The sequence below is a fragment of the Streptomyces sp. NPDC001903 genome, from assembly GCF_042891345.1.
GTDB lineage: Bacteria > Actinomycetota > Actinomycetes > Streptomycetales > Streptomycetaceae > Streptomyces.
Map to the genome: position 1 here is coordinate 270,384 of NZ_JBIASZ010000004.1, position 111,549 is coordinate 381,932.

The 111,549-nt window shown below is 72.3% G+C and carries 103 protein-coding genes and 1 tRNA gene (2 of these 104 running past the window's edge); 42 read left to right on the forward strand and 62 right to left on the reverse strand.

From position 1 onward, the window contains the following. From pknB to ACFYZS_RS10915, 6 genes are all read right to left on the reverse strand, one after another. On the reverse strand, positions 1-1,190 hold the 5' portion of the coding sequence (gene pknB, locus ACFYZS_RS10890; protein ID WP_389009434.1) for a Stk1 family PASTA domain-containing Ser/Thr kinase. 850 nt of this gene lie to the left of the window's left edge; 1,190 of the gene's 2,040 nt are visible here — the first part of the coding sequence; the start codon lies at positions 1,188-1,190; its stop codon lies off the left edge, out of view. 221 nt (positions 1,191-1,411) lie between these two features. Further along, positions 1,412-2,887, reverse strand: a complete 1,476-nt coding sequence (locus ACFYZS_RS10895; RefSeq protein ID WP_389009437.1) for a peptidoglycan D,D-transpeptidase FtsI family protein — start codon at positions 2,885-2,887, stop codon at positions 1,412-1,414. After that, positions 2,884-4,308 carry an FtsW/RodA/SpoVE family cell cycle protein gene (locus ACFYZS_RS10900; protein WP_030153129.1) on the reverse strand — a complete coding sequence of 475 codons (1,425 nt, stop codon included), beginning with the start codon at positions 4,306-4,308 and terminating at the stop codon, positions 2,884-2,886. Before ACFYZS_RS10900 ends, ACFYZS_RS10895 begins: the two co-directional genes overlap by 4 nt. 34 nt (positions 4,309-4,342) lie before the next feature. Further along, positions 4,343-5,803 carry a Stp1/IreP family PP2C-type Ser/Thr phosphatase gene (locus ACFYZS_RS10905; protein WP_389009440.1) on the reverse strand — a complete coding sequence of 487 codons (1,461 nt, stop codon included), beginning with the start codon at positions 5,801-5,803 and terminating at the stop codon, positions 4,343-4,345. A gap of 141 nt (positions 5,804-5,944) precedes the next feature. Next, a complete protein-coding gene (locus ACFYZS_RS10910) occupies positions 5,945-6,448 on the reverse strand; it encodes an FHA domain-containing protein (protein ID WP_030857660.1) in 504 nt (167 codons plus the stop codon). Between the two features lie 10 nt (positions 6,449-6,458). After that, entirely contained in the window at positions 6,459-7,271 is an 813-nt protein-coding gene (locus ACFYZS_RS10915) for an FhaA domain-containing protein (RefSeq protein WP_389009444.1), read from the reverse strand. A gap of 292 nt (positions 7,272-7,563) precedes the next feature. Between ACFYZS_RS10915 and ACFYZS_RS10920 the strand changes: the two genes are divergently transcribed. The 6 genes from ACFYZS_RS10920 (at position 7,564) to ACFYZS_RS10945 (ending at position 13,041) form a co-directional block, all read left to right on the forward strand. Next, positions 7,564-7,646, forward strand: a tRNA-Leu gene (locus ACFYZS_RS10920). 224 nt (positions 7,647-7,870) lie between these two features. Continuing rightward, complete coding sequence (locus tag ACFYZS_RS10925) at positions 7,871-9,541, forward strand: histidine kinase (RefSeq protein WP_389010249.1); 1,671 nt, start codon at positions 7,871-7,873, stop codon at positions 9,539-9,541. A gap of 8 nt (positions 9,542-9,549) precedes the next feature. Then, positions 9,550-10,209 (forward strand): response regulator, encoded by a 660-nt coding sequence (locus ACFYZS_RS10930; RefSeq protein WP_389009446.1) that lies wholly within the window; start codon positions 9,550-9,552, stop codon positions 10,207-10,209. Positions 10,210-10,301: 92 nt separating this feature from the next. Further along, entirely contained in the window at positions 10,302-11,759 is a 1,458-nt protein-coding gene (locus tag ACFYZS_RS10935) for a DUF2252 domain-containing protein (RefSeq protein ID WP_389009449.1), read from the forward strand. A 91-nt stretch (positions 11,760-11,850) separates the two neighbouring features. Next, the gene (locus ACFYZS_RS10940) at positions 11,851-12,660 is read left to right on the forward strand and encodes a J domain-containing protein (protein ID WP_389009452.1); all 810 of its coding nucleotides are present in this window, start codon (positions 11,851-11,853) and stop codon (positions 12,658-12,660) included. A gap of 36 nt (positions 12,661-12,696) precedes the next feature. Beyond that, positions 12,697-13,041 carry a rhodanese-like domain-containing protein gene (locus tag ACFYZS_RS10945; protein ID WP_389009455.1) on the forward strand — a complete coding sequence of 115 codons (345 nt, stop codon included), beginning with the start codon at positions 12,697-12,699 and terminating at the stop codon, positions 13,039-13,041. Positions 13,042-13,098: 57 nt separating this feature from the next. Here ACFYZS_RS10945 and ACFYZS_RS10950 read toward each other — a convergent pair whose 3' ends face one another. From ACFYZS_RS10950 to paaA, 6 genes are all read right to left on the reverse strand, one after another. Beyond that, on the reverse strand, positions 13,099-14,241 hold the full coding sequence (locus tag ACFYZS_RS10950) for an acyl-CoA dehydrogenase family protein (RefSeq protein ID WP_389009458.1): 1,143 nt from the start codon (positions 14,239-14,241) through the stop codon (positions 13,099-13,101). A gap of 92 nt (positions 14,242-14,333) precedes the next feature. Beyond that, positions 14,334-15,461, reverse strand: a complete 1,128-nt coding sequence (locus ACFYZS_RS10955) for a 2Fe-2S iron-sulfur cluster-binding protein (protein ID WP_389009461.1) — start codon at positions 15,459-15,461, stop codon at positions 14,334-14,336. Further along, on the reverse strand, positions 15,462-15,947 hold the full coding sequence (gene paaD / locus ACFYZS_RS10960) for a 1,2-phenylacetyl-CoA epoxidase subunit PaaD (RefSeq protein WP_389010252.1): 486 nt from the start codon (positions 15,945-15,947) through the stop codon (positions 15,462-15,464). Between the two features lie 62 nt (positions 15,948-16,009). Next, positions 16,010-16,780, reverse strand: coding sequence for a 1,2-phenylacetyl-CoA epoxidase subunit PaaC (gene paaC, locus ACFYZS_RS10965; RefSeq protein WP_389009464.1), 771 nt, complete (start codon positions 16,778-16,780; stop codon positions 16,010-16,012). Beyond that, positions 16,777-17,061 (reverse strand): 1,2-phenylacetyl-CoA epoxidase subunit PaaB, encoded by a 285-nt coding sequence (gene paaB, locus ACFYZS_RS10970; protein WP_030292728.1) that lies wholly within the window; start codon positions 17,059-17,061, stop codon positions 16,777-16,779. Before paaB ends, paaC begins: the two co-directional genes overlap by 4 nt. After that, the gene (paaA, locus tag ACFYZS_RS10975; protein ID WP_030153110.1) at positions 17,058-18,077 is read right to left on the reverse strand and encodes a 1,2-phenylacetyl-CoA epoxidase subunit PaaA; all 1,020 of its coding nucleotides are present in this window, start codon (positions 18,075-18,077) and stop codon (positions 17,058-17,060) included. Before paaA ends, paaB begins: the two co-directional genes overlap by 4 nt. 135 nt (positions 18,078-18,212) lie before the next feature. Here paaA and ACFYZS_RS10980 point away from each other — a divergent pair, with 135 nt between their 5' ends. The 3 genes from ACFYZS_RS10980 to ACFYZS_RS10990 are packed head-to-tail and all read left to right on the forward strand — an operon-like array spanning position 18,213 to position 20,994. After that, a complete protein-coding gene (locus tag ACFYZS_RS10980) occupies positions 18,213-19,025 on the forward strand; it encodes a DUF5819 family protein (RefSeq protein ID WP_389009467.1) in 813 nt (270 codons plus the stop codon). Beyond that, complete coding sequence (locus tag ACFYZS_RS10985) at positions 19,022-20,221, forward strand: HTTM domain-containing protein (protein WP_389009469.1); 1,200 nt, start codon at positions 19,022-19,024, stop codon at positions 20,219-20,221. The genes ACFYZS_RS10980 and ACFYZS_RS10985 overlap by 4 nt, the downstream gene beginning before the upstream one ends. Positions 20,222-20,235: 14 nt before the next feature. After that, complete coding sequence (locus ACFYZS_RS10990; RefSeq protein ID WP_389009471.1) at positions 20,236-20,994, forward strand: TrmH family RNA methyltransferase; 759 nt, start codon at positions 20,236-20,238, stop codon at positions 20,992-20,994. Here ACFYZS_RS10990 and ACFYZS_RS10995 read toward each other — a convergent pair. Next, positions 20,978-22,006 carry a MerR family transcriptional regulator gene (locus ACFYZS_RS10995; RefSeq protein ID WP_389009473.1) on the reverse strand — a complete coding sequence of 343 codons (1,029 nt, stop codon included), beginning with the start codon at positions 22,004-22,006 and terminating at the stop codon, positions 20,978-20,980. The genes ACFYZS_RS10990 and ACFYZS_RS10995 overlap by 17 nt on opposite strands. A gap of 93 nt (positions 22,007-22,099) precedes the next feature. After that, positions 22,100-23,782, reverse strand: a complete 1,683-nt coding sequence (gene paaN, locus ACFYZS_RS11000) for a phenylacetic acid degradation protein PaaN (RefSeq protein WP_389009475.1) — start codon at positions 23,780-23,782, stop codon at positions 22,100-22,102. A 167-nt stretch (positions 23,783-23,949) separates the two neighbouring features. Here paaN and ACFYZS_RS11005 point away from each other — a divergent pair, with 167 nt between their 5' ends. The 3 genes from ACFYZS_RS11005 (at position 23,950) to ACFYZS_RS11015 (ending at position 27,893) form a co-directional block, all read left to right on the forward strand. Continuing rightward, positions 23,950-25,491: a 3-hydroxyacyl-CoA dehydrogenase gene (locus ACFYZS_RS11005; protein ID WP_389009477.1), complete on the forward strand. Its 1,542-nt coding sequence runs from the start codon at positions 23,950-23,952 to the stop codon at positions 25,489-25,491. After that, the gene (locus ACFYZS_RS11010; RefSeq protein WP_030153098.1) at positions 25,488-26,078 is read left to right on the forward strand and encodes a TetR/AcrR family transcriptional regulator; all 591 of its coding nucleotides are present in this window, start codon (positions 25,488-25,490) and stop codon (positions 26,076-26,078) included. Before ACFYZS_RS11005 ends, ACFYZS_RS11010 begins: the two co-directional genes overlap by 4 nt. 228 nt (positions 26,079-26,306) lie before the next feature. Continuing rightward, positions 26,307-27,893: a PKD domain-containing protein gene (locus ACFYZS_RS11015; protein WP_389009479.1), complete on the forward strand. Its 1,587-nt coding sequence runs from the start codon at positions 26,307-26,309 to the stop codon at positions 27,891-27,893. 89 nt (positions 27,894-27,982) lie between these two features. On the opposite strand, the gene ACFYZS_RS11020 is transcribed toward ACFYZS_RS11015, so the two are convergent. Further along, a complete protein-coding gene (locus ACFYZS_RS11020) occupies positions 27,983-28,564 on the reverse strand; it encodes an Lrp/AsnC family transcriptional regulator (RefSeq protein ID WP_389009481.1) in 582 nt (193 codons plus the stop codon). 202 nt (positions 28,565-28,766) lie between these two features. On the opposite strand from ACFYZS_RS11020, the gene pdhA (ACFYZS_RS11025) reads away from it, so the two are divergent. Genes pdhA (ACFYZS_RS11025) through ACFYZS_RS11035 form a run of 3 tightly spaced genes read left to right on the forward strand, consistent with a single transcriptional unit; the run spans position 28,767 to position 32,181 of the window. Then, a complete protein-coding gene (gene pdhA / locus ACFYZS_RS11025) occupies positions 28,767-29,903 on the forward strand; it encodes a pyruvate dehydrogenase (acetyl-transferring) E1 component subunit alpha (protein WP_389009483.1) in 1,137 nt (378 codons plus the stop codon). 26 nt (positions 29,904-29,929) lie between these two features. Then, a complete protein-coding gene (locus ACFYZS_RS11030) occupies positions 29,930-30,898 on the forward strand; it encodes an alpha-ketoacid dehydrogenase subunit beta (RefSeq protein WP_389010255.1) in 969 nt (322 codons plus the stop codon). Next, a complete protein-coding gene (locus ACFYZS_RS11035) occupies positions 30,898-32,181 on the forward strand; it encodes a dihydrolipoamide acetyltransferase family protein (RefSeq protein ID WP_389009486.1) in 1,284 nt (427 codons plus the stop codon). Before ACFYZS_RS11030 ends, ACFYZS_RS11035 begins: the two co-directional genes overlap by 1 nt. Before the next feature lie 57 nt (positions 32,182-32,238). Here the strand turns inward: ACFYZS_RS11035 and ACFYZS_RS11040 are convergent, their stop codons facing one another. The 10 genes from ACFYZS_RS11040 to ACFYZS_RS11085 all read right to left on the reverse strand — a co-directional run bounded on the left by ACFYZS_RS11040 (position 32,239) and on the right by ACFYZS_RS11085 (position 44,164). Then, the gene (locus tag ACFYZS_RS11040; protein WP_389009489.1) at positions 32,239-33,216 is read right to left on the reverse strand and encodes an NAD(P)H-quinone oxidoreductase; all 978 of its coding nucleotides are present in this window, start codon (positions 33,214-33,216) and stop codon (positions 32,239-32,241) included. A gap of 35 nt (positions 33,217-33,251) precedes the next feature. Continuing rightward, positions 33,252-34,352, reverse strand: a complete 1,101-nt coding sequence (locus tag ACFYZS_RS11045; RefSeq protein ID WP_389009492.1) for a potassium channel family protein — start codon at positions 34,350-34,352, stop codon at positions 33,252-33,254. Beyond that, a complete protein-coding gene (locus ACFYZS_RS11050; RefSeq protein WP_389009495.1) occupies positions 34,340-35,650 on the reverse strand; it encodes a molybdopterin molybdotransferase MoeA in 1,311 nt (436 codons plus the stop codon). Before ACFYZS_RS11050 ends, ACFYZS_RS11045 begins: the two co-directional genes overlap by 13 nt. Then, positions 35,647-36,576 (reverse strand): NTP transferase domain-containing protein, encoded by a 930-nt coding sequence (locus ACFYZS_RS11055; RefSeq protein ID WP_389009498.1) that lies wholly within the window; start codon positions 36,574-36,576, stop codon positions 35,647-35,649. Before ACFYZS_RS11055 ends, ACFYZS_RS11050 begins: the two co-directional genes overlap by 4 nt. Before the next feature lie 161 nt (positions 36,577-36,737). Then, the gene (locus ACFYZS_RS11060) at positions 36,738-37,271 is read right to left on the reverse strand and encodes a bacterial proteasome activator family protein (RefSeq protein ID WP_030857605.1); all 534 of its coding nucleotides are present in this window, start codon (positions 37,269-37,271) and stop codon (positions 36,738-36,740) included. A gap of 93 nt (positions 37,272-37,364) precedes the next feature. Next, the gene (locus tag ACFYZS_RS11065) at positions 37,365-40,187 is read right to left on the reverse strand and encodes an FtsX-like permease family protein (RefSeq protein ID WP_389009501.1); all 2,823 of its coding nucleotides are present in this window, start codon (positions 40,185-40,187) and stop codon (positions 37,365-37,367) included. Further along, the gene (locus ACFYZS_RS11070; protein WP_389009504.1) at positions 40,184-40,960 is read right to left on the reverse strand and encodes an ABC transporter ATP-binding protein; all 777 of its coding nucleotides are present in this window, start codon (positions 40,958-40,960) and stop codon (positions 40,184-40,186) included. Before ACFYZS_RS11070 ends, ACFYZS_RS11065 begins: the two co-directional genes overlap by 4 nt. Positions 40,961-40,987: 27 nt before the next feature. Beyond that, complete coding sequence (locus ACFYZS_RS11075; protein WP_389009507.1) at positions 40,988-41,638, reverse strand: PadR family transcriptional regulator; 651 nt, start codon at positions 41,636-41,638, stop codon at positions 40,988-40,990. 107 nt (positions 41,639-41,745) lie between these two features. After that, the gene (locus ACFYZS_RS11080) at positions 41,746-42,345 is read right to left on the reverse strand and encodes a hypothetical protein (RefSeq protein ID WP_389009510.1); all 600 of its coding nucleotides are present in this window, start codon (positions 42,343-42,345) and stop codon (positions 41,746-41,748) included. 130 nt (positions 42,346-42,475) lie between these two features. Further along, positions 42,476-44,164 carry a protein kinase gene (locus ACFYZS_RS11085; RefSeq protein WP_389009513.1) on the reverse strand — a complete coding sequence of 563 codons (1,689 nt, stop codon included), beginning with the start codon at positions 44,162-44,164 and terminating at the stop codon, positions 42,476-42,478. A gap of 229 nt (positions 44,165-44,393) precedes the next feature. Here ACFYZS_RS11085 and ACFYZS_RS11090 point away from each other — a divergent pair, with 229 nt between their 5' ends. Next, positions 44,394-45,983, forward strand: a complete 1,590-nt coding sequence (locus ACFYZS_RS11090) for a protein kinase (protein ID WP_389009516.1) — start codon at positions 44,394-44,396, stop codon at positions 45,981-45,983. Positions 45,984-45,996: 13 nt separating this feature from the next. Here the strand turns inward: ACFYZS_RS11090 and ACFYZS_RS11095 are convergent, their stop codons facing one another. After that, complete coding sequence (locus ACFYZS_RS11095; protein ID WP_389009519.1) at positions 45,997-46,413, reverse strand: pyridoxamine 5'-phosphate oxidase family protein; 417 nt, start codon at positions 46,411-46,413, stop codon at positions 45,997-45,999. Positions 46,414-46,558: 145 nt separating this feature from the next. After that, positions 46,559-47,221, reverse strand: coding sequence for a response regulator (locus ACFYZS_RS11100; RefSeq protein WP_389009521.1), 663 nt, complete (start codon positions 47,219-47,221; stop codon positions 46,559-46,561). 326 nt (positions 47,222-47,547) lie between these two features. On the opposite strand from ACFYZS_RS11100, the gene pdhA (ACFYZS_RS11105) reads away from it, so the two are divergent. The 7 genes from pdhA (ACFYZS_RS11105) (at position 47,548) to ACFYZS_RS11135 (ending at position 53,928) form a co-directional block, all read left to right on the forward strand. After that, positions 47,548-48,762: a pyruvate dehydrogenase (acetyl-transferring) E1 component subunit alpha gene (pdhA, locus tag ACFYZS_RS11105; RefSeq protein WP_132758211.1), complete on the forward strand. Its 1,215-nt coding sequence runs from the start codon at positions 47,548-47,550 to the stop codon at positions 48,760-48,762. Beyond that, a complete protein-coding gene (locus ACFYZS_RS11110; protein WP_389009525.1) occupies positions 48,762-49,742 on the forward strand; it encodes an alpha-ketoacid dehydrogenase subunit beta in 981 nt (326 codons plus the stop codon). The genes pdhA (ACFYZS_RS11105) and ACFYZS_RS11110 overlap by 1 nt, the downstream gene beginning before the upstream one ends. Positions 49,743-49,776: 34 nt before the next feature. Further along, on the forward strand, positions 49,777-51,201 hold the full coding sequence (locus ACFYZS_RS11115) for a dihydrolipoamide acetyltransferase family protein (protein WP_389010258.1): 1,425 nt from the start codon (positions 49,777-49,779) through the stop codon (positions 51,199-51,201). A 118-nt stretch (positions 51,202-51,319) separates the two neighbouring features. Next, a complete protein-coding gene (locus tag ACFYZS_RS11120) occupies positions 51,320-52,252 on the forward strand; it encodes a GNAT family N-acetyltransferase (protein WP_389009528.1) in 933 nt (310 codons plus the stop codon). A gap of 2 nt (positions 52,253-52,254) precedes the next feature. Beyond that, positions 52,255-52,749 carry a hypothetical protein gene (locus ACFYZS_RS11125; protein ID WP_389009531.1) on the forward strand — a complete coding sequence of 165 codons (495 nt, stop codon included), beginning with the start codon at positions 52,255-52,257 and terminating at the stop codon, positions 52,747-52,749. Continuing rightward, entirely contained in the window at positions 52,746-53,120 is a 375-nt protein-coding gene (locus tag ACFYZS_RS11130; protein WP_389009534.1) for an Imm50 family immunity protein, read from the forward strand. Before ACFYZS_RS11125 ends, ACFYZS_RS11130 begins: the two co-directional genes overlap by 4 nt. Before the next feature lie 43 nt (positions 53,121-53,163). Continuing rightward, the gene (locus ACFYZS_RS11135) at positions 53,164-53,928 is read left to right on the forward strand and encodes a hypothetical protein (RefSeq protein ID WP_389009537.1); all 765 of its coding nucleotides are present in this window, start codon (positions 53,164-53,166) and stop codon (positions 53,926-53,928) included. Positions 53,929-53,938: 10 nt separating this feature from the next. Here the strand turns inward: ACFYZS_RS11135 and ACFYZS_RS11140 are convergent, their stop codons facing one another. Together ACFYZS_RS11140 and ACFYZS_RS11145 are read right to left on the reverse strand one after the other, a co-directional pair. Further along, positions 53,939-54,355 (reverse strand): PPOX class F420-dependent oxidoreductase, encoded by a 417-nt coding sequence (locus ACFYZS_RS11140; protein WP_389009539.1) that lies wholly within the window; start codon positions 54,353-54,355, stop codon positions 53,939-53,941. A gap of 109 nt (positions 54,356-54,464) precedes the next feature. Beyond that, on the reverse strand, positions 54,465-55,685 hold the full coding sequence (locus tag ACFYZS_RS11145; RefSeq protein WP_389009542.1) for a DUF1266 domain-containing protein: 1,221 nt from the start codon (positions 55,683-55,685) through the stop codon (positions 54,465-54,467). A gap of 292 nt (positions 55,686-55,977) precedes the next feature. Here ACFYZS_RS11145 and ACFYZS_RS11150 point away from each other — a divergent pair, with 292 nt between their 5' ends. From ACFYZS_RS11150 to ACFYZS_RS11160, 3 genes are all read left to right on the forward strand, one after another. Further along, positions 55,978-57,030 (forward strand): hypothetical protein, encoded by a 1,053-nt coding sequence (locus tag ACFYZS_RS11150; protein ID WP_389009545.1) that lies wholly within the window; start codon positions 55,978-55,980, stop codon positions 57,028-57,030. Positions 57,031-57,202: 172 nt separating this feature from the next. Further along, positions 57,203-59,092, forward strand: coding sequence for a C1 family peptidase (locus ACFYZS_RS11155; protein ID WP_389009548.1), 1,890 nt, complete (start codon positions 57,203-57,205; stop codon positions 59,090-59,092). A gap of 18 nt (positions 59,093-59,110) precedes the next feature. After that, a complete protein-coding gene (locus tag ACFYZS_RS11160; RefSeq protein ID WP_389009551.1) occupies positions 59,111-59,446 on the forward strand; it encodes a protease inhibitor I42 family protein in 336 nt (111 codons plus the stop codon). Here the strand turns inward: ACFYZS_RS11160 and ACFYZS_RS11165 are convergent. Then, positions 59,412-60,605 carry a DUF418 domain-containing protein gene (locus ACFYZS_RS11165; protein ID WP_389009554.1) on the reverse strand — a complete coding sequence of 398 codons (1,194 nt, stop codon included), beginning with the start codon at positions 60,603-60,605 and terminating at the stop codon, positions 59,412-59,414. The two genes, ACFYZS_RS11160 and ACFYZS_RS11165, sit on opposite strands and share 35 nt — an antisense overlap. A 145-nt stretch (positions 60,606-60,750) precedes the next feature. On the opposite strand from ACFYZS_RS11165, the gene ACFYZS_RS11170 reads away from it, so the two are divergent. Both ACFYZS_RS11170 and ACFYZS_RS11175 read left to right on the forward strand, forming a co-directional pair. Further along, the gene (locus ACFYZS_RS11170; protein WP_389009557.1) at positions 60,751-61,425 is read left to right on the forward strand and encodes a GntR family transcriptional regulator; all 675 of its coding nucleotides are present in this window, start codon (positions 60,751-60,753) and stop codon (positions 61,423-61,425) included. Then, a complete protein-coding gene (locus ACFYZS_RS11175; protein WP_389009560.1) occupies positions 61,422-62,729 on the forward strand; it encodes a nitrate/nitrite transporter in 1,308 nt (435 codons plus the stop codon). Before ACFYZS_RS11170 ends, ACFYZS_RS11175 begins: the two co-directional genes overlap by 4 nt. Before the next feature lie 180 nt (positions 62,730-62,909). Here the strand turns inward: ACFYZS_RS11175 and ACFYZS_RS11180 are convergent, their stop codons facing one another. Then, positions 62,910-63,935: a helix-turn-helix domain-containing protein gene (locus ACFYZS_RS11180; RefSeq protein ID WP_389009563.1), complete on the reverse strand. Its 1,026-nt coding sequence runs from the start codon at positions 63,933-63,935 to the stop codon at positions 62,910-62,912. Positions 63,936-64,079: 144 nt separating this feature from the next. Further along, positions 64,080-64,910, reverse strand: a complete 831-nt coding sequence (locus ACFYZS_RS11185; protein WP_389009566.1) for a maleylpyruvate isomerase family mycothiol-dependent enzyme — start codon at positions 64,908-64,910, stop codon at positions 64,080-64,082. Between the two features lie 149 nt (positions 64,911-65,059). On the opposite strand from ACFYZS_RS11185, the gene ACFYZS_RS11190 reads away from it, so the two are divergent. Next, positions 65,060-65,839, forward strand: coding sequence for a carbon-nitrogen family hydrolase (locus ACFYZS_RS11190; RefSeq protein WP_389009569.1), 780 nt, complete (start codon positions 65,060-65,062; stop codon positions 65,837-65,839). Between the two features lie 136 nt (positions 65,840-65,975). Then, complete coding sequence (locus tag ACFYZS_RS11195) at positions 65,976-66,335, forward strand: hypothetical protein (RefSeq protein WP_389009572.1); 360 nt, start codon at positions 65,976-65,978, stop codon at positions 66,333-66,335. Here the strand turns inward: ACFYZS_RS11195 and ACFYZS_RS11200 are convergent. Then, complete coding sequence (locus ACFYZS_RS11200) at positions 66,271-66,792, reverse strand: LURP-one-related/scramblase family protein (protein ID WP_389009575.1); 522 nt, start codon at positions 66,790-66,792, stop codon at positions 66,271-66,273. The two genes, ACFYZS_RS11195 and ACFYZS_RS11200, sit on opposite strands and share 65 nt — an antisense overlap. Positions 66,793-66,824: 32 nt before the next feature. Between ACFYZS_RS11200 and ACFYZS_RS11205 the strand changes: the two genes are divergently transcribed. From ACFYZS_RS11205 to ACFYZS_RS11215, 3 genes are all read left to right on the forward strand, one after another. After that, positions 66,825-67,628 carry a hypothetical protein gene (locus ACFYZS_RS11205; RefSeq protein ID WP_389009578.1) on the forward strand — a complete coding sequence of 268 codons (804 nt, stop codon included), beginning with the start codon at positions 66,825-66,827 and terminating at the stop codon, positions 67,626-67,628. Positions 67,629-67,668: 40 nt separating this feature from the next. Then, positions 67,669-68,190 (forward strand): DUF4240 domain-containing protein, encoded by a 522-nt coding sequence (locus ACFYZS_RS11210; protein WP_389009582.1) that lies wholly within the window; start codon positions 67,669-67,671, stop codon positions 68,188-68,190. 86 nt (positions 68,191-68,276) lie between these two features. Continuing rightward, positions 68,277-70,115 (forward strand): NHL domain-containing thioredoxin family protein, encoded by a 1,839-nt coding sequence (locus ACFYZS_RS11215; RefSeq protein WP_389009585.1) that lies wholly within the window; start codon positions 68,277-68,279, stop codon positions 70,113-70,115. Here ACFYZS_RS11215 and ACFYZS_RS11220 read toward each other — a convergent pair. The 4 genes from ACFYZS_RS11220 to ACFYZS_RS11235 all read right to left on the reverse strand — a co-directional run bounded on the left by ACFYZS_RS11220 (position 70,112) and on the right by ACFYZS_RS11235 (position 75,400). Then, complete coding sequence (locus tag ACFYZS_RS11220; RefSeq protein ID WP_389009588.1) at positions 70,112-71,173, reverse strand: SMP-30/gluconolactonase/LRE family protein; 1,062 nt, start codon at positions 71,171-71,173, stop codon at positions 70,112-70,114. The genes ACFYZS_RS11215 and ACFYZS_RS11220 overlap by 4 nt on opposite strands. A gap of 158 nt (positions 71,174-71,331) precedes the next feature. Beyond that, positions 71,332-72,624 carry a M18 family aminopeptidase gene (locus tag ACFYZS_RS11225; RefSeq protein ID WP_389009591.1) on the reverse strand — a complete coding sequence of 431 codons (1,293 nt, stop codon included), beginning with the start codon at positions 72,622-72,624 and terminating at the stop codon, positions 71,332-71,334. 101 nt (positions 72,625-72,725) lie between these two features. Then, the gene (locus ACFYZS_RS11230; protein WP_389009595.1) at positions 72,726-73,475 is read right to left on the reverse strand and encodes a hypothetical protein; all 750 of its coding nucleotides are present in this window, start codon (positions 73,473-73,475) and stop codon (positions 72,726-72,728) included. Between the two features lie 95 nt (positions 73,476-73,570). After that, positions 73,571-75,400, reverse strand: a complete 1,830-nt coding sequence (locus tag ACFYZS_RS11235) for an acyl-CoA dehydrogenase (protein WP_389010261.1) — start codon at positions 75,398-75,400, stop codon at positions 73,571-73,573. Between the two features lie 206 nt (positions 75,401-75,606). On the opposite strand from ACFYZS_RS11235, the gene ACFYZS_RS11240 reads away from it, so the two are divergent. The 4 genes from ACFYZS_RS11240 (at position 75,607) to ACFYZS_RS11255 (ending at position 78,649) form a co-directional block, all read left to right on the forward strand. Then, entirely contained in the window at positions 75,607-76,065 is a 459-nt protein-coding gene (locus ACFYZS_RS11240) for an SseB family protein (RefSeq protein WP_030153025.1), read from the forward strand. Positions 76,066-76,091: 26 nt separating this feature from the next. Then, entirely contained in the window at positions 76,092-77,051 is a 960-nt protein-coding gene (locus ACFYZS_RS11245) for a helix-turn-helix domain-containing protein (protein ID WP_389009598.1), read from the forward strand. A gap of 103 nt (positions 77,052-77,154) precedes the next feature. Beyond that, positions 77,155-77,529 carry a hypothetical protein gene (locus ACFYZS_RS11250; RefSeq protein ID WP_389009601.1) on the forward strand — a complete coding sequence of 125 codons (375 nt, stop codon included), beginning with the start codon at positions 77,155-77,157 and terminating at the stop codon, positions 77,527-77,529. Positions 77,530-77,662: 133 nt separating this feature from the next. Further along, positions 77,663-78,649 (forward strand): pirin family protein, encoded by a 987-nt coding sequence (locus ACFYZS_RS11255; RefSeq protein ID WP_389009604.1) that lies wholly within the window; start codon positions 77,663-77,665, stop codon positions 78,647-78,649. Between the two features lie 66 nt (positions 78,650-78,715). On the opposite strand, the gene ACFYZS_RS11260 is transcribed toward ACFYZS_RS11255, so the two are convergent. The 8 genes from ACFYZS_RS11260 to ACFYZS_RS11295 form a co-directional block, all read right to left on the reverse strand. Beyond that, complete coding sequence (locus ACFYZS_RS11260; protein WP_389009606.1) at positions 78,716-80,041, reverse strand: ABC transporter permease; 1,326 nt, start codon at positions 80,039-80,041, stop codon at positions 78,716-78,718. After that, positions 80,038-80,745, reverse strand: coding sequence for an ABC transporter ATP-binding protein (locus ACFYZS_RS11265; RefSeq protein WP_389009609.1), 708 nt, complete (start codon positions 80,743-80,745; stop codon positions 80,038-80,040). The genes ACFYZS_RS11260 and ACFYZS_RS11265 overlap by 4 nt, the downstream gene beginning before the upstream one ends. Continuing rightward, positions 80,742-82,304, reverse strand: a complete 1,563-nt coding sequence (locus ACFYZS_RS11270; RefSeq protein WP_389009611.1) for a peptidoglycan-binding protein — start codon at positions 82,302-82,304, stop codon at positions 80,742-80,744. The genes ACFYZS_RS11265 and ACFYZS_RS11270 overlap by 4 nt, the downstream gene beginning before the upstream one ends. A 32-nt stretch (positions 82,305-82,336) precedes the next feature. Beyond that, a complete protein-coding gene (locus ACFYZS_RS11275) occupies positions 82,337-82,864 on the reverse strand; it encodes a hypothetical protein (protein ID WP_389009614.1) in 528 nt (175 codons plus the stop codon). Beyond that, a complete protein-coding gene (locus tag ACFYZS_RS11280) occupies positions 82,861-83,823 on the reverse strand; it encodes a hypothetical protein (RefSeq protein ID WP_389009617.1) in 963 nt (320 codons plus the stop codon). The genes ACFYZS_RS11275 and ACFYZS_RS11280 overlap by 4 nt, the downstream gene beginning before the upstream one ends. A 120-nt stretch (positions 83,824-83,943) precedes the next feature. Continuing rightward, on the reverse strand, positions 83,944-84,255 hold the full coding sequence (locus ACFYZS_RS11285) for a hypothetical protein (protein ID WP_389009620.1): 312 nt from the start codon (positions 84,253-84,255) through the stop codon (positions 83,944-83,946). Positions 84,256-84,577: 322 nt separating this feature from the next. After that, positions 84,578-85,621: an AI-2E family transporter gene (locus ACFYZS_RS11290; RefSeq protein WP_389010264.1), complete on the reverse strand. Its 1,044-nt coding sequence runs from the start codon at positions 85,619-85,621 to the stop codon at positions 84,578-84,580. A gap of 46 nt (positions 85,622-85,667) precedes the next feature. After that, the gene (locus ACFYZS_RS11295) at positions 85,668-87,815 is read right to left on the reverse strand and encodes a SpoIIE family protein phosphatase (RefSeq protein ID WP_389010267.1); all 2,148 of its coding nucleotides are present in this window, start codon (positions 87,813-87,815) and stop codon (positions 85,668-85,670) included. Positions 87,816-87,951: 136 nt separating this feature from the next. Between ACFYZS_RS11295 and aspS the strand changes: the two genes are divergently transcribed. Beyond that, entirely contained in the window at positions 87,952-89,769 is a 1,818-nt protein-coding gene (gene aspS, locus ACFYZS_RS11300) for an aspartate--tRNA ligase (RefSeq protein ID WP_389009623.1), read from the forward strand. Positions 89,770-89,845: 76 nt separating this feature from the next. Here aspS and ACFYZS_RS11305 read toward each other — a convergent pair whose 3' ends face one another. Next, positions 89,846-91,423 (reverse strand): VWA domain-containing protein, encoded by a 1,578-nt coding sequence (locus ACFYZS_RS11305; RefSeq protein WP_389009626.1) that lies wholly within the window; start codon positions 91,421-91,423, stop codon positions 89,846-89,848. 353 nt (positions 91,424-91,776) lie between these two features. Here ACFYZS_RS11305 and ACFYZS_RS11310 point away from each other — a divergent pair, with 353 nt between their 5' ends. Then, positions 91,777-93,870, forward strand: a complete 2,094-nt coding sequence (locus ACFYZS_RS11310) for a PhoX family protein (RefSeq protein ID WP_389009629.1) — start codon at positions 91,777-91,779, stop codon at positions 93,868-93,870. Between the two features lie 148 nt (positions 93,871-94,018). Here the strand turns inward: ACFYZS_RS11310 and ACFYZS_RS11315 are convergent, their stop codons facing one another. From ACFYZS_RS11315 to ACFYZS_RS11330, 4 genes are all read right to left on the reverse strand, one after another. Continuing rightward, entirely contained in the window at positions 94,019-95,302 is a 1,284-nt protein-coding gene (locus tag ACFYZS_RS11315; RefSeq protein WP_389009632.1) for a sensor histidine kinase, read from the reverse strand. Positions 95,303-95,318: 16 nt separating this feature from the next. After that, positions 95,319-96,041 carry a hypothetical protein gene (locus ACFYZS_RS11320; protein ID WP_389009635.1) on the reverse strand — a complete coding sequence of 241 codons (723 nt, stop codon included), beginning with the start codon at positions 96,039-96,041 and terminating at the stop codon, positions 95,319-95,321. Positions 96,042-96,132: 91 nt separating this feature from the next. After that, positions 96,133-98,130: an FUSC family protein gene (locus ACFYZS_RS11325; protein ID WP_389009638.1), complete on the reverse strand. Its 1,998-nt coding sequence runs from the start codon at positions 98,128-98,130 to the stop codon at positions 96,133-96,135. A 120-nt stretch (positions 98,131-98,250) separates the two neighbouring features. Then, a complete protein-coding gene (locus ACFYZS_RS11330) occupies positions 98,251-99,078 on the reverse strand; it encodes a hypothetical protein (RefSeq protein WP_389009641.1) in 828 nt (275 codons plus the stop codon). Between the two features lie 139 nt (positions 99,079-99,217). Between ACFYZS_RS11330 and ACFYZS_RS11335 the strand changes: the two genes are divergently transcribed. Continuing rightward, complete coding sequence (locus ACFYZS_RS11335; protein ID WP_389009644.1) at positions 99,218-99,622, forward strand: hypothetical protein; 405 nt, start codon at positions 99,218-99,220, stop codon at positions 99,620-99,622. 65 nt (positions 99,623-99,687) lie between these two features. On the opposite strand, the gene ACFYZS_RS11340 is transcribed toward ACFYZS_RS11335, so the two are convergent. The 5 genes from ACFYZS_RS11340 to ACFYZS_RS11360 all read right to left on the reverse strand — a co-directional run bounded on the left by ACFYZS_RS11340 (position 99,688) and on the right by ACFYZS_RS11360 (position 102,280). Next, on the reverse strand, positions 99,688-99,876 hold the full coding sequence (locus ACFYZS_RS11340) for a hypothetical protein (RefSeq protein WP_389009647.1): 189 nt from the start codon (positions 99,874-99,876) through the stop codon (positions 99,688-99,690). A gap of 58 nt (positions 99,877-99,934) precedes the next feature. After that, positions 99,935-100,309 carry a hypothetical protein gene (locus tag ACFYZS_RS11345; RefSeq protein WP_389009650.1) on the reverse strand — a complete coding sequence of 125 codons (375 nt, stop codon included), beginning with the start codon at positions 100,307-100,309 and terminating at the stop codon, positions 99,935-99,937. Positions 100,310-100,422: 113 nt separating this feature from the next. Next, a complete protein-coding gene (locus tag ACFYZS_RS11350) occupies positions 100,423-101,004 on the reverse strand; it encodes a hypothetical protein (RefSeq protein WP_389009653.1) in 582 nt (193 codons plus the stop codon). Between the two features lie 277 nt (positions 101,005-101,281). Then, entirely contained in the window at positions 101,282-102,037 is a 756-nt protein-coding gene (locus tag ACFYZS_RS11355; RefSeq protein WP_389009656.1) for a CbtA family protein, read from the reverse strand. A gap of 30 nt (positions 102,038-102,067) precedes the next feature. Continuing rightward, positions 102,068-102,280 (reverse strand): CbtB-domain containing protein, encoded by a 213-nt coding sequence (locus ACFYZS_RS11360; protein WP_030857499.1) that lies wholly within the window; start codon positions 102,278-102,280, stop codon positions 102,068-102,070. A gap of 189 nt (positions 102,281-102,469) precedes the next feature. Here ACFYZS_RS11360 and ACFYZS_RS11365 point away from each other — a divergent pair, with 189 nt between their 5' ends. Continuing rightward, entirely contained in the window at positions 102,470-102,922 is a 453-nt protein-coding gene (locus ACFYZS_RS11365) for a histidine phosphatase family protein (RefSeq protein ID WP_389009659.1), read from the forward strand. Between the two features lie 13 nt (positions 102,923-102,935). Here the strand turns inward: ACFYZS_RS11365 and pucL are convergent, their stop codons facing one another. Next, on the reverse strand, positions 102,936-103,853 hold the full coding sequence (gene pucL / locus ACFYZS_RS11370) for a factor-independent urate hydroxylase (RefSeq protein WP_389009662.1): 918 nt from the start codon (positions 103,851-103,853) through the stop codon (positions 102,936-102,938). A 230-nt stretch (positions 103,854-104,083) separates the two neighbouring features. Beyond that, positions 104,084-105,436, reverse strand: coding sequence for an aspartate aminotransferase family protein (locus tag ACFYZS_RS11375; RefSeq protein ID WP_389009665.1), 1,353 nt, complete (start codon positions 105,434-105,436; stop codon positions 104,084-104,086). Between the two features lie 136 nt (positions 105,437-105,572). Between ACFYZS_RS11375 and ACFYZS_RS11380 the strand changes: the two genes are divergently transcribed. Next, positions 105,573-106,487, forward strand: a complete 915-nt coding sequence (locus ACFYZS_RS11380) for a sigma-70 family RNA polymerase sigma factor (RefSeq protein WP_389009668.1) — start codon at positions 105,573-105,575, stop codon at positions 106,485-106,487. Here the strand turns inward: ACFYZS_RS11380 and ACFYZS_RS11385 are convergent. The 5 genes from ACFYZS_RS11385 to ACFYZS_RS11405 all read right to left on the reverse strand — a co-directional run. Further along, the gene (locus tag ACFYZS_RS11385; RefSeq protein WP_389009671.1) at positions 106,472-107,674 is read right to left on the reverse strand and encodes an NAD(P)/FAD-dependent oxidoreductase; all 1,203 of its coding nucleotides are present in this window, start codon (positions 107,672-107,674) and stop codon (positions 106,472-106,474) included. The genes ACFYZS_RS11380 and ACFYZS_RS11385 overlap by 16 nt on opposite strands. Before the next feature lie 112 nt (positions 107,675-107,786). Next, positions 107,787-108,731, reverse strand: a complete 945-nt coding sequence (sigJ, locus tag ACFYZS_RS11390; protein WP_389009674.1) for an RNA polymerase sigma factor SigJ — start codon at positions 108,729-108,731, stop codon at positions 107,787-107,789. Between the two features lie 134 nt (positions 108,732-108,865). Beyond that, entirely contained in the window at positions 108,866-109,132 is a 267-nt protein-coding gene (locus ACFYZS_RS11395; RefSeq protein ID WP_389009676.1) for a hypothetical protein, read from the reverse strand. Positions 109,133-109,230: 98 nt separating this feature from the next. Then, a complete protein-coding gene (locus tag ACFYZS_RS11400; RefSeq protein ID WP_389009679.1) occupies positions 109,231-109,809 on the reverse strand; it encodes a DUF5994 family protein in 579 nt (192 codons plus the stop codon). Between the two features lie 1,332 nt (positions 109,810-111,141). Next, positions 111,142-111,549, reverse strand: the 3' portion of a protein-coding gene (locus ACFYZS_RS11405; RefSeq protein WP_389009682.1) for a DUF6188 family protein. It continues 33 nt past the right edge of the window; the window shows 408 of its 441 coding nt (coding positions 34-441); its start codon lies beyond the right edge, outside the window — the gene reads right to left on this strand; its stop codon occupies positions 111,142-111,144.

Below are 111,549 nucleotides of genomic sequence, written 5' to 3' on the forward strand. Positions count from 1 at the left end.
ACGTTGGGCCGGTTGTCGGCCCCGCCGCTGAAGAGGGAGCGCCCGATGAGGATCGCGCCGACCAGGACGAGGATGCCCGCGGTCACCAGCAGGATCGTCGAGGCCTTGCTCTTCTTCTGCGGGCTGCGGCCGTGGCCGCCCTGGTCGTAGCCGCCCTGTCCCTGGCCCGCGTACCCGCCGGGCCCGTTGTACCCGCCGTCGCCCGGCGGCATCGGCGGGAGCATGGAGGTCTGGCCGGCGTCGGACGCGCGCAGGGCGGTGGTGGGCTGGTCGTAGCCCTGGTGTCCGTAGCCGCCCTGGTCGGGGTAGCCGTAGCCGGGCGTGCCCATGGCGGCCGCGGCCGCGACGGGCTGGCCGTCGAGGCAGGCCTCGATGTCGGCGCGCATCTCGTCGGCGGACTGGTAGCGGTAGTCGGGGTCCTTGACCAGCGCCTTCAACACGATCGCGTCCATCTCGGGCGTGATCTCGGGGTCGAAGTTCGACGGCGGCTGCGGTTCTTCCCGTACGTGCTGGTACGCGACGGCGACCGGGGAGTCGCCGATGAACGGCGGCCGGACGCTGAGGAGTTCGTACAGCAGGCAGCCGGCGGAGTAGAGGTCGGAGCGCGCGTCGACCTGCTCGCCCTTGGCCTGCTCCGGGGAGAGGTACTGGGCGGTGCCGATGACGGCCGCGGTCTGCGTCATGGTCATGCCGGAGTCGCCCATGGCACGGGCGATGCCGAAGTCCATGACCTTGACCTGGCCGGTGCGGGTGAGCATCACGTTGGCGGGCTTGATGTCACGGTGCACGATGCCGGCGCGGTGCGAGTACTCGAGGGCCTGGAGGATGCCGATGGTCATTTCCAGGGTGCGCTCGGGCAGCAGCTTGCGCCCGGAGTGCAGGAGCTCGCGCAGGGTGGAGCCGTCGACGTACTCCATCACGATGTACGGGATGGAGATGTTGTCGACGTAGTCCTCGCCGGTGTCGTAGACCGCGACGATCGCCGGGTGGTTGAGCGACGCGGCCGACTGGGCCTCGCGACGGAACCGGGCCTGGAAGGACGGGTCGCGGGCGAGGTCGGCGCGCAGGGTCTTGACGGCGACGGTACGGCCGAGCCGGGTGTCGTGGGCGAGGTAGACCTCGGCCATGCCACCGCGGCCGAGCACGTGGCTCAGCTCGTACCGGCCGCCGAGGCGACGCGGCTCTTCCATAACGTTGCAGCCCTCTCCGTCAGTCCCGACCGCACCCGTGTGTGGTCCGGCGGTGTGCTGTTCGCGCAAAGGCTACCGGCCGATCGTCGGTGATCGGTTCGTGACCACAGGCTGATACCGGACCGGTACCGTACGCTCGGATCCGGGCGGGAACAGTGATGTGGATCACTCCGGTTCGGCTTTCGCGCCGCTGTCGCTGTCGGCTCCTTGTTCCGGATCCGTCAGCCGTTGTTCTGGTTCTTGAGCACGGCTTCCATGACGGCCTTGGCGACGGGGGCCGCGAGACCGCCACCGCTGATGTCCTCGCGGTCGGCGTCGCTGTCCTCGATGACGACGGCGACCGCGACCGGGGAGCCCTTGTCGGTCTTGGCGTAGGAGATGAACCAGGCGTAGGGGCGCTTGGCGTTCTTCTCGCCGTGCTGGGCGGTGCCGGTCTTGCCGCCGACGCGGACGCCCTTGATCTTCGCCTTGCCGCCGGTGCCGTTCTCGTTGTCGACGACGTTCTCCATCATCTGCTGGAGCTTCTGCGCGTTGGCGGGCGAGAGCGGGCGGCTCATCTCCTGCGGCTCGTGCTTCTCGATGACGTCGAGGTTGGGGGCGGTGAGCTGGTCGACCATGTACGGCTTCATCAGCTTGCCGTCGTTGGCGACGGCCGCGGCGACCATCGCCATCTGCAGGGGGGTGGCGGCGGTGTTGAACTGGCCGATCGCGGAGAGCGAGTTGCCGGGCCGGTCCATGTTCTTGTCGTAGACGCTGGCGAACGCCCGGACCGGGGTGTCGATCTTGTCGTTGTTGAAGCCGAACTTCTGCGCGGTCTCCAGCATCTTGTCCTTGGTCACCTTGTCGGCGACGTTGGCGAAGACGGAGTTGCAGGAGACCTGGAGCGCGAAGTTGAGGCTCGCCTTCTCGCAGCCCTTGGCGTGGTTGACCATCGGCGTCTGGGTCGTCGGCAGCAGGAACGGCTCGGGGGTGTCCGTCGGCGCGTTGATGTCGGAGACGACGCCGTGCTCCAGCGCGGCCGCGGCGGTGACGACCTTGAAGGTCGAGCCGGGCGGGTACGTCTCGCGCAGGGCCCGGTTGACGAGCTTCTTCTCCGGGCTGTCCTTCAGCTCGACCCAGTTCTTCTCGTCGGTCTTGGAGTTCCCGGCGAAGACGGAGGGGTCGTACGAGGGGGTGCTGACCAGCGCGAGGATGGCGCCGGTGCGCGGGTCGATCGCGGCGACGGCGCCCGTCTTGTCGCCGAGCTTCTCGTACGCGGCCTTCTGGACGTCGGGCATCAGCGTGGTGACGACGTTGCCGCCGGCCTTCTTCTCGCCGGTGAACATGCCGATGGTGCGGTCGAAGAACAGCCGGTCGTCGTTGCCGGTGAGGATCTTGTCCTCCAGGGACTCCAGCTGGGTGGAGCCGAAGGCCTGGGAGGCGTAACCGGTCACCGGTGCCCAGAGCGCACCTTCGTTGTAGACCCGCTTGTACTTGTAGTCGCTGCCGTCGGTGGCCGCGGAGCCCGTGATGGCCTGGCCGCCCGCGACGATGATGTTGCCGCGCTGGGTGGCGTACTGGGCGATCTGGACCCGGCGGTTCTCCTTGCGGGTGCTGAGTTCCTCGGCCTGGACGTACTGGAGCCAGTTGGTCCGGATCAGCAGCGCGAGGACGAGCAGCCCGCAGAAGATCGAGATGCGGCGCAGGGGCTTGTTCATGACGGACGGACCACCTGGGTCATCTCGGAGTCGGGGGACGGTGCCGGGGCCGGGGCGGGGCGGCGTGCGGTGTCGCTGATCCGGATGAGGATCCCGATGAGGGCCCAGTTCGCGAGGACGGACGAACCGCCGGACGCGAGGAAGGGCATGGTCATGCCGGTCAGGGGGATGAGGCCCATGACGCCGCCGGCGACCACGAAGATCTGCAGGGCGAAGGCGCCGGAGAGGCCGATGGCGAAGAGCTTGCCGAAGGGGTCGCGGGCGGCGAGGGCGGTGCGCACACCGCGCTCGATGATCAGGCCGTAGAGCAGGAGGAAGGCCATGACGCCCGCGAGGCCGAGTTCCTCGCCGACCGTGGAGAAGATGAAGTCGGAGTTGGCGGCGAAGCCGATGAGGTCGGAGTTGCCCTGGCCCCAGCCGGTGCCGAGGACCCCGCCGGAGCCGAAGCTCATGATCGACTGGCCGACCTGCTCGCAGGCGCCCGACTTGGTGTAGCAGGCGAAGGGGTCGAGCCAGGCGGTGACACGGGCCTTGACGTGGCTGGCGGTCGCGCCGACGACGGCCGCGCCGGCCACGCTCATGACCAGGCCGATGACGATCCAGCTGGTGCGCTCGGTGGCCACGTACAGCATGATCACGAACATGCCGAAGAAGAGCAGCGAGGTGCCGAGGTCGTTCTCGAAGACGAGGACGAGCAGGCTCATCGCCCAGATCATCAGGATCGGGCCGAGGTCGCGGCCGCGCGGCAGGTAGAGGCCCATGAAGCGGCGGCTGGCCAGCGCGAGGGCGTCGCGCTTCACCATCAGGTAGCCGGCGAAGAAGATCGCGATGACGATCTTCGCGAACTCACCGGGCTGGATGGAGAACCCGGCGACGCTGATCCAGATCTTCGCGCCGAAGACGTCGGCTCCGAGGCCCGGGATGACGGGCAGGATGAGCAGCACCAGCGAGGCGGCCATGGAGATGTACGTGAAGCGCTGCAGCGTGCGGTGGTCCTTGAGGAGCAGCAGCACGGCGGCGAACAGGGCGATGGCGAGCGCCGTGTACATCATCTGCCGGGGGGCCGACTCGGAGAACTGGCCGAACTGGCGCTTGGCCAGGTTCTGCAGCCGCTCCGACTGGTCGAGCCGCCAGATCAGGACGCAGCCGAGCCCGTTGAGCAGCGTGCCGATCGGCAGCAGCAGCGGGTCGGCGTACTTCGCGTAGCGGCGCACCACGAGGTGGGCGATGCCGGCGAGGACGGCCAGGCCGCCGCCGTACGCGATCATGCCCGGCGGCAGCTTGCCGTGGATCGACAGGCCCACGTTGGCGTAGGCGAAGATCGGGATGACCACGGCGAACGCGAGCAGCAGGAGCTCGGTGTTCCGCCGGCTCGGCAGCTCGATGGCGCCGATGGTGGTCGTGTTGGTGACTACGCTCATGGTGTGGCAGGCCCCCTGTGCCCGCAGGTGTGTACTACTGCTTGCCGCAGAGGCCGACCAGCGACTGCTCCGTGGGAGACAGGCTGGGGCCGGGTGCCGGTGGGTTCTGCGCTTCCGCGGCGCGGCGCTCCTCGTCCTTCTTGCACGCGGTGACCTGGACGCCGAGTTCGTCGATCTTCTGACGGGCGCCTTCGAGGCTGGTCTCGGTGATGGTGGCCTCGACCAGCTTCCGCTTGAAGGGCGGCAGGTACTTCAGTTCGATGTCGGTGCGGTCGGTCTCCACCTTGGAGAGCTCCAGCGGCCCGAGGTTCTGGCTGATGCCGCGGAACAGCGCCACGTGCTCGCCCTTGACCCCGATGTAGTACTGCGTCTGGGTCCAGCGGTGGGCGGCGTAGAGGCCGCCTCCGACCACACCGGCGACGATCAGCAGGATCAGGGTGCGGGTGGTCCACTTGCGCCCTTTGCTGCGGCGCCGGCGGGGGTGGTCGTACGTGTCCTCGTAGCGCGAGTCGTCGTCGTACGGGTCGGGTTCGCCGAAGCTGCCGTACGTGCCGCCGCCCTGGCTCTGGTCGGGGTATCCGTAGCCGGGGGCCTCGCCGCTGCCGGGGGGCCCGAAGGCGCCGGCCGGCGGGGGGGCCTGGCGGCCCAGGCCCGAGGCGCGGCCCGCCGGGGTCTGCATGGCGTTGCCGTCGAAGAGCTGGTGCTGGTTCTCGGCGACCGCGCCGACGACGACCGGGGTGTCGTTCAGCTGGGCGGCGAGCGTGTCGCCGCTGTCGGTGTCGAGGACGTCCGCGACGATGCAGGTGATGTTGTCCGGTCCGCCGCCCCGCAGGGCGAGCTGGATCAGGGCCTGCACGGTCTCGTGGGGGCCGTGGTAGTCGGCGAGGGTCTCTTCCAGGGTCTGGTGGGAGACGACGCCGGACAGCCCGTCGGAGCAGATGAGGTAGCGGTCGCCGGTGCGGACCTCGCGGATGGAGAGGTCGGGCTCGACGGTGTCGCCGCTGCCGAGCGCCCGCATGAGGAGGGAGCGCTGCGGGTGGGTGGTGGCTTCCTCTTCGGTGATGCGGCCCTCGTCGACGAGGCGCTGCACCCAGGTGTGGTCCTGGGTGATCTGCGTGAGGACGCCGTCGCGGAGCAGGTAGGCGCGGGAGTCGCCGACGTGGACGAGGCCGAGGCGCTGGCCGGTCCACAGGAGCGCGGTCAAGGTGGTGCCCATGCCCTCGAGCTGGGCGTCCTCCTCGACCATGACGCGCAGTTGGTCGTTCGCGCGCTGCACGGCGGTGGCGAGCGACGTGAGGATGTCGGAGCCCGGGACGTCGTCGTCGAGCTGCACGAGGGAGGAGATCACCTCGGAGCTGGCGACCTCGCCGGCCGCCTGGCCGCCCATGCCGTCGGCCACGGCGAGGAGACGGGGACCGGCATAGCCGGAGTCCTCGTTGCCCTCGCGGATCATGCCCTTGTGGGATCCGGCGGCGAACCGCAGGGACAGACTCATGCGCACCTGCCCAGTCGATTCCTCCGGGTACAACCGGTCTCGAGCCACACTGCCCACCCTCCGGTCGGGAGCGCGCTCGGGTCCGTGTCCTGGGTGGTCCGGACTGCCGCGGCTCGCTCGCTCCGCTCGCTCATTCTCGTACTACTTCCGCAGCTCGATGACGGTCTTGCCGATGCGGATCGGGGCGCCCGGCGGAATGGGCGTCGGGGTGGTCAGCCGGGTCCGGTCGAGATACGTGCCGTTGGTGGACCCGAGATCCTCGACGATCCACTGGCCGTCACGGTCGGGGTAGATCCTGGCATGGCGGCTGGACGCGTAGTCGTCGTCCAGCACGATCGTTGAGTCATGTGCCCGGCCGAGCGTGATCGTCTGTCCCGCGAGGGCGACCGTGGTGCCCGTGAGGGTGCCCTCGGAGACGACGAGCTTGGTCGGCGCTCCGCGGCGCTGGCGCTGCTGTGGCGGCGCGGCGGCCTGGCGGCCGCCCTGCGCCGGCGCTCCGGAGGCGTTCCCGCCGCGGCGTGAGCCGCGCTGGGTGACGCGCGTACCGAAGAGGTCGCTGCGGATGACCTGGACGGCCACGATGACGAACAGCCACAGAACGGCCAGGAAACCCAACCGCATGACCGTCAGGGTCAGCTCTGACATTGCCCCCGCTTCACCCTTCGGCTTGCCGGTAAATGATGGTGGTGCTGCCCACGACGATCCGCGAGCCGTCGCGGAGCGTAGCGCGGGTGGTGTGCTGCCCGTCCACCACGATGCCGTTGGTGGACCCGAGATCCTGGATCGTCGAGGGCGTTCCGGTCCGGATCTCACAGTGCCGGCGCGAGACGCCGGGGTCGTCGATCCGCACGTCGGCTTCGGTGCTTCGGCCGAGTACGAGCGTGGGGCGCGAGATCTGGTGGCGGGTGCCGTTGATCTCGATCCAGTGGCGCCGGGTGGCGCCTCCGGTGGGTACGGGGGCCGGTCCGGCGGCGCCCGGCCGGCGCGCGGGCGCGCCCGGGGGCGGTCCGGCCGGCATCGGCGGTGCGGCGACCGGGGGGTAGCCGTAGCCGCCCTGCTGGTTCTGGGGGGCCTGCTGCGGCGCCTGGGAGGTGCTGGAGGCGAGCGTGCGGCTGCGGACCCGGTAGAGACCGGTGTCGAGGTCGTCGGCCTTCTCCAGGTGGACCTTGATCGGGCCCATGAAGCTGTAGCGCTGCTGCTTGGCGTAGTCGCGGACGAGGCCCGCGAGCTCGTCGCCGAGCTGCCCGGAGTAGGGGCTCAGGCGTTCGTAGTCGCCGGTGCTGAGCTCGACGATGAAGTCGTTCGGGACGACCGTCCGCTCCCGGTTCCAGATCGTCGCGTTGTTGTCGCACTCGCGCTGGAGGGCGCCGGCGATCTCGACGGGCTGGACCTCGGACTTGAACACCTTGGCGAAGGTGCCGTTCACCAGACCTTCGAGTCGCTGCTCGAACCGCTTCAGGACTCCCATGGGGCACCTCCTCCGTCGTTGTCGCCCTGTACTGCTTACTGATCGTATCCACGCGTGGCGGATTCGGCTGGTTCCCCCTGGGTCCCATGCGCATGAGTGTTGGTACTCACAAGGGATCGTAGGGGCGCTCAGGGGACAGTGTCCCGCACCGGGAGCGCGGTGCGGGAGGGGCAATCGGGCCCGGGCCCGGGGGTGCGGGGAAAGCGATGTGAATCCACCCCGTCCGACGTGCTAATGTTTCGACGTCGCCAGGGGAACGGCCCGAAAGGGAAGATCCACTGGGGCGCTGCTCGGGCGAGTGGCGGAACGGCAGACGCGCTGGCTTCAGGTGCCAGTGTCCTTCGGGACGTGGGGGTTCAAATCCCCCCTCGCCCACATCGACGAAACGGTCGTCATCGCGAAAGCGATGGCGGCCGTTTCGCATTTCCCGTGCCCTGGTGGGGTGTTGATCGCGTGCGCGGCGATCCCGGTCCGTACGCGGGGAGTTGGGGCCGCGCGGTGTCCGCCGGACGACTTTCGTCGGGGAGGGCGCGACGAAAGAGGGCGGCCCCGCGGGGGCGGCGGTGTCTAGGGTCGGGCGCGTGGATGCGACGGCGAGGATGCGAGCGGGCTGGGACTGGCTGAAGGGTCCCGAGCCGTGGACCCCGCGGATGCTGGCGGGCGACCTGGTGCTCGCCGGGGTGATCGCGCTGCTCGGGCTGGGGGTCGAAGAGCTCGACAACGGCAGCGTGCAGCGGATGGCGGGCAGCGCCGCTGCTGTGGTGCTGCTCACGTTGGCGCGGCGCCGGCTGCCGGCGACGACCCTGATCGTCGCGTCGGCGGTCTCCCCGTTCCTGCCCGGCTCGTTCCTGATCACCATCTTGCTGGGCTGGTCGGCGGGGCGCCGGATCGTCGGGGTGGGCCGGGCGCTGACCGCGTTCACCGTGGCCTTCCTCGCCGCGGTGGGCTTCGGCGTGGTGCAGGCGTGGTCCGACCAGCGGCCCGTACTCGTGATCGTGTTCTCCACGCTGATGTTCCTCGCGATGACGGTCATGCCGGGTCTGGCCAGCCGCTACTGGTCGCAGCGCCGGACCCTGCTCCAAGCGCTCCAGGAGCGCAACGGGCAGCTGATGCGGGAGCGCGTGATGGTCGCCGGGCAGGCCCGGCTGCGGGAGCGCCAGCGGATCGCCCAGGACATGCACGACAGCCTGGGGCACCAGTTGGCGCTGATCGCGGTGCACACCGGCGCCCTGGAGGTGGACCCGCAGCTCACCGAGCGCCAGCGCGAGGCCGTGGGGGTGCTGCGGCAGGCCTCGGTGGCGGCGATGCACGAGCTGCGGGAGGTCGTCGGGATCCTGCGGGACGGAGTCGAGGCGCCGGTGCCGGCCGAGGAGGCGCAGCCGGCGGCGCGCGGGGTGGCCGGGATCGCGGGGATCGTGGAGGCGGCCCGGAGCGCGGGGACGGACGTGCGGATGGCCGTGTCGGGGCGGCCGAGGCCGCTGGTCGCGGCCTGTGACCACGCGGCGTACCGGATCGTGCAGGAGGCGCTGACCAACGCCTACAAGCACGCTTCGGGGGCGCCGATCGCGGTGGAACTGCGCTACGAGGACGACTCGCTGGTGGTGGAGATCGCCAACGGGCCGGCGGCCGGACCGGGCGTCGGCGCGGTGGTCTCGGGCGGCCAGGGGCTCACCGGTCTGCGGGAGCGGGCCCGGCTCGTCGGCGGGATGGTGCACGCGGGCGGGACCGAGGGCGGCGGCTTCCGGGTGGCCGGAGTGCTCCCGTACGGGGCGGAGCCGGCGGGGGTCGAGGACATCGCCGACGACTTCGGGCAGCAGGCGCAGGCGCAGGCACAGGGGTTCGCGCTGGCGCCGCCGCCGATGGACTGGGCGGCCGTGGACCGGGAGCTCGCCGTACGGGGCCGCAGCCGGGTCGGGGGCGTCGCGATGGGCTGCGGGATCGCCGTCGCGGCGGTGGTGCTGCTGGTGATCGTGATCGGGGCGGGGGTGGTGCTGCTCGTGGGCTCGGCGGGCAGCGCGATGATCAGCCAGGCCGACTACGACAAGGTCCAGGTGGGCGAGTCGGAGGAGGCGGTCCGCAAGAAGCTGCCCGACGGCGACAGCTTCATGACCGACGGCCTGGACCGCAAGGGCCCGGAGCGGCCCGCGGGAACGGACTGTCTGGCCCTGCTGTCGTCGGACGACTCCGGGCTGACCACCAATACTGTTTTCCGGTTCTGCTTCAAGGACGGCAAGCTCGTCGACAAGCAGGCGTACGAGTCCGAGCAGTAGGAGCACGGGTGACAGCCAAGGTGATCCGCGTGGTGATCGCTGACGACGAGCCGCTGATCAGGGCCGGGATCAGGATGATCCTGACCTCGGCACCGGACATCGAGGTCGTCGCCGAGGCGGCGAACGGGCGCGAGGCGGTGGACCTGGCCCGCGCCCACGCGCCGGACGTGATGCTGCTGGACATCCAGATGCCGGTGATGGACGGGCTGACCGCGCTCGGAGAGCTGGGCCGGGCGGTCCCGGAGGTCCGGGCACTGATCCTGACCACCTTCGGGGAGAAGGAGAACGTGCTGCGGGCGCTGGGCTCGGGCGGCGCAGGGTTCCTGCTCAAGGACTCGGCCCCGGGCGAGCTGATCGGCGCGGTCCGGGCCGCCGCGGCGGGGGACGCGTACCTCTCGCCGGGGGCGACCCGGCACGTGGTCGACCAGCTGGCTTCGGGGCAGGGAGCGGCGCGCGGCGAGGAGGCCCGGAGGCGGGTGGCGGAGCTGAGCGAGCGGGAGCGCGGGGTGCTGGCGCTGCTCGGCGAGGGGCTCTCGAACGCGGACGCGGGCCGGCGGCTGCACATGAGCGAGGCGACGGTGAAGACGTACGTGAGCCGGATCCTCTCGAAGCTGGGCTGCGAGAACAGGGTTCAGGCCGCCCTGCTGGCCAGGGACGCCGGGCTGTAGATACGGTCGGGCCGAATCGATGTTGGTGGGGCCGGGCGGATCGATGCCGCCGGGCCGGAACAGTACGACGGGTACGGGCGGGGGCGGCACGGATGGTGGCGGTACCGGAGCAGCGGTCGGCGGAGCCGATATCGGAGTCGGCGGGGGCGGCGGGCGCGCCGTCCGGCGGACGGATCCCGTCCGTCGGCGGGTTCGCGGCGCGGGCCGTGGCCGGTTCGCCCAAGGAGGCGGGCAAGGCCCTGCGGCTGCGGGTGCCTCGCTCGGCACACGCGCGCTTCGAGGCCCCGGCCGGGCGCCCGGACGCGGTGCGGGCGGTGGAGGAGTCCAACGTCGGCCGGGTCCCCGAGCTGGCACCGATACGGGTCGGCCGGATGGCCGCCAACCCCTTCGCGTTCCTGCGCGGGGCGGCCGGGCTGATGGCGCACGACCTGTCCGGCGGCCCGGTGACCGGTGTCGGCGCACAGATCTGCGGCGACGCCCACGCGGCCAATTTCGGCCTGTACGGGGATGCCCGCGGCCGCCTCGTCATCGACCTGAACGACTTCGACGAGACCGTGTTCGGCCCGTGGGAGTGGGACCTGAAGCGGCTCGCGACCTCGCTGGTCCTGGCCGGGCGGGTGGCCGGCGCGGACGAGGACACCTGCCGCGCCGCCGCGCATGACACGGTCGGGGCCTACCGGCGGACCATGCGGCTGCTGGCCAAGCTTCCGGCGCTGGACGCCTGGAACGCCATCGCGGACGAGGAGCTCGTCTCGCACACCGACGCCCGGGACCTGCTGGGCACCCTGGAGCGGGTCTCGGAGAAGGCCCGCAACAACACCTCGGCGCGGTTCGCCGCCAAGTCCACCGAGGCCTGCGCCGACGGTGCCCGTCGCTTCGTGGACGCGCTGCCGGTGCTGCGCCGGGTCGGCGACGGGGAGGCGGCGGCCGTCGCGGCCGCGCTGGGCCCGTACCTGGAGACCCTCCAGGGGGACCGGCTGCCGCTGCTGGCCCGGTACGCGATCCATGACGTGGCGTTCCGGGTGGTGGGCACCGGGAGCGTCGGCACCCGCTCGTACGTGGTGCTGCTGCTGGACCACCGGGGCGAGCCGCTGGTGCTCCAGGTGAAGGAGGCGCGGCCGTCGGTGCTGCTGCCCCACCTGCCCGCGCTGGGCTTCGAGAGCCCGGTCGAGGAGCACGAGGGCCGGCGGGTGGTGGCCGGGCAGAAGCGGATGCAAGTGGTCTCGGACATCCTGCTGGGCTGGACCACGGTGGAGGGGCGGCCGTACCAGGTACGGCAGTTCCGCAACCGCAAGGGCAGCGTGGACCCGGCGGCGCTGGCCCCGGACCAGATCGACGACTACGGGCGGATGACCGGCGCCCTGCTGGCCCGGGCCCACGCGCACAGCGCCGATCCGCGGCTGCTGGCCGGGTACTGCGGCAAGAACGACGAGCTGGACGAGGCGATGGCCGCCTTCGCGGTGGCGTACGCCGACCGGAGCGAGGCCGACCACGCGCACCTGGTGGCGGCGGTGAAGTCCGGGCGGATCGCGGCGGAGGCCGGGGTCTGAGCGGGTCGGGGCCCTGGCCCGGGGGTCACGGTCGCGGGTCGATGTTTCACGTGAAACGTCGGCCCGGGCCGACCGGCCTTAGGCTGGCCGGGTGAGCGAGCAGCAGACTGAAGAGACGGGCGACGAGCGACCCGAGGCGCGCCTGGAGCGGGCCGTGCGGGCCGCCGAGCAGGCGCTGATCGAGTTCGAGATCGCGGTGGAGACCTTCCGGGTGGAGGTGGAGAACTTCTCCCGGCTGCACCACCAGAAGCTCGGCCCGATGTACTCGCGGCTCGACGAGCTGGATGCGCTGATCGCCGAGGCGAAGGCGGAGCGCAGCGGCGACGCCGAGGATCTGCGACGGGCCCGGGACGCCCGCGCGCTGGTGATGCCGATGCCCGGGGTGGACGAGCTGTTCCACGACTGGATGGACTCGTCCGGCATCTCCGACGACGCGTCCGCGATGCTCACCGACCGACCGGTGCAGCCCCCGCAGCGGGTGCGGCCGACGGAGGAGGTACGCCGCCTCTACCGCGAGCTGGTCCGCCAGGCGCACCCGGACCTCGCCCGGGACGAGGCCGAGCGCGAGCGCCGCGATGCGTTCATCGCGCGGGTCAACGCGGCGTACGGGCGGGGCGAGGAGCAGCTGCTGCGCGAGCTGGCCGAGGAGTGGGCCGCCGGCCCCGTGCCGGAGGCCGTGCGGCAGCTGAACGAGAGCGAGGAGCTCTACGCCCGGCTGGAGTGGCTGGCACGGCGCAAGGAGCTGCTGGCGACGCTGGCGCGCGAGCTGGAGGACAGCGCGATCGGATCGATGCTGCGGATGGCTCCGGACGACCCGGACCGGCTGCTGGAGGAGATCGCGGAACAGCTGCTCGCCGATGTCGCGAAGCGTGAGGCCGAGCTCGCCGCGCTCGTTGGATAGGTTGGGACACAGATCTGCGATGAGAGAAGGCGACGTATGAACTTCGGACCGCTTCCCTCGGTGGACGCCGCCGCGGTGCCCTCCGAAGGCTTTGTCCTCGACGTCCGGGAGGACGACGAATGGGCTGCCGGACATGTGGAAGGTGCCCTGCACATCCCGATGAGCGACTTCGTGGCCCGCTTCGGTGAGCTGACGGAGGCCGTCGATGACGGCCGCCGCGTGCACGTGATGTGCCGGGTCGGCGGGCGCTCCGCGCAGGTCACCCAGTACCTGGTGCGCCAGGGCATCGACGCCGTGAACATCGACGGTGGCATGCAGGCCTGGGACGGCGCCGGGCGCCCGATGGTGACCGACCACGGGAACCCGGCCTTCGTGCTCTGACTCCGGTTCCGGCTCCGGCTCCGCTCCGGTCCCGGCTTTGGTCCGGGCTCCGGAACGTCAGGCGAGGGCGTGGGCGGCCAGCAGGTCGCCCAGCGCCTCCTCGTGGGCGGCGGCCGGGCCCAGCTGGAGCTCCAGCTGCTTGGCCCACGCGTGGTAGCGGTGCAGCGGGTAGTCGGTGTCGGCGCCGAAGCCGCCGTGCAGGTGCTGCGCGGTCTGGACGACCCGGCGCACCCCTTCGGAGGCCCAGATCTTGGCGACCGCGACGTCCCCGGCGCTCGGCAGCGGGCCGCCGGCTCCGCCGGTCGCGGCGTCGAGCCGCCAGGCGGCCTGCCAGAGGGTGACCTCCATGGCGCGCAGGTCGATGTAGCGGTCGGCGGCTTGGACCGCGACGGCCTGGAAGGTGGCCACCGGGAAGCCGAACTGTTCGCGCTTGCCGGTGTATTGGCTGGTCATGGTGAGCACGTTCTCGCCCAGGCCGAGTGCCAGGGCGCAGGTCCCGGTGGCCAGGAGCTGGCGCAGCCGCTCCCAGGCGCCGGGGGTCTCGATGAGGTGGCTCGCGGGCACCCGCACGCCGTCCAGGGCGAGTTCGGCGAGCCGTTCCCCGCTGGTGGAGACCTGGTCGGCCAGGGTGAGCCCCTCGGCGGTGCGCGGGACGAGCGCCAGGACGGCCTCCCCCTCGCCGGTGTGGGCCGGTACGGCGATCCAGTCGGCTCCCTGCGCCCACGGGACGGCGGTCTGCACCCCGTCGAGGGTCCACCCGGAGCCCTCGCGGCGGGCGGTGACGGCGAGTTCGGCGGGATCGTGCCCGCTGCGGCCGTGGGCGGCGGCGGTGAGGACGAGCGTGCCGCGCCCGGCGGCGGGCAGCAGGGCGGCGGCCAGTTCGGGGCTCCCGTGGGCCTGGACGGCCATGGCGGTGGCGCAGTGCTCCAGCAGCGGCACCCGGGCCAGCACCTTCGCCGCCTCGCGCAGCACCAGGCACAGGGCGATCGCGTCGAGGCCCGCGCCGTCGTGCTCCTCGGCGAGGACCAGGCTCAGCAGGTCGGACGCGGCGAGCTTGGCCCACAGCGGCCGGTCGAAGTCCTCGGCGACGGCCCCCGGGGTCAGCGCGGGGCTGGGCACGCCGTCCGGGGCGACGTCAGCGAAGACGGCCCTCGCCGCTTCGACGGCGGCCTGCTGCTCCTCGGTGAAGGTGAAGTCCACTGCCTGTCCTCCCGCGCGCACCGGATCCCGTCAGGCCCGGTCCGGACCTGACGGTGCGTCAAGATAGAGCAGGATGGAGGAAATGGACAGACTCAGCGGTCGAAGTCGATCTCCACTTCCTCGGTCACCGCGTGCGACTGGCAGGCCAGCACGAACCCGGCTTCCGTCTCCTCCGACTCCAGCGCGAAGTTGCGGTCCATCCGGACCTCGCCCGTGACCAGGAAGGCCCTGCAGGTGCCGCAGACCCCGCCCTTGCAGGCGTACGGGGCGTCCGCGCGGTTGCGCAGCACGGCGTCCAGCAGGGACTCGCCGTCCTGGACGGGCCAGGTCCCCGAGCGGCCGTCGAGGCGGGCGGTGACCCGTACGTGGGACGGGGTGGCGGCCGGGGCCGGCGCAGCCGTGTCCTCGACGTGGAAGATCTCCTCATGGATCCGGGTCCGCAGGACGCCGAGCGTGCCCAGAGCCCGCTCCGCGCCCATGACCAGCCCGTAGGGGCCGCACAGGAACCAGCCCGTCACCTCCGCGACCGGCAGCAGCGCGGGCAGCAGCGCCTTCAGCCGCTCCTCGTCGAGGCGGCCGGACGGCAGCCCGGCCTCCTGCTCCTCGCGGGAGAGGACGGTCACCAGCTGGAAGCGGTCGGGGAAGCGGTCCTTGAGGTCGGCGACCTCGTCCAGGAACATCGTCGACGCGGCCGAGCGGTCGCTGCGGACCAGGCAGAACCGGGCATCGGGCCGCGCCGCCAGCAGCGAGGCGGCGATCGACAGCACCGGGGTGATCCCGCTGCCGCCGACGATCGCCGCATAGTGCCCGGCGGCCGGAGCGGCGGCCGGCTCCAGGACGAACCGCCCGGCCGGGACCATCACGTCCAGCACGTCCCCGGCGGCGATCTCCTTGTGGGCGAACGTGGAGAACTCGCCGCCCTCCACCAGCCGCACACCCACCCGCAGCGCCGCCGGTCCCGGGCCCGCGGGGGCCGGGGCGGGCGAGCAGATCGAGTACGTGCGGCGGACTTCCGTGCCCTCGGGGGTGCGGCGGCGCAGGGTGAGGTGCTGGCCGGGGGCGTGCAGGTACTCGCCGCGCAGCTCCTCGGGGACGCGCAGGGTCAGCGCCACGGAGTCGTCGGTGAGCCGGTCGACCGCCGCCACCGTCAGCGGGTGGAAGGCGCCGTGGCGCGCGGGGCGCCCGGAGCCCGACGTGGGCGACGGCGTGGACGCGGCCATCTACAGCTCCTTGAAGTGGTCGAACGGTTCACGGCAGGCGGTGCAGCGGCGCAGCGCCTTGCATGCGGTGGAGGAGAACCGGCTGAGCAGTTCGGTGTCGGTCGATCCGCAGTTGGGGCAGCGGACCGAGAGGGTGACCGGGACCGGCCCGCCGGCCGCGTGCGGGCGCGGCGGGGCGATGCCGAACTCGGCGAGCTTGCGCCGCCCCTCGGCGCTGATGTCGTCGGTGGACCAGGCCGGGGCCAGGACGGTGCGCACCCGCACGTCCGGGATGCCGTGGCCGGTCAGGACCCGCTCGATGTCGGCGGACATGGCCTCGATGGCGGGGCAGCCGGTGTAGGTCGGGGTCAGGGTGACCTCGACGTGGCCGTCCTCATGCATCCGCACGCCCCGCATCACGCCCAGCTCGGCGAGGCTGAGGACGGGCAGTTCGGGATCGGGGACCGAGCCCGCGAGCTCGGCGAGCTCCGCCTCCAGGCGGGTCATGGCCTCCGGGGCCCCCGGCGAGGCGGGCCCGGCCGCGGGGGCCGCGGTGCGCGGCTCGTCCGTCACCATGACGCCCCCGGATGGCTGCGGTGCAGGTGCTGCATCTCGGCGAGCATCCGGCCGAAGGACTCGGTGTGCAGGCCCTGGCGGCCCGCTCCGGCGGCCCAGGCGCCGGTGCGCGGGCCTTCGGGCAGCGCGAGCCCGGCCCGCTCCAGTACGCCGCCCACGGCGGCCAGCCAGCGGCCCTCCAGGGCGGCCCAGTCCACGCCGTCGACGCCGTCCACCGGCTGGAACATCTCGCCGGTGTACTTCCACAGCGCGTCGAGGGCGGCCCGCATGCGGGTGCGGCTCTCCTGCGTGCCGTCGCCGAGCCGCAGGGTCCACTGCTCGGCGTGGTCGCGGTGGTAGGCGGTCTCCTTGACGGCCTTGGCCGCGAGCGGGGCGAACGGGCCGTCACCGGCCGCCAGTTCCGTGTAGAGCTCGTGCTGGTGGAAGGAGAAGTACAGCTGGCGGGCGATGGTGTGGGCGAAGTCCCCGTTCGGCTGCTCGACCAGCTGGAGGTTGCGGAAGGACCGCTCCTCGCGCAGGAAGGCCAGCTCGTCCTCGTCGCCGGCCATGGACAGCAGGACGCGGGCCTGGCCGAGCAGGTCCAGCGCGATGTTCGCGAGGGCGACCTCCTCCTCCAGGACGGGGGCGTGTCCCGCCCACTCGCCGAGGCGGTGGGAGAGGATCAGCGCGTCGTCCCCGAGCGCGAGGGCCGCCGACCGGGCGACGTCGGCCTGGACGCCATCGGGCTGAACGGCATCGGACTGAACGGCATCGGTGCTGGTCACAGGTGGTGCACCCCCTCGGGGATCTCGTAGAAGGTCGGGTGCCGGTACGGCTTGTCGGCGGAGGGCGCGAAGAAGGGGTCCCGCTCGTCCGGCGAGGACGCGGTGATCTCGGTGGAGGGCACCACCCAGATCGAGATGCCCTCGCCGCGCCGGGTGTAGAGGTCGCGGGCGTTGCGCAGGGCCATCTCCGCGTCGGGTGCGTGCAGGCTGCCCGCGTGCGTGTGCGAGAGGCCGCGGCGCGAGCGCACGAACACCTCCCACAGTGGCCAGTTCTGCGTCATACCCCTGCCTCCTCGTTCGTCGCCGTGCTCTGTACGGCGTGGTGTGCGCTGTGCTTCTCCGCGTACGCCGCGGCCGCCTCGCGGACCCAGGCGCCTTCCTCGTGGGCCCGGCGCCGCTGGCCGATCCGCTGTTCGTTGCAGGGGCCGTTGCCCTTGAGCACGTCCCAGAACTCCGCCCAGTCGATCGCGCCGAAGTCGTGGTGCCCGCGCTCCTCGTTCCACTTGAGGTCCGGGTCGGGCAGGGTCAGGCCGAGCGCCTCGGCCTGCGGAACGGCGATGTCCACGAAGCGCTGGCGCAGCTCGTCATTGGAGTGCCGCTTGATCCGCCAGGCCATGGACTGGGCGGAGTGCGCCGATTCGTCGTCCGGCGGGCCGAACATCATCAGCGAGGGCCACCACCAGCGGTTCACGGCGTCCTGCGCCATCGCGTGCTGCGCCTCGGTGCCCTTGGACAGCGCCATGAGGAGCTCGAAGCCCTGGCGCTGGTGGAAGGACTCCTCCTTGCAGATCCGGACCATCGCGCGGGCGTACGGACCGTACGAGCAACGGCAGATCGGGACCTGGTTGGTGATCGCCGCGCCGTCCACGAGCCAGCCGATCGCGCCGACATCGGCCCAGGTCAGGGTGGGGTAGTTGAAGATCGACGAGTACTTCTGCTTGCCGGAGTGGAGCTTGTCGAGCAGCTCGTCGCGGCTGGTGCCGAGGGTTTCGGCGGCGCTGTACAGGTAGAGGCCGTGCCCGGCCTCGTCCTGGACCTTGGCCATCAGGATCGCCTTGCGGCGCAGCGAGGGCGCCCGGGTGATCCAGTTGGCCTCGGGCTGCATTCCGATGATCTCGGAGTGGGCATGCTGGGCCATCTGGCGGACCAGCGAGGCGCGGTACGCCTCGGGCATCCAGTCCCGCGGCTCGACGCGCTCCTCGGCCGCCACCGCGGCATCGAAGGCCGCCGCGAGCTGTGCCCCGAGGTCAGCCCCGAGGCCTGAGTCCTGCCCCGTTTCCGGGGTCACTGCCACCATCCCGGCCCCCTGCCAGAGATTGTTGACCGCCCGACCGACCGATCGTTCGGTTCGTACTCTTCAATGGTGGGTCGGCGGCCCGTAGGGTGTCAACCTCTGAGGTCAACCCTGTGGACGCCGGATGATCGGGGCGGGATGGAATCGAACGAGCGCGAGCCCGCGGAAGCGGCCGTTCCGCCGGCCGGTCCCCCGAGCGGTCCGCCGCCCGGCGCAGCGGCGGCCGTCCCCGTCCCGTCGGCCCGTCCGCCGATCGATCCGGAGGCCGTGCCCCCCGCCGATCCCCCCGCCGCGGCGGCCGCCCCGCCGCCCGCCGACCGGGCCGCGCCGGTGCGGGCCCCCGGGATCGCTGGCCTGTCCGCCCCGTACCGCGTCGTCACGGCCCTGGCCCTCGCGGCCGTGGGCCTCGCCGCCTGCGCTCACCTGGCGCTGGTCTTCCTGCACGTCGCCCCGTCCAACACGGTGAGCAAGCAGCACGCGCGGACGGTCGACGACTGGATCTACCCCGAGTTCGAGCAGAACTGGAAGCTCTTCGCCCCCAACCCGCTCCAGCAGAACATCGCCGTGGAAGTACGGGCCGAGGTCCGCAGCGGCCTCGGCGGCGAGCTGATCTCCGTCGACTGGCGCGACCTGTCCGCGCAGGACGCCGCGGCGATCCGGCACAGCCTGCTGCCGAGCCACACGCGGCAGAACGAGCTCCGGCGGGCCTGGGACTTCTTCACCGGTTCGCACGACGAGGACAACAAGCCGATCGGCGAGCGCGGCGAACTGTCGGAGCAGTACCTGCGGCGGATCGCGCTGAACCGGCTCGCCGAGGACGGGGCCGTGCGGGGCGGGATCGTACGGATCCAGCTGCGCTCGGTGACGCGGGCGGTGCCGGCGCCGCCGTGGAGCGACGAGAAGACCGACACCCAGACGTACTACCGGGAGCTGCCGTGGTGGACGGTGTGAGACGGGCACCGGCCGCGCGGGCACCGGCGCGCGCACTGGCGCCGGCGCGGGCCGCCGCCGGCCGGGCCGTCGCCCGGGTCAGCGGGCGGGCGCTCGGCCCGTACCAGAGCGCCGTCGTGCGGATCGGCTTCTCGGCGACCTGGCTGTTCTTCCTGCTGCGGGAGTTCCCGAACCGCGGCGAGCTGTACGGGCCGCACGGCCCCTGGAGCTTCGCCCTGGCGGAGCGGCTGATCGCCTCGAACCACGCCTTCTCGGCGCTGATGTGGTCGGACTCGGAATGGTGGTTCCAGACCGTCTACGCGGTGTCGGTGCTGTCGAGCCTGCTGCTGATGCTGGGCTGGCGTACGCGCGCGACGTCCGTGGTGTTCATGGTCGGGGTGCTGTCGCTGCAGAACCGCAGCGTGTTCATGGGCGACGGCGGGGACAACGTCATCCACCTGATGGCGATCTACCTGGTGCTGACCCGGTGCGCGCAGGTGTGGTCGCTGGACGCACGGCGCGCGCGGCTGCGCGGGTCTGCCTCGGCGGGGGCGGCCGGGCCGGTGCTGTGGGGCGTACTGGGCGCGGTGTTCGCGTACGGGGCGGTGACGGAGCGGTTCGGCTCCGGCTGGCTGGCGGCGTTCGCCGCGCTGTGGGTCGTGTGCGCGCTGTGGTGGATGGTGGACCGGTACGAGCCGGAGGGCGAGGGGCGGGCGGTCCTGGACGTCCTGGCGAACCTGGTGCACAACGCGGGGCTGTTGGTGATCATGGCGGAGGTCTGCCTGATCTACGCGACGGCCGGCTGGTACAAGATCCAGGGCTCGCGGTGGCAGGACGGCACCGCGCTGTACTACCCGCTCGGGCTGGACTACTTCACGCCGTGGCCGGGGCTGTCGGGGATCCTGGCGGGGAGCGGCGTGCTGGTGATGCTGCTGTCGTACGGGACGGTGGCGGTGCAGGTCGCCTTCCCGTTCACGGTGTTCAACCGGCGGATCAAGAACGTGCTGCTGGCGTTGATGATGCTGGAGCACGCGGGGATCGCGGTGCTGCTGGGTCTGCCGTTCTTCTCCCTGGCGATGATCGCCGCTGACGCGGTGTTCCTGCCGACGGCGTTCCTGCTCTGGCTGGGAGCCAGGGCCTCCGGCGTGACGGGGCGATGGTGGGCGGCCGCCGCGGGCGGAGGCGGGTCCGGGGCCGAGCGGGCGCCGACCGGCTGACTACCCTCAGCGGTATGAGTGAGCTGGAGCAAAGCGGGCGGGAGTGGCGGGAGACCGCGGAGCGGGGGGACCTCGTACTCCTCGACGGGTTCCACGCGCTGAAGCACGCCCTGCGGTTCGGGGCGGATGTGCGGGTCGTCGTGGCCGACGATCCCGATGCCGTACGGGCGCTGGCGAACGAGCTCGCTCCGGATGTGGCGGGCGAGGTGGGCCGGCTGGTGCGCAGGGGCGAGCTGCGGACGCTCCTGAACCGGGTGCATCCCACCGGGGTGGCGGCGCTGGCCGTACGGCCCGATCGGGCCGCGGGGCGGGCACGGCTCGACCGGCGGCCGCGGACGGCGCCCGTCGTCGTACTCGACAACCCCCGCAACCTCGGCAATGTCGGCGCGGTCGTCCGCCTCGCCGCGGGCTTCGGCGCCACCGGCGTCGTCACCCGGGGCGATCTCGACCCCTGGCACCCCAACGTGGTCCGCGCCGGAGCCGGTCTGCACTACGCCACCACCGTGGACCGGGTCGGCATCGACACCCTGCCCGCGGGGCCGGTGTACGCGCTCGACCCGGAGGGCGAGGACATCCGCGCCCTCACCCTCCCGGACGACGCCCTGCTCGCCTTCGGCTCGGAGCGGCACGGCATCTCGCCCGAGCTGCGCGAACGGGCCGACCACCTGGTGGCCCTCCCGATGCGCCCGCAGGTCTCCAGCTACAACCTGGCCACCAGCGTGGCCATGACCCTCTTCCACTGGGGCGGGCCGAAGCTCACGCCTCGAGACTGACCGGCATCAGGAGCGAGAAGACGTCCTCGACGTCGGGGCGCAGCAGGACGAGGGGGGCCTTGGGCCCGATGTACTCCAGCAGCAGTTCGTCCCCGGCGGCCAGCGCGTCGAGCAGGAAGGCGGGGTTGACCCCGACCCGGTCGCCGCTGGAGTCGTCGTCGCCGACGGTCACCGTGTCCGTCAGGACGAGGACGCACACCTCGCCGTCCTGCGCGGCGAGGGCCTGTCGCAGGGCCGGTACGTCCAGGGTGAGGCGGCGGCCCTCGGGCAGTCGCGTGAGGCGGCGGTAGTCGGGGAACTCCTCGCCGAGGCTCTGCCCGGCGGTCTGGCGGCCCTGGGTCTCCAGTTCCACCTTCCCCCCGTCCACGGTGAGGCGGGCCGGTGCCCCGCCGGTCAGCAGGGCGCGCATCGCGTCCGCGAGCGGGGTGGGCACGGTGACCTGGACCCGCCCGCCGCCGTGGCCGGTGGTGGGCGTGCGGGCGACGCCCATCCGATAGCGGTCCGTGGCCACCAGGTGCAGGGCATCGCCCTCGATGTCGAAGTGGATCCCGCCGAGCACGGGCAGCTCGGGGTCGGTTCCGGCGGCGAAGCGCACGGCGTCCAGGGCGGCCGCGAGCTCGCCGCCCGGCACGGTCAGCCGGGCGGTGGCGGCGGTGGCGGTGGTCATGGAGGTCTCCTTGTGTCCGAGTAGGGCTCGTACCGTGGAGAGTTCCTCGCGCGCCTTGGCCAGCCCGCGCTCGAGCCGTCGCAGATGCCCGTCGAGCAGCCGGGGCACCAGGCCGGTGTCCCCTCCGGCCCAGCCGGCCAGCACCAGCCGGATGTCCGCGAGCGGCATCCCGGAGCGCCGCAGCCGAGCCAGCAGCCGGGCCTCGCCGAGCTGTTCGGGCGCGTACCAGCGGTATCCGGTCACCGGATCCACCCACGCCGGTACGAGGACGCCCGCGCGGTCGTAGAACCGCAGGGCGCTCACCCCCAGCCCGCTGTCCCGGCCCATCTCGCCGATGCTGCGCATGTCGCTCTCCACACCCACGACTCTGGGACCTCCACCAGGTCGAGGGTCAAGCGGGCCCGGCGCCGCCACGCCGGGCCCGCCGCCGCCGTGGCCTCAGGCCTGGCGGCGGATCTCCACCATGCGGAAGCGGTTCGAGACGAAGGCCCCGTCACACAGGGCCGCGTTGGCCGCCGGGTTGCCGCCCGATCCGTGGAAGTCCGAGAAGGCCGCGGTCTGGTTGACGTAGACCCCGCCCGTCAGGTTCAGCGAGAGCTGCGCCGACTCCTCCAGGCAGACCTCCTCGATGGCCCGCTCGGTGTCCGCCGACGTGGTGTAGGCGCCGACGGTCATCGCGCCCTTCTCGCGCACCGTGCGGCGCAGGAGCTCCAGGGCGTCCGCCGTCGAGTCCACGGCCACCGCGAACGAGACCGGGCCGAAGCACTCCGACAGGTACGGGGCCTCCGGGTCGGCCTTGGCGGCGTCCAGCTTGACCATGACCGGGGTGCGGACCACCGCGTCCGGGAACTCGGGGTTCACCACCTCGCGCGAGGCCAGCGCGACCTCGCCGAGCCCGGCCGCCGCCTCCAGGCGGGTCTTGACGTCCGGGTTGACCAGCGCGCCGAGCAGCGCGTTGGCCCGGGCGTCGTCGCCCAGCAGTCCGCCGACCGAGGCCGCCAGGTCGGCGACGACCTCGTCGTAAGACTTGTGGCCGGCGTCCGTCTGGATGCCCTCGCGCGGGATCAGCAGGTTCTGCGGGGTGGTGCACATCTGGCCGCTGTACAGGGACAGCGAGAACGCCAGGTTGGACAGCATCCCCTTGTAGTTCGAGGTGGAGTCCACGACGACCGTGTTGACGCCGGCCTTCTCCGTGTAGACCTGCGCCTGGCGGGCGTTGGTCTCCAGCCAGTCGCCGAACTCCGTCGAACCGGTGTAGTCGATCAGCTTGATCTCGGGGCGGACGGCCAGGGTCTTGGCGATGCCCTCGCCCGGCCGCTCCACGGCCAGCGCCACCAGGTTCGGGTCGAAGCCCGCCTCGGCGAGGACCTCGCGGGCCGTCTTCACCGTCAGGGCCAGCGGGAGCACGGCCCGCGGGTGCGGCTTGACCAGCACCGCGTTGCCCGTGGCCAGGGAGGCGAACAGGCCCGGGTAGCCGTTCCAGGTCGGGAAGGTGTTGCAGCCGATCATCAGGGAGATGCCGCGCGGGACGGCCGTGAAGGTCTTGCCGAGTTCCAGCGGGTCCTTCTTGCCCTGCGGCTTCGACCAGTCGGCCTGGCCGGGGACGCGGGTCTGCTCCTCGTACGCGTAGGCCACCGCCTCCAGGCCGCGGTCCTGCGCGTGCGGGCCGCCCGCCTGGAACGCCATCATGAAGGCCTGGCCGCTGGTGTGCATGACCGCGTGCGCGAACTCGTGCGTCCGCGCGCCGATCCGCGCCAGGATCTCGATGCAGACCAGGGCGCGCGCCTCGGGCCCGGCGTCCCGCCAGGCGCCCATGCCGGCCTTCATCGCGGGCAGGAGCACGTCCGGGTCGACGTGCGGGTACTCGACGCCCAGCTCGGGGCCGTACGGGGACACCTCCCCGCCGGTCCAGCCGTCGGTGCCGGGCTGGCCCAGGTCGAAGCGGGTGCCGCGGACGGCCTCGAACGCGGCGAGCCCGTCGGCCGGCGCGGTCTCCCCGTAGGCCTTGGGGTGCTCCGGATGCGGAGACCAGTAGGCGCGGCTGCGGATGGCCGCCAGGGCCTGGTCCAGGGTGGACCGGTGCTTGTCGGACAGCTGGTGGACGGTGAGCTCGGCGGCCATCAGGGACCAACTCCTCGTTGAGCCGGGCAAGATCAGGCTGGGTCGCAGACTGAGATCAGGCAGGGGCGGGTGAAGAAGAGCAGACTGGAGTTAGAGTAACCGAACGATCGGTCGGGACAAGAGGGCCCGGCGGACCTGTGGATAACCCGGTGCGGGAGGATCAGGACATGACAGCAATCGAGCGGTCCCGCACTGTGGCGGTCGTCGGCGCCGGCACCATGGGGCAGGGCATCGCCCAGGTCGCCCTTCTCGCAGGTCACCGGGTGCTGATCTACGACATCAACGCCAGCCTCGCCGCCGGCGGCGTCGGCATCGTCCAGGACCGCGTCGACCGCATGGCCGCCAAGGGCCGCCTCGATCGCGCCGAGGCCGAGGACGCGATCGGCCGGATCGAAGCGGCCTCCGCCCTCGCCGACCTCGCGGGCTCCGCGCTCGTCATCGAGGCCGTCGTCGAGGACGTCGCCGTCAAGCGCGCGCTCTTCGAAACGCTGGAAGAGGTGGTTTCGCCGGACGCCCTGCTGGCCACCAACACCTCCTCCCTCTCCGTCACCGAGCTCGCCGCCGGTCTGGCGCACCCCGGCCGCTTCCTCGGCCTGCACTTCTTCAACCCGGCCCCGCTGCTCCCGCTCGTCGAGGTGGTCAGCGGTTTCGCGACCGACCCGGGTGCCGCGGAGCTCGCGTACCGCACCGTGCTGGGCTGGGGGAAGACGCCGGTCCGCTGCGCCGACACCCCCGGCTTCATCGTCAACCGGATCGCCCGCCCCTTCTACGCCGAGGCCTTCGCGGTCCACGAGGAGCAGGGCGCCGACCCGGCCACCATCGACGCCGTGCTCCGCGAGAGCGGCGGCTTCAAGATGGGCCCGTTCCAGCTGACCGACCTGATCGGGCAGGACGTCAACGAGGCCGTCACCCGCTCCGTGTGGGAGTCGTTCTTCCGGAGCCCCAAGTTCACCCCGTCCCTCTCGCAGCGCCGGCTGGTCCAGTCGGGCCGCCTGGGCCGCAAATCGGGGCACGGATGGTTCCCCTACGGTCCGGACGCCGAGGCCGCGGCCCCGCACACCGCCGGTCCCGAGGAGGCCCCGGACAAGGTCACCGTGGTCGGCGACCTCGGCCCGGCCGCCGGGCTCGTCGAGCTCCTGGAGGAGGCCGGGATCGCGGTCACCTCCACCGAGCACGGGGGCCCGTACATCCAGCTGCCCGGCGAGGGCCAGCTGGTGCTCGCGGACGGCAAGACCTCGATCGAGTTCGCCGACGTCGTCTACTTCGACCTCGCGCTCGACTACCGCGGGGCCACCCGGATCGCGCTCTCCGCCGGCGAGGACACCAGCGAGCGGACCCTCGCCGAGGCGGTCGGCCTCTTCCAGAAGCTCGGCAAGAAGGTCTCCGTCATCGGCGACGTGCCCGGCATGATCGTGGCCCGCACCGTCGCGATGCTGATCGACCTGACCGCCGACGCCGTCGCGCGCGGCGCGGCCACCGCCGAGGACATCGACACGGCGATGCGGCTCGGCGTCAACTACCCGCTGGGTCCGTCCGAATGGCACGAGCGGCTCGGCCGCGACTGGGCGTACGACCTGCTGCACCACCTCGACGAGCGCTGTCCCGGCGGCCGCTACGCGCCCTCGCTGGCGCTGTTCAAGCTCGGCTACACCGAGGGCGAAGAAGGCGGCGACGACAGCGACGAGAGCGCCGCGGAGGAGACCGCATGACCACCGCCAAGCGGGACACCTACACCCCCGAGACGCTCCTGTCCGTCGCCGTCCAGGTCTTCAACGAGCGCGGGTACGACGGCACTTCCATGGAGCACCTCTCCAAGGCGGCGGGCATCTCGAAGTCCTCGATCTACCACCACGTGGCGGGCAAGGAGGAGCTCCTGCAGCGGGCCGTCAGCCGCGCGCTCGACGGGCTCTTCGCCGTACTGGAGGAGCCGGGCGCGGTACGCGGCCGGGCGGTCGAGCGGGTCGAGTACGTCACGCGCCGCACGGTCGAGGTGCTGGTCGCCGAGCTCCCGTACGTGACGCTGCTGCTGCGGGTGCGGGGCAACACCCGGACCGAGCGCTGGGCCCTGGAGCGCCGCCGCGAGTTCGACCACCAGGTCGCGGAGCTCCTGAAGGCCGCGGCGGCGGACGGGGACCTGCGGGCGGACGTGGACATCCGGCTGGCCACCCGCCTGCTCTTCGGCATGGTGAACTCGCTGGTCGAGTGGTACCGCCCGCACCCGGGCACGACGGCGGACCAGCTGGCCGACGCGGTGGTCCACATGGCCCTGGACGGACTGCGGACGGTGCGCGGCTAGCTCCCCGTCATGATCCGTACGATCTTGCCGAATATTTTCTGATGAATTGCTGTGCGAACTCTGTACGATGAACGAGCTTTCGAACGCGTTCAAGCAGTAACAGAAAATGGGGGGCCGGTGCGCAGTCGCCGTCTTGTAGTTTCCGCTGCCGTTGTCGTCGCGGCCAGCGTTGGTTTCATCCCGGGCCTGGCCCAGGCGGCCGGTCCGGCCGGGGGGCCGTCGGCGCCGGTGGCCAAGGGGGCGTCCGCTCCCGCGGCGGACCTGTCCAAGCTCGGCACGGCCGACGCCAAGACCTTCCACAGCCCGAAGGGCAACTCGGTCCGCAAGGCCCTGCCCGCGGCGAAGGGCAAGTCCGCCCCGAGCGCCACCGCGCAGGGCGCGGAGACCGCCGCCGCCGGCAACCCGGAGCTGGGCCTCGTCCTCGACGCGAAGAGCTTCTCCGCGCACGGCATCGAGCTGCGCGCCCAGGTCGTCAGCGTCGCGGGCGCCACCCTCAAGGTCACCTACGACTGGGGCGACGGCTCGACCGACGGCACCGACGCCTACCCGGGCCAGGAGGTGTCGCTCAAGCACAGCTACGCCGAGCTCGGCGAGTACAAGGTCAAGGTCACCGTCACGGACACGGTGAACCAGGCCGAGTCCGTCAACGAGCTGCCGCTCTCGACGGTCGGCTCGGACTTCACCCCGTACGCCCCGACCCGCCTCCTGGACACCCGGGACGGCACCGGAGCCCCGCGGGGCATGGTCCAGGCGTACTCCTCGACCAAGGTCAAGATCGCCGGCAACGGCAAGATCCCGGCGGGCGTCACGGCCGTCGCCCTGAACGTCACCGCGACCAACACCTCGAACCCCGGTCACGTGACGGTGTTCCCCGGTGGCACCACGCGCCCGACGACGTCCAACGTCAACTTCGTGGCCGCGCAGACCGTCCCGAACATGGTCATCGTGCCGGTCGGCAAGGACGGCACCGTCGAGCTCTACAACGGCAGCTGGACGCCGATCGACCTGATCGCGGACATCACGGGCTACTTCACCCGCACCGCGGCCAGCGGCTACACCCCGATGACCCCGGTCCGCGCGGTGGACACCCGCTCCGGCCAGGGCGCGCCCCAGGGCCAGGTCGGCGGCCGCAAGACCATCGGCGTGCAGCTGGGCGGCTGGTACGTGCCCTCCAACGCCACCGCCGTGGCGCTGAACGTGACCGTCACCAACCCGCGCGAGGACGGCCACCTGACGGCCTACCCGAGCGGCCAGTCGGCCCCGAACACGTCCAACGTGAACTTCAAGGCCAAGCAGACCGTCGCCAACTCGGTGATCGTCCCCGTCGGTGCCGACGGCAAGGTCAACATCTTCAACGGCGCCTGGGCGGGCACCGACGTCATCGTCGACGTCGTCGGCTACTACAGCCCCGACAGCTCGGGGGCCTTCATGCCCCTCGCGCCGCGCCGCATGCTCGACACCCGCGCCTGGGGCTACGGCCCGATGTACGCCCGCGGCTACATCTGGATGCCGATCTCCACGGACGAGGAGGGCATCGCGGGGTACGTCCTGAACACGACGGTGACCAACACGAAGCAGGACGGGTTCCTGTCGGTCGCCCCGGACCCGAACCACCCGGAGGACTACGACAAGGGCACCGACGTCACCCCGGCGCGGCCCACGTCGTCCACCCTCAACTGGACGGCCGGCCAGACCGTCCCGAACCTGGTCCAGGCGAGCTCCGGCGGCGTCAACGGCGTCGTCGACTTCTGGAACCAGAGCTGGGACACCACCGACCTGATCGTCGACATGTTCGGCTACTACGAGACCAAGTAAGCGCGGAACCGGTCTCGTACAGAGCCCCGGGAAGGCCCTCACGGCCCTCCCGGGGCTCTGTCGTTCCCGCGGCCGCTCCCCGGGGCCGGCTACTCCTCGGAGATCGCCTGGGCGCCGTTCGGGCCGAGGCCGGAATCGAGCAGATCCGTTTCCTCGAACACCAGCAGCGTGCGGGTCGACAGGACCTCCGGGATGGACTGGAGGCGGGTCAGGACCAGCTCGCGCAGCGTGCGGTTGTCCGGCGTGTGGACCAGCAGGAGGACGTCGAAATCCCCGCTGACCAGGGCGATGTGAGCCGCGCCCGGGAGCTCGCGGAGCTTCTCGCGGACCGTGCGCCAGGAGTTCTGGACGATCTTCAGGGTGATGTACGCGGAGGCGCCCTGGCCCGCCCTCTCGTGGTTGACGCGGGCCGTGAACCCGCGGATCACGCCGTCGTCGATCAGCCGGTTGATCCGGGCGTAGGCGTTCGCGCGCGAGACGTGGACCTGCTCGGCCACCGAGCGTATCGACGCGCGGCCGTCCGCCTGGAGCAGGCGCATGATCGAACGGTCGATGGGATCCAGGGGGCGCGGCGGGCTGGGCGGGGTCTGTGGGGCCGAAGGTGCACCTCCCGGTGGCACCTGTGCCGAACCCGGCGTGGAACCCGATGCGGCCATTTGTTCATCCGGCATTGCCCACTGCCTCCCTCTCCTGGACGTCCTGCACCCATCCCAGGGCCCCGGCGCCACTTTGTCCACAGCCTGGAGCCGCCTGTAGCCAAATTGCGCCATCGACCGAACAATCGGTTGGTGAGGCGCCTCACATCCCCCGGCCACCGTCGGGGGTACACCCCGGGGCGTCCAGACGACTTCCCACGAGGAGGTGTACGCCGCCATGACGGTCCAAGAGCTGCCCGGTGCCGGTGCGTCCCACCGATCCACCCCGCCGCCCGCCTGGAGGCCCCGTACGGATGCCGCCCCGCTGCTCCCGGACCCCGAGCCGTACCGGGTGCTGGGCACGCCGGCCGCCGCGAAGCTCGACGCCGAGCTGATGCGCCGGTGCTACGCCGAGCTGGTGCGCGGGCGCCGCTACAACGCCCAGGCCACCGCCCTCACCCGGCAGGGCCGACTGGCCGTGTACCCCTCCACCGTCGGCCAGGAGGCCTGCGAGATCGCGGCCGCGCTGGTCCTGGAGGAGCAGGACTGGCTCTTCCCGAGCTACCGCGACACCCTCGCGGCCGTGGCGCGCGGCCTGGACCCCGTCCAGGCGCTGACCCTGCTGCGCGGCGACTGGCACACCGGGTACGACCCGCGCGAGCACCGCATCGCCCCGCTGAGCACCCCGCTCGCCACCCAGCTGCCGCACGCGGTCGGCCTGGCGCACGCGGCCCGGCTGCGCGGCGACGACGTGGTCGCGCTCGCCCTGGTGGGCGACGGCGGCACCAGCGAGGGCGATTTCCACGAGGCGCTGAACTTCGCGGCCGTCTGGCAGGCCCCGGTGGTCTTCCTCGTCCAGAACAACGGCTTCGCCATATCGGTCCCGCTGGCCAAGCAGACGGCCGCCCCCACCCTGGCCCACAAGGCCGTCGGGTACGGGATGCCCGGCCGCCTCGTCGACGGCAACGACATCGCCGCCGTGCACGAGGTGCTGTCCGAGGCCGTCCGGCGGGCCCGGGCCGGCGGCGGACCGACGCTGATCGAGGCGGTCACGTACCGCATCGAGGCCCACACGAACGCCGACGACGCGACCCGCTACCGCGGTGACGCCGAGGTCGAGGCATGGAAGGCGCACGACCCGGTGGAGCTGCTGGAGCGCGAGCTGACCGCCCGCGGAATGCTGGACGAGGCGGGCATCCAGGAGGCCAAGGACGCCGCCGAGGTGATGGCCGCGACCCTGCGCGACCGGATGAACGCCGAGCCCGTGCTCGACCCGATGGACCTGTTCGAAAACGTCTACGCGGAGCAGACCGGCCGGCTCCGCGAGCAGGCGGAGATGCTGCGCGCCGAGCTCGACGCGGAGGAGCAGTCGTGACCACGGTGGCCGTGAAGCCGGCGACGATGGCGCAGGCGCTGCAGCGGGCCATGCGCGACGCGATGGCGGAGGACCCGACGGTCCACGTCATGGGCGAGGACGTCGGCACGCTGGGCGGGGTCTTCCGGATCACGGACGGCCTCGCGAAGGAGTTCGGCGAGGAGCGCTGCACGGACACCCCGCTGGCGGAGGCCGGGATCCTGGGCGCCGCGGTGGGCATGGCCATGTACGGGCTGCGGCCGGTCGTGGAGATGCAGTTCGACGCGTTCGCGTACCCCGCCTTCGAGCAGCTGATCTCGCACGTGGCGAAGATGCGCAACCGGACGCGCGGCGCGATGCCGCTCCCGATCACCATCCGCGTGCCGTACGGCGGCGGGATCGGCGGGGTGGAGCACCACAGCGACTCCTCCGAGGCCTACTACGTGGCCACCCCCGGCCTGCACGTGGTGACCCCGGCGACCGTCGAGGACGCGTACGGGCTGCTGCGCGCGTCGATCGCGAGCGACGACCCGGTGGTCTTCCTGGAGCCGAAGCGGCTCTACTGGTCGAAGGCGCAGTGGGACCCGGCGGCGCCGGCGGCCGTGCCGGGAATCGGGAAGGCACTCGTCCGGCGTACCGGCACGAGCGCCACGCTGATCACCTACGGGCCCTCGCTGCCGGTGTGCCTGGAGGCGGCCGAGGCGGCGCGCGAGGAGGGCTGGGACCTCGAGGTCGTGGACCTGCGCTCGCTCGTCCCCTTCGACGAGGAGGCGGTCGTGGCCTCCGTACGGCGCACGGGGCGCGCGGTGGTGGTCCACGAGGCGAACGGTTTCGCCGGACCGGGCGCGGAGATCGTCGCCCGCATCCAGGAGAAGTGCTTCCACCACCTGGAGGCGCCGGTGCTGCGGGTGACGGGCTTCGACATCCCGTACCCGCCGCCGATGCTGGAGAAGCACCATCTGCCCGGTGTGGACCGGATCCTGGACACCGTGGCCCGCCTGCAGTGGGAGAACTGATGCCGCAGGTAATGGAGTTCAAGCTCCCCGACCTCGGGGAGGGACTGACCGAGGCCGAGATCGTCCGCTGGCTGGTGGCGGTGGGCGACGTCGTCGCCATCGACCAGCCGGTGGTCGAGGTCGAGACGGCCAAGGCGATGGTGGAGGTGCCGTGCCCGTACGGCGGTGTGGTCACCGCCAGGTTCGGGGAGGAGGGCACGGAACTCCCCGTCGGAGCACCGCTGATCACGGTGGCGGTGGGTGCGGGGGCGGACGAGGTGGCGGAGCCCGAGGACTCCGGCTCGGGCAACGTCCTGGTCGGCTACGGGACGGACCACTCGCGCACGGCGCGTCGGAGGCGGGTGCGACCTGGCTCCGCAGCGCCGGCCGTCGCCGCTGCTCCCGCACCCGCTCCCGCCGCTGCTCCCGTTCCCGTCGCGACGGGTCCGGTCGCCGTGATCTCGCCGCTCGTGCGCAAGCTGGCGCGGGACCACGGGATCGACCTGCGCGCGCTGCGCGGGTCCGGTCCCGAGGGGCTGATCCTGCGTGCGGACGTCGAGGCGGCGCGCCGGGCGCCGGAGCCGGTCCCCGCGGCCGCCCCGGCGGCGGCGGTGCAGGGTGAGCGGGTGCCGCTGAAGGGCCTGCGGGGCGCGGTGGCGGAGAAGCTGTCGCGCAGCCGCCGGGAGATCCCGGACGCCACGTGCTGGGTCGACGCCGATGCGACCGAGCTGATGGCGGCGCGGGCCGCGATGAACGCCGTGGGCGGGCCGAAGATCTCGGTGCTGGCGCTGCTGGCCCGTATCTGCACGGCCGCGCTGGCGAAGTACCCCGAGCTCAACTCGACCGTGGACCTCGCGGCGAACGAGATCGTCCGCCTGCCCTCCGTGCACCTGGGCTTCGCGGCGCAGACGGAGCGCGGGCTGGTGGTCCCGGTGGTCCGGGACGCCCAGACGCGCAACCCGGAGTCGCTGTCGGCGGAGTTCGCCCGCCTCACCGAGGTGGCCCGGGCCGGGAAACTGGCCCCTGCCGATCTCACGGGGGGCACCTTCACCCTGAACAACTACGGGGTGTTCGGAGTGGACGGCTCCACGCCGATCATCAACCACCCGGAGGCGGCGATGCTCGGCGTCGGCCGGATCATGGCGAAGCCGTGGGTCCACCAGGGCGAGCTGGCGGTCCGCCAGGTCGTCCAGCTGTCCCTGACGTTCGACCACCGGGTCTGCGACGGCGGAACGGCGGGCGGCTTCCTGCGCTACGTGGCGGACTGCGTGGAGTCCCCGGCGGTGCTTCTGCGTTCGCTGTAACGGCATGGCCCGCCGGGCCCTCTCCCCGCCCGGGGAGAGGGCCCGGCGGCGCGGCCGTCAGGTGGTGAGCAGCAGCTTGCCCACGTGCGTGCTCGATTCCATCGTGCGGTGAGCCTCGGGGGCTTCGTGCATCGGGAACGACCCGTGCACCACCGGGCGGACGCGGCCCGCGGCCACCAGCGGCCAGACGTGCTCCCGCACCGCCGCGACGATGGCGGCCTTCTCCTCCAGCGGCCGGGCCCGCAACGAGGTGGCGGTGATGGCCGCCCGCTTGGCCAGCAGCGCGCCCAGGTTGAGCTCCGCCTTCACCCCGCCCTGCAGTCCGATCACCGCGAGCCGGCCGTTCACGGCCAGCGCGTCCAGGTTCCGCGCCAGGTACTTCGCTCCCATGATGTCCAGGATCACGTCCGCCCCGGCGCCGCCCGTGGCGGCCCGCAGCTCCGCCACGAAGTCCTGCTCGCGGTAGTCGATGAGGATGTCCGCGCCCAGCTCCTTGCAGCGGGACAGCTTCTCCGGGCCGCCCGCGGTCACCGCCACCGTCGCGCCCACCGCCTTGGCCAGCTGGATCGCCATCGTGCCGATACCGCTGGAGCCGCCGTGCACCAGCACCGTCTCTCCGGGGCGCAGGCCCGCCACCATGAACACGTTCGACCACACGGTGCAGACCACTTCGGGCAGGGCCGCCGCCGTCACCAGGTCCACCCCCGCCGGGACCGGCAGCAGCTGCCCCGCAGGGACGGCCACGCGCTCCGCGTACCCGCCCCCGCCGAGCAGGGCGCACACCTCGTCGCCCACCGCCCAGCCGGACACGCCCGGCCCGATGGAGGCGATCCGCCCCGAGCACTCCAGGCCGGGGTAGCGGGAGGCGCCGGGCGGGGGATCGTAGAACCCCTGGCGCTGGAGGACGTCGGCGCGGTTCACGGCGCTCGCCGCGACGTCGACGAGGACCTCGCCCTCGCCGGCCACCGGATCGGGTACCTCGGCCCAGACGAGGGCCTCGGGGCCGCCGGGCTGTTCGATGGTGATCGCATGCATGGCCCGGAGGGTACGCCACCTCCGTGACCGATCGGCTAGTCCGCGGGCCCCAGCGTCACCGTCGGCGAGGCGGGCGGGGCCGCGCGCACGATGGTGATGAGACGGTCCGTCAGCTGGAGCGGGCTGGCGTGCGGGTCGTCGTACGCGAGCAGCCGGTGGCCGCGCAACACGCTGACCACCAGGTCATCCGTCTCGCGCACCCCCTTGCCGGCCTCGGCCTTCTTCACCGGCCGTTCGATCAGGTCGAGCCCGCTGCCCTGGTGGATCAGGTCCTCCATCACCGTGCCCGCGCTCGGGCTCAGCACCGAGAGCCCCAGCAGCCGGCCGGCGGCGCTCGCGCTCGTGATGACGGCGTCGGCTCCCGACTGGCGCAGCAGCGGCGCGTTCTCCTCCTCGCGGACCGCCGCGACGATCTTCGCGCCCCGGTTCATCTGCCGCGCCGTCAGCGTGACCAGTACGGCCGTGTCGTCCCGCTGCGTGGCGATGACGATCTGACGGGCCTTCTGGAGCTCGGCGCGGAGCAGGACATCGGAGCGGGTGGCATCGCCGACCACCCCGGTGAACCCCTCCGCGTTGGCCATGTCGATCACCTTGGCGCTCGGGTCCACGATGACGACCTGCTCCTTCCGGAGGCCGGTGGTCAGCAGCGTCTGGAGGGCCGAGCGGCCCTTGGTGCCGAAGCCGACGACGACCGTGTGCTCACGCAAGTTCTTCCTCCAGCGGTTCAGCCGCCACTCTTCCCGGGTCTTCTCGGTCAGGACTTCCAGGGTGGTTCCGACCAGGATGATCAGGAACAGCACGCGCAGCGGGGTGATCAGCAGGATGTTGGTCAGCCGCGCGCTGTCGCTGTACGGGACGATGTCGCCGTAGCCGGTGGTCGACAGCGTCACCGTGGCGTAGTAGACGCAGTCGAGGAAGTCGACTTGCTCGTTGGCGTTGTCGTGGTAGCCGTCGCGGTCGAGCCACACGATCATGACCGTCAGGAACAGCACGAACAGGGCCATCAACAGGCGTTTGCCGACCTGCAGGAGCGGCTTCTCCACGATCCGCTTGGGCAGTTTGATGCGCCGTGAGACGAGTTTCTCGTCGGCGCCGCGGGCCATCGCATCGTGGCCGTGAAGTTTCACGTGAAACATCCTCCGGAGACCCACGGCAGGTCCAGGATCTCCAGGTCCTGTCCGTCGCGCGCGCCGTGCGGCGGTACGACGGCCAGCCCGTCGGCGGCGGCCACGCCGCGCAGCATCGCGGGACCGTTGTAGCGCAGCGGTACGGCGTGCTCGTCGGTCAGCAGGACGGGCACGAGCCGGGTGTCGTACGGGTGGCCGGGCACCTCTCCCTGCACCGGGACGGTGTACCGGGGTCGCTGGCGGCGGCCGGCCAGGGCGCGCAGCAGCGGTTCGGCGAGGGTCAGCAGACCGGAGACGGCGGCGAGGGGGTTGCCGGGCAGGCCGACGAGGTGGCGTCCGTCGGTGCGGTGGCCGAGCCGGGCCAGCAGCATCGGGTGTCCGGGGCGTACGGCGACCCCGTCGACCAGCAGCTCGGCGCCGGCTTCGCGCAGGACGGGGTGGACGTGGTCGACGGGGCCGGAGGCGGTGCCGCCGGTGGTGACGACCAGGTCGGCGTCGGAGTCCGTGACGGCGGCCAGCAGGGCCTTGGCCCCGGCCGGGTCGTCGCCGAGCCGCCGGGTGGCGGTGACCTCGGCGCCGAGCCGGGTGAGCCAGGGGCCGAGCATGGGGCTGAGGGCGTCCCGGATCAGGCCGTCGTGCGGGCGGCCTTCGGTGAGCAGCTCGTCCCCGAGCACCAGGATCTCGACGCGGGGCCGGGGCCGGGTGGTGAGCTCGTCGTACCCGGCGGCCGCGGCGAGCCCCAGGACGGCCGGGGTGACGAGGGAGCCGGCGGGCAGCAGCAGGTCGCCCGAACGGCATTCCTGGCCGCGCGGGCGGATGTCCTGGCCGGTGAGGACGGCCCGGTCGGCGTGGAGCTGGGTGCCGGACTCGCGCGCGTGCTCGCTGCGGATCACGGCGGTGGTGTCGGCGGGAACCCGGGCGCCGGTGGCGATCTGTACGGCCTCGCCGTCGGCGAGCGGCTCGGGGCGGTCGGAGCCGGCCAGTACTCCGCCGCCGGGGCGGATCGTCCAGGGACCGGGGCCGGCGACGGCCCAGCCGTCCATGGCGGAGCTGTCGAAGGACGGCAGGTCGGTGAGGGCGTCCAGGGACTGTGCCAGCACCTCGCCGAGCGCGTCCCCGAGGGGGACCCGGTGGGTGCGGGGGCGGATGCCGGAGCCGGCGCGGGCCGCGGCATCCCGGGCCTGCGGCCAGGCGCTGGCGCGGTGGCCACCGCCGGCGGCGGCGTCGCCCGAGCGGGGGTCTCGGCTGACCAGGGCCAGGGCCTCGTCGAGGGCCCGGAGGGCGTGGTCGGCGTCGGTGGGGGTCATCCTGAGCCGTTCTCTCGGGCCTCGGTCTCGGCCTTGTCCTCGGGCTTGGCCTTGTCCTCGGCTTCGGCCTCGGTCTTGGCTTCGGCCTCCGCCTCGGCCGCCCAGCGCAGGGCGAGGTCGGCGGCCTTGCGGGAGGCTTCGGCGACCGCCGTGGCGGGGTCGGCGCCGGCGGCTTCGGCCCGTGCGGCCGCGTAGCCGACCAGGAAGGTGGTCAGGGGGGCGGCGGGCCGGGCGACGCCGTGTGCGGCGTCACGGGCGAGGTCGAGCAGGGTCTTGGTGTCGACGGAGACGTCGATGCCCAGCTCGCTCTTGACGGCGGTGATCCATTGGTCCAGCACGTTTCCATGCTCCCTGATCCGGGCCCGGGCGGCTGCGAGATCCTCCCAGGTGTCGCAGTCGAAGGAGGCGAGTGGCGCGGAGTTTGTCACCTTGGCCAGGTCGAGTTCGGCGGTGAGGGCGCGCAGCGGGAGGCCGGACAGGGTGCCGTGCTCGGTCGCCAGGAGGGCGATCTCGCGGCGCAGGGGCTCGGCGCGGTAGGCGGCGACGAGGGGCTGGTCGCGGCCGGTCGGATCGCGCAGGAGGGCGCCGTCGCCGCCGGCGGCCGGAGCCCGCAGCAGCGTCCGTACCGTCTCCCGGTCGAGGAAGGGCAGGTCGGCGGAGAGGACGAGGACCAGCTCGGCGGTGGTCGCGCGCAGACCGGCGTCCAGGGCGGCGACGGGCCCGGCGCCGGGCGGGTCCTCCCGGGTCCAGCGGACCGGGCGGGCGGTGGGGCGGCGGCCGCCGACCACGACAGTGGTGGCGGCGTCGGCGCAGGCGTCCAGGACGCGGTCGAGGAGGGCGCGCCCGCCGACCTGGAGGGCGGGCTTGTCCGCGCCTCCGAGCCTTCTCGCAGCGCCGCCGGCCAGGACGATCGCGTCGTAGGTCATACCTGTGAGTATGCGCGGCTCATGTCCCCTGTGGGGAGCTGCACTTACGGGAGGCTTATAGAGGCTTAGATACGGGACCGGGGTCCCGGGGCCCAAGCCCCCGGGACCCCGGGCCTTATGTCACATCGCTATGTCACAGCGCTGCTCTTACCCGTCGCCGCTTACAGGTACGGGCCCGAGCGGATGGCGCCGTGGCCGTCTTCCTCGTCCGTCGGGGCGCCCGGCGGGAGGGCGCGGCGCATCTGTTCCAGCTGGGCCCGCGCGGCCATCTGCTGTGCGAACAGCGCCGTCTGGATGCCGTGGAACAGGCCTTCCAGCCATCCGACCAACTGGGCCTGGGCGATCCGCAGTTCCGCCTCGGAGGGGATCGCCTCCTCGGTGAAGGGGAGCGACAGGCGTTCCAGTTCCTCCACCAGTTCCGGAGCCAGACCGTCTTCCAGCTCCTTCACGGACGCTGCGTGGATGTCCTTCAGACGGACCCGGCTGGCCTCGTCCAGAGGTGCGGCGCGGACCTCTTCCAGAAGTTGCTTGATCATGCTGCCGATCCGCATGACCTTGGCGGGCTGTTCGACCATCTCCGTCACCGGGACCTCGCGCGACTCGTCATCGGCGCCGCCGACCGGCATCCCGTCCTGTCCCACGATCAGGCCGGGCGGGGGGCTGTCCTGCGACCGTTCACTCCTCGGCATCTCCATGCCGTCATTCTCTCGCACACCGTCTTACTCACACGGTGTGCCCCCGTACGGGCGTGATCCACCCTGTACGGGGGCGAGAACGCAGAGTGACCGTCAGCCCGCCTCGCGCCGCGCCACGGCGCCGCTGGACTTGGTGACCAGGGCGGCCAGCAGGGCCGCGCCCAGCGGGACCACGATGAGCAGCCCGCCGAGGGTCTCCCACGGCACCGCGATCGGCACGTACAGCGAGTCGTTCGCGTCGCCGGCCATCTCCAGGAGGTGTTCGGTCTCCCGGCGCTGGACCAGCCGCAGTCCGACCGCCGGCAGGATGCCCGCCGCCGAGCCGAGGACCACGCCCATCAGCGCCACCACTCCGCACTGGAAGCCGCTGAGCGTGCGCCGCACCCGCGGCGGCGCGCCGACCGCGGCCAGGGTCTTCAGATCGGCCTCGGCATCGGCCTGCGCGAGTCCGGTGGCGATGCCGGCCGCGCCGATGGTGACCAGACCCGCGAAGATGGTCAGGGCCAGCATCGTGATGTCGGCCTCGGCCTGGTAGCCGGCCTCGATGGTGACGGGGGCCTCCACCCCGATCTGGTCGATCCGCGCGGCCACCCGCTGCTTCTGCTGGCTGGTGGCCTTGCCGTCCAGGGTGAAGTACGAGGCGAACGGCAGGGTGGTCAGTCCGGCGCTCTTGGCCGCACCGGGCGGCAGGACGAGCTCCAGGCCGTACCCTTCGGCGGTGTCGGAAGCCTGGTGGACGGCGAAGACCTTGTCCTGCCCCTTCGGATCGACCCCCGGCTCGTAGATCTCGTCCTTGTTGTCGATCAGCCGGACGGTGACCTTGCCGTCCTTGACGTTGCGCTTGTCGAAGGAGACGCCCTTGCCCTCCTTCAGGGCGGACGCCGCGCCCGGATCGGCGACCGCGAGCGCCGCCATCAGCTTCTCGTCGGCGACGACCACGTCGAACTGCGCGGAGTGGCGGTTGTACGTGCACCGCGGGTCCTTGCGCAGCGCCTTCTTGTCCGCGGCGCTGAACGAGTCGATCCCGTCCTTGGCCTCGAAGAGCGGGCAGCGCTGCTCCTTGGGCCGCATGATGTCGACCCGGCCGCAGCCCTCGGAGCCGGTGAAGCGCTCGCAGCCGGGCTTGCCGTACGAGATGTAGTCCACGTCCGCCCGTACGGCGACCGGGAGTTCCTGCGCCAGGGCCTCGCGGACGGCGGGCATGTCCTTGCTGCGGCCGAGCTCGTGGATCGCCACCACACCGGCGCCGTCCGGGAGATCGGCGACGTACTCGTGGCGGGCCTGGATCTCCGAGCTGTGCTGGTACGTGGCCACCGCGACGGTGCCCGCGACGGCGGCCAGGACGGCGGCCACGGCGGGGGCCGTACGCCCCCGGTTGCGCACGGCGTCGCGCAGCGCGAGCCGCGGCGACAGCGGCAGCCAGCGGCCGAGCCGTCCGAACAGGCCGACCAGCACCGGGGTGAGGGCGACGATGCCCAGTTCGGCGATGGCGCTGCCGCCCGCGACGACGGTGGAGCCCATCCGGGAGGCGGTGCCGTAGAGGGCGATCGCGGCGCCGGCGGCGAGGGCGATCAGGCCGAGTACGGGCAGCACCCGGTTGGCCCGGCGGACCCCGCGACGACCGGTCAGCGAGGCCAGCACGGTCTGCCGGGAGGCGGTGACGGCCGGGGCGATCGCCGCCAGCAGGCCGGTCACGACGGCGAGCAGGGCGATGCCGAGGATCTCCAGCGGGCGGAACGTGAATCCGCCGAAGCGGGCGCCCAGATACTCCTCGAGGGTCGGCCGCAGCCCCAGGGTGAGGGCGACGCCGAGCACCGTGCCGGTGACGGCGGCCGCGGCGCCGATGACGAGGCCGCCGGAGAGCACGATGGCCCGGATGTGGCGCCGGTCGCCGCCGTTGGCGCCGACCAGTCCGAGCTGGCGGCGCGAGCGCCGGGCACCGACCGCGAAGGCGGGGCCGGCCAGCAGGCAGATCTCCAGCATCGCGAGGCCGACGACCGTGGCCAGGACGGCCAGTTCGGTGGTCGGGAGCCCCCTGTCCCGGTTGTCGTAGCCCAGTTCCTTCTGCTGGACGATGTACGGCACGTCGGAGTCGGCGGGCGGGTCGAGCTGCACGGCGCGGGAGACGACCTGCACGCTCTTCGTGTTGAGCGCCTTGACCATGTTCCACGTGAAACCATCGCCGCCGACCTTGACCAGGTAGGTGTCGGTGGCGACCACCCCGGGAACGCCGGCGGCCTGGAAGGCCTTGTCGAGCGGGGCCAGCAGGGTGCCGGGAGGGGCGAGGATCTCGGACTTCCCGAGGTCGGACGGCAGCTCGTACGCGCCCACGATCCGGTACCAGGCGTCCGAGCCGCGCGCGCGGAACTCGGAGCCCACGAAGAAGCCGGACTCTTCCAGGAAGGCGGTCGTGGTGACGACCTCGCCCGCCTCTTGGGCCGGCCGGCCCCGCTTCATCTCGATCATGCCCTTGACCAGCGGGCTGGTCGCGTCGATCTCCCGCAGATCGGTCTCCAGCAGGCCGTACCGCGTGCGGATCTTGGTGTGCGCCGTGCTGTCCTTGAGGGACTGGACACCCGGTCGGATCGCGGAGGGCAGCCGGTTCGGATCCGGCTCGGACCTGGGGTCGTACTTGTCGTAGCCGCCGACGGGCATGGAGTTCTTGCCCTCGACGTCCTGGTAGACGGGCCCGCTCAGCTCCGAGTCCTTCAGCCGGGCGTCGGCCGTGCCGATCGCGCGGGACACCTTCTGCTCGGGGGAGAGCTGGGCGCTGCGCGTGGTGAGGTCGGCGGCGCTCACGCCGACGATCGGCAGGGCGATCATCGCGAGGACGAGGGCGCTGCGGCCCTTGGCCCGCCAGGCGTCGCGGCGGGCGATGCGGATGGCCGCGATCCACGCGTGGTACGAGGACTTCACCGGCCGGCCTGCCCGGACAGCAGGGAGTCGGCCTGGCTGCGCAGGGTCTCGTCGACCACGCTGCCGTCGCGCAGGAAGACCACGCGGTCCGCCCAGGCGGCGAACCGCGGTTCGTGGGTGACGAGGATTCCGGCGGCGCCGGCGTCGCAGCGCGAGCGCAGCAGGGCGAGGACGGATTCGCCGGTCTCGGAGTCGAGGGCGCCGGTGGGCTCGTCCGCCAGGACCAGGCGGCGGTCGCCGACGAGGGCGCGGGCGATGGCCACGCGCTGCTGCTGGCCGCCGGACATCTCGTCGGGGAAGCGGTCGGCGAGCTGTCCGAGGCCCATCTCCTCCAGGGCCGCCAAGGCCGAGACGCGGGCCTTGCGGGCGGAGGTCCCGTCGAGCTCCCGGGGCAGCGCCACGTTCTCGGCGGCGGTGAGGGCCGGGATCAGGTTGTAGTCCTGGAAGACGTACCCGATGCTGCGGCGGCGCAGTGCGGCCAGCTGCTTGCGGCTCGCCGTGGTGATGTCGGTGCCCTCGACGATGACGTGGCCGCTGGTGGGCGTGTCGAGGCCGCCGGCCAGGGTGAGCAGCGTGGACTTGCCGGAGCCCGAGGGGCCCATGACGGCGACGAGTTCGCCGGGGTACACGGACAGGTCGATGCCGCGCAGTGCGTGCACCTCGGTGGCGCCGCTGCCGTGCGTGCGGACGAGCTTGGTGAGCTGGAGCACCGGCCGTGCGGAGGGCGCGGGCGGCCCGGGCTGTATGTGGGGTGCGGACTGCTGGTCAGGCATGGAGGTCCCCCTGGGACGGTGGTGGCTTCAGCCCCGCGGCGTACGGAAGGCGCGGGGCTTGGGTGCGGCGGCGGCCGCGGGGGCTTGGGTGTCGGCGGCCTGGGGTGGTTCGGGCTCGGCTCTCCGGTCGGCCGGCAGGGAGAGCCGTACGAGGCGTGATTCGGAGTGGTCCAGCCAGCGGGCCTCGGCCTCGGTCTGGAAGATCAGCTGCTCCAGGACCAGCAGCCAGGCCACGTCGTCGCGTTCGCGGGACTTCCCGCTCTCGATCGCGGCGAGTGCCTGCGCCTTGAGCCGGGTGTAGTCCTGCATCGCCTTGATCGTGGCGTGCCGCTGGGCCTGGATGACGGCGCGGATGTCCACGCCGGGGGCGCCCACGGCCATGGCGAGCTTGATGGACAGCTCGTCACGGGGCGGGTTGGTGCGGTCGACGGGGCGCTCGTACCACTGGTGCAGTTCGGCGCGTCCGGAATCGGTGATGGCGTAGAGGGTGTGCCCGGCGGTGTCCTCGCCGCCGGGCGCGACGAGGCCGTCGCGCTCCAGGCGGGCGAGGGTGGTGTACACCTGCCCGACGTTGAGCGGCCAGGTGGAGCCGGTGCGGGATTCGAACTCGGTACGCAGCTGAGAGCCGTACCGAGGACCCCTTTCCAGCAGGGCGAGGAGGCCGTGGCGGATCGACATACTCAGTATGTATACCGAGTATGCAGGCGCGCGCAACCATCCTGAGGTGTAGGTCGAAAGGGGGACCGGCGCCCTCGCCTCCGGCTCGGGACGGGGTCGCAGGGGCGTCAGAGGCCCTTGCGCAACCGCATTCCGAGGTAGCCCAGACCCAGTCCCATCAGGGCGAATCCGGTGCCGAGCGGCAGTATGTGCGCGGCCAGGTCGGCGGCGCGCTCGTTCGGCCCGGTCCCGATCGCGGTGACCACGGGCGGCGGGCTCGGCGGGTCCGGCGGGCTCGGCCGGCTCGCCGGGGGCGGCGGCTGCACCGGCCGCGGGACGGCCGGCCGGTGGTGCGGGCGGACCGGGAGGAGGGGGCGGGCGGCGAGCACGGTCCCCGGGTTCGCCGGCTCGGCGGCGGGCCGCCCGGGCCGCTCCCGGCCGACCCCGGCGGCGCTGCCGGCGAGCTCCTCGTACGCCTCGTGCGGTACGTCGGCCACCGGATCGGGGTCGGGCTCGGAGTCGGTGTCGTCGGCCTTCGGCGCGGCCGCGGGGGCCCTGCCGGGGAGGGCCGCGGCGAGGGGCCGGGCGGCGTCGGCCCGCCCGTCCGCGGACGGGGCGGCGGCGGAAGCGGCGGACACCGCCGACGCTGCGGGGGCGGCGGGGGACAGCGCGGCGGCGGCCACCGCGGCCGCGGCCAGCCAGCGCTGAGCGCGGAGGCGTTGAGTCACGGGGAGCCCCTCCCGTCCCGAGCAGCCGAGATGTTGGGCTCAGGTTCACATACCGGGACAAAAGCGGCATCCCGGGCGCCCCATCGGGGTCGCCCGGGATGCCGGGACGGGCTAACCGCTCCGCTCGGGACTACTCCGGATTGCCGGTCGACACGGTCAGCGTGTACTCCGTGCCTTCCTTGTCGATCTTTTCCCCGGGGCGCGGGCTCTGGTCGAGCACGGTGTCCTTGCCGTACACGGCCTCGTCCTTGTCGACGATCTTGTACTTGCCGCCGGAGGCCTGGATGCACGCCTTGACCGAGAGCAGGTTCTTGTAGCGCAGGTCCGGCGCCGTGTACTTGGTGGCGTCGCTGTAGTGCTTGCTCGGGTCCTTGCACTTCGCCGCGTCGATCGTGCGCGAGGTGTCCGGACCCTTGAAGCCGGCCTTGGCCGAGCCCGAGGCGGTCGCCGGGGCCCCCGACGACGCGGCCGTGTCGCCGCCCTTGCCCTTGTCGTCGTCGCCGTTCATGGAGATCACCGCGATCAGGCCGCCGATGGCCAACAGCGCCACCGCGATCGCGCCGACGACCACCGGCATGTTCCGCTTGTCGCCGCCCCCGCCGGACGAGGTCGTGGAGCCCGTCGGGGAGATGGTGAACGGCGGCGGGGTCTGCGGGGCGTACTGCTGCTGGTGCGGGACCGGCTGCTGCTGCGGCGGGTAGGCGTACCCGCCCTGCCCGTGCTGCTGCTGCGTCATCGGCGGCGGGGTCTGCGGTGCGTACGGGGACGGCGCCGGGGTCGGCGCGTACGGCTGCTGCACGGACTGGGCCGGCGGCGCCTGGAACCCCGAGTCCACCGGCGGGAACACGGCCGAGCCCACGCCCGCACCGCTGCCGCCCGCGTGCGAGCCGGGCACGATGGCCGGCGCCCCGGTCTGGCCGGCCGACATCACCCGCGCGACCTCGTCGCGCATGGCGGCGGCCGTGGGGAAACGCTCGTTCGGGTTCTTCTTCAGGGCCCGGGCCACCAGCGCGTCCATCGCCGGGGTGACCGAGCGGTTGATGGAGGACGGGGCGACCGGCTCCTCCTGCACGTGCGCGTACGCGATGGCCAGCGGCGAGTCCGCGTCGAAGGGGATCCGGCCCGTCAGCAGCTGGAACAGCATGATGCCGACCGAGTACAGGTCGGACCGGGCGTCGACCCCGCGCCCCAGCGCCTGCTCGGGCGACAGGTACTGGGGGGTGCCGACGACCATGCCGGTCTGCGTCATCGAGGTGACCCCCGACTGCATGGCGCGGGCGATGCCGAAGTCCATCACCTTGACCAGGCCGCGCTTGGTCATCATCACGTTGCCGGGCTTGATGTCGCGGTGGACCAGGCCCACCTCGTGGCTGACCTCCAGCGCGGCCAGCACGTCGGCCGTCACCTTCAGCGCCTTGTCCGCCGGCATGGCCCCGTACTGGCGGATGTCCGCTTCCAGCACCGAGCCGAGGGGCTGGCCCTCCACGTACTCCATGACGATGTACGGCATCACCGCGGCGTCGGCCGCCCCGGGGCCGCTGAACGTCACTTCGCCCTCGCCGGTGTCGAAGACCGAGACGATGTTCGTGTGCGACAGTTTCGCAACAGCCTGCGCCTCACGGCGGAAGCGCTCGCGGAACGACTGCTCGCGGCCGAGATCGCTGTGCAGGGTCTTGATGGCGACCTGCCGGTCGAGCGCCGTGTCGTACGCGAGGTAGACGGACGCCATGCCGCCCGCACCCAGCAAGTCCCTTAGCTGGTAACGGCCACCGGCCAAAGAGCCGCCCGCGTACTGGCCCTGAGTGCCGTCCTGGCTCATGACTGTTGCTTCCCCTCGGGATGTGTCCCAACGCCTCTGGCTGAGCGCATGTGGCGCCCAGTCTGCCGGAGGGCAAGCACACGTCAAGCCGGGTGCCCGTTCCGTGACCACGGGGCCACGGCGCGCCATAGTCCGAACGGCGACCTGTTCCGAGGCTGTAGCGTTCATCGGAGCACCCGAAAAGGACCTACCGCTGAGCGGCGGCCGAGAGAGACGACGGCGAGGACTGATGGCACCCGAACCCGAGGGAAACGGCGCCGGGATGGCCGAGGGTCCTGAGCATTGGGGCGCCGGCGGCCTGGTCGGCGACGGCCGCTACCGGCTCACCCACCGCCTCGGCCGCGGCGGCATGGCGGAGGTGTTCGCCGCCGAGGACGTCCGGCTGGGCCGGACCGTCGCCGTGAAGCTGCTGCGCGCCGACCTCGCGGAGGACCCGGTCTCCAAGGCCCGCTTCACGCGTGAGGCGCAGTCGGTCGCCGGGCTCAACCACCACGCCGTCGTCGCCGTGTACGACTCCGGCGAGGACAAGGTCGGCCCCAACACCGTTCCGTACATCGTGATGGAGCTGGTCGAGGGCCGCACCATCCGCGATCTGCTGATCAGCGCCGAGGCCCCGGGCCCCGAGCAGGCGCTCATCATCGTCTCGGGCGTGCTGGAAGCGCTCGCGTACTCGCACCAGCACGGCATCGTGCACCGCGACATCAAGCCCGCCAACGTCATCATCACGGACGCCGGCGCGGTCAAGGTCATGGACTTCGGCATCGCGCGCGCCCTGCACGGCGCCCAGTCGACGATGACCCAGACCGGCATGGTCATGGGCACCCCCCAGTACCTGTCGCCCGAGCAGGCGCTCGGCAAGGCGGTGGACCACCGCTCCGACCTGTATGCGACCGGCTGCCTGCTGTACGAACTGCTCGCGCTGCGGCCCCCGTTCACCGGCGAGACCCCGCTCTCGGTGGTCTACCAGCACGTGCAGGACGCGCCGGTGCCGCCCTCGCAGCTGCCGGAGGGCCACCACATCCCGCAGGAGCTCGACGGGCTCGTCATGCGCTCCCTCGCCAAGGACCCGGACGACCGGTTCCAGAGCGCCGAGGAGATGCGCGGACTGGTCCAGTACGCGCTCCAGATGCTGCACGACCAGGGCGCGAACACGGGCACCTGGAACACCGGCCCGGTCACCATGGCCCTGCCGCACGGTCGCGGCGGGGCGGCGCAGACCACGGCGATGCCGATGGGCCAGACCGGCGGGCAGCAGCCGTACGCGGCGCACGCCACCACCTCGCAGTTCCAGCAGCCCATGGTGCCGCCGCTGAACCCGGACGACGGCTCGGCCTTCCCCGGCGGGGGCGGGTACGACAACCACGGCCACGGCGGCGGGCAGGGCGGCCACGACGGGTACGAGGGCTACGACGACCGCGGCTCAAGCCGCTGGAAGCTGTGGCTGTTCGCGGTGCTGGCGATCGTCGCGATCGCCGGCGGCGTGGCGTACGCCGTCAACTCGGTGTCGAACCAGAACAAGGACGACAGCACTCCGCCCGCCGTCCAGAGTTCTTCGAGCGGACAGCAGAGCACGCCGTCCGAGCAGCAGAGCCAGCCCTCGCAGGAGGCGCCGTCGACGCGTTCGTCGGAGGAGCACGTGCCGTCGCCGAGCCGCAGCAAGTTCACGCCGAGCACCTCCCCGTCCACCTCGCCCTCGACGAGCCCGTCGACCTCGCCGTCGAGCAGTCCCTCGAAGTCCTCGTCGAAGCCGTCCTCGTCGCCGTCGAAGAGCGTGAGCCCGCCGGTGGACCCGCCGAACAACCCGCTGGGCGACGAGTAGGGGAATTCGCAGCTCAGAGGGCGTGCTGGTACTCCCTGTCCGGATTTCCGGCCAGGGAGTGCACGGTGACGAACTGGGGCTCGATGCGCATGTAGACGGGGTCGAAGACCGCGCCGTCCACGAAATGCGGAACCGGTCCGAACAGTTCCAGTTCCCGGGTGGCCGGCTCGATGATCTGGGCCGTTCCGGTGAACTGCACGGACCACAGGCGGGCGTCCGCGGAATTGAAGTTGTCGGCGCCGTAGGCCACCACGCTGCCGTTGCACGCCTGGTGGTAGCCGAAGCCCGCGTGCATTCTCAGCACGACGTCGCCGTCCACCACGATGTGGCGGGCGAGGGCGAGGAAGGGCAGCGCGCGCATGCTGGTGGCCACCCTGCCGTAGGGCACCCGGCGCAGCAGTTCGATGGCGTGGAGGTCCTCCGGAGACATGCGTCTACTCTCCGGTACGGATGCCTCGGCCGAAAAGAGGAGGCCGCCCCGATGATCGGGGACGTTGGTCCCGAGTGAACGCTCCCCGCGGCGGAACGGCCTGGTCAGACCCCACCGGAACGGCCGGGGCACGCCGTACGGACGCTCAGACGCGCCTCTCGGCCTGCAGCCGGGCCACGTACGCCGCGGCCTGGGAGCGGCGCTCCATGCCCAGCTTGGACAGCAGGCTGGAGACGTAGTTCTTGATGGTCTTCTCGGCCAGGTGCAGCCGCTCGCCGATGACGCGGTTGGTCAGCCCCTCGCCGATCAGGTCGAGGATCTTCCGCTCCTGCTCGGTGAGGTTGGCCAGGCGGTCGTCGCCCTTGCCGTTCTTGCCGTCGCGCAGCCGCTCCAGCACCCGCGCCGTGGCGACCGGGTCCAGCAGCGACTTGCCCGCCGCGACGTCCCGTACGGCGCTGAGCAGCTCATTGCCGCGGATCGCCTTGAGCACGTAACCGGAGGCCCCGGCCATGATCGCGTCGAAGAGGGCCTCGTCGTCGGCGAACGAGGTCAGCATCAGGCACTTGATGTCCTCGTTCTGCGAACGGACCTCGCGGCAGACCTCCACACCGCTGCCGTCCGGCAGGCGCACGTCGAGAACGGCCACGTCGGGACGGGTGGCGGGGATGCGGACCAGGGCGTCCGCCGCGGTGCCCGCCTCGCCGACGATCTCGATGTCGTCTTCGACCGAAAGGAGCTCATGGACACCACGACGTACCACTTCGTGGTCGTCCAGGAGGAATACCTTGATTTTTCCGTCTTCGCGCACGAACTCAGTTTCACACACTCACCCCTTCCCTGCCGTCGTTACCCGGGATAACGTGCCGTTGTTCCGGCCCCCTGCAAGGCTGTGACCAGTGGTTGTTCCCCGCGCTGCCGATTTACTTGGAAATCCAAGCAAAAACGCAGGTCAAGTGGGGTTTCGCAGTTATGCGGCGCACTGGGTAACGTGCATTGCGCAGGGCACTTGCCGGGGCACCTGTCACGCCCGAATCCGTACATGACGCGCACCCACCCTTGTGTGCCGGTACAGATCCGGGTGAGCCGCACTGGACCCCGGAGAACCCGGGAGCCGGACCGACGGAGGAGCAACACGTGACCGTGGAGAGCACTGCCGCGCGCAAGCCGCGACGCAGCAGCGGCACCAAGCGGGCGGCAGGCGCGGCGAGCGCCGCCAAGGCCCCCGCTGCCAAGGCTGCCGCCACCGCGCAGAACGCCGAGCCCCAGCTCGTACAGCTGTTGACGCCCGAGGGTGAACGGGTCAGCGCAGCGGACAACCCCGACGCCGCGGAGTTCCTCTCCTTCGTCGAGGACATCACCACCGAGGACCTGCGCGGGCTCTACCGCGACATGGTCCTCACCCGCCGCTTCGACGGCGAGGCGACCGCCCTCCAGCGCCAGGGCGAGCTGGGCCTGTGGGCCTCGCTGCTCGGCCAGGAGGCCGCCCAGATCGGCTCCGGCCGCGCGCTGCGCGACGACGACTACGTGTTCCCCACGTACCGCGAGCACGGCGTGGCCTGGTGCCGCGGCGTCGACCCGACGAACCTGCTCGGCATGTTCCGCGGCGTGAACCACGGCGGCTGGGACCCGAACACCAACAACTTCCACCTGTACACGATCGTCATCGGCTCGCAGACGCTGCACGCGACCGGTTACGCGATGGGTGTGGCCAAGGACGGCGCTGACTCCGCGGTCATCGCCTACTTCGGCGACGGCGCGTCCAGCCAGGGCGACGTGGCCGAGGCGTTCACCTTCTCGGCCGTCTACAACTCCCCCGTGGTGTTCTTCTGCCAGAACAACCAGTGGGCGATCTCCGAGCCGACCGAGCGCCAGATGCGCGTGCCGCTGTACCAGCGCGCCCAGGGCTTCGGCTTCCCGGGCGTCCGCGTGGACGGCAACGACGTCCTGGCCTGCCTCGCGGTCACCCGCTGGGCGCTGGCGCGGGCCCGCGCGGGCGAGGGCCCGACCCTGGTCGAGGCGTTCACGTACCGCATGGGCGCGCACACCACCTCCGACGACCCGACGAAGTACCGGCGGGACGAGGAGACGCAGGCCTGGGAGGCGAAGGACCCGATCCTGCGCCTGAAGACCTACCTGCTGGCGAGCGGCGGGGCCGACGAGGCTTTCTTCGAGTCGCTGGAGGCCGAGAGCGAGGCCCTGGGCAAGCGGGTGCGCGAGGTCGTGCGCGCCATGCCCGACCCGGACACCATGGCGATCTTCGAGAACGTCTACGCGGACGGGCACGCGCTCGTCGACGAGGAGCGCGCCCAGTTCGCCGCCTACCTCGCGTCCTTCGAGGAGGGTCACTGATGGCTGTCGAGAAGATGTCGATCGCGAAGGCGCTCAACGAGTCCCTGCGCAAGGCCCTGGAGCAGGACCCGAAGGTCCTGATCATGGGCGAGGACGTCGGCAAGCTGGGCGGTGTCTTCCGGATCACCGACGGCCTGCAGAAGGACTTCGGCGAGGAGCGGGTCATCGACACCCCGCTCGCCGAGTCCGGCATCGTCGGCACGGCGATCGGCCTGGCGCTGCGCGGCTACCGGCCCGTGGTGGAGATCCAGTTCGACGGGTTCGTCTTCCCCGCGTACGACCAGATCGTCACGCAGCTCGCGAAGATGCACGCGCGGGCGCTGGGCAAGGTCAAGATGCCGGTCGTCGTGCGCATCCCGTACGCCGGCGGCATCGGCGCGGTGGAGCACCACTCGGAGTCCCCCGAGGCGCTGTTCGCGCACGTCCCGGGCCTGAAGGTGGTCTCGCCCTCGAACGCGAGCGACGCGTACTGGATGCTCCAGCAGGCGATCCTCAGCGACGATCCGGTGATCTTCTTCGAGCCGAAGCGGCGCTACTGGGACAAGGGCGAGGTCGACACCGACGCCATCCCCGGCGAGCTGCACAGGGCGCGCGTGACGCGCGAGGGCTCCGACATCACGCTGGCGGCCTACGGCCCGATGGTGAAGGTCTGCCTGGAGGCGGCGGCCGCGGCGGCCGAGGAGGGCAAGTCGGTGGAGGTCGTGGACCTGCGCTCGATGTCCCCGATCGACTTCGACGGGCTGCAGGCCTCGGTGGAGAAGACCCGCCGGCTCGTGGTCGTCCACGAGGCCCCGGTCTTCCTGGGCACGGGCGCGGAGATCGCCGCCCGCATCACGGAGCGGTGCTTCTACCACCTGGAGGCGCCGGTGCTGCGCGTGGGCGGATTCCACGCCCCGTACCCGCCGGCCCGCCTGGAGGACGAGTACCTGCCGGGCCTGGACAGGGTGCTCGACGCCGTCGACCGCTCGCTTGCGTACTGAGGAGAGCGTTCCCGTGACGATCCGCGAATTCAAGATGCCCGATGTGGGCGAGGGCCTCACCGAGGCCGAGATCCTCAAGTGGTACGTCCAGCCGGGTGACACCGTCACCGACGGGCAGGTCGTCTGCGAGGTCGAGACGGCGAAGGCGGCCGTGGAGCTCCCGATCCCGTTCGACGGGACCGTGCACGCGCTGCTGTTCGAGGAGGGCACCACGGTCGACGTCGGCCAGGTGATCATCTCGGTGCAGACGGGTGCTGCGGAGGCTCCCGTGGCTGCCGCTGCCGCCGCCCCTGCCGTCGAGACTCCGGCCGCGGCCGAGGCCGCCGAGGAACCGGCCGCCGCCGCCCGCCAGCCCGTCCTGGTCGGCTACGGGGTCTCCCAGGCCTCGACGAAGCGCCGCCCGCGCAAGGCCGCACCGGCCGCGCAGAACGGCAGCGCCCCGGTGGCCCTGCCCGCCGTACCGGCCCAGCCGGAGGCGGCTGCCGCCGCCCCCGCCGCCGGGCTGAACGGGAACGGCGGCGGCCACGCCGCCGGGGAGCGCCCGCTGGCGAAGCCGCCGGTGCGCAAGCTCGCCAAGGACCTCGGCATCGACCTGGCCTCCGTGGTGCCCACCGGGGAGGGCGGGGTGGTGACCCGCGAGGACGTGCACGCCGCCGCGGCGGCCGCGATCACCCCGCAGGCGGTGGCGGCGCCGGCTCCGGCCGCAGCCGCACCCGCAGCCGCAGCCGTCCAGGCCGGGGCATCGGCGGCCGGGGACGCCCGCGAGACCCGCATCCCGGTCAAGGGCGTCCGCAAGGTCACGGCCCAGGCGATGGTCGGCTCGGCCTTCACCGCGCCGCACGTCACCGAGTTCATCACCTTCGACGTGACCCGCACGATGAAGCTGGTCCAGGAGCTCAAGGCCGACCCGGACCTCGCCGGTCTGCGGATCAACCCGCTGCTGCTCATCGCCAAGGCGGTGCTGGTGGCCATCCGCCGCAACCCGGACGTCAACGCGTCCTGGGACGAGGCGGCCCAGGAGATCGTGCTCAAGCACTACGTCAACCTGGGCATCGCGGCGGCCACCCCGCGCGGCCTGATCGTCCCGAACATCAAGGACGCGCACGCCAAGACCCTCGGCGAGCTGTCGACGGCCCTGTCCGAGCTGGTCGGCACGGCCCGCGACGGCAAGACCTCCCCGGCCGACATGCAGAACGGCACCATCACCATCACCAACGTCGGCGTCTTCGGCGTCGACACCGGTACGCCCATCCTGAACCCCGGCGAGTCCGCGATCCTCGCGGTCGGCGCGATCAAGCTCCAGCCGTGGGTCCACAAGGGCAAGGTGAAGCCGCGCCACGTCACCACCCTGGCGCTGTCGTTCGACCACCGCCTCATCGACGGGGAGCTCGGCTCGAAGTTCCTGGCGGACATCGCCGCCGTCCTGGAACACCCGCGCCGCCTCGTCACCTGGTCGTAGCGGTACCCGGGCGCAGCCCGGCCCCCGAAGCCCCCCTCGCCACCGCACCGCGAGGGGGGCTTCGGCGTGACGGAAAAGCCCTCGTCAGAGGCCGGATCCCCGGGCGATGATCAGCCATATGAGATTCCGCGCCGCCACCGCTGACCCCGCCGACCTCGACCGCGCCCTGGCCTACCCGGCCGACGGCCCCGTCGAGGCCCTCTCCGCCGAGAAGATCCGGGAGGAGCTCGCCGGGAACCGGTTCCGGCCCGAGTGGATCTGGTTCGCCGAGGACGAGGACGGCGAGGTCCTGGGCCGCGCGCTGTGGTGGGGCCGGGCCGACAGCGAGCGGCCCATCGCGCTCGACTGCCTCCAGGTACGGGAATCCGTCGCCGACCCGGCCGCGCTCGCCGCCGGGCTGCTCGCCGCCGGGCACGCGGCCTTCGGGACGAGCCCGCTCTACAACATCTCCCTGCCCGGCGACTGGCGCGGCCGCCCGGACCTCGTCGAGGGCGTCGCCTGGCGCCGGAAGGCCGCGTACGGGGCGGGGCTGCCCCGCGAGATCGAGCGGCTGCGCTACGAATGGACCCCGGCGGCCGGGACCGCCGAGCCCACCGGGCGGCTCGTCTTCCGCGAGGGGACGGACGAGGAGTTCCTCGACGCCTTCACCCGACTCTCGGCCGGCAGCCTGGACCTGCACACGCAGAACGAACTGCGCTCGATGGACGCCGAACAGCTGGCCCGCGAGGACGTCGAGTTCTACCTCGACTGCCCCGGCGAGCGCTCCTGGTGGCGCCTGGCCCACCTTCCGGACGGCACGCTCGCGGGCATGGCCATCCCCTCCGCGACCCCGTACCACCGCAACGTCGGATACCTGGGCGTCGTACCGGAGCAGCGCGGCCGCGGCCTGATCGACGAGGTCCTGGCGGAGATCACCCGCTTCCACGCGGCCGACGGCGCCGAGCGCATCACCGCGACCACGGACACCGTCAACGCCCCCATGGCAGCGGCCTTCGACCGCGCCGGCTACGAGGTCACGGAGGTCCGCCTGGTCCTGGAGCCGGAGGCATAGCCGTGGGATGGGACCGGTTCGTCGCGAACGGCGCGGTCTTCGCGCCGTACTACGACGAGGTGCCCGAGCTGGCCGGCGTACGGCTGCGGTCGGTCCATCTGGACGGCTGGGCCCCGGCCGTCGTCCTGCGGCTCGACCTGCCGAGGTACCCGGACCGCTGGGAGGGCGGCGAACCGGCCGACACCCTGCAGTGCCAGCTCGCGTTCTCCCACGTGGAGGAGTTCGAGATGGCGGGCTGGCGGCCGCCGGTCACGGCCGACATCGGCCTCGCCGAACTGCCCCGGCACCGGCTGGCCGTACGGATCACGGCACCGGGCGCGGAGGTCTCGTTCACGGCGAACGCGTCGGTCCTGGCGGGCACCCTGAGCGTCTTCACCCGTTCCGAGGACGGCGCCGACGACGGCCCCCACCACCGCCGGAACGCGTTCTGGCACCGCCGCTACCCGACGGTCCCGCCGACGTACGACAACACCTACCACGGACGGGTCCGCGGATGACCGGCTGGCCCGAACTGGCAGCGCTCTACGAGGTCCCGCCGGAGCCGGGCTCCTGCGCCCTCCACGACGTCCACATCGACGAGCGGGACACCTCCGTCACGCTCGCCTTCGAGACCGCACGGCTGCCCGACCACCCGTTGCCCGAATGGGGCGGCGCCTACAACACCCTCTACTTCTGGGTCGTGTTCACCGGAGTAGGGGACCTGCGGATCTCGGGGATCCTCGCGGAAGCCGAGCGCACGTTCCGCATCACGGGGACGCCGCGGGGGCGTCAGGAGGTGGAGGTGGTCGGCGGGACGCGCTCGATCCGCTTCTCGGCGGCCGGATCGCGGGTAAGCCGCGTCCGGGTCGGGCTCCAAGGCGCGCTCTGACACCGGCAGGCGGTAGCCTCCCCGCCGGGGAAGGGGGGCCGGGGTGGCCATCGCCGAGTTGCAGGTGTACTCCGTCGAGGAGGCCGACGTCGCGGGCGGGGTCTGCGTGGTGCGGTGCCTCGGCGGGGTCGCGCGCGCGGGGCAGGTCTACGCCGTCGGGGAACTGCGGCTCGGACTGCGCCGGATCGAGCGGTACGGGCGCACCGTGGCCTTCTTCGACGCGGGGCACGTGGCCAAGGTCCACCTCACCGGAGCCCTGGTCGCGCTGCTCACGCGGGGGCAGGTGCTGACGGCCGTCCCGCCCGGCGGCCACGCGCTGGAGGACCTCGAGGCCTGGCTGGCCACCGACCCCCCGCTGCTGGACGAGCCGCTTCCGCCGACCCTGCGGACGCTGGCCGTGGGCCGGATGCAGGGGGACTGGCTGCCCGAGGAGACCCGGCTGCGCTGGGGCAGGGTGGCGCTGGCCGCGACGCACCGCAAGGCGGACTGGGAGGGCTCGCACCCGCTGGACCGCGCGGTCGAGGTGGCCGCCGTACGGGGCTACCTGATCGGGCAGTTCGGCCCGGGCCGCGGCGGCGACCCGGCGCTCCTGTGCCGGGACGCGCTGGCGCTGATCGACCTGAGCCCGGCGGAGGCGGCCGCGGAGGCCCGCACCTGGCGCGAGCTGCCGCGACCGCGCATCCAGCACCTGCGGCGCATCAAGCTCCTGCTGCCCTGGATGGCCCTCGTACGGCCCCACCTCGCGGACGGCGACCCGCTCGCCGCGGCGGTCGACGCCTGGTCGCGGGTCCGCCCGCAGCTGCCGTGACGGTGAGGGGCTAGCCGGCCTTCGCGGCGTTGCCGAGCACCTTGGTCGGGGTGATGCGCACGACGAGGCGGAGGTTCTCGGCCGGCGCCTCGGCGTACTCCTTGCCCCCGCCGGGCCCCAGGTACTCCTCCGCGATGCGGACGGCGACCTCGCGGCCCGTGTCCTCGGTGACCGTGGCCGTGCCGCGGATCTCGACGTACACGAACGGGTTGGCGGTGTCGAAGACGGTCAGCCCGACGCGCGCGTCACGGGCGATGTTCCGCTGCTTGCGGCGCCCCTGCTCGGTGGAGATCAGCACGTCGGTGCCGTCCCGGGTCACCCAGACCACCGAACTCTGCGGGCTGCCGTCGGGGTTGAGGGTGGAGAGCACCGCCGGGTGCGGGGAGTCGAGCAGCTTGCGTACCGTGTCGTTCAGCGCAATGGTCATGCGGGCGAGGCTAGTGGGGCCTTCCGGGCCCGTCCAAGGATTCGCGGCTACTGGGAAAAGTCGGGCGGGGCCGGCGCTTCCCGGCCCGATCGGGAAGCCGAGACACCTCCTAGTCCCAGGGGATGTTGAGCCAGGGGCTGCCCGGATCGCTCATCAGTGCCCGGTGGGTGGCGGCCATGTCGGTGTACCAGTGCCCGTACTCCTCCTCGTCGAACTGGAGGCAGCGGCCGAGGATGAAGCCGGCGGAGAGGTCCTCCCAGGAGCGGTAGGCGAGCCGGCAGACCCTCCCGGCCCTCACGACGACCTCCTCGGCCTCCTGGAGCGTGCACAAGCGGGCGCCGAGGCCCCAGCGGGCCATCTGGGAGGCGCGCCCGTAGTCCCAGGCCTCCACGGACCGGACGAACCTGCCCTCGCCGAGGATCCCGTCGGCGCGGAAGCGCTGCTCGTAGCGGGTGATGCGGCCGATGACCCGCTGCACCCCGGCGACCTCCCCCTCCACCTCGGCCGCGGAGCGGGGCCGGGCGACGGTGACGCCCTCGGGGGTGATCAGCGGCTCGGCCGCCCGTTCGGCGTTGGCCCGGAGGGTCGCCTCGGTGGCGTGCCGCCAGTGCTCGATGTCCACCGGCCCGGCGAACTCCTTGGCGAGCGCGGCGCGGACGCGGAGCGTGAACTCCCATACCGCGCTGACCATGTCCGCCGTCAGCAGCCGCTCGGTGCCGATCTGCCAGTCCTCGCGGGTGGTGATGCCCCAGTAGTCCTTGAGCTTCCGGCGCTCCTTCATGTAGCCCTCGCCGTGGTAGGCCAGGGCGTTCCAGAACAGGCCGTTGCGTACGGAGAGGTGCGCGCCGCAGGCGAGGCCGAAGGCGGCGGGGCCGCGCAGCGGGCCCCCGACGTGCAGGCCGTGGACCTTGTTCTGCTCCAGGCCGTACGTGGTGGCCCGGTCCCAGTGGGCGTTCCACACGGCGCGGTCGCCGGGGGCGGCGGGCAGGAAGGCCTCGCAGGGGCTGCCGGGGTTGACGGCCAGGTAGGGAGGGTCGCCGGGCCCGAAGTTGGCGGCGAACCAGGCGAGGCTCTGGCGGGTGAAGACCCCGTCGGCGGTGGGGGCGGGCAGCATGCCCGCCGTGTAGGCCACGTAGCAGCGGGCGCGGACCTGCGGGAAGTACGCGGGTTCGAGGAGTACCGAGGTGGGGTGCGCGTCGACGTAGCCGCGGGCCATGGGCACGAACAGCCAGGCGCCGGCCAGGGCGTCGAAGTAGGCGGGCCAGTCGTTCCTGAGCTTGGCTTCGTACAGCTCTCGTTCTATGACGCTCGGCGCGATCCAGGTCCCCATGCGGGAAACCCTAACGGGGCCCTCCGACGCCGGACTCGGCCCGTACGGTCTCGCGCGCACGCCGCGACCCCCTCGCGGGAGGGTCACTCAGGGTGATGGCGTCACGAGGGTGCAGCACTGTCGGCGGAGCTGAACGGGGAAGTCATCCATGCAGGTCGAGGCCGTGCGGGCGGTGGATCGGGGCGGGTTTCGGCGATCCGCGGGTCGGTTTCCGGTTGCCGAATGTGACCGGGTGGCGGTGAGTGGACAGGGGCACATCCCCTGCCCCGCGACTCTGAACAGGAGAGAGATCTTGCACCGCATCACCCGCTACACCCTCCCCGCCGCCCTGTGCGTGACGCTGATGTCCGTGTCCCCCGGTCTGGCCGGTGCGGCCGACACCCCGACGAAGGCGTCGGCGCCGGTGGCGAAGAGGGCCATCCCCGGTGCCGAGGCGCTGACCGCGCAGGTGGCGTCCCTGGGGTCGGCCGGCAGCCTGATCACGCCCGTCACGAACTTCCTCGGGGAGGTACTGAAGTCGCCGGACGGGAAGCTCCCGGAAGCGGACCTGGCCGCGCACAAGCAGAAGATCGACGCGGCGCTGGCCTCCATGAAGAAGACCTTCGCGGCGGCCGCCCCGGCTGCCCCGGCGGCGCCCGCCGTACCGGAGGCCGCGGCCAAGCCTCCGGCGAGCGCCCCGGTGACCCCGGCGGTCCTGCCGAAGCAGCCCGCGGACGAACCTCCTGGCGCGGTGGCGAAGCCTCCGGCGGAGGCCGCGAAGCCGCCCGTCGAGGCCGCGAAGCCTCCGGTGGACGCTGCGAAGCCGCCCGTCGAGGTCGCGAAGCCGCCCGTCGAGGTCGCGAAGCCGCCGGTCGAGGCTGCGAAGCCTCCGGTGGAGGCCGCGAAGCCGCCGGTGGACGCTGCGAAGCCGCCCGTCGAGGCGGCCAAGCCTCCGGTCGAGGTGCTCAAGCCGCCCGTCGAGGCGGCCAAGCCCCCCGTTGACGCGGCGAAGCCCCCGGTCGAAGCGGCGAAGCCCCCGGTCGAAGCGGCCAAGCCCGCGGCCGAGGCGGCCAAGCCGCCCGCCGCCGTCGCGCAGCCCGTCACCCTTCCGGCCGTCGCCCCGGTCGTCGCCGCGAAGCCCAAGGCCGTGGACCGCGCCCGCGTGGACCTCGTCACCGCCGCCGTCGACCACCTCAAGGCCTCCGTCGACGAGGTCGCCAAGGCCGCCGGCCCCTGCGGCTGCACCACCGACGCCAAGACCAAGGCCACCGACGTCGTGAACGACCTCGGCACCACCGTGATGGCCCTGTTCACCGGCCTCGGCCTGCCCGGCACGCCGGCCGCCGCCCCCGCCCCGGCGGAATAGGCCCCGGCAGGCCCCGCCCCCGCCCCCGGCGTCCCTCCGACGCCGGGGGCGGACGGCTGTCCCGTACGACCCCCCGTGCGACCGCGCGACCGTGCGGACACCCTTGACGCGCCCCGCCCCCCGGTGGACGCTCCCGGATCTGCACACAACGGTTGACGCTGGGGGGCCGGTCATGCCGGAGCAGTCTGTCCAGACGGTGGGGGAGCTGCGCGCGCAGCTCGTATCGCGGCGAGCGCGCTGGTCCGTCATCGAACATCTCGCCGACGAGGAGCCCGTACCCCGGCCCTCGCTCGGCCTGGAACCGGGCGCGAACCTCACGCCCGCCGAGCAGGTCGGCGCCGTCGACCTGCCCGCGCTCATCGGCCACGAGAGCGCCAACCCGCACCTCACCCGCCGCCGGGCCGCCCACGGCCTGCTGCCCGGGGCGCCGTCGGCGGGGCTCGGCGCCCGCCCCGCGGCCGTCGACTGGCGCACCCGCTGGGGCTGGGCCTGGATCACCAAGGTCAAGGACCAGAATCCGTGCGGTTCCTGCTGGGCCTTCGGGGCCGCGGGCCTCGTCGAGTCCATGGCGCGCATCGAGCACAACGTCTGGGCCACGCGCTCCGAGGGGGACGTCCACGACGGTCTGAAGTTCACCTGCGGCCAGGGCTCCAACCCCGAGACCGCCCTCGACTGGGTCAAGGACAACGGCGGCCTCGCCGATCCGGACTGCTGGCCCTACTCCCCACCCCCGTCCACCGTCCCGGCCGACCGCCGCGACGGCTGGCGCGCCGAGTACACCCCCAGCTGGGACCGGTCCGGCCGCACCGTCCGCATTACCGACTACGTACGCCTCGGCGACGTCGAGCAGCAGAAGGTCTGGCTCGACACCGTCGGCCCGCTCACCGCCTGCTTCGACGTGTACGACGACTTCTTCGGCCTCGGCTCCGGCGTCTACCACCGCACCAGCGACCGCCTCGCGGGGGGCCACTGCGTACTGATCACCGGCTACGACGACGCCGCGGGCTGCTGGCTGTTCAAGAACTCCTGGGGGACGGGCTACCACGTCGGCGGCCACGGGCGCATCGCCTACGGCGAGGTCAACATCGACTACTGGGCCAAGTGCGGCCTGCGCGGCACCAACATCGACCCGTGGAGCAAACGCCGCCTGCACGCGGGCAACGTCTACGAGAGCGGCAACGGCCGCGCCCACCGCAACTTCGAGCTGCTCGCCACCTCCGGCGGCGGTCGCCTCCAGCACTGGTGGCGCGAGGGCGACTCCCCCTTCCCGTGGGCCCGCGCCAAGTCGTACGCGAACGACGCCTCCGGCCAGCCCGCCTTCACCGGCACCACCTACAACCGGAACATGGAGTCCCTGCACGTCACCACCGGCGGCCGGCTGCGCCACTGGTACTACGAGCAGTCCGCCGGGGTCTGGCGCGACGGCGGCGCCTTCGGGCCGGGCGACGCCGCGATCGGCTCGACCCCGGCGTTCATCCAGAGCGACTACGGCAAGCCGGGCAACTTCGAGGTGGTCGTCCGTACCGCCGACGGCCGCCTGAACCACTGGTGGCGGATCAACGGCGCCCCCTGGACCTGGAACGACGGCGGCCGCTTCGCCTCCGGCATCGCCCACTACGGGCCCGCCCTGGTCCAGACTCGCAGCCGCCACCTCGACCTCGTCGCCACCCGTACGGACGGCCGGATGCAGCTGTGGTGGCGCGACGACCCGAACGGCTTCGCCTGGCGCCCCGGGGAGGTCTTCGGCAGCGCGATCACCTCCGCGCCCTGCCTGATCGAGGCCCAGTACGGGGCGGCCGACGAGGACACCGCCGGGAACTACGAGCTCTGCGCGGTCGGCGCCGGCGGCCGCGTCGAGCACTGGTGGCGCGGCAACTCCGCCGGCTCCCCCTGGAGCCGCAGCGCCGTCTTCGGCCACGAGGCGCTCGCCGTCACCGGGATGCTCCAGGGCAGTTTCGGGTTCAACCTGGAGGTCATCGTCCTGCGCACGGACCGGCAGCTGCAGCACTACTGGCGGGACGGGGCGGGCTGGCACGAGGGGCCGGTGATCGGCCCCGCCTGAGCGGGGAGGTCTTGGCGGGTGGAGGTACGCAGCATCGCCCTCGGCGCCGGTGAGTCGTACGAGCTGCGGCTCACCGGGCGCGGGGCGCGCGGGTACGTGTGGACCTGGCAGGTCACCGGGGACGCGGACGCCGTCTCCGTCAGCGACGTGAGCGAGCCCCCGCAGCCGCCCGCGCGGCTGCCGCCCGGCGCCCCGCTGGAGCGGGCCTACCTCGTCCGCGGCCGCTGCCCGGGCGGGCGGGCCCGGATCCGCTTCGCGCAGATCCGGCCGCCGTATCCGCAGGAGGCCCCGTACGACGAGTTCGTCCTGGAGGTGGAGGTCACGGCCGCTGCGGGCGGGGTCCGCGGGGGCTGAGCGCCCAGTGCTGCGCGGCCTCCAGCGGGCCCCGCCCGAAGCGGCGCAGCCAGAGCCCCGACGCGGCGGCCAGGACGAGGCTCACCCCCGCCCACAGGCCCATCACCCACCAGGGCCCGCTGCCCGACAGCCGGTCGGCGAGCCCCAGCCCGATGCCGTAGCAGAGCAGCATGCAGAGCAGGTTCTGGCCGACGTAGCAGGACAGGGCGGTGCGCCCGACGGAGCCGAGGGCGCCGGCCCCCGGGATCCGGAAGCGGTCCAGGGCGCAGCCGATCAGGCCGATGTAGCCGACGGCGATCAGCGGGGCGATCCCGTAGCGCCCCAGGACGAAGAGGTCGGGGCCGCCCAGTGCGGCGGCGGCGCCCAGCGGCAGCCCGAGGCCCAGCCCCCACGCGGCCATCCGGACCCGGATCCGGCGCCCGCGCGCGCTCGCCCCGAAGGCGCCCGCGCGGTACAGCCGGACGCCGAGGAGGAAGAGGAAGACCAGCAGCCCGAAGGAGAAGACGGGCTCGATGCGCAGGGCGAGGGCGTTGTCGAGCCGGAAGGAGATCTGGTCGAGGTAGCCGCCGTGGGCGTACAGCCGGACCGCGGAGGGATCCGGGGTCTTCGGCCCGGAGTCCGCCCTGGCCAGGTCCCCCAGCGTGACCAGCCCGATCAGGGCCAGGTGCAGACCGCCCGCGGTCCACATCGCGGCCCGCCGCACCTTCTCGGAGCGGGCGAGCAGCCGGGCCACCAGCAGGGCGGTGACGGCGTACCCCATCAGCACGTCCCAGGCGAAGACCAGGACGAAGTGGACGGTCCCCTCCAGGAAGAGGAACGCGGCCCGCCGCGGGTAGCGCCCGGGCCAGGGTTCGCCGCGGCGCGCGGCGGAGTCGTACTGGATGGCCAGGCCCACCCCGAACAGGAGCGTGAGCAGGGAGAGGAACTTCCCGTCGGCGAGGAAGCGGAAGGCGCTCTCGGCGATGTTCGCGACGGAGGGGTCGGCGAGCGGGTCCGGCGCGGCCAGACCACCGTCCAGCACCCCCCACTCGGAGCCGGGGGAGGCGAAGATCCAGACGTTGGTCATGAGGGTGCCGAGGATGGCGGCACCGCGCAGGACGTCGAGGAGGGGCAGCCGGGTCGGGGCCACCGCGGGGGCGACGAGGGTGGTGTGGGCCATGACCTCAGCGTCCCGGCGCCCGGCGGCCGTTGCGTCCTGCGGCCGGACGAAGCCCCGGTACATCCTTCGATGCAGCGGTGCCCGAAGGCCGTCCACATCCCGGACGGGGTGACCGGTGCACCCCTCATGTATCTATCCTGTGCGCATGCCGCCAGCCGCATCCCCCGCCGCCGCTCCACGAGCCGCCGTCCCCGCCGCCGAGCGCGTGTACCGACACGTCAAGCAGGCCGTGTTGGTGGACCGCCGCTACGAGGGCGGCACCCTGCTTACCGAGGGCGAACTCGCCGACGCCGTGGGGGTGTCCAGGACGCCGGTGCGCGAGGCCCTGCTGCGCCTGGAGACCGAGGGGCTGCTGAAGCTGTACCCGAAGAAGGGCGCACTGGTGCTGCCGGTCTCCGCGCAGGAGATCGCCGACGTGATCGAAACCCGGCTGCTGGTCGAGGAGTTCACCGTACGCAGGGCTGTGCCGGCCCCGCCCGGCCTGCTGGAGCGGCTGGCCGGACTGCTGGAGGAGCAGCGCCGGCACGCCGCCGGGGGCGACCTCGCGGCGATGATGGCCGCCGACCGCGGCTTCCACGCCGAGATCGTGCGCAGTGCCGGGAACGCGATCCTCTCCCGCCTCTACGACCAGCTGCGCGACCGGCAGCTGCGGATGGGCGTGGCCCTGCTGCACGCGCACCCCGAGAGGGTGGAGCGGTCGCTGGCCGAGCACGCGGAGATCCTGCGGGCGCTGCGCGCCGGGGACGCGGAGACGGCGGCCGCGGCCGTACGGGGCCACGTGGGCCGGGTCGAGGCGCTGGTGCGGGGGTCGGGGCGGTGACGGGGAACGGAGTCTTCCGGGACCCCCCGGGCGGCCGGAAGGCGGTGGCCGTCTGGTCCATCGGCGTGGCGGTCTACTTCGTCGCGGTGATCTTCCGTACGAGCCTGGGCGTGGCCGGGCTGGAGGCGGCGGACCGCTTCCACGTCAACGCCTCGGCGCTCTCGACCTTCTCCATCCTCCAACTCCTGGTGTACGCGGGCATGCAGGTGCCGGTGGGGCTGATGGTGGACCGGCTGGGCACCAAGAAGGTGCTGACGCTGGGCGCGGTCCTGTTCACGGCCGGCCAGATCGGCTTCGCGCTCTCGCCCTCGTACGGGATGGCCCTCGCGGCCCGCGCCCTGCTGGGCTGCGGCGACGCGATGACCTTCATCTCCGTGCTGCGGCTGGGCACCCGGTGGTTCCCGGCCCGGCGCGGACCGCTGATGGCGCAGCTGGCGGGGCTGGTCGGCATGGCCGGCAACCTGGTCTCCACGCTGGTGCTGGCCCCCGTCCTGCACGGGGTCGGCTGGGTCCAGGCGTTCGCGGGCAGCGCGGTCGCGGGCGTGGTGGTCCTGATCCCGCTGGTGCTCTTCCTGAAGGACCACCCGGAAGGCCACGAACCGCCGGCGCGTGCGGGCGGCGGGGGCTTCGTACGCCGCCAGATCCGGGATTCCTGGCGGGAACCCGGCACCCGCCTGGGCCTGTGGGTCCACTTCACGACGCAGTTCCCGGCGATGGTGTTCCTGCTGCTGTGGGGCATGCCGTTCCTGGTCGAGGACCAGGGGCTGGAGCGGACCACCGCGGCGGGGCTGCTGACCCTGGTGGTGGCCTCGAACATGGCCTTCGGCCTGGTCTACGGCCAGCTGATAGGCCGCCGCCAGTCCGCCAGGATCCCCCTGGCCCTGGGCACGGTCGGGCTCACGGCGCTGCTGTGGGCCTCGGCCCTGGCCTACCCCGGCCCCCACGCCCCGATGTGGCTCCTCGTCACCTTGTGCGTCGTCCTGGGCACCTGCGGCCCTGCCTCGATGATCGGTTTCGACTTCGCCCGCCCCGCGAACCCGCCGGAGCGCCAGGGCACCGCCTCGGGTCTGACGAACATGGGCGGCTTCCTGGCCTCGATGACGACCCTGCTGGCGGTCGGCCTCCTGCTGGACGCCACCGGCGACAACTACCGGATCGCCTTCTCGTCGGTCTTCGTGGTGGAGCTGCTGGGCCTGACCCAGATCCTCCGCCTGCGCCCGGCGGCCCTGAGGGCGGAGCGCATCCACCGGCCGGCCGCGCAGAGCCGCCACTGCGCGGATTCCCCGAGCCCGACCCGGGCCTGACCGGCACGGCGGCCCGTCCGCCGCCTGCACGCCGCCGCCCGTCCGCCGTCCGTCCGCCGTCCGTCCGCCGTCCGTGCGCCCGCCCGCCGCCCGCCCCGGGCGGCGGCCCGGCGGGACAGACCCCCGTCCAGTCCCGCCGAAGCCGCCGCACCGGCACGGCGCGGCCGACGAATGCCGACCCTACGGCCGCACGCCACCTCCGGATGTGCCAGGCGTGCACGGCTCGTTGATCTTGCGCGCAAGGGCCTCCCGGACCGCCCACTGCCGGAACTCGGTGGGGCTGGCTCCGTACACCTCCCGGAACGTCCGGCTGAACACGGAGGGGTTGGTGAACCCCCACCGCCGCGCCACCGTGTGGACGGGGCTGGTGAGGAGCCCCGGGTCCGCGAGATCGGCCCGGCACCGCTCCAGCCGGCGCTGCCGGATCCCGGCGGCCACCGTTTCGCCCCGGTCGCGGAAGAGCTGCTGGAGGTGGCGCAGCGAGATGCCGTGCCGGGCGGCGACGGCGGACGGGGACAGCTGCGGATCGCCGAGGTTGTGGGTGATGAAGGCCTCGATCCGTTCCATCAGCGCGCGGGTGCGGGCTTCGGGCGAGAGCTCGTCCTGCGCGCCGAGCTGCCCGGCCAGGCAGGCGCCGACCAGGTCGTGGGCGACCGTTCCCAGCCGGTTCAGCTCCGCCGGACCGCAGTCGGCCGCGTGCGCCGCCAGCGACTGCATGTACTGGGCGAGGATCGCCCCCATGCCGTGGCCGCCCGCGATCCGGTGGGCCAGCAGCCGTTCGACCCGGGCGCCGCGCAGCGGCATCGCATCGCGGGGGAAGGACAGGACGATCGCCCGCACCCGGCCCCCGTCCACGTCCGGGACGGCGTCCGACTCCATCGGCAGCGAGGTGTCCCAGAGCACCATGTCCCCGGTGAACAGACCCGATTCGTGCCCGTTCTGGGCGAGCGACATGGCTCCGTTGGTGACGAGCCCCAGCTGGTACTGCTCGGGATCGCTGCGCCGCACGTGGGCGGCGGTGCGCAGCGAGCGCAGAGAGCTGAACTCGAACGAGGACACCTGCACGCCGCCGAGGTCCAGGACGGACGCCTCGGCCCAGAAGTCCCGGACGCGTTCACTGCGGATCGCCGTGGGCACGAGCTCCTGCGCGATCACGTCGGTGAACCAGTCGAGCCGCTCCGCAGCCGGTACTGCGGCGGCCGACATCCTTGACCACACCCCGGAAACCCCCTTCTCCCGCTCTGCGTTGTCCCGCCCATGACAGGGACGTGACATCGAGCAGAGCGGTTCTCGGCCGCGGTCGGGGCCGAGCGGGAGGGGGCGCCGTGCGCGGCCCGGGCCGCCCGGCGGCTACGGGGTGACGGCGAAGTGGGCCAGGATCGCGTCCGCCAGCCCGGCGTCGCCCTCGACCTTCACCCGGTCCGCGACGGCGCCCGCGCGGACCCGCCCCGCCGCGAGGCGCACGTACGTCTCCCAGTCCGTGGTCAGCGTCACGGCCGGGCCCAGCGAGGGCGTCCCGTCCACCGTCCCGCGTCCCTGCGCGTCCACGCGCACCGTCCGCATGAACTCCACCGGCCCGTGCACGTCGATCACGACCGCCGAGTTCGCCGGCGCCCCGGCCAGCTTCGCGACCACCTTCGGCAGTCCGGCCAGCAGGAGGTCCCGCGCCACGTACGCCCCCGGCGAGTCCCAGTTCCCCGGCACGCCCAGCGCCGCCCGCAGGTCCTGCTCGTGGATCCACACGTCGAAGGCCCGCAGCCGCAGCGCGTGCTCCAGGGTCACCTGGTCGCCCAGCGGCCCGCGCACCATGGTGTCCGGATCCCGCTTCTCGTTCCGCAGCTGGCGAGAGCGCCGGATGATCGTGTACTCCAGCTCCGAGGTCATCTCCGGCGCGGTGTGGTGCCGCCGGACGTCAACCTGGACCTCCATGTAGCGGGTGAACTCGTCGACCACGTGCCGCAGGTCCCGCGGAAGCGTGTGGATCGGCCGCGGATCCCCCAGCTGCTCGCACTCGATGCCGATGACGTGGGACACCACATCACGGACCGACCATCCGGGGCACGGGGTCGCGCGGTTCCACTCGCCCTCCGTCAGGGGGAGGACCAGCTCGGATATCGCCTCGATGGAGTGGGTCCACGCGTCGGCATAGGGCTGGAGGCTGGGATGCGGCTGGACGGTCAACGGGACCCCTCGCGTGCTGTTCAGTGGCGCGTTTTCTGGAAGCGTGTGGACTGATTCCCAAACTACGCTGCCGGTGAGCACCCCGGCAGCGCTTTCGTGTGACGATCGTAGGCCGGAGTTGACGGCCCGAATGCCAGGACGGTGGTACTGTGCGCGCCTCGCTGATCCAAATCGCGGTGTCCGACGGGGAGTCGGTCGCCTCACGGCGGGCCCGAGTGGCCGATATCGTACGGGAGCAGGCCGGCTCGGACCTGGTCGTGCTGCCCGAACTGTGGACGGTGGGCGCCTTCGCCTACGAGCAGTTCGAGACCGAGGCCGAGCCGCTGGACGGTCCGACGTACGAGGCGATGTCGAAGGCGGCGAGCGACGCCGGGGTCTGGCTGCACGCGGGCTCGGTCGTGGAGCGCGCGGGCGACGGCTCCCTCTACAACACCGCCCTCGTCCTCTCCCCGGCCGGCGAGCTGGCCGCCACCTACCGCAAGATCCACCGCTTCGGCTTCGACCAGGGCGAGGCCGTCCTGATGTCGGCCGGGGACTCCCTGACCACCGTCACCCTGCCGGAGCAGGTCCTCGGCATCGCCACCTGCTACGACCTGCGCTTCCCCGAGCTGTTCCGCGGTCTGGTCGACGCCGGGGCCACCACGATGGTGGTGGCCGCGGGCTGGCCGGCCCGCCGCCGGGCCCACTGGACGCTGCTGAACCGGGCGCGGGCCGTCGAGGACCAGTCGTACGTGCTGGCCTGCGGGCTGGCCGGTACGCACGCGGGCGTCGAGCAGGCCGGGCACAGCCTGGTGGTGGACCCCTGGGGCGAGGTGCTGGCCGAGGCGGGACCCGGCGAGGACGTCCTCACCGTGGACCTGGACCCGGCGAAGGTGCCCGAGACCCGCGAGCAGTTCCCGGCCCTGAAGGACCGCCGCCTGGGCCGCTGACCTCCGCCCGGGGCCTTCCGGGGCGCCCGGCACCCCGGAAGGCCCCAGGTTGGAGCCGGGGTTTGCGGGCAGAGGGGAGGAACGGGCGGCACCGGACGCCGGTTCCGCGACGAGGAGACGAGGAGGCGGTTGCGCCGTGACGGATGACGCGCAGGACGTGCTGGAGGCCGCCCTGGAGCCGCACGAGCCCACCGCCGCGGAGATCGGGGCCCGCGGGCGGGTCCGGGACCGGGCCACCGGCATGACCCACCACGAGGCGCAGGCCGCCCTGGACGCCGTGCTCGCCGACGTCGGAGCCGGCGCCGACGACCTGGAGTCCGCGGACGCCGCCGTCCGCGCCGAGGCCGCCGAGTGGCAGCGCATCACCGACCTCCTGCTGGACCACGGCGGCCCGTACACGCCGGACACCGACGCCTACGTCCAGGGCCAGCTCACGGCCCGGGACCACCATCGGGACCGGCCCCGGCCTCCCGCTCCTTCTCCGCCATCCGGATGACGCACACGGCCACCGCGATCAGCAGCGCCGCGTCCGCGTCCTCCCGGATCACGTCCACGGCGTACGTCTCGCGGATCCGGTACCACTGGCGCGAGATCAGCGCGAGGAGCTCCCCCTCGTACTCGATCTTGAACTCCCGGTCCAGGAGCCGCCCGCTCACGTCCAGTTCGGTGCCCTCGATCAGCGTCACGAGGTAGTGGTTGCGCAGCAGGGAGAGCCGCTTGCGGCGGATCACGGCGAGCCGGCGCTCGTCGCGCTCCAGCGTCATCGCGTCGCGCAGGCGCAGCAGCTTCTCCCGCAGCGTGATCAGGACGTGCCCGTCCGGGTCCTTCAGCTCCAGCGTGTCCCGGATGCGCAGCGCCTTGCCGTCGACGAGGAAGGCGTGCCTGCCGTCCTCGTCCTCGATCCAGTAGTCGTCCCCGAGGGCCAGCATTTTGTCCCGAACCAGGTATTTCATGCCCGGATCGATGCCCGCGATAGGTTTCCGCCATGCCTCTGCTCTATGTGACCGACCTGGCGTACCCGGCGCGCGGCCGCCGCTACTGCGACGAGGACATCCTCCTCACCTCCCGGCTGCGCGAGCACTTCCCGCTCGCCCTGTGCCATCCGCTGGACGCGGCGGGACTGATGGCGGACTTCGACGCGGTGGTCGTCCGCAACAGCGGACCGGTCCTGCACTACCAGGAGGCGTACGACGCCTTCCGCGCGGCCGCCCTCGCCGCCGGCACCCGCGTCTACAACCCGCTCACGGGCCGCGGCGACATGGCGGGCAAGCAGTACCTGCTCGACCTCACGGCCGCCGGCTACCCCGTCATCCCCACGATCGACGACCCCGCCGACCTCGCGCTGCTCCCCGCGGTGCCCTCGTACGCGGTGAAGCCCAAGCAGGGCGCGGACTCCATAGGCCTGACCTTCACCCCGCACCCGCAGGGCCCGGCGGGGGTGAACCTCATCCAGCCGCGCATCGACTTCGCGTACGAGGTCTCCTTCTACTTCGTCGACGACGCCTTCCAGTACGCCCTGTACGCCCCGGACCCGGCCCGCCGCTGGGAACTGGAGCCGTACGAGGCCACGGCGGCCGACCTCGGCTTCGCCCGCTCCTTCATCGAGTGGAACACCCTGTCGCACGGCATCCAGCGGGTGGACGCCTGCCGCGCCCCCTCCGGGGAACTCCTGCTCGTGGAGCTGGAGGACCTGAACCCGTACCTCTCCCTGGACCTCGTGTCCCCGGCGGCGCAGGAGGGCTTCATCACCGCTCTGACGGAATCCCTTCACTCCTTCCTCACCGTCTGACGGCACGTCCGATGTCAGAGGGGGATGCCAGGCTTCCCCCATGGACAAGCAGACGTTCTGGAAGCTGATCGACACGGCCCGTACGGAGGCCCAGCCCGACCAGGTGGCGGCGCGCGCCGCGGAATTGCTGGCGCGCTGCCCCGAGGCCGAGATAGCCACCGCCCAGCAGGTGCTGTGGGACCTGCTGGCGGAGTCCTACCGCAGCCCCCTGTGGGCCGCGGCGTACGTGATCAACGGCGGCTGCTCGGACGACGGCTTCGACTACTTCCGCGGCTGGCTCCTGACCCAGGGCGAGGAGGCCTTCGCCCTGGCCCTGGCCGACCCCGACTCCCTGGCCGACCACCCCGCGGTGCGCGAGGCGGCGGCGGAGGGCCTGGAGCTGTGGGACGAGGAGGCCCTGTCGATCGCCTGGACGGCGTACGAATCGGCCACGGGCCGCGAGCTCCCGGCGGACTCCTTCACGATCAGCTACCCCGCGCTGGACCCGTCCTGGGACTTCGACTTCGACGACACGAAGGAGACCTCCACCCGCCTCCCCCGGCTGAGCGCCCTCTTCGACTAGGCGCCCGTGGCCCGCCCCGGAGGGCGCCGGCCCGGGTGTCGTACTGCCGTGATCGGGCGTTCATGCGCGGATGGCAAGCTTGAAGCATGAACGATGCCGCCCCGGCGCACACCCCCGCGCCCCGCCGTGCCCGCCTCCGTGCTCCCGAGCTGGTCGGGAAGGGGGGCTGGCTGAACACGGGTGGGAAGGATCTGAGCCTCGCCGAGCTGCGCGGCCGGATCGTGATCCTCGACTTCTGGACCTTCTGCTGCATCAACTGCCTGCACGTCCTGGACGAGCTGCGCGAGCTGGAGGAGAAGCACCGCGACACCGTCGTGATCATCGGCGTCCACTCGCCGAAGTTCGTGCACGAGGCCGAGCACGCGGCCGTCGTCGACGCCGTCGAGCGGTACGAGGTGCACCACCCGGTCCTCGACGACCCCGAGCTGGCCACCTGGAAGCAGTACGCCGTACGGGCCTGGCCGACGCTCGTCGTCATCGACCCCGAGGGGTACATCGTCGCGCAGCACGCCGGCGAGGGGCACGCGCACGCCATCGCGCGGCTCGTGGAGGAGCTCGAAGCGGAGCACGGGGCCAAGAGCACGCTGCGCCGCGGGGATGGCCCGTACGTGGCGCCCGAGCCGGTGGCGACCGACCTCCGCTTCCCCGGCAAGGCGCTGGTGCTGCCGAGCGGGAACCTGCTCGTGTCGGACTCGACGCGGCACCAGCTCGTGGAGCTGGCCTCCGACGGCGAGAGCGTCGTACGCCGCATCGGCAGCGGCGAGCGCGGCTTCGGGCCGGACGCCTTCAGCGAGCCCCAGGGCCTGGCCCTGCTCCCCGACGGCTCCGTCGTCGTCGCCGACACCGTCAACCACGCGCTACGCCGCTTCGACCCCGAGACGGGCTCCGTCGAGACCGTCGCCGGGACCGGCCGCCAGTGGTGGCAGGGCTCCCCGACCTCCGGCCCGGCCCTGGAGGTGGACCTGTCCTCGCCGTGGGACGTCGCCTGGTGGCAGGGCAAGGTGTGGATCGCCATGGCGGGCGTGCACCAGCTGTGGACCTGGGACCCGGAGACCGGGACCGTCGCCGTCTCCGCCGGCACCACCAGCGAGGGCCTGCACGACGGGCCCGCCCTGGAGGCCTGGCTCGCCCAGCCCTCCGGGCTCGCGGCCGCCGCGGACCGGCTGTGGATCGCCGACTCCGAGAACAGCGCCCTGCGGTACGTGGAACCCGCGGGCGAGGGGGCCGACGGGTACGCCGTGCGGACCGCCGTCGGGACCGGCCTGTTCGACTTCGGCCACCGCGACGGCGACGCCGCCCAGGCCCTGCTCCAGCACCCGCTCGGGGTGACCGCCCTGCCGGACGGCTCGGTCGCGGTGTGCGACACGTACAACCACGCCCTGCGCCGCTTCGACCCGGCGACCGGCCAGGTCTCCACGCTCGCCACCGACCTGCGGGAGCCCAGCGACGCGGTGCTGGACGGCGAGGACATCGTGGTCGTCGAGTCCGCCCGGCACCGGCTGACCCGGCTGCGGCTGCCGGAGGAGGCGGTACGGGTCGACGCCGTCGCGCACCGCACGCAGCGGGCCGCCACCGAGGTCGCCCCGGGCACGCTCCGGCTCGACGTGGTGTTCCAGGCGCCGACCGGGCAGAAGCTCGACACCCGCTACGGGCCGTCGACGCGGCTGCTGGTGTCCTCGACCCCGCCGGAGCTGCTGGTCGGCGGCGAGGGGACCGGGACGGACCTGTTCCGGGAGCTGGCCCTGAACCCGGAGGTCACCGAGGGCGTGCTGCACGTCTCGGCGATGGCGGCCTCCTGCGACGACGACCCGGCGAACGAGTACCCGGCCTGCCACGTGCACCAGCAGGACTGGGGCGTACCGGTGACCGTCACGGCCGACGGCGCCACCCGGCTGCCGCTCGTCCTCGCGGGGATGGACGCCTAGGCCGCCGGGAACGTCTCGCCGTTCTCGCCGCTCTCCTTCCGCCCGGCGCCTTTCTCCACGTCGGCGACCAGCAGGTTCGGGTCGACGCCGTCGAGGAAGGCGCCGCTGGTGACGAAGACCTGGTGGTGGCGGACCGCCACGGAGGTCGGCCCGGACAGCCCGTCCTTCCCGGTCAGCAGGACGGTGTGGGTGCCGTCGGGCCGGACCAGGGCGAGCCCGCTCGCGGTGGTGTTCAGTGCGGCGAGCACCGTCTCGCCGTGCCCGGCGAACGCGAAGTCGTCGATCCCCGTCAGCCCGGTTGCGTGGATCCCGGTCCTCCCCGCGGAGCCGTCCTCCTCGACCGGGATCCGCAGCAGCGTGGCCCGGTCGTAGTTCGACACCCAGACCGCATGATCGCGCACCTTGATGCCGTTCGCGCCGATGAAGGTGGTCGGCTCCAGCGCCGCGCCGGTGGCCCAGGCGCTCACCTCGGGCTCGCCGTCCAGGGAGACGCGCCACACCGTGCCGAGGACGGAGTCCGCGGCGTAGATCAGCCCGAGGCGCTCGTCGAGGGCCAGCCCGTTCACGAAGCCCTTCGGGGACATGTCGACGAGCTTGGAGACCTCGCGGTCGGGGGTGATCCGGTAGATGCCGGTCTCGGCGGTTCCCGTGTTGTAGCCGACGTAGAGCGTCCCGTCGTGGGTGCGGACGATTCCGGAGACGACGGCGACGCCGAGCAGGGGCGTCTGCGGGTCGGCGACGTCGGGCAGGGTCGCCAGGACCCGCTTCCCGCCGTGCCGGTCCACCCGGACCACCTGGCGGGCGAGCGCCAGCGTCAGATCGGCGGAGCCGTCGGGCTCCAGAACGATGTTCTCCGGCGTCTGGCCGGCCGCGAAGTCGAAGTGCGCGACGATCCGCGGGTTCGCGAGGGATAGCGCCGGACCGGTGGACCGCGGCGGCTTCGGAGCGGCGGCCGCGGGGGCGGCCACGAGCAGGGCGAGGGCGATGCCCGCGGTGCCCGCGACGCGCGGCACGAGGAGGAGGCGGAGCAGGCGGAACAGGCGGAACAGGCGGAGCACGGGACTCTCCTTGTCGGCCGGGAAGGGCGGAACCCCAGCACAACATGACGGAGTGTCACCATACGTTCATCGCACCGCGTCGCCGCCGAGATCGACCCGCCCGGCCGAAGCCGGCACACCGCCCGCCCGGATCCGGCGGGCGGCGCGGCCGCACGGGGTCAGCCCTCCAGGAACGCCAGCAGCGCGTTCGCGAGCAGGTACGGGTCATCCGCACCGCACAGTTCGCGGGCGCTGTGCATCGACAGGATCGCGATGCCGATGTCCACCGTCTGGATCCCGTGCCGGGCGGCCGTGATCGGGCCGATCGTCGTCCCGCACGGCATCGAGTTGTTCGAGACGAAGGTCTGCCACGGCACGCCGGCCCGCTCGCACGCCGCCGCGAACACCGCGCGCCCGCTGCCGTCCGTCGCGTACCGCTGGTTGACGTTGACCTTCAGGATCGGTCCGCCGTTGGCGCGCGGGTGGTGCGAGGGGTCGTGCCGCTCCGGGTAGTTGGGGTGCACGGCGTGGCCGGTGTCCGAGGACAGGCAGACGGTGCCCGCGAAGGCCCGCGCGCGGTCCTCGTACGTGCCCCCACGTGCGAAGACGGAACGTTCCAGCACGTTCCCCAGCAGCGGCCCGTCCGCGCCCGTGTCCGACTGCGAGCCGTTCTCCTCGTGGTCGAACGCGGCCAGCACCGGGATGTGGTCCAGCTTGTCGGCGGTCGAGGCGGCGGCCAGCGCCGCGACGCCCGCGTGCACCGAGACCAGGTTGTCCATGCGCGGGCCGGCCACGAGCTCGCGGTCGCGCCCCAGGTACGACGGCGGCTCGATCGAGTGGACCATCAGGTCCCAGCCGGCCACCGAGCCCTGCGGCAGGCCCTCTTCCTCCTCCAGGAAGGCGATGAGGTCGCCCTCCTGCACCTCGCCCAGGCCCCAGAGCGGCTGCATGTGGCGCTGCTTGTCGAGCTTGAGCCCTTCGCTGTTGACCGACCGGTCCAGGTGCACGGCCAGCTGCGGGACGCGCAGCAGGGCGCGGTCCACGTTGACCAGCCGCTCGCTGCCGTCGCGCAGGCTCAGCCGGCCCGCCAGGCCCAGGTCCCGGTCCAGCCAGGTGTTGAGCAGGGTGCCGCCGTAGATCTCGACCGCGATCTGCCGCCATCCCTGTGAGCCCGTGTCAGGCAGCGGCTTGACCCGGAGGTTGGGGGAGTCGGTGTGCGCGCCGACGATCCGGAACGGCATGTGCGCGGTCGCGCCCTCGGGGACGAACCAGGCGATGAGCGCCCCGCCGCGCAGGACGAACCGGCCTCCGCTGCCCGCGTCCCAGGCGTCCGTTTCCGACAACTGCCTGAAGCCTGCCTTTTCCAGCCGCTCGGCCGCATTGGCCACGGCGTGGTACGGCGACGGACTGGCCGTCAAAAAGGTCATCAGATCGTCGGTGTGGCCGCGGTCGAAGCGGGCGGGAGAGCTCATGTGGTTCACCTTAACGACGGTCGTGTTCACCATGGTCGGACTGCGGCGGATAGCCGAATCGCCGGGACCGCGGGCTGTGTGGTCCACTCCCCGGCGGCTTGTCAGCCCGGCGGGCGCTCGAATCTGCGCTGCAACTGCCTGCGCTCGCCCCGGCGGATGCGCGGGAGCATCTCCGGGGTCGTCGCGGAGCGCTGCGCGCGTCTCTTGCGTCCGGCGCAGAAGATACAGGCCTCACCGGGCGGCGCGTCCGGGTCGATGGGCGCGCCGGGGTGCTCGGAGCAGCCGGAGGCGTTGCGGGGCCGGGACAGCTCGCGGGCCACGATGAACGCACGGTGGAGATCGTCCGCTATCCGGACGAATTCCTCGGCGGGGGAGGAAAAGCCCAGGTGGAAGCGGCGGTCCTCGACCGTGCGGAGGTGGTCGCGCAGGGACTGCAGCGTGTACGGAGGGTCCGGCACGGGATAGCCCAGCCGGCGCTGCTCCCCCGCGGGCGGGGCGGCGGCCGCGGCGCGGGCGCCGCGCACGCCCTGGGCACGCAGCCCGAGCCGGCGCCGGTCGTTGCAGATCAGGCAGCGGCCCCAGCCGTCGGGCGCCTCGGGGTCCAGGGCCCCGTTGGGGTGCTCGGAGCAGCCGGTGTAGCTCTTGGCCGGCGCGAGCCCGGCAGCGGTCTGGAAGGCGGTGTAGAGGGCATCGGCGACGGCCTCGTACTCGGCGGGGTGGGCGCCGTCGTACAGCTCCCGCAGATGGTCGCCGAGACTGCCCAGGGCGGCCTGCAGCTCCTTGAGGGCGTACGGCCGCCCGGTCGGGACGGAGTACCCCCTGCTGTGGCCGTGCTGCTCTGCTGGACTCATGTCTACGAGCGTCCCACGAACCACCGACAACCTGTGAATGCCGACGGCCGGGCCCCCGCTGAGGGGCCCGGCCGTCGGATCGGTGACCGTGTGGACTAGAACGCGGCCTCGTCGAGCTCCATCAGGGAGTTGTCGACGGACTCGGCCAGCGCGCGGGCGACCGAGACGTTCGGCAGCACCTGGGAGGCGAAGAACTTCGCCGCCGCGATCTTGCCGGTGTAGAAGGCGACGTCCTTCGCGGGGGCGCCGGCGGCCAGCTTCTCGGCGGCCACGGCCGCGCCCTTGAGCAGCAGGTAGCCGACGACGACGTCACCGGAGGCCATCAGCAGGCGGGTGGTGTTCTGGCCGACCTTGTAGATGTTCTTGACGTCCTCGCCGGTGGCGGTGAGGTCGACGATCATCTGGCCGACGATGGCCTCCAGGTCGACCGCGGCCTTGGCGAGCGCGTCGCGGGCGCCGGACAGCTCCTCGCCGCCGACGGCCTCGGCCAGGAACTTCTTGATCGTCTCGGAGAGGACGTTCAGCGAGGCACCCTGGTCGCGGACGATCTTCCGGAAGAAGAAGTCCTGGCCCTGGATCGCCGTGGTGCCCTCGTAGAGGGTGTCGATCTTGGCGTCCCGGATGTACTGCTCGATCGGGTATTCCTGGAGGTAACCGGAACCGCCGAAGGTCTGCAGCGACTGCGCGAGCTGCTCGTACGAGCGCTCCGAGCCGTAGCCCTTCACGATCGGCAGGAGCAGGTCGTTCAGGCCGATCTCGGCGGAGGCGTCCTCGCCCGCGGCCTGCTTGAGCTGGATCGCGTCCTGGACGGAGGCGGTGTACAGCACCAGGGCGCGCATGCCCTCGGCGTACGCCTTCTGCGTCATCAGCGAGCGGCGCACGTCGGGGTGGTGCGTGATGGTGACCTTGGGCGCCGTCTTGTCCATGAAGTTGGCCAGGTCCGGACCCTGCACGCGCTCCTTGGCGTACTCCAGGGCGTTCAGGTAGCCGGTGGAGAGCGTGGCGATGGCCTTCGTGCCGACCATCATGCGGGCGAACTCGATGATCATGAACATCTGGCGGATGCCGTCGTGCTTGTCGCCGATCAGCCAGCCCTTGGCGGGGTGCTGGTCGCCGAAGGTCATCTCGCACGTGTTGGAGGCCTTGAGGCCCATCTTGTGCTCGACGTTCGTCGCGTAGACGCCGTTGCGCTCGCCCAGCTCGCCGGTCTCCCAGTCGAAGTGGAACTTCGGGACGAGGAACAGGGACAGGCCCTTGGTGCCCGGGCCGTGGCCCTCCGGGCGCGCGAGGACGTAGTGGAGGATGTTCTCCTCCATGTCGTGCTCACCGGACGTGATGAAGCGCTTCACGCCCTCGATGTGCCAGGAGCCGTCCTCCTGCTGGATGGCCTTGGTGCGGCCGGCGCCCACGTCCGAGCCGGCGTCCGGCTCGGTGAGGACCATGGTGGAGCCCCAGCGCTTCTCGACCGCTATCTGCGCGACCTTCTTCTGCGCCTCGTTGCCCTCTTCGAAGAGGATGCCGGCGAACGCCGGGCCGGAGGAGTACATCCAGATGGCCGGGTTCGAGCCGAGCAGCAGCTCCGCGTAGGCCCAGATGAGGGAGCGGGGCGAGGTGGTGCCGCCGATCTCCTCGGGCAGGCCGAGCCGCCAGTACTCGGAGTCCATGAAGGCTTCGTAGCTCTTCTTGAAGGACGCCGGGACCGGCGCGGTGTTGGTGGCCGGGTCGAAGACCGGCGGGTTGCGGTCGGCGTCCGCGAAGGATTCGGCCAGCTCGTTCTCGGCGAGGCGGGCGATCTCGGACAGGACGCTCTTGGCGGTCTCGGTGTCCATCTCACCGAACGGTCCGGTGCCGTACAGCTTGTCGCGGCCGAGCACCTCGAAGAGGTTGAACTCGATGTCGCGGAGATTCGACTTGTAGTGCCCCATGGCGACGGCTCCGTTAAGGCTCGGGAAGACAGGTTCCTCGTACATACCAATCGGTAATGTCATGATGCTACCCACGGGTAATAAGACGCAACCCCTGACGTGGCGACTGTGACCAGGGTCAAGCCGGACACCAGCCGGGCACTGGTCCGCAACCCTGGCGGGAATGCGCGTCCACGGGGCAGGGGGCGCTCGGTAGGCTTCGCCCTATGTACGGCTACGACCAGAACGTGAGCGCAGGGCAGCAGTACGCCGCCCCGCAGCAGATGGCCGGCGGGTACGGCGAGCAGCCGCTGTACCCCGAGCCCTCGCCGCCGTCGCTCGCCGACGCGGTGCGGGCCTTCACGACCGGGTCGCTGTCCGCCGAGGACTTCCAGCAGATCTTCGCCACCTCGAAGGTCTACTGCCCGCGCGGCGAGACCCCGGGCTTCCTGGCGCTGCACAACACGCAGCAGCCGGTGATCCCCATGTTCACCACGCTCAAGGAGCTCCGCCGGTACGCCGGCAAGGAGTCCAAGTACTTCGTGATCACGGGCGCCGAGGTGATCGACCTGCTGCCGACCGGCTACGGCTTCGTCCTCGACATGGAGGGCGACCACCGCATGGTCTTCGACGCGAAGGCCGTCGAGCAGATGGTCGACTACGCGATGCGCCGCATGTACGGCTGACCGGCGCCGTAGCCGGGGGGCGGATCGTGCTGCGCGTGCACTTCACGGCGGGGGACCTGCTCAACGTCACCTTCGCGCGCGAGCCGCTGCCGCTGGTGGAGCTGTCGATGGCGCTGATCGCCTGGCAGCGCGTGGACGAGCAGGCCGTTTTCGGCCGCTGGCGGGGCCGGGTCAGCCGGGAGTTACCGGACCGGGCGCGCCCGCTGCTCGATCTGCTGCGGCCCGACGGCGACAACCCCCAGTTCCTCGAGCCCCTCGCACGGAGCCTGGAGGAGGGGCTGGCCGCCGTACGGGACGCGGCTCCCCTGCTGACCGCGGACCAGCTGCACCGCACCGTCGCCCGCGCCCCCGGCCGGGCGTCCTGGCTGCGCGCGCTGTGGGGCCAGGACCGCGAGGCGTGGGACCTGCTGGACGGCGCGATCCGCTGCGCGTACGAGGTGGTCGTGGCCCCGCGGTGGCCGCAGATCCGGCAGTCCTTCCGGGCGGACGTCGCCTGGCGCACCCGGCTGCTGGGCGCCCACGGCATCAAGGCGTGCCTGGCGAGCGTCCATCCGGCCGCGGCCTGGTCGGGCACCGCGTTCGAGGTGGGCCTGGAGCCGGACTACGAGGTCCGGCTCGGCGGCGGCGGCCTGATGCTGATGCCCTCGGCGTTCTGGACGGGCCGCCCGCTGCTGGCCGACCTGCCGGACGGCTCGCACGTCCTGCACTACCCGGCGATGACCCCGCTGCCGCTGGTCGAACCGGGCCGGGCGGAAGGCCCGCTGGACGCGCTGCTGGGCCGGACCCGGGCGGCCTTGCTCCAGCTGCTGATCGAGCAGCGGACCACGAGCGAGCTGGCCCGGGACCTGGACATCAGCCTGCCGTCGGTCTCGGAGCACACGCGCACGCTGCGCGCCGCCGGGCTGATCACCACGGAGCGGGACGGCAAGGCGGTCCTCCATTCGGCCACCGGGCTGGGCGTGGACCTGCTGCACGGCACGGGCTGACGGCCGATCCTTTCGGCGGTGCCCGAAAGGATCGCGGCCGGCGCCCCGGCTCCCGAACATCGGTGCTGCGGGGAATCCCGCTCCTACCAAGAGGGAGACTGCAATGTCCGTCACGTCCTTACGCACGAAGCTCGCCGCGCTGGCGGCCACCGGGGTCATGGCGCTGGGTACGGGGGTCCTGGCGGCATCACCCGCGACGGCCTCGGACCACACGGTCGACGGGTGCCCCTCCGGGTACGCGTGCATCTACACCCCAGGCTGGGACTCGCATACGGTGGACGTGAAGTTCAGCGCCGCGGGCACCTACAACCTGAGCAACAAGAACGGCTGGCGGTGGGTGCTGAACAACCAGACCGGTGGCTGGAAGTTCAAGCTGTGCACCGGGTACAACGGCACCGGCAGCTGTGAGGACATGCCGCTGGACCAGTGGCGGTGGCGGGACATCACGCCGATCAACTCGGTCATCGTCTCGCCGTGACCGCATGACCGCATGACCGCAGGTGAGAGGCTTCGGGCCCCGGGGGGAATTCCCTCGGGGCCCCTTCTGTTCTGTGGGGTGTGGCAGGAAGTTCGAGTTTCAACTAAACTCGACTCAGAAGGAGGTTCCGACCATGCCTGCAGTGACTGTGGAGAACCCGTTGACGCTCCCCCGCGTCGCGGAGCCCGCCCCGGAGACCGCCGCCCGCAAGGTGCTGGCCGTCACGACCGCCCCGGGTGGGTTCGAGGGCGAGGGGTTCCCGGTGCGCCGCGCGTTCGCCGGGATCAACTACCAGTACCTCGACCCGTTCATCATGATGGACCAGATGGGCGAGGTGGAGTACGCGCCGGGCGAGCCCAAGGGCACCCCCTGGCACCCCCACCGCGGCTTCGAGACCGTCACGTACCTGATCGACGGAACCTTCGTCCACCAGGACAGCAACGGCGGCGGCGGAGTCATCAACGGCGGTGACACCCAGTGGATGACCGCCGGGTCGGGCCTCCTGCACATCGAGGCCCCGCCGGAGTCCCTCGTCGTGTCCGGCGGGCTCTTCCACGGCCTCCAGCTGTGGGTGAACCTCCCCGCCTCCGACAAGATGATGCCCCCGCGCTACCAGGACATCGGCGGCGGCCAGGTCCAGCTGCTGTCCACCCCCGACGGCGGCGCCCTGCTCCGCGTGATCGCCGGTGAACTGGGCGGCCACGCCGGCCCCGGCATCACCCACACCCCGATCACGATGATCCACGCGACCGTCGCCCCGGGCGCGCAGGTCACCCTCCCGTGGCGCGAGGACTTCAACGCCATCGCGTACGTCATGGCCGGCCGCGGCAGCGTCGGTCCCGACCGGCGGCCCGTCCACACCGGGCAGACGGCGGTGTTCGGCGAGGGCGGCTCGCTCACGGTGCGGGCGGACGAGTCCCAGGACGCGAACACCCCGGACCTGGAGATCGTCCTCCTCGGCGGGCGTCCCATCCGGGAGCCGATGGCGCACTACGGGCCGTTCGTCATGAACAGCCGGCAGGAGCTCCAGCAGGCCTTCGACGACTTCCAGGCGGGCCGGCTGGGGACCATCCCCACCACCGCCCGGGAGCGCACGAAGTCGGCGGACCAGCACTCCTGACCGCCCCGCCCCCGGCGGGCACCGTCAGGCGGCGCGGGGCATCCCCGCGCCGCCGACGGGGCACCGTCAGCGGCGCAGGGCCTCCGCCGGCTGCGTACGGGAGGCCCGCCACGCCGGGTACAGGCCGGCCAAGACCCCGGTGACCAGTCCGATCAACGGCGCCACGGCGACGGTGAGCGGCGACATCACCGGGGTCCAGTCGCGCAGCGCCGCCACCCCGACCACGGTCAGCGTGCCGAGCGTGGTGCCCACCAGCCCGCCGACCGCGCCCTGCGCGGCCGACTCGGCCAGGAACTGGGCGGTGATGTGCCGCCCGCGCGCCCCCAGGGCCCGGCGCAGCCCGATCTCCCCGGTCCGCTCCAGCACCGCGACGAGCGTGGTGTTGGCGATCCCGACCGCCCCGATGACCAGGCAGATCGCCGCCAGCAGCAGGAACAGCTGGTCCAGGTCCGAAGTCACCCCCGCCCGCAGCGTCTTCGGGTCCGGCGGCGGGGCGGGCGTCAGCCAGTCGGGATGGTCCGGGCGCAGCGCGAGCGGGAGTTCCGCGGCCACCTGGCGGGCAGCCCCCAGCTCGGTCACCACCAGCATCCGGGCCCGCTGGGCGTTCTCCGGCGGACCCCACAGCCTTTCGGCGGTGCCCCGGGGCACGATCACCGACAGCAGCAGGTCCGGCTTGCGGTCGGCGCCGCTCGCGATGCCGACCACGGTGAACGGGTGCTCGCCGATGAACACCGCGGGGCGGCTCTCCAGCGTGGTGATGCCGAGCCGCGCCGCCATCGCCGAGCCCACGACCGCGACCTGCTCGGCGCGCCCGTCGTGGAAGGCGTCGTACGCCCGGCCCGAGCCCAGCGTCAGCCCGGCGGCGCGCAGCATCCCCGGGGAGGCGGCGACGACCGGGACGCGCTCGCCGGTCGCCCCCGCGACCGGGGCGGACCGTACGGTGGTGTCGCCCAGCGGCACCGGCCAGAACACCCCTGCCGCGCGTACCCCGTTGAGGGCGCCCGCCCGGGCGTCCGCGTCCCGGGGGAAGGCGAGGGGCACCTGCTGCGCGAGCTTGGGATCGGCGCCGCCCGCGGTGTCCTGCACGCCGACCTCGGTGGCCGTCAGCGCGTTGAAGCGGCTGTCGATCTGCGAGGAGGCGGTGGCCGTCAGGCCCAGGATCGCGACGAACGTGCCCACCCCGAGGACCGTCCCGAGGCCGGTGAGCGCCGAGCGCGCGGGCCGCTGGAGCATCCCGGCCAGGGCCTCGGAGAACAGGTCGCGCAGGGACAGCCGGGAAGGGGTGATCCGGGCGCCGGCATCGACGCCGGCATCGACGCCGGCATCGGCATCGGCGCCGTCGCCGCGCCGTCGCCCGGTGCTCCTCGGGGAGGTCCTCACGTCGTTCCTCATACGGGGAGGACCTCGCTCAGGACCCCGTCCCGGATGGACACCGTCCGCCGGCCCCGGGCCGCCACGTGCGGGTCGTGCGTGATGACCAGCAGGGTCAGCCCGTCCGCGTGCAGCTCGTCCAGCAGGGCCAGTACCGCGCCCGCCGTGGCGGTGTCCAGGTTGCCGGTGGGCTCGTCGCACAGCAGCAGCGAGGGCTCGGAGACCAGCGCGCGGGCGATGGCCACGCGCTGGCGCTCGCCGCCCGACATCCGGGTCGGGAGATGGCCCGTGCGGTGGCCTAGGCCGACCCGCTCCAGCGCCGTACGGGCCCGCTCGGCGCGCTCCGCGCGCGGGATGCCGTTGTAGACCATGGCGAGGCGGACGTTCTCCAGGGCGCTGCGGTGCGGCAGGAGGTGGAAGGACTGGAAGACGAAGCCGATGCGCTGCCCGCGCAGGGCGGTCCGGTCCCGGTCGCGCAGGGCGCCGGTGTCGATGCCGTCGAGGAGGTACCGGCCGGTGGTCGGGGCGTCGATGAGCCCGGCCACGTTCAGGAAGGTCGACTTCCCGGAACCGGACGGGCCGACCACGGTGACGTACTCGCCGCGTTCCACGGTCAGTTCGCAGGGCCTCAGCGCCCGGACGGGCGGCGGTCCGGGGTAGGTGAGCCCGACGCCCTCGAAGCGGACGACCGGGGCGTGCTCCGGAGCGGAGCCCGGGCCGGTCACGGCTTCGCCTGCGCGACCAGGACCCGGTCCCCGTCGGCGAGCGCGGCGCCGCCGACCGGCTCGACCTGGACCATGCCGTCGGCGGACATCCCGGCCCGGACCTCGACCCGGCGCCGGGCGTCCGCGGCGGCGGGGTCCTTGCCCAGCACCGTGACGGTGGTCCGGCCGTCGGCGCCCGCCGAGACGGCGGAGAGCGGTACGACCAGCACCGGTTCGCCGGAGGAGGCGGCGGTCACGGTGAGCCGGACCCCCTGTCCCGAGAGGCGTGCGTCGAGCGTCTGGCCGGGCGTGACGGTGAGCGCGTACCCGCCGGGGTCCTGCGCGGCGGCGTTCTCCCCCGTGCCGGAGCCCGCTCCCGCACCGGAGCCGCCGGAGCCCGGGCCGCCGCCCGGCGCGGCGCCGGCCGAGGCCGGGGTCGGGGCGGTGGCGACCGAGGCGACCGTCCCGGTGGCGGTGAGCCCGGTGGCCTCGGACAGCACCTCCACCTTCATCCCCGCCTTGACCAGGTCCTTCTGGTGGGCCGGGAGCGAGGCCCGGATCACCGGCGCGCCCGCCGACAGCGTCAGCAGCCCGTCCGGGACCGTCTCCCCGACCGCCGCCTTGACCGCGTCCACGCGGGCCGGGAAGCCCTTGACGAAGACGAGCTCGTCCGCCGGGACCATGGGCCCGGCCGCCGCCCGGGCCGACTCCAGGCGGGTGGTGGCCTTGGCCAGGTCCTGCTGGGCGAAGGTGAGTTGCTGCTGTGCCTCGGCGGTGTCGGCCCCGCCGCCGGCCTTGGCCTTGGCGAGGGCGCTCTTGGCGGTGGTGACCCCCCGCTGGGCGGTGTCGGCGGCGTCCTCCGCCGCCTGGAGCTTCTCGGCGTCCCCGGGGTCGGCGGGGCGCGGGGTGTAGCCGAGCGCCGCGTAGAGCGCGGTGACCGCCGCCTTGGTCCCCGCGCCGTAGGTGCCCGCCGGATCCTTGCCGGTGGCGTGGCCCAGCGCCTTGAGCCCCTCCTGGAGCTGTCCGACGTCCTTGCCGGTGGCCCCGGGCTTGAGGTCCCGGTACACGGGAAGGGCCCCGGCCAGCGCGAACACCGGCCGCCCCGACACCTCGACCAGTACGTCGCCCGCCTGCACGGCGGCCCCGGGCTGTTTGTTGATTCGGGTCACCACGGGTTTGCCGCCCGTCCCGGCGGCCGCGGCGGCTCCGGCCCCCGGGGACACCGTGAGGGACTGCTCGGCGGCGACCGTGCCCCGTACGACCACGGAGGAGGTCAGCACCCGCCGTTCCACCCGGTCGGCGAGGACGGACGCCGGCGGCGGAGCGGCATCGGCCGCGACCTGGGCGGGGGAGCGGATGGTGGTGGCGAGGACCACCCCGGCCCCGGTGAGGGCGACGGCGCCCGCGACGACCCAGATCAGGATCCGCCGCCGCCGGGCGAGCGAGGCCCGTACGTCGTCGGCTTCGGGCTCCGAGACTTCCGGTACGGGTCCTGCGGCTTCCGGTACGGGCCCTGGGGCTTCCGGTACGGGTCCTGCGGCGTCCGGCTCCTCGGGGGCGGCGGCCTCTTGATGTTTCACGTGAAACCCACTTTTCCGTTCAACAGCCGCGCTCAGCAGTCGCCGAGCACCGAGACCGACGTGACCTTCCAGGGCGCGCCCAGCCGCTCGCGGACGAGGGTGAACGCGGACAACTGGGAGGGCTTGTCCCGCAACTGGTCGGTCGGGGTACCGCTCGCGCGGTCGTAGATGAGCCAGCGGTCGAGGTCCACGCAGTCCTGGACCACGCGGCTCTGCTCGCCGGAGACGTTCATGCCGTCGATCCGGTGGCCGACCTCGCCGCGCAGTACCTTCCCGCCCTCGCCGAAGTGCTTGAGCATGGCGCGCATGCTGTCCAACTGGGCACCGGCGGCGATCTGTTCGAGGCTCGGATCGGCGGGGTCGGCCTGCCGGCCGGCCGCCAGCCAGGAGGTCCAGTACGCCTCGTACGCCTGGCGGACGTCGGAGGTCGGCTCGACCAGCCCGTTCCCGTCCGAGGAGGGCGTGGCCCGCGGAGGGGTTCCGCCGGCGGACCCGACGCAGCCGGTGGCGGCGAGGGCCAGCGCCGCGCAGAGGGCCGCGACGGCAGCCGGGCGGGTCACGCCGTACCGTCCTTGAGGACCTTCCCCGCGGTCTTCACCTGCTCGGCCAGGTTCTTCTTCTCCTGCCCGAGTCCGTCCTTGTTCTCCTCCACGGCGGTGTTCTGGTAGGCCGTCAGCACGGCCGTCCAGGTGTCGGTCAGCTTGCTCTTCTGCTTGCAGGACACGTCCGTGGTGGCGGCGGTGATCTCCTCGGAGGTCACCGGCCCGGTCCACCGGGTGCCCTCCATGTCCTGGAGCTCCCAGGGGGTCTTCACCTGGAATCCGGCGTCCCGCATGCAGGTGCTCCACTGGCCGATGGCGGCCACGACCCGACTGTCGCCGCGCGCCCGGTCGTTGCTCTGCTGGGTCAGCTCGTCGAGCAGTTTCGTGCCGGCCTTGCCGCTCTGCGGGTACAGCTTGCGCGTCGCCTCGCCCGAGCAGCCGCCCTCCGGGGCGCCGGGCTGCGCGGGTGCGCCGTCCTGCGGACCGTAAAGGGCCGCCGTCTCGTTCGGGTCCTGCTTCTTCGTGTCCCTCGGGCGGTCCGGCGAGGCGCCGCCCGTCCGGTAGCCGAATTTCTTCGCGTATTCCGCGTCGACCAGGCCGATTCCGGTACTTCCGCGTTCGCCGCCGGTATTGGCGTACGTATTCGAGTTCTTGAACGCCGCGAATCCGAGCCGGTGCATGCACGCGTCCGTGAGAATGTCCTGCGCCTGCTGCATGACTTTCAGCTGCTCCTTGTCGAACGCGTAGGCGTCGAGCGGGAGTCCGGCGTGCACGGGATCCGCCTGCGGCGTGATGCTCACCTTGGGTTCCGCGCCGGGCAGGGAGGCCGCGCCCGTCTTGCCGCCGTCACCGGAGCCCGCGGACCCGCCCGTGCAGGCGGTCAGGGCGGCGGTGAGGAGCAGGGCGCCGAGCGGCAGTGCGCCGAGGGGCCCGCGGGGTCGGAGGGGGCGGCGGGAGGACCGGTTGGAGCGCGGCACGATCGACCTTTCCGTGGTGTGCGGGTGGCCCTAAACTGCCGGGCAAGCCCGGTGCCGGGACCGATTCCAGCGGTCCCGGCACCAGGTGCCTGTGGCCTGATCACATGCGGCTGTCGGCCGTCAGCAGTACGTCTGCGCGATCTTGTTCAGCAGCGTCTCCGAGGCGAACCCGACCACACCGGTGTTGTTGTTCTTGTGCTTGGTCCAGTACGGGTTGTTGCTGACGGTCGTGCCCTCCGTGAAGCAGATGGGCGTGATCGTCTGGCTGCGGTAGCCGAGACCGTTGATGCGGTTGTCGCTCGTGTACGGGGTCTGGCGGATGCGCACCCCGTCGGTGTTGTAGTCGCCGGCGTGGGCGGCGGTGGCCGCCCCGATGCCGAACGCGGCGGTGGAAAGGGCGATGGCCAGGAACTGGACTGCCTTGCGACGCACGTTGTCATCCTCTCGATGAGCCGACAGATCGTTCGTGCAGCCGAGAGGAATTGCCGCGCCCGTTTGAGCCACGAGCGCTGAGCTGGTCCCCCCGGTCCGGTGAAAGACGATGGCACGAAGACGAATTCCGTACCAGTGGGTTCCAGGGCTGCGGGCGAGAGCGGCTGAATGTGTTCCGGGGGCGCGCGGGCGCCGTTCGCACGGACGTGACCGATCCATTTCCGGAAATGCGCAGGAGAGGACGGTTGCCGTAAAACGGCCGCCTTCCCTCCTCCGCGATCGGATGATCAGGGACCGTTTCACGGTTGTCCGGAAAACATCGCTACTCGGCGCGCGCGGCCCCCGCGTAGCGTCCGCGGATCTCCGACACCACGCCGAACGCGGCGGCGGTCAGCGGTACGGACAGCAGCATGCCGATGACTCCGGCGACGCTGGCTCCGGCGGTGATGGCGAGCATGACCACGGCGGGGTGCATCTGGACGGTCCGGCTCTGGATCACGGGCTGCAGGATGTGGCCCTCCAGTACCTGCACGGCGAGCACCACGCCCACGGTCCACAGTCCGATGATCCATCCCCGCTCGGCGAAGGCGACGAGGACGGCCACCGAGCCGGAGATGAAGGCGCCCAGGTACGGGATGTACGCGCCGACGAACACCAGGGCGCCGAGGCCGACGGCCCCGGGGACCCGGAGCACGAGCAGACCGACCGTGATGCACACGGCGTCGATCAGGGCGATGAAGGTGGTGCCGCGCATGAAGCCCTCGACGGCCTCGAAGGCGCGGCGGGCCATCGCCTCGACGGTGTCGCCGGCGGCGCGGGGTGCGAGGGAGCGCAGGGTGCCTGCCGCGCGGTGCGAGTCGCGCAGGAAGAAGAACATCAGGAGGAGGGCGAGCACGGCGGTGGCGAGCAGCTCTCCGACGACGCTGATGCCGGTGATGACGCCGGAGGCGGCCGTACCGCCGAACTTCGACAGCAGTTCCTTGGCGTTCTTGGCCAGGTCCTCCAGGGAGGTCCCGGCGGGCCCGAAGCGCTCGGCGAGGTCCTGCCCGGCCCGCGTGAGGGAGCCGAGGATCTGGTCGCCGGTGCTGATCAGGGCGTGCACGACCACGTACCCGGCCCCGCCGAAGACCGCGATCACGCCGAGGCAGGTGAGCGCGGCGGCGAGGGAGCGGTGCATCCCCATCCGTACGAGGCGCCGGTGCATCGGCCCGAGCAGGGCCACTCCGAGCAGGGCGAGCAGGACGGGGGTGACGGCGGTCTTGAAGGTGATGCACAGCCACACGCCGACGGCGACCACGCCGGTGACGAGCAGGGCGACCACGCACCAGGCGGCCAGCCGCCTGACCGGCGGGGGGAGCAGAGTCAGCACCCGTGCATCCAACCACGGCGCTCCCGTGGCGCCGCCGCACGCGCTAGCCGTCGTCCTTCGCCTGCTCGACCATCTCGAACCAGATCGACTTGCCCTCGCCGCGCGGGTCCACGCCCCAGGTGTCCGCCAGCATCTCCATCAGCAGGACGCCCCGGCCGCTCGACGCCATCTCGCCCGGGTGCCGCTTGTGCGGCAGCTCGTCGCTGGCGTCCGCCACCTCGATGCGCAGCCGCCGCGCCCCCAGCTCGCCGATCGCCTCCGCGACCAGCAGCGCGTCGCCGTCCGTGTGCACGAGGACGTTCGTGACCATCTCGGAGACCATGAGCACCGCCGAGTCCACCTGTTCCGCGTCCGCCCAGTCGTGCAGCAGCTCCCGGATCTGCCGGCGCGCGCCCGCGATCCGCTCGGGCTCCGCCTGCGCCACGGTCAGCATCGTGCGGCGCGCCGGCCGTACCGGGTGCTCCGGCGGGGTCCCGCGGCCGCGGTCGGCGCCCTCCCGGCACAGCAGGACGACGGCTATGTCGTCCTCGCGCCGGTCGGCCAGCGGGCCGGTGGTGTGGTGCGAGGAGGGCCCGTGTACGGCCTGGACCAGCAGGTCGGCCAGCTTCTCCAGGCCGTCGGAGCCGTGGATCGCGTCCTGTTCGTGCGTCTCGGACTCGAGGATCGCCCGCAGCCGCGCCCACCCCGTGTCCAGGTCGTGCCCGCCGGTCTCGATGAGCCCGTCCGTGCAGAGCATCATCGTCTCGCCGGGCTCCAGCGTGAACCGCGTCGTCGGGTAGTCCGTGTCGGGGACGATGCCGAGCGGGAGGCCCCCGGCGGTCGGGCGCATCAGCACCGTGCCGTCCGTCATGCGGATCACCGGGTCGGGGTGGCCGGCGCGGGCCACCTCCAGCAGTCCCGTCGCCGGGTCGCACTCCACGTACAGGCAGGTGGCGAAGCGCGGGCTGCGGAAGTCGGACTCCTCGTACGAGTCGGTGATGCCGGCCAGGAAGCGGGAGGCGCGGGAGAGCACCGCGTCCGGCCGGTGCCCCTCGGAGGCGTACGCGCGCACCGCGATCCGCAGCTGGCCCATCAGCCCGGCGGCCCGTACGTCGTGCCCCTGGACGTCCCCGATGACCAGCGCGAACCGTCCCGACGGGAGCGGGATCATGTCGTACCAGTCGCCGCCGACCTCCAGCCCGCCGCCGGTCGGGACGTACCGCGCGGCGATCCGCATGCCCGGGATGTCGGGGCCCAGCATGGGCATCATCGACCGTTGGAGGTCGGAGGTGAGTTCCCGCTCGGATTCGGCCACGCCGGCCCGCTGGAGGGCCTGGGCGAGCATCCGGGCCACCGTGGTCAGGACCGACCGCTCGTCCGGGGAGAAGGACACCGGGTGCCTGAACGCGGCCATCCAGGCGCCCATGGTGCGCCCGGCGACGATCAGGGGGAGGAAGGCCCAGGAGGCCCGGCCGAAGCGCTGGGCGAGCGGCCAGGTGGCCGGGAACCGCCGTTTGTAGTCCTCGGGGGAGGGGAGGTAGATCGCCCGTCCCGTACGGACGACCTCGGCGGCCGGGTAGTCCGTGTCCAACCGCATGTCCGAGAAGGGGGCCTCGTCCCCCGGACCGTGCCCGTGGTGCCCGATGATCGACAGCCGGTCCCCGGCCACCCCGAAGACCGCCAGCCCGTCGGGGCTGAAGCCGGGCATCGACAGCGAGGCGGCGACCCGCAGCACCTCGGCCGTCGACCGGGCCTCGGCGAGCGCGCGCCCCGCGTCCAGCAGGAAGGCCTCGCGGGAGCGCCGCCAGTCGCCGGTGATCGGGGTGTGCGCGGCGGTGGTGCCGGGCTGCGGTTCGGCGATCTCCTGGATCGTGCCGATCAGCTCGTAGTCGACGTGCCCCTCGGCGGACCGGTTCTCCACGGGCTTGGAGCGGCTGCGTACGGTCCGCAGCACCCGCCCGTCCTCGTCCATGATCCGCAGCCGGGCCTCGGCGAGGGTGTCCTCGGCCACCGCGAGGTTGACGATTCCGTTGATCTCGTTCCAGTCCACCGGGTGAAAGCGCGACCGTACGACGACCTCCGGCAGTACGACGGGCTCCGCGGGCAGCCCGAGCAGCCGGGCGGCCTCGCTGTCGAGTGTGACCGTCCCGGAGGCGTTGTCCCACCGCCACAGGCCCGTCGCGATGGCGGCCAGGACGTCCTCGGTGCGCACCCGGTCATCTTTACAGGTCATCCCCCCGGCGTGCCTGTTCACGGCGGCCGCCGGGCACGCCAGCACGGTCCCCTGCCCGGACGGTAACCTTGTGAGGGTTGAATCCACCCTGGTATCGCGAAGAACTGGATGACTGATGCATCGGTACAGGTCCCACACCTGCGGCGAGCTCCGCGCCTCTGACGTCAACGCCGACGTCCGGCTGAGCGGCTGGCTGCACAACCGTCGAGACCTGGGCGGCATCCTCTTCATCGATCTGCGCGACCACTACGGCATCACGCAGCTCGTGGCCCGCCCCGGCACCGCCGCGGCCGCCGTCCTGGACAAGCTCTCCAAGGAGACCGTCGTCCGCGTCGACGGCAAGGTCGTCTCGCGCGGCGCCGAGAACGTCAACGCCGACCTGCCCACCGGCGAGATCGAGATCGAGGCCGTCGAGGTCGAGGTGCTCGGCGCGGCCGCCCCGCTGCCCTTCACGATCAACACCGACGACGGTGTGAACGAGGAGCGGCGCCTGGAGTACCGCTTCCTCGACCTGCGCCGCGAGCGCATGCACCGCAACATCATGCTGCGCTCGGCCGTCATCGCGGCCATCCGCTCCAAGATGGTGGCCCTCGGCTTCAACGAGATGGCGACCCCGATCCTCACCGCGACCTCCCCCGAGGGCGCCCGTGACTTCGTCGTCCCCTCCCGCCTGAACCCGGGCAAGTTCTACGCCCTGCCGCAGGCCCCGCAGCAGTTCAAGCAGCTGCTGATGATCTCGGGCTTCGACCGGTACTTCCAGATCGCGCCGTGCTTCCGCGACGAGGACGCCCGCGCCGACCGCTCGCCGGGCGAGTTCTACCAGCTCGACGTCGAGATGTCGTTCGTCGAGCAGGAGGACGTCTTCCAGCCGATCGAGCGCCTGATGACCGAGCTCTTCACCGAGTTCGGCAACGGCCGCGAGGTCACCTCGCCGTTCCCGCGGATCCCGTTCCGCGAGTCGATGCTGAAGTACGGCAACGACAAGCCCGACCTGCGCGCCAAGCTGGAGCTCGTCGACATCACCGACGTCTTCGAGGGCTCGGAGTTCAAGGCGTTCGCCGGCAAGCACGTGCGTGCGCTGGCCGTCCCGGACACCGCCGCGCAGCCGCGCAAGTTCTTCGACGGCCTCGGCGAGTACGCGATCTCGCTCGGCGCCAAGGGCCTGGCGTGGGTCCGCGTGGGCGAGGACGGTTCGCTGACCGGCCCGATCGCCAAGTTCCTCACCGAGGAGAACGTCAAGGTCCTCACCGAGCGCCTGGGCCTGGTCCCGGGCCACGCCGTCTTCTTCGGCGCGGGCGAGTTCGACGAGGTCTCCAAGATCATGGGCCCGGTCCGGGTCGAGGCCGCCAAGCGCGCCGGCCAGTTCGAGGAGAACGTCTTCCGGTTCTGCTGGATCGTCGACTTCCCGATGTACGAGAAGGACGAGGAGACCGGCAAGATCGACTTCTCGCACAACCCCTTCTCCATGCCGCAGGGCGGTATGAAGGACCTGGAGGAGAAGGACCCGCTCGACATCCTGGCCTGGCAGTACGACATCGTCTGCAACGGCATCGAGCTGTCCTCCGGCGCCATCCGCAACCACGAGCCCGAGGTCATGCTGAAGGCCTTCGAGATCGCGGGTTACGAGGCCGAGACCGTCGAGCGCGAGTTCGCCGGCATGCTGCGCGCCTTCCGTCTCGGCGCCCCGCCGCACGGCGGCATCGCCCCGGGCGTCGACCGCATCGTGATGCTGCTCGCCGACGAGCCGAACATCCGCGAGACCATCGCCTTCCCGCTGAACGGCAACGCGCAGGACCTGATGATGGGTGCGCCCACGGTCCTGGAGGAGTCCCGCCTGCGCGAGCTGAACATCGCGCTGCGCAAGCCGGTGGAGACGAAGGCCGCCGACGCCAAGCCGATCGCGGAGGCCGTCCACCCTGACGCCGCGCGGTAATCGCCCGTAGGTGAGACGAAGGGCCCGGGATCCGATGGATCCCGGGCCCTTCGTCCTGTGGGTGCGGCCACGGGGCTCAGAAGCTCTGGAGCAGTCCCTTGGCCAGCGCGGCAGAGGTCAGTTCCACGGGGGCCGGGCCGGCGTGGAAGAAGCCGGCGTTCTCGGCGTCCAGCTTGCGCAGGAAGTCGAAGGCCTTGGCGTCGTGGTCGCCGAAGGCGACGAACTGCCAGTACACGCCGGGTGCGGAGGCCGCGGCGTCGGCGAGGGCCTGCTTGGCGGGCCGGACGCTGTCGGGGGCGCCGTCGGTCTGGAACACGACGAGGGCCGGGCCCTCGCCGCCGTCCTTCTGGTACCGCTCGACGACGGCCTCCACGGCCACGTGGTAGCTGGTGCGGCCCAGGCGGCCGAGTTCGGCGTGGCGGGCTTCGACCCAGGCGTCGTCGTGGGCCTCGAGGGCGAGGTCGGCGGTGCCGTCCACGTCCGTGGAGAAGAACACGGTGTGCACGGTCGCCTCGTCGTCGAGGTGCGCGGCGAGGGCGAGGGCGTGGTCCGCGAGGTGCTGGGCGCTGCCGTCCTTGTAGAACGGACGCATCGACCCGGACCGGTCCAGGACCAGGTACACCTTGGCCCGCGCACCGGCCTTGCCCTTGCCCCGGAGCACCTGCCCGGCGGCCTTGTAGGCCGCGGCCACCCCGGGAGCCTTCCGCTTCACGTCGGCGAGCGCATGGGCGGGCCCGTCGGTCTCGACGGGGCTCTCGACGTCGGCGACGACGACGGCGGGCTCGGTCTCGGCGACGACTTCGGCCACCGGCTCGGGCTCCGGCTCGGCGACGACCTCGACGACCGGCTGGGGCTCGGTCTCGGCGACGACCTTGGCGACCTCGACGACCGGCTCCGCGACGGGTTCGGCGACGATCTCGGCGACGACCTCGGGCTCGGCGACGACCTCGGGTTCGGCCTCGACGATCACCTCGGCCACCGGCTCGACCTCGGCGACGACCTCGACCGCGACCACGGCCGTGGGCTCGGCCACGACCTCGACCTCCGCCGCGGGCTCGGTCGCTTCGGCGACCGGCTCCGCCGCCGGGGCCTGCGCCTCGGCCGCCAAGGGCTCCACGACGACCTCGGGTTCGGGTCGCACCTCGGGCTCCGTCACGGCGGGGGCGACCGCCTCGGCCACCGGCGCCACCTCGGGAGTCTCGGCCTCGGCCGCGACCACCTCGGCCGCAATCTCGGGCTCTGCCTCGGCCGCAACCTCGGCCTCGGGCTCTGCCTCGGCCGCGGGCTCGGCCGCAACCTCTGCCTCGGCCGCAACCTCGGCCTCGGGCTCGGTCACAACCTGAGCCTCGGGCTCGGCCTCGGGTTCCGCCGCAACCTCTGCCGCGACGGCCTCTGCCTCTACCTCTACCTCGGCCTCTACCGCGGCCGCGGGCTTCGCCTCGGCGGCCGGTGTCTCCGGCTGGGGGCGCCGTGCCTCCGGGACCGTGGGGTCCGGCGCCGGGGCGGTGAGAAGGGTCCCCGGTTCACGGTCCCGCGGAGCGGACTGCGGGGGAACCGTCGGATTGTCGAAGGAGGCGGCGACCAGCTCGGCCGCCACGTCCAGGGGGGTCCGTTCCGCCTGGCTCGGGACGGCGGCCGAAGTGGCGTCCGTCATCTCCGGAACCGGCTCGGCAGACCGTCCGAACACCTTGCGCAACAAGCTCCGAATACCCATGGGCCAGGCCTTTCGCATGAGTGCGTGCGTCATTTGTCCGTGCTGCGCGGTTGATCCCTGCCCAGAGTGGACACGTAAGGTTATCGGCCGCTTGGCTGGAACTTCGGCAGGGGCGCCCTTCGTGGCGCCCGGCCCAACCAGCACACACCCCATCTTGCCGAACTCCCGCACCGACGTGCCCGGTTCACCGGGCGTTCATTCCACCGCCGCCGCTTCGGCGCAACCCGCGCCTACCGTCACGGCTGGATTCGACCGACATGCTGTCGGCACCCGTGCATCTACGGAGGACACTCGTGCGCAAGCTCCTGCCGCTCATAGGCAACCCGCATGGGGGCGGCCGTTCCGCCCTCACCTGCCGCTACCGCTGCGGCGACGCCTGCTTCCACGAGGTGCCGAACAAGAGCGACAACGAGTACGTCGGCGACGTCATCGCCCGCGCCTACTCGCGCCGCTCGATGCTGCGCTCCGCCGCCGTCGTCACGGTCGCGTCCGCCGCCGGTACCGCGATCACCCTCGGCAGCAACGGCTCCTCGGCCACCGCCGCCCCCGCCGCCGACGCGCAGGGCGCCGCCGCCGACGCCGCCGGCGCCCGTGGTCTGCGCTTCAAGCCCGTCGCGCCGAACACCGACGACCGGGTCACCGTCCCCGAGGGCTATGAGCAGAACGTGGTCATCCGCTGGGGCGAGCCCATCGTCAAGGGTGCTCCCGGCTTCAACGCCGACAAGCAGACCGCCGCCGCCCAGGCCGGTCAGTTCGGCTACAACAACGACTTCCTCTCGCTGCTTCCGCTCGGCGGTGACTACGAGCGCCAGCAGCTCCTCGTGGCCAACCACGAGTACACCGACGAGATCCTCATGTTCAAGGGCTACGACCCGGCGAACCCGACCCGCGAGCAGGTCGAGATCGCCTGGGCCGCGCACGGTCTCGGCATCGTCGTCGTCCAGGAGGACCACCGCAGCGGCAAGCTGACCGCGGTCAACCGCCACCAGCTGAACCGCCGCCTCACCGCGACCAGCGAGTTCAAGCTCACCGGCCCGGCCGCGGGCAGCGCCCTGGTGAAGACCTCCGTCGACGCGACCGGCACCAAGGTCCTCGGCACGCTCAACAACTGCTCCGGCGGCACCACCCCGTGGGGCACCACGCTGCACGGCGAGGAGAACTTCAACCAGTACTTCGCCAACGCCGGCCAGGTCACCGACCCCAAGGAGGCCGCCCGCCTGAAGCGCTACGGCGTGACCGCCGGCGCCACCGAGCGCAAGTGGGAGCGGTTCGACAAGCGCTTCGACGTGCTCCAGGAGCCCAACGAGTCGCACCGCTTCGGCTGGGTCGTCGAGCTCGACCCGTACGACCCGCACTCCACCCCGCGCAAGCGCACCGCGCTGGGCCGCTTCAAGCACGAGGGCGCCCAGCCCCGCCTGACCGAGGACGGCCGCCCGGTCGTCTACATGGGCGACGACGAGAAGTTCGACTACTTCTACAAGTTCGTCTCCTCGAAGCAGATGAAGAAGGGCAACTCGCGCGCGGCGAAGGAGCACAACCTCACGCTGCTCGACGAGGGCACCCTCTACGTCGCCAAGCTGACCGGCGACTCCCCGGCCGCCGAGTTCGACGGCACCGGCAAGCTCCCCTCCGACGGCCAGTTCGACGGCTCCGGCGTGTGGATCAAGCTCCTCACCTCCTCCCCCTCCGGCAACGTCTCGCATGTCGAGGGCATGACCGCCGAAGAGGTGGCCGTCTTCACGCGTGAGGCCGGCGACAAGGTGGGCGCCACCAAGATGGACCGCCCCGAGGACATCGAGCCCTCGCCGCGCACCGGCCGCGTGTACGTCGTCCTCACCAACAACAGCGACCGCGGCAAGGCCGGCAAGGCCGGGGCGGACGAGGCGAACCCGCGCAACGCGAACAAGCACGGCCAGATCCTGGAGCTCGCCGAGAACTTCGACGACCCGGCCGGTGACGGCTTCGCCTGGCGCCTGTTCCTGGTCGCCGGCGACCCGAAGGACCCGGCCACCTTCTTCGCCGGTTTCCCGAAGGAGAAGGTCAGCCCGATCTCCTGCCCGGACAACGTGACCTTCGACCCGCACGGCAACCTGTGGATCTCCACGGACGGCAACCAGCTCGGCTCCCACGACGGCCTGTTCGGTGTCGCCACCGCCGGCGAGCGCCGCGGTGAGCTGAAGCAGTTCCTGACCGTTCCCCGCGGCGCCGAGACCTGCGGCCCGCTGGTCCAGGACAAGCGCGTCCTGGTCGCCGTCCAGCACCCGGGCGAGATCGACGGCGCGTCCGTCGAGAAGCCCCAGTCGGTGTGGCCCGACGGCCCCGGCAAGATCGTCCGCCCGGCGGTCGTGTCCGTCTGGCGCAAGGACGGCAAGAACATCGGCGTCTGACCGGGCCCTCGGGCACGATCCGTTGATCGGTTGAATCCAGCAGGGCGGACGGCGTTTCATTCGGGGACCTCCCGGCGGTGGCCGGGGGCCGAAACGCCGTCCGCCCATGGGTGTTTCACGTGAAACACCCTTCGCCTTCAGCCGTCCTTCAGTCGTCCACCAGCCGTCCGACCGGCAGCCTGAGCGTGGTCACCGCCCCGCCGCCCGGTGCGTTGGCGAAGCTCAGCGCGATCTCCAGGACCGCCGCCTGGCCGACCACGATGGTCAGGCCCAGCCCGTGGCCGCGCCCGCGGCCCGGGTCCCCGGTGCGGAACCGCTGCGGCCCCTGCTCGATCAGCTCGGGCGGGTAGCCGGGCCCTTGGTCGCGCACGACCACCACCGGGCCCTCCACGGTCACCTCGACCGGCGGTTCCCCGTGCTTGTCGGCGTTGACCAGCAGATTGGCCAGGATCCGGTCCAGCCGCCGCCGGTCGGTGAGCACCACCGCGTCGCGCACGATCCGTACGGAAGCCTCCAGGCGGGTCGCCGCGACGGCTCGCCGTACCGCCTCACCGAGCTCCACCCGGGCCAGGTCGGCGTGCTCGACGCCCGATTCCAGCCGGGAGATCTCCAGCAGGTCCTCGGTGAGCAGGTGCAGGGCCTTGAGCCGGTCGTTGATCATCTCCTTGGGGCGTCCCTCCGGCAGCAGGGCGGCCGCGGCCAGCGAGCCGGTGAGCGGGGTGCGCAGCTCGTGCGCGACGTCCGCGGTGAACCGCTTCTCCGCCTCGATCCGCTCCTGGAGGGACCGGGCCATCAAGTCGAGTGCCTGCGCGACGTCGCGGACCTCGTCGCGGTAGCGCGGCCGTCGCCGGCCGCCGTCTTCGGCCGGGCCGTCCGTGCCGTCCTGTTCGGTGGGGAACCCCACGCGCGCGTCCAGGTCCCCGGCGCTGATCCGCCGGGCCACGGCGGCCGTGGTGGCCAGCCGGCGGCTGATGCGGTTGGCGAGGAACAGGCCGGCCAGTGCCACGACTCCGGCGGCGAGCGCGGCGGAGGCGAGGATCGCGGTGTCGATGTCCCGCAGCCGGTGGCGCGTGCTCTCGTACGGGAGCCAGACGGCGAGGGCCTGGTCATCGGCGGGTGCGGCGGCCCACATGACGGGTTTGCCGGCGTGCTCTCCGACCATGCTGCCGGTGCGTCCGCGGGCCACGAGCGCGCGCAGCGGTGCGGGAAGTCCGGGCGGGTCCAGGGCGACGTTCACGTCGCCGTGGGAGGTGCCGTACTGGTACTGGGCGAGGGCGTAGTCCAGGTCCCGGTCCGCGTCCTTGCGGACCTCCCCGACGATCTGCCGGGCGACCACGTTGTGCACGAGGATCCCGAGGACCGCGGCGACGGCGCAGCACACGGCCGTGGTGGTCAGGGCGATCTTCCAGCGCAGACTGCTCGTCACCCGCATGGCCGCCCGCCCCCTCTCAGCCCCGGCTCGCGGAGGCGCACGGGGTGGAGCTGCCCTTCGTGCCCGGGCACTCGTCGAGGGTGAGCTGCGACAGGTTCATGATCCCGGCCTTGGGGTCCCACACGTAGTCGGAGACGGAGACCTTCTCCGGGTTGGAGGTCGGCTCGCGGACCGCAAGGTGTTCGGCGGCCACCTCCACGCCCTCCAGCACCCCGCGCCGGGACAGGATCCGGGCGATCGACCCGTCGTCCTGGACGGTGTAGACGCGCAGTTCGCTGACCCGGCCGTCGATGTCCAGGGCGGTGATCAGTTCCTCGCGGCCGTTGCCCGTCACGTCGTGCAGGACGGCGGGCCGCACCGGGCAGTCCGGACCTCCGTCCACAGCCTGTGTACACAGCGCGAGCCGCTGCATCGCCCGGGGGTCGACGAGCCGCCCGGTCCCCTCGTCCTGGGCGGTAGCCGCGGTGATGTCGGCCCGTACGACCTCCACCGCGTTCACGCCCCGCATGCTGAGGCCCGCGACCTTGGGCAGCCCCGGGATCACGGCGGCCGTGCCGGGCTTCTGGCCCGGGCCGGGCGGCTCCGGGTGGATGTCCGCCCACAGGGACTGCGGGGCGTGCACCGTGCCCAGGTCGCCGTCGTCGCGCAGCCCGTCCACGTCGGCACACCCGGCCGCCGCCGCGAGAACGGCGGCGAGGACCGGGGCCGCCGCGCGGCCGCGCCGGGAGAGGGGCCTCATGCACCGATGCTCTCCCGCCGGGGCCGGTCGGGCCCGGCCCCGGGGCCATTCGGGCGACGCGCGGGACCGGGCCGGGGAGGGCGGTCCCGCGTCAGTGCTCGTCGGCGGCGATCGCGCGGGCCGCGGCGAGCTCGTGGCGCACCGGGGCCAGGACGGAGCTCTCGTCCCCGGGCGGCAGCGCCGCGGGGTGCAGCTGGGCCGGGGTCCTCACTCTGCGCACCCCCTCGGCGAGGGCCCGCAGATCGGCGATGACGATCTCCACTTCCTCGGAGCGGGGGCCTTCGGCGCCGTGGTTGACCCGGACCCGTGCGGCGGTGGTCGCGTCCACGATCCGTTCGACGGCCACCACCAGCGGCCACCATGCGGCGGCCCGCGCCCCCGTCGGCGGCGGCTCGGTCAGCGCCCGCTGGAACTCGTTGCGTACGCCCGACATCTCGCGGTAGATCCGCCGCCGCGCCTGCAGGCGCGCGGTCCGCGCCGCCCGCTGCCCGGCTTCCGTCTCGGGATGGCTTCCGAAGGCCCGTTCCACGTACCGGGCCGCGTCGTCCACGGTGTCGGCGAGCCGGTCGCCGATCCGGGTGTGCCAGCTCTCGGGCCACAGCAGATAGCCGGCGAGCAGGGTGATGGCGCAGCCGATCAGGCTGTCCAGCAGCCGGGGCCGGATCAGGTCGAAGCCCTGGTGGTTGAGGAGGTCCGAGAGCAGCAGGATGACCGGGGTGATCGCGGCGGTCTGGAAGGCGTACCCCTTGGCGGAGAACGCGGGGATGAGGGCGCCGAGCACCACCATCACCGGCACGTCCCACCAGCCGCGCGGTACTTCGGCGAGCACGGCGGCGGCGATGACCAGCCCGGCCGCCGTGCCCAGGGCGCGCAGCACGGCCCGGGAGAACACCGAGCCGAAGTCGGGCTTGAGGACGAAGGTGACGGTCAGCGCGACCCAGTAGGACCGCTCGACCGGCACCACGGAGACCAGTGTCTGGGCGAGCCCGATGCACAGGGCCAGGCGCAGCCCGTACCGCCAAGAGGCGCTGGACATCATCATGTCGCGCACGGCCCGCCGGGCGCGGACCGTCAGCGCGGCGGGCCGGCCGAGCCGGTCGTCGACGTTGTGCAGGTCCGGCTCGGGCACGTGCACGATGGCCGCGGCGTGCCGCAGGGCCGCGTCGAGGGCCCGTTCGGCGGGGGTGTGCGGCTCGGGCAGGTCCAGTACGGGCTTCCCGGTGCGGCCTTGTTCCACGGCCCGGGCCAGGTCCCGTACGGTCGCGGGGATCTCGGGCGGCAGCGCCTTGCCCCGCAGGTGCATGGCGGGGGCGGCCTCCACCAGCGGGATCACCACGTTCAGCTGGGCCAGCATCCGTACGAGCGCGGGGCTGCGGCCGTGCACCCGGGCGCGGCGGCCCAGGACCAGGTCGTAGGCCTGGTTGAGGGCGTGCGTGACGTCTCGGCGGCGCTCGTCGTAGTCCGGTCCGCCCGCGGCTTCGAGTGCGTCGGCGAGCGCACGGTAGGTGGCCGCCACGGCGGCGCGCTCCGGCTGCCGCCCGCGCAGCGGCCAGCCCAGCAGGGTCAGCAGGAGGACGAACAGCCCGCCCGCGCTGAGCAGTAGAGGGGCCGTCCACCAGGGCTGGGGGAGGGGCAGGCCGGCGCCGACCACGGCGTTGAGGAGCAGCAGCAGTCCGGACACGGACGCGACTGTGCCGATCGAGGAGATCATCCCGGAGACGAGGGCGATCAGGGTGAGTGCGCCGACGGCGAGCCAGCCGTGACCGAAGACCAAGGTGCCCAGGGCCACTCCGACCGCGCCGAAGAGCTGGGGCACGGCGATGTTCAGGACGCGCATCCGGTAGGCGTCGGCGGTGTCGCCGATGACCCCGGACAGGGCGCCCATCGAGACGAGGGCCCCGTACTCGGGCTCGTTCAGTGCGAAGCCGACGGCGAGCGGGGCGGCCATCGCGATGCCGGCGCGCGCGGCCGCCGCCCAGGGGATCGGGGCGGTGCTGGGCCGCAGTCCCTTGAGCAGCCAGGCGGGCGGAGCCAGCGGATGGTGCCGGGGGCGCCCGGAGGGTATGTGTTCGGTGCGTTCGGTGCTCATTCAGCTTCCGTGCGGCCGCTCGTGAATCGGTTCTTCTGCGCTGTTCCTGGGTCTTGCGTTCTTCTTGGGTTCTTCTCGTCCTCTTCCGGGGCGTTCTGCGCGTGCCGGTACCTTCCGAGCTTATGGGGTGCGGCGTAGTCGGCCCGTCAGCCAGGCGGCGAGCGCGGCGGCGAGCCCGATCGCCAGCACCACCCAGGCGGTGGTGCGCAGGAACGCGGTGAGTGCGTCGTACACCGCGGCGGCGGCCGCCCGGTCGATGTCGGCCGGCAGGTCGTCGAGGGTGAGCCGGCGGCAGACGGCCACGGCGATCCACAGCAGTACCGCGCCGACGGCGACCCCCAGCCCGGTGGCGATCACGGCGCGGCGCCGGTGGACGGCGACGGCGATCGCCGTCGCGGCGAGCACCACGATCAGCACGGGGAGCCAGACGCCGGCGATCTGCAGCATGCGGAAGCCCTTCCGGAGTGCGCCGAGGTTGTCGTACTCCATGACCTTCACCGATACGTGGGTCACCGGGATCCGGTCGGCGAACGGCACGCCGTCGGCGACGAGGTCCCCTTTGACCTGTTCGATCACGGGGGCGAGGTCGATGGCGACGGCGTCGCCGTCACCGGTGGTGAGCGCCTTGAGGAACGCGGCGTGCGCGGCGCGGTTGGCCGCGTCCCAGGCGGTGCGGTAGGCCGGCGTGCCGGCGAAGGAGCGCAGGGCCTCGCCGAGCAGGGCGTCGACCCCGCCCTGGAAGGGGCCGGCGTCGATCTGCCCGGCGAGGGCGCGGCTCGCCTGGGTGACGACGACGCCCTGCACGGCCGGATCCTCGGCCAGCGGGGACATCGCCGCGGTGTACCGGTCGGCGTCGCCCAGCTCGTGGTCCGCCCAGTACGCGACGGCCCCGGCAGGCACCAGGAGGGCCACCAGCACGATGAGTACCGCCGAGAGGAAGGTGCGCACGTCACCAGGGAAAGCCGCGGTGGCGGGCGGCGCGAGCGGTGCTGCTGCGGGCGGGTGGCCGCGACCGCCGATCCACTGATCCACTTGCCGGTCGGGGGTGGCGGGTGTGCCCTGGATGATGGGAGAGAGGAGCCCTGTCATGGCACATGCGGCACCCACCGCCCCCGGGCGGCACCTGCGGACGACCGGCATGGAGAACGTGAGCAAGGGCCCGCTGGTGCGGGCGCTGCTCCTCGGACTGGTCTACGGCGTCTGGGCGGCCTTCTTGAAGCGCCAGATGGGACCGGTCGACGTGGGCAACGTCTTCTACGGGATCCTGTGCGGCCTCGTCTTCGCCGGCATCATGTACACCCTCGCCCGCGTAGGCCCGCGGTTGATGAGGGAGCTGCACGGCGCTGCGTACGGCGCGTTCGGCGGTATCGCGGTGGGCTACCTGTACAGCCTGGCCGACCACTCCATCCTCCGCTCGTGCTGGGTCGGCTTCATCACCGGCATCGGTATCGGGCTGGCGGCGTTCTACCGCTACTACCAACGCGAGCCCTGAGCCGGAAGAGCCACGGCGGGCGCCGGTCCCCCACGGGAGACCGGCGCCCGCCCGTGTCCGCGGGCTCAGCCCTCGGAGCGGGTCTCGGAGCCCTTCACCGCCGCCGTCGCGGCCACCGCGGCGGCGGGGGCGGGGACGGCTGAGGTGTCCTCACCCTCGGTCCCGCGCCCAGGGGGCTTCGGGGCCGTCGGGGTGTAGCGGGTGACCTCGGCGCGGAGCATGGCGTTCAGGGCGGCGTACGGGTCGATGGGCATGCCGGAACCTCACGGTGTTCGGGGGGTGTGTGGGGGTGTGCGCTGCTGCTCGGCCCACTCAGCAGCGCAGGACCACACTCCGCTCCGTCCACGCGGACAGCATCGGCCCGTCCGTCCCGTACCCGTCGGTCCGTACGGCCTGACCGGGGTGTTTCACGTGAAACACGGGCCGCGGCAGCTGCCGTACTCCTGGCAGCCCGCGCACGACGAGCCGTACGGCGGCCCGCACTTCGGGTTCCGCGGCCGGATCGGACTCCCCCTCGGCGGGGGTGCCCGGCTCGCTCGGCGCGCCCGAGGCGGTGCGTTCGACCGCGGCGGCGGCCGCTGCGGCCGTCGTGACGGCGGGACCGGAGGCGAACAGGCACAGCAGCACGACACAGGCCGCCGAAAGGGCCCTGCCCAGTGCCGTGCGTGCGTACCGCGTCCCGCTCATGCGAGGGGTCTGCCCCGACACGCCGGACAACTCCCCGACCGGGCCCCAGAAGCCCCCGACCGGGGGACGAAGACACCCCCCTCGGCTGACAGGGAGCCGCGATGGTTGCCGGCTCAGCCGGTGCGGCGCTGCCCGGTCAGCCGGGCCAGGACGGTGGTCTCACCGCTGACCAGCCGCAGTTGGGCGCGCCCGGGCCGCTGCCCGCGACCGCTGACCCCGGCGGGCGACACCCGGTCGACGGTGAACACGGCGGTGCGGCGGTCCGCGCGTGCGATCTCGACGGTCAGCCCCCGTCGCAGCTCGGCGAGGCGCAGATCGGCGGCGGTGATCACGGCGGTGCCGGCCGAGCCCGGGGCGGGGCTGTCGTGGTCCCAGGCGGCCTCTTCCGCGTCCCCGCCCAGCGGCAGGTCGACGCCCAGGCTCGGGATGTGCAGCCGCAGCGGTCGCGAGATTCGCAGAGGTGTGATGGCGACGGCCCGTGAGGGCCGGGCCCCCTTGCCCGGTGCGTGCTGCCCGGCGTGCTCCAGCTGCTCGACGAGCCGGCGGTGGCCGGACAGGCCCAGCGCGCGCGAGGGCAGCGCGTCGGCGGCGGTGGCCGCCGCGGGACGGGCACCCTCGGTGCTCCGCAGCATCCCTACGCCGGCTCCCAGCAGAGCCACCGTCAGCACGCCGACCACCCACTTGGCGCGGGGCATGGAATTCCCTCCTGGTCCGATCCCCCGGCTCCGGCGGCCGGGTCTCCTGAGAGCAGTGGACCCCCTCCGTGCCCGTCAGTACCGCTTACAACGCCGAAGGGTGACATCACGTCACAGGCGTGTCGGTACCCCGCGCAGGATGTCTTCCCAGCTGGCGACGGGTGAGCCACCGCCATTCCGTGGATTGCGCACGATACGACCGAACGGGTGGACCGCGGAAATGACCGCGGCCCCGGCCGCCGGGGGCGGTCAGGGCCGTGGGATGCCGGGCGCGGTGTCAGCTCGCGGGCTGTGCCGTCTGCTGGGGCGCGGCGACCGGGACGAGGGAGCGTTCGGCGAGGACGCCGAAGGCCAGGCCGAAGGTCGTCCACATCACGGCCTGGATGGCCAGGGTGGCGAGGCGGAACTGCCAGATCAGGGCGGCCGGGAAGTCCGCCGGGACCTCGTTGATGCCGGGCAGGGACGCGTAGGCGATGGCGACCGCCGCGACGAAGGCCACCGAGGCGACGATCGAGGCGTTCCAGTTGCCGAGCTTGGGTGCCAGACGCCGGCCCAGGATGAGCGCCGCCGAGGACAGCAGCACGCTCAACGCGATCATCAGGATGTAGAGGGTGGTCCTCCGGACGACGGTGTCGGGGTCTCCGACGGCCGGCGGGTTGGAGGGGTACTTGAGGAACGGCACGAGGTTGAGGGCGACGAACAGGCCGCCCGAGACCAGCAGGGCCGTGACCCGCGGGCCGAAGCGGCCGATGCGGCCCAGGGCGTAGCAGAAGACGAGCGCGGCGATGCCGCCGAGCGCGATCCCGTAGAGGAGCGTGCCGGTGCCGAGGCCGGCCGTGGCCTGGAGGGCCCGGCTGACCGGGGCCGCCTCCTCGCCGTGGTCGTGGGCGGCGTGGCCCGCCTCTTCGATGGCGATGGCCGCGTCGACCTTGGACTCACCGAGGACGTAGGCGACGAGGAAGGCGGCCAGGCCTGCGAGCAGACCCGCCAGCATGCCCCGGACCAGCAGGACGCGGGGGGAGATGGGGTTCATGGTTCGGTACTTCCCTTGCGGAGGTGGAGATCAGTGGCAGGGGAAGCCGAGGAGGTGGCGGCCGTCGTGCATCCACTCGTGGACGGTGTCGCCCTCGAAGAGCGCGGTGGCGCCCTGCTCGGCACCGACGAGGTAGAGCAGGACCAGCATCAGGACGCCGACGAAAACGGCCCAGGGGGCGAGCGCGGAGAGCGAAATCGGGGCGACGGCAGGGGCCGTCGTGGGCACGGCGGAGTGAGCCATGGCAGTACCTCCAGAGGGAACACGCGTCCCGGTCAGTGGTGCTCGCGACGACATGGCGGGTCTGACTTTCCTCCCCCTCCGGGAGGATTCACAGTGGCGCGACCGTGCCGGATTTTCACCGGTACTTCCGTCATACCGTCGTCTTTTTTTGGTTGTCGTCCGAGACCGTACCGCGTTTACGCTCCCCTTATGAAGAGTGCCGTGGTACGAGTTCAGTTCGTGACACGTCCGTTCGACGCCGCCTCACGACAGATCCGTTTCGGCCAGGGAGCCCCCTGCACCGGCCACGAGGGCCTGCGCGGCCCGGACGCCGGGGAATGGGCGGGCCGGACCCTGGACGAGGTCTCCGCCGAGGATCCGGCAGCCGTACAGCGATGGCTGACCGACCCCGACTACGCACCGCCCGGCGGGGAGTCCGTCACCGAGCTGATCGCCCGCGTCGGCGCCGCCCTCGCCGGGCTGGCCCCCGGCACGCATCGCGCCGTGGTCGACCAGGCCGTCGTCCGGGCAGGCGTGGTGCACGCGCTGGAGCTGCCGGCCGCCGCCTTCTGGCGCCTCGACGTACGGCCGGACACGGTGACCACCCTCAGCGGGCGGCTCGGCCGGTGGAACCTCCAGCTCGGCCGACCGCTCGACATCTAGGGGTGTCGTGCCGCTACGCGACGATCCAGTCGCTCGTCGCGATCACCGGCTGCACGCCGTCGCGGTGGACGGTGCCCTCGATCAGGCCGTACATCCGGTCCGCCGCGAAGTAGACCTCGTTGTCGTTCTTGAGGCCGAAGGGCTCCAGGTCGACCAGGAAGTGGTGCTTGTTGGGGAGGTTGAGGCGCACCTCGTTGACCCGCGGGCAGTTGTCGAGCACCCGTTCGGCCATCTGGTTCAGGGTCTGCTGGAGCGAGTACGAGTAGGTCTCCGCGAAGGCCTCCAGCATGTTCTTGCGGACCTTCTTGTACGACTGGTCCCAGTCGAACGCGGCGTCGTCGGCGGCCAGCGCCGAGTGCGCCCAGCGCGCGGTGACCTTGGTCGCCAGGATCCGGTCGTACGCCTCCTTCAGCGTCGTGTACTTGTCCTTGATGTAGCCGTGGAACTCGGAGTTCGTCGAGTTCATCACGGTCAGGTCCTTCAGACCCGAGATGACCTGGAGGCCGGTCGTCTCGCTGTACGTGATCTGCGCCGTGCGCACCTCCTGGCCCTTGCGGACGAAGGAGTGCTGCTCCTTGCGCGTCGGGACCGGGATCCGCTCCCAGGCGTACTCCTCGATCCGGATCTGCGCCTCGCGGATCGGCGACTGGGAGGAGACGAAGTGCTTGGCGAGCAGGATGCCGAAGGCCTCGGGCGAGGCGATGCCGTGCTCCTTGCCGAAGGCGTACACCGTGTTCTTGGTGGTGTCGGTCGGCAGGCAGTTGGCGTTGTCGCCGGTCAGGTGGACGTCGCGGAACTCGCCGCGGAGCGCGACCGAGACGTTCAGGTCGCGGATCTCGTGCCACGATCCGTCGGCCCCCTTGCGGGTGACCTTGACGATGCGGTTCTCGGCCTTGCCGTACTGGTTCTGCGCGAGGACGTGCTTGCTCATGGCTGTCTTCCTTCGGGTACACGGAGTCCGACTGACTGGATCCCGTACGCCCGGCGTCCAGCGGTCGGCCCGCTCCCCGCCGTTCGGTCACGGAGGACCGCCCCGGGACTGACGTGCATCCCGGTCCGTAGGTGCTCTCTCGGATTCCAGCACGTTCACGTGGTGTTCGGAATGGCGCGGAACGTCCAAGACAGGCACCCACGGATTGGGCGACCGTGTATCGGTGCAGGTCAGGACATGTGTGCGTCCGCGACGGAGAGGGCCTCGTCGAGGATCTGCAGGCCCTTGGCCACGTCCTCGGGGGCGATGTTGCAGGGCGGGGCGACGTGGATGCGGTTGCCGGCGATCAGCGGCCACAGCCCGCCCTTCTTGCAGGCGGCCCCGAACTCGGCCATCGGCGCGTTGTCCGCCCCCGAGGCGTTGTACGGGACGAGCGGTTCGCGCGTCCGCGGATCCCGTACGAGTTCCAGGGCCCAGAACGTGCCGAGGCCGCGGACCTCCCCGACCGACGGGTGCTTCGCGGCGAGGGCGCGCAGACCCGGACCCAGCAGCTCCGCGCCGGTGCGGGCGGACTGCTCGACGATGCCCTCCTCCTCCATGACGTTGATCGTCGCGACGGCGGCCCCGCAGGCCAGCACGTGCCCGGAGTACGTCAGCCCGCCCGGGTAGGGCCGGCGGGCGAAGGTCTCGGCGATGGCCGCCGAGATGGCGACCCCGCCCAGCGGTACGTATCCGCTGGTCACGCCCTTGGCGAAGCAGATCAGGTCGGGGGTGACGTCCCAGTGCTCGGAGGCGAACCACTTTCCGGTGCGCCCGAAGCCGACCATGATCTCGTCGAGGATGAAGACGATGCCGAAGCGGTCGCAGAGCTCGCGTACCCCGGCGAGGTAGCCCTCCGGGTGGACGAGCACACCGGGAGCGCCGCCGACGGTCTCCAGGATGATCGCGGCGATGGACTGCGGGCCCTCGAAGACGATCGTGTCCTCGAGGTGGCGCAGCGCGCGCTCGCACTCCTCGGCCTCGGTGGCCGAGTAGAACGGCGAGCGGTAGGTGAACGGCCCCCAGAAGTGCACGACACCGGCGGTCGCGCTGTCGTTGCCGAAGCGGCGGGCGTCACCGGTCAGGTTGATCGCCGTGGAGGTGGCCCCGTGGTAGGAGCGGTACGCGGAGAGCACCTTGGGCCGGCCGGTGTGCAGCCGCGCCATCCGTACGGCGTTCTCGACGGCCTCGGCGCCCGCGTTGGTGAAGAAGATCTTGTCGAGGTCGCCGGGCGTGCGCTCGGCGATCAGCCGGGCCGCCTCCGAGCGGACGTCGACGGCGAAGCCCGGCGCGACGGTGCAGAGCTTGGCCGCCTGCTCCTGGATGGCCGCGGTCACCTTGGGGTGCTGGTAGCCGATGTTCGTGTAGACGAGGGCGCTGGAGAAGTCGAGGAAGCGGTTGCCCTGGTAGTCCCAGAAGTACGAGCCCTCGGCCCCGGCCACGGCGAGCGGGTCGATGAGCTCCTGCGCCGACCAGGAATGGAAAACGTGCTTCCGGTCGGCGTCTTTCACGGCGGCGAGCGCGTCGGCGGCTTCTGCGTTCATGTCCCGAGCGTAGTTGTCCATGATGTGGACCCCCGGGAGGGTGGGACGACGTTTCACGTGAAACACCGCGCCGGCGATGCGGCATCCGGTTAGCGTCCTGGTGTGCATTGACGATCACGACGCGAGGACGTGACAGGTGAGCGAGCAGGACACCCTGGCCCGGCGCTTCGAGGAGCACCGTCCCCACCTGAGGGCCGTGGCCTACCGGATGCTGGGCTCGCTCAGCGAGTCCGAGGACGCCGTGCAGGAGACGTGGCTGAAGCTGAGCCGATCGGACGTCTCCGCCGTGGAGAACCTCGGCGGCTGGCTGACCACCGTCGTCGGCCGGGTGTGCCTGGACATGCTGCGCTCGCGCACCTCGCGGCGCGAGGATCCGCTGTACGACCAGGACGGGTTCGTCCGGCTGCCCGACCCCGTCGTGACGGGGCTCTCCGGCATCGATCCGGAGCGCGAGGTACTCGTCGCCGACTCCGTGGGCATCGCCCTGCTGGTCGTCCTGGAGACGCTTGCTCCCGCAGAGCGCCTCGCCTTCGTCCTGCACGACCTCTTCGCGGTCCCGTTCGACGAGATCGCCCCGGTCCTCGGCCGTACCGCCGCCTCCACGCGGCAGCTCGCCAGCCGGGCCCGCCGCCGGGTCGAGGGCGCCGCACCCACCCCCGACCTCGACCTGGTGCGCACCCGCGAGGTGGTGGACGCCTTCCTCACCGCCGCCCGCGGCGGGGACCTCGACGCGCTCGTCGACCTCCTCGACCCGGATGTCGTGGCCCGCTCCGACGGAGGCGCGCTGCGCCCGAGCGCGGTCCGGCGCGGTGCGACCGACGTCGCCTCGAACGCCATCACCTTCGCCCGCTTCGCCGCGGCAGCCGTCCCGGTCCTGGTCAACGGCATCCCCGGCGCCCTCGCGCTGGCCGACGGCAAGCCCCTGTCCCTCATGGCGTTCACCGTCCGGAACGGCAAGATCGTCGCCCTGGACATCCTCACCGACCCCGAGCGCCTGGCCCGGCTCGACCTGCCCCCCACCCTGGACGACCGACCTCAGGACCTCGCGTAGCCGGCGTCGCCGATCCGGGTCTCCTGCCGTACGACACGACGGCGCCGGGACGGCATGCCCACTGTCGGGTTGGCGACGCCCCAGGCCGCGCCCTTGCAGATCAGTTCCTTGTAGCGGGCCGCCCAGCGGCCCGTCAGGGCCCTGTCGACCGCTCGGTCGTCGGCGGCGACGAACTGGATCAGGCCCTCCTTGCGGCCGAGGGAGATGCACTGCTGGAAGTAGCGGATCGGGACGCGGGGGACCTCGATGCCGGCGAGACGGGCGGCGATGGCGTCGGCGGCCTGCCAGGCCATCGGGACGCCCGAGGCGCATGACATGCGCAGGGGCTTGCCGCCCGGGCCGATCGCCATCGCCGCGTCGCCCACGGCGTACACGTCCGGGTGGGAGACCGAGCGCATCGTGGCGTCGACCACGATCCGGTCGCGGTCGGCGAGTTCCAGGCTGCCGGCCCGTGCGATCGGGTGGACGGCGAAGCCGGTGGTCCAGATCGTGGCCTCGGCAGGGATGGTCCGACCGTCGGCGGCCTTCACGCCGCCCGCCTCCACGGCGCTGACCGCGGTGTGCTGGTGGACCGTGATGCCGAGCCCGTCCACCACCTTCCGCAGGTGGGCGCGCCCCTTCTCCGAGAGCCAGTCGCCGAGGGCGCCGTGGGCGACCAGTGCGACGTCGAGGTCCGGGCGGGCCTCGGCGATCTCGGTCGCGGCCTCCACACCGGTCAGGCCGGCGCCGACCACGACCACGGGCCGGCCCGCGTCCAGGGCGGCCAGGCGATCGCGGAGGCGGAGGGCGCCGGGGCGGCTCGAGATCTCGTGGGCGTGTTCGGCGGTGCCGGGGACGCCTCCGTCGTTCCAGCTGCTGCCGAGGGCGTAGACCAGCGTGTCGTAGCCCAGTTCCTCCCGCTCGAGGCCGTTCGCGGCGGTGACCGTCACCGTCTTGTGGTCCACGTCCACGGCGGTGACCTTCGCGAGCTTCAGCTCCACGCCCGTGCCCGCGAACATCTCGGCGAACGGCCGGGGCCTGAGGTCCTGGCCCACCGCGAGCTGGTGCAGCCTGACCCGCTCGACGAAGTCGGGTTCGGGGTTGACGAGGGTGATGGTGACGTCCTCGCGGTGCAGCCTCTTGGCGAGGCGGCCTGCGGCGACGGCGCCGGTGTAGCCGGCTCCGAGGACGACGATGCGGTGCTGCATGTCCGTGCTCCTGTCTGGGCGGGGCCGCCGATGTCCGGCGTGGTTGCGCACCTTGAACCGGGCAGCCCCGCGTTTCCTGACAGGATCGGAGTGTGACCTGCGCCACTCCCTCTCAGAGGGTGAGGAGCGGACCCTCCGTGTGGTCGGCCGCGGCCCACTGCTCGGTCGCGCGGACGAGTTTGTCGGGGTTGACCTGGCTGCGGACCGCGATGATGCCCTCCGCGGTCGCCTCCAGGCAGATGATCCCGACGACCCGGCCGTCCACGACCGCCACGATGGCGGGCCCGCCGTTGGCGGTCGTGGCATGGATCTCGGGCGTGCCGCCGACATGGGCCCGCTTGGCCGCACTCGGCTTGAACAGGCCGCGCATGAACGTCGCGACCGCGAGCGCGCCTTCGAAGGCCTTCGCGCGGGCCGGGACCTTCCCGCCGCCGTCGCCGACCGCGAACGCGTCCTGGGTGAGCAGGCGTACGAGCGGTTCGGTACGACCGGTGGTCGCCGCGGCGAGGAACTCCTCGACGATCCTCCGGGCGGCGGCCTCGTCGATCTCGGTGCGCGTCTTGCCGTCCGTGATGTGCTTCTTGGCCCGGTGGTGGATCTGCTGGCTGGCGGCCTCGGTGATCTCCAGGATCTCGGCGATCTCCCGGTGCGGGAAGTCGAAGGCCTCGCGCAGCACGTACACCGCCCGCTCGTTCGGCGACAGCCGCTCCAGCAGGACGAGGACGGCGTACGACACCGACTCGCGCTGCTCGGCGGTGTCGGCAGGACCGAGCATCGGGTCCCCGGTGAGCAGCGGCTCGGGGAGCCACCTCCCCACGTACGTCTCACGCCGGGCGCGTGCCGAAGTGAGCATGTTGAGGCACCAGTTGGTGAGGACCTTCGTCAGCCAGGCCTCAGGCACCTCGATCCGCTCGACGTCGGCGGCCTGCCAGCGCAGGAACGTCTCCTGCACGGCGTCCTCCGCCTCGCTCGCCGAGCCGAGCAGCCGGTAGGCAATGGCCTCCAGCCGGGGCCTGGCGGTCTCGAACCGGTCCACGTCGCTCATGATCAGGGCCATGCCCGCGATCCTAGGCGCCCCCCGGCAGGAGCGGCAGGGGGGACGGCGCTCCTCGACGGGCGGCGGGAGTACGCGCCGACGAGCGGCGGGAGGTACGCGACGAAGGCGCTGGAAACGACCGGATGCCGGGGCTCTCAGATTTCGTCGGAGTGGGCGCCGGTGCCGACGGGGGTCCTGCTGGTGGCCAGCCAGGAGCGGGCGGGGCCGGCCGGTGTCGCCGTGTCCACGGTGAGGTGGAGGCGGGTGTCGCCGTCGAGGCCGGGATAGCTGCGCTGTTCCGTGCCCGCGAAGCAGTGGCGAAGTGCCTCGGCGACTGCTCGGGCGGCTTCGGGGGTGTGCGCGATGATCCGTACCTCGGCGTGCCCGATCGAGGGCGGTGTCCGGGTCTCGATGTGCTTCACGCGTGCGTGGTTCCCTTCGGGATGGGGGTGAGGCCGGCGGGTCGGGGCGCCGGGGCGCCCCGACCGCTGCCCCCGGTCGGCGGTGGTCTTCGCGGAACTCACCTCCACCCGCTCCCGGGCAGCGGGAGGGCGCTTCGTCCCATCGGCTCCCCGAAGGGCGACATGCAGGCCCCGCCTTCGCCCTCCCAGGTGGCTTCCCGGCGGCGGGCGTCGCGGATGCCGCGCCCGATGACGGCTTCGTTGGCCAGCAGGACGCCTGCGGTCAGGACGCTGCCGGGGATCGCCGCGGCGGCCATCAGGCGGGCCGCGGCCGCGGGCGCGGTCTCGGGCGGGATGACGAGGAGGTCCCAGCGGCCGACGGTGTAGGAGAGCAGGATCAGCTTGTCGGGGTCCTGTTCGACGAACCGGCCCACGTGCAGCGTGCGCCGCCCGTCCAGGGCGATCCCGCGCGGTATGACGGGCCAGCGGGTGGGGTTCACGGTGACGCGGGTGACGCGGCCCCAGGGTTCTTCCAGGGCGGCGACGAGCGGTGGGAGCTCGGCTTCGAGGTCGCGGGAGTGGGGCCACCAGGCCCCGTCCAGCCGGCCGGCGAGGGTGGTCTTCGGAGTGAGGGACAAGCGGGCCGGGACTCGTGCGGCGAGGGCGCGGGGCGCGGTCCGGTCGAAGGTGACGGTCATGATGCGGACCCTGCCCGCGGGCTGCCCGTCGGCAGCCCTGCTTTTAGGCGATCGCCGGAAATGACACCCGCATGAAAGCCGGTGTGCGAAGTACTCCCGGTCCCTTCACTGTACGCCCGTCCGGCCCGTCACGGCCGATCTGACCAGCCATTTTCCGGCGGCGATGGAAGGACCGTGAAAGAGCGGCAGCCCCGCCCGCACAGCCCGCCTGACACCGGCTCCGACCTGCGGGCGCAGTACGCCCGTGTACCCTTCGCCGCCCACGGCCCATCCGATGCGTGTCCACATTCTGATATGCGCAAATCGGAACCATTCGACTTCGAAGGCGTGTGCGCCTCATCACCGATTCGATGTGACAAGCATCACGTTCACATGGGCGCGAGCTCGCTGAACAGGTCGTTTGTCGGTCCGCTCTCACGTGTAATGCGCCTGACCGGGTGATCGACATCCCTGCTGGTGTCGCTATCGACCTTGCGTGCAAGGCAAGATGGGACCGCCGACTGAAGCATTCGTGACCTGTGTCACATTCCCCGCTGCTCTGCTTGTCAAGGAGTCATTGCTCCGGGGAAAGGTGAAGGCCCCACCTCCCGTCGCCTGGCAGCTGCGGAGATGAGGCCCTCGGCAAACATCGCATTGCAGTGAGGGGCCCCGGCCGTCAGGTCGGGGCTTTTCCCTTACGGGCTCAGGAACTCCTTCACGATCTTGTAGACCGTGTAGATCGGTCCGAGCCAGCGGACCCGGTTGTAGACCTTGTCCGCCTTACTGCTGCGATGCCCCTCCGGCTGTGGTGCCATCGGGCCGCCCCCTTTCCGGACCCACGACTTTCGCGGACCCCGCGGGGAAACCCACGACCGTACTCGGCCCCGGGGAGCGGTTGGCGCCTTAGATTACCGGTGCCGCGCGACGGCATGGTTCGGCCGCCACCGGCGACGGCTGCGGCACGCAGTGCCATCCAACTTGCATGCAATGCAAGGACATTGACGATCATTCATCCGACCTGGGATCTTCCTTCGCCTGAAGTAGGGACTGCGTGCCACTTTGATGACATCCGCCACCTGAAACACGGACGGCGTGTGTGCTGAGTCACCCAGGAAATCCGTCGCCGTGCCCGGTGCCGCGGGCTGCGATCGTCCGAGATCATGCCTGTGACCTGCGGGAAGACAGAATCTCTGGGGGTACGGAATCATGACCCAGGGTGAGGTGGCGCAGGGGCTCGCAGTGGCCAGGGCTTGGACGACGCGCTCATCGGCCCCACCGGCCGGCACCACGTCGCCCCAACAGCTGCTCCCCGCCCGCCGATTCCCGGTGCCGTCCCGCCAAGGAGTAGCGCTCCTACTCCTCCGCCCCGGGAATCTCCATGGCGCTGCCCCCCTGACGGCACGACCAGCGGAACGCTCCGGGCTTCCGCAGAGACGCCTCCGTCCCGGGTTCCGCGCCCCCGACGTTCAGGTGGTGGCCCGTACTGAACACCAGGCGCAGCGCACCGGACTTGAAGGCGACCGCCGACAGGACGATGGCGCCCACGAGCCGGCCCCACCCGTCACCGGTGACCGCTGCGGCCCCCGGAGCGGTCACCGGCCCCTCCGTCAGGAGTGCGGGGCCGGCGACCGTGAGCACCACCTCGTCGGCGAACGTCACCGAGAGGGCCGCTTCCGTACGACGGACGGCCAGCGTCGGGATGCCCCGCAGTCCGACGAGCCAGCGGTCGCCGAGGTCCTCGACCACGACAGGTCCGGCAGG

Coding starts and splice junctions, on each gene's coding strand:
- ACFYZS_RS11365 (WP_389009659.1), top strand. CDS start 102,470: ATGAAGAGTGCCGTGGTACGAGTTCAGTTCGTGACACGTCCGTTCGAC.
- ACFYZS_RS11315 (WP_389009632.1), bottom strand. CDS start 95,302: ATGCGGGTGACGAGCAGTCTGCGCTGGAAGATCGCCCTGACCACCACG.
- ACFYZS_RS11110 (WP_389009525.1), top strand. CDS start 48,762: ATGGCTGTCGAGAAGATGTCGATCGCGAAGGCGCTCAACGAGTCCCTG.
- ACFYZS_RS11200 (WP_389009575.1), bottom strand. CDS start 66,792: ATGAAATACCTGGTTCGGGACAAAATGCTGGCCCTCGGGGACGACTAC.
- ACFYZS_RS11115 (WP_389010258.1), top strand. CDS start 49,777: ATGCCCGATGTGGGCGAGGGCCTCACCGAGGCCGAGATCCTCAAGTGG.
- ACFYZS_RS11120 (WP_389009528.1), top strand. CDS start 51,320: ATGAGATTCCGCGCCGCCACCGCTGACCCCGCCGACCTCGACCGCGCC.
- ACFYZS_RS10980 (WP_389009467.1), top strand. CDS start 18,213: ATGGAATCGAACGAGCGCGAGCCCGCGGAAGCGGCCGTTCCGCCGGCC.
- sigJ (WP_389009674.1), bottom strand. CDS start 108,731: ATGGCCCTGATCATGAGCGACGTGGACCGGTTCGAGACCGCCAGGCCC.
- ACFYZS_RS10995 (WP_389009473.1), bottom strand. CDS start 22,006: ATGCGCAGCATCGGCGAGATGGGCCGGGACAGCGGGCTGGGGGTGAGC.
- ACFYZS_RS10910 (WP_030857660.1), bottom strand. CDS start 6,448: ATGTCAGAGCTGACCCTGACGGTCATGCGGTTGGGTTTCCTGGCCGTT.
- ACFYZS_RS11020 (WP_389009481.1), bottom strand. CDS start 28,564: ATGCCGGATGAACAAATGGCCGCATCGGGTTCCACGCCGGGTTCGGCA.
- ACFYZS_RS11210 (WP_389009582.1), top strand. CDS start 67,669: ATGGACAAGCAGACGTTCTGGAAGCTGATCGACACGGCCCGTACGGAG.
- ACFYZS_RS11335 (WP_389009644.1), top strand. CDS start 99,218: ATGGCACATGCGGCACCCACCGCCCCCGGGCGGCACCTGCGGACGACC.
- ACFYZS_RS11400 (WP_389009679.1), bottom strand. CDS start 109,809: ATGACCGTCACCTTCGACCGGACCGCGCCCCGCGCCCTCGCCGCACGA.
- paaN (WP_389009475.1), bottom strand. CDS start 23,782: ATGGCCGCCGAGCTCACCGTCCACCAGCTGTCCGACAAGCACCGGTCC.
- ACFYZS_RS11255 (WP_389009604.1), top strand. CDS start 77,663: ATGCCTGCAGTGACTGTGGAGAACCCGTTGACGCTCCCCCGCGTCGCG.
- ACFYZS_RS11030 (WP_389010255.1), top strand. CDS start 29,930: ATGGCGCAGGCGCTGCAGCGGGCCATGCGCGACGCGATGGCGGAGGAC.
- ACFYZS_RS10925 (WP_389010249.1), top strand. CDS start 7,871: ATGCGAGCGGGCTGGGACTGGCTGAAGGGTCCCGAGCCGTGGACCCCG.
- ACFYZS_RS11375 (WP_389009665.1), bottom strand. CDS start 105,436: ATGAACGCAGAAGCCGCCGACGCGCTCGCCGCCGTGAAAGACGCCGAC.
- ACFYZS_RS11340 (WP_389009647.1), bottom strand. CDS start 99,876: ATGCCCATCGACCCGTACGCCGCCCTGAACGCCATGCTCCGCGCCGAG.
- ACFYZS_RS11260 (WP_389009606.1), bottom strand. CDS start 80,041: ATGAGGAACGACGTGAGGACCTCCCCGAGGAGCACCGGGCGACGGCGC.
- ACFYZS_RS11050 (WP_389009495.1), bottom strand. CDS start 35,650: ATGACCCCCACCGACGCCGACCACGCCCTCCGGGCCCTCGACGAGGCC.
- ACFYZS_RS11230 (WP_389009595.1), bottom strand. CDS start 73,475: ATGAGTCCAGCAGAGCAGCACGGCCACAGCAGGGGGTACTCCGTCCCG.
- ACFYZS_RS11360 (WP_030857499.1), bottom strand. CDS start 102,280: ATGGCTCACTCCGCCGTGCCCACGACGGCCCCTGCCGTCGCCCCGATT.
- pucL (WP_389009662.1), bottom strand. CDS start 103,853: ATGAGCAAGCACGTCCTCGCGCAGAACCAGTACGGCAAGGCCGAGAAC.
- paaA (WP_030153110.1), bottom strand. CDS start 18,077: ATGGTGGCAGTGACCCCGGAAACGGGGCAGGACTCAGGCCTCGGGGCT.
- ACFYZS_RS11345 (WP_389009650.1), bottom strand. CDS start 100,309: ATGAGCGGGACGCGGTACGCACGCACGGCACTGGGCAGGGCCCTTTCG.
- ACFYZS_RS10955 (WP_389009461.1), bottom strand. CDS start 15,461: ATGGCCGCGTCCACGCCGTCGCCCACGTCGGGCTCCGGGCGCCCCGCG.
- ACFYZS_RS11385 (WP_389009671.1), bottom strand. CDS start 107,674: ATGCAGCACCGCATCGTCGTCCTCGGAGCCGGCTACACCGGCGCCGTC.
- ACFYZS_RS11180 (WP_389009563.1), bottom strand. CDS start 63,935: ATGTCGGCCGCCGCAGTACCGGCTGCGGAGCGGCTCGACTGGTTCACC.
- ACFYZS_RS11095 (WP_389009519.1), bottom strand. CDS start 46,413: ATGTCTCCGGAGGACCTCCACGCCATCGAACTGCTGCGCCGGGTGCCC.
- paaB (WP_030292728.1), bottom strand. CDS start 17,061: ATGACGCAGAACTGGCCACTGTGGGAGGTGTTCGTGCGCTCGCGCCGC.
- ACFYZS_RS11355 (WP_389009656.1), bottom strand. CDS start 102,037: ATGAACCCCATCTCCCCCCGCGTCCTGCTGGTCCGGGGCATGCTGGCG.
- ACFYZS_RS10990 (WP_389009471.1), top strand. CDS start 20,236: ATGAGTGAGCTGGAGCAAAGCGGGCGGGAGTGGCGGGAGACCGCGGAG.
- ACFYZS_RS11225 (WP_389009591.1), bottom strand. CDS start 72,624: ATGAGCTCTCCCGCCCGCTTCGACCGCGGCCACACCGACGATCTGATG.
- ACFYZS_RS10905 (WP_389009440.1), bottom strand. CDS start 5,803: ATGAGTCTGTCCCTGCGGTTCGCCGCCGGATCCCACAAGGGCATGATC.
- ACFYZS_RS11060 (WP_030857605.1), bottom strand. CDS start 37,271: ATGGAGATGCCGAGGAGTGAACGGTCGCAGGACAGCCCCCCGCCCGGC.
- ACFYZS_RS10900 (WP_030153129.1), bottom strand. CDS start 4,308: ATGAGCGTAGTCACCAACACGACCACCATCGGCGCCATCGAGCTGCCG.
- ACFYZS_RS11075 (WP_389009507.1), bottom strand. CDS start 41,638: ATGTCGATCCGCCACGGCCTCCTCGCCCTGCTGGAAAGGGGTCCTCGG.
- ACFYZS_RS11145 (WP_389009542.1), bottom strand. CDS start 55,685: ATGGGGACCTGGATCGCGCCGAGCGTCATAGAACGAGAGCTGTACGAA.
- ACFYZS_RS11205 (WP_389009578.1), top strand. CDS start 66,825: ATGCCTCTGCTCTATGTGACCGACCTGGCGTACCCGGCGCGCGGCCGC.
- ACFYZS_RS11305 (WP_389009626.1), bottom strand. CDS start 91,423: ATGACGGACGCCACTTCGGCCGCCGTCCCGAGCCAGGCGGAACGGACC.
- aspS (WP_389009623.1), top strand. CDS start 87,952: ATGCATCGGTACAGGTCCCACACCTGCGGCGAGCTCCGCGCCTCTGAC.
- ACFYZS_RS11165 (WP_389009554.1), bottom strand. CDS start 60,605: ATGGCCCACACCACCCTCGTCGCCCCCGCGGTGGCCCCGACCCGGCTG.
- ACFYZS_RS10945 (WP_389009455.1), top strand. CDS start 12,697: ATGAACTTCGGACCGCTTCCCTCGGTGGACGCCGCCGCGGTGCCCTCC.
- pdhA (WP_389009483.1), top strand. CDS start 28,767: ATGACGGTCCAAGAGCTGCCCGGTGCCGGTGCGTCCCACCGATCCACC.
- ACFYZS_RS11055 (WP_389009498.1), bottom strand. CDS start 36,576: ATGACCTACGACGCGATCGTCCTGGCCGGCGGCGCTGCGAGAAGGCTC.
- ACFYZS_RS11215 (WP_389009585.1), top strand. CDS start 68,277: ATGAACGATGCCGCCCCGGCGCACACCCCCGCGCCCCGCCGTGCCCGC.
- paaD (WP_389010252.1), bottom strand. CDS start 15,947: ATGACCCGCCTGGAGGCGGAGCTCGCCGAGCTCGCGGGCTCGGTCCCC.
- ACFYZS_RS11320 (WP_389009635.1), bottom strand. CDS start 96,041: ATGAGGCCCCTCTCCCGGCGCGGCCGCGCGGCGGCCCCGGTCCTCGCC.
- ACFYZS_RS11235 (WP_389010261.1), bottom strand. CDS start 75,400: ATGGGGCACTACAAGTCGAATCTCCGCGACATCGAGTTCAACCTCTTC.
- ACFYZS_RS10935 (WP_389009449.1), top strand. CDS start 10,302: ATGGTGGCGGTACCGGAGCAGCGGTCGGCGGAGCCGATATCGGAGTCG.
- ACFYZS_RS10895 (WP_389009437.1), bottom strand. CDS start 2,887: ATGAACAAGCCCCTGCGCCGCATCTCGATCTTCTGCGGGCTGCTCGTC.
- ACFYZS_RS11040 (WP_389009489.1), bottom strand. CDS start 33,216: ATGCATGCGATCACCATCGAACAGCCCGGCGGCCCCGAGGCCCTCGTC.
- ACFYZS_RS11325 (WP_389009638.1), bottom strand. CDS start 98,130: ATGAGCACCGAACGCACCGAACACATACCCTCCGGGCGCCCCCGGCAC.
- ACFYZS_RS11155 (WP_389009548.1), top strand. CDS start 57,203: ATGCCGGAGCAGTCTGTCCAGACGGTGGGGGAGCTGCGCGCGCAGCTC.
- ACFYZS_RS11005 (WP_389009477.1), top strand. CDS start 23,950: ATGACAGCAATCGAGCGGTCCCGCACTGTGGCGGTCGTCGGCGCCGGC.
- ACFYZS_RS11240 (WP_030153025.1), top strand. CDS start 75,607: ATGTACGGCTACGACCAGAACGTGAGCGCAGGGCAGCAGTACGCCGCC.
- ACFYZS_RS11010 (WP_030153098.1), top strand. CDS start 25,488: ATGACCACCGCCAAGCGGGACACCTACACCCCCGAGACGCTCCTGTCC.
- ACFYZS_RS11130 (WP_389009534.1), top strand. CDS start 52,746: ATGACCGGCTGGCCCGAACTGGCAGCGCTCTACGAGGTCCCGCCGGAG.
- ACFYZS_RS11140 (WP_389009539.1), bottom strand. CDS start 54,355: ATGACCATTGCGCTGAACGACACGGTACGCAAGCTGCTCGACTCCCCG.
- ACFYZS_RS11350 (WP_389009653.1), bottom strand. CDS start 101,004: ATGCCCCGCGCCAAGTGGGTGGTCGGCGTGCTGACGGTGGCTCTGCTG.
- ACFYZS_RS11035 (WP_389009486.1), top strand. CDS start 30,898: ATGCCGCAGGTAATGGAGTTCAAGCTCCCCGACCTCGGGGAGGGACTG.
- ACFYZS_RS10915 (WP_389009444.1), bottom strand. CDS start 7,271: ATGGGAGTCCTGAAGCGGTTCGAGCAGCGACTCGAAGGTCTGGTGAAC.
- ACFYZS_RS11085 (WP_389009513.1), bottom strand. CDS start 44,164: ATGAGCCAGGACGGCACTCAGGGCCAGTACGCGGGCGGCTCTTTGGCC.
- ACFYZS_RS11250 (WP_389009601.1), top strand. CDS start 77,155: ATGTCCGTCACGTCCTTACGCACGAAGCTCGCCGCGCTGGCGGCCACC.
- ACFYZS_RS11045 (WP_389009492.1), bottom strand. CDS start 34,352: ATGTTTCACGTGAAACTTCACGGCCACGATGCGATGGCCCGCGGCGCC.
- ACFYZS_RS11170 (WP_389009557.1), top strand. CDS start 60,751: ATGCCGCCAGCCGCATCCCCCGCCGCCGCTCCACGAGCCGCCGTCCCC.
- ACFYZS_RS11090 (WP_389009516.1), top strand. CDS start 44,394: ATGGCACCCGAACCCGAGGGAAACGGCGCCGGGATGGCCGAGGGTCCT.
- ACFYZS_RS11070 (WP_389009504.1), bottom strand. CDS start 40,960: ATGCCTGACCAGCAGTCCGCACCCCACATACAGCCCGGGCCGCCCGCG.